Consider the following 98,487-nt stretch of genomic DNA (forward strand, 5'->3'; position numbering starts at 1 on the left):
CCCCCTTCGGCTTCCTCCAGACCCCACCGTTACCAGTGACGCCCTTGCCTACGGGTTGTCTTCCCGCTGGTTAGGTGACAGGGTTTCTTTCAACCCATCGGTGCGGCAGACATGCCGGGCAAACTAAGAAATGGCCGGTTAGAAGCCGGCCATCAAGTGTTTCTTTATATGTGGATTCTTGCGCATTAAGGTTGGTGTGAACTGGGATATAGCAACTTCCCGGTTGGGTTTTCCCGGCAGGTTTTCCATGCCCGTCCTGGCGGCTTCCAGGGGGCAATACCATTCATCCAGGTACAAGAGGCCTTTACCGTCCTTAATTCTATTAATGTCGACCCGGCTTGTTACCACCAGGAACACCCCCTTTTTGTTAATTGTTAAATTTATATTAAGATTTTGTTAATATTATATTATGGGTATGTTAATTTGACAATAACAAACAAGCTTTGTGCGTATCAAAATACCTTGCCCGGGGGCCGTGCAAAAAGGCTCCATTCGTATATAAATACAGGTCCCGGGAAACTCTATCACAAAATGACTGTCTTAAGGAGTGACCAAAGATGCCCGAACATCCTATTGAGGGTTTGATGAAAACGGCAATGGAGAGCATCAAGGAAATGGTCGATGTCAACACCGTGGTCGGTGACCCGGTCGAAACCCCTGACGGCTCTGTTATTATACCCGTCTCAAGGGTTGCCTGTGGTTTTGCTGCCGGTGGAGGTGAATTTGAAGTCGGGGGTGAGAATAAGGACGGGGGAGACGGTACCCCAACTCCCGGTTTTGGGGGAGGCAGCGGCGGCGGGGTTTCGGTGAAGCCGATTGGCTTCCTGGTCGTTGGCAACGGGCATGTGCGGATGCTGCCGGTAGACGGCAACACTGTGGCAGACAGGTTAATTGATATCGCTCCACAAGTTATTGACCAGATCCAAAACATTTTTAAGCCCGGAGAAATGCAGCCGCAAACTCAAGTCACTTACAAGACATCGACGCCTGCTTCTCCTATCTCTTAAGATTTTCCAAAAACACTATAATGATGAGCTGCCAAGGTGTCAGCAAAGGTCCAAGATCCTTCATGAAAGGGGCTTGGGCTTTTTTTACCCGGGCACTATACACATCGTTTTTTACTTACGCGGAATTGATAAAGGCTAGCCGGAGATAATAATCCAAAATAAGGCGAGGTGGCTAAACAATGCGGCCGTTATGGAAAGGAGCCGTGAGCTTCGGCCTGGTTTATGTGCCGGTCAAGCTCTATGCGGCAACAGAGCACAAGGACATCCGTTTCAATTACCTGCACCAAAAGTGCAAGACGCCCATACAGTACCGGCGCTACTGCCCTCACTGCCAGACGGAAGTGCCCATGGAGGAAATCGTGCGCGGGTATGAATATGAAAAAGGCAGCTATGTGATCATGGCGGATGAAGATTTTGAGGTTACCGGAGGTGACGGGGGCAGGAATATCAATATCATGGACTTCGTCAACCTTGCCGATATCGATCCCATCTACTTCGAAAAGGCTTACTATTTAGCTCCCGGGGAGGGCGGGGCGAAGGTATATGAACTGCTGAAAAGGGCTATGAGTGAAACCGGCAAGGTAGCGGTGGCCAGGGTTGTTATCCGCAACAGAGAGTCGCTGGCAGCCCTGCGGGTAAGCGGCAATACCCTGGTAATGAGTACAATGCATTATCCTGATGAGGTTAGGCAGGCTGCCGCCCTCCCTGAACTGAATTACCAGGTAAACCTGCACGAGAATGAAGTAAAAATGGCGGTCAGTCTCATTAACAGCCTCTCGGCCGAATTCCAGCCGGAAAAATACAATGACACTTACAGAGAGGGATTAATGGAGATCATACAGGCTAAAATTGCCGGGGAAGAAATTACGACTCCTGCCCGGCGTGAAACAGGAAAAGTAGTCGATCTGATGGAGGCGCTCAAAGCGAGTATCGACCTGGCTAAAGAAGAGCGGGTTACGGACAGGCAGGCCAAAAAGTCAAAAGGTATGAAAGAAACAAAGGTAAAAAAAGAAACCTCCCGGCGTAAAACATCATGAGAGGAACCATCAGGGATGGAAAAACACTGCCTCTCGTCCGTCCCATGCTGGCTGTAAGTTCCCCACCCTTTGACAGCGATAAGCACCTTTTTGAAATTAAGTGGGATGGTTATCGCAGCCTGGCTTACCTCGATGACCGAACCATAATACGCTCGCGAAACCTGGTCGATTTGACTGCGAAATTCCCGGAATTGAGCAGACTGCACCAGCGTGTAAAAAGACTGCCCGCGATCATTGACGGTGAAATAGTAATATTTGAAGCTGGAAGACCATCTTTTGCCGGTTTGCAGGCCAGGGGCAGGATGGGCGGTAATAAAAAGGCGGGCCGGGCCACGCTATTAACCCCGGCTGTTTTTATAGGTTTCGACGTCCTGTACACAGGTGGCGGCAGTGTGATGGAAAAAAGCCTGGAAGAGAGAAAGGACATCCTCCAAGACATGGTAGAGCAGTCGGATGAACTGGTTTTATCACGCTTTATTCATGCCGAAGGTCTGGCTTATTATAATGCTTGTGTTGGAGAAGGTTTGGAGGGTGTTATCGCTAAAAGGTTGGATAGCGTATATCTGCCGGGTCGTCGCTCTAATAGTTGGCAGAAATTCAAGAATACCAGGGAAGCAGATCTGGTCATATGCGGCTATCAGAAGGGCACTGGAGGCAGACTGCTCGGCTCGCTGCTCCTGGGAGGCTACCGGGATGGACGGTTGGTTTATCAGGGCAAAGTCGGAACAGGCTTTAGCGAACAGGAGGCTGCTCTCCTCCTGGATAAGCTGGTGAAGCTGGAGGTAGATGAAAGATTTCTGGTTATCCCCCCCAAAGAAATTAAACAAGCCAGGTGGGTAAAGCCAGTCCTGGTGTGCGCCGTCGGGTACCTTACCTTGACTAACGAAGGCTACCTTCGCCATCCTGTTTTTAAAGGGCTCCGCTCAGATAAGACACCAAATGAATGCGGAGTTGCGACTGAATAGTTCCATCCTATATGAAAAGCATTAACCAATAAAAATGCACACTGGGGAGTGATAATGGGAGATAAGAATATGCTCGAAAAGGCTAGACTTGCGGGCAGGGGGTTGTCCGAAAGCGTTCAGGAGCACCTGGATGCGTTCCTTAGCGCGTGCGTTGCATGCAGAAAAGCTCAAATAGCGCGTAGCGAACGGGTGGCAGTCTATAGACGCGGTGGATAGGAGGCCCTAGTTGCACAAATGTAGAATTGCGAAGAGAGCGGAGGACAACCCCCTGACCACTATCCCAGAGGCTTTTTGAGAACCAGTTAACAATGACCTCACTTTTTGGAGAAGCACTCTTTGTATTTCAAGGTGAAAACATAAAACGAAATGCATTAATTCTAATTGACAACAAAAAATAAGGGTATTCTGATTATTGGTTAAGGATAAGTCATGATACCATAAATGAAAATATTGGCAGTGATAGCATATTCTCTTAATTATGTCCAGCATTCAATAACTTTCCAAAGAATATTATAAAGGCTAGAATAATTGATAAACCTAAACTTAATAGAATAGTAATAAGGCTTCTGATAGCTGTTTTCCCATTGCTTACACCAAAGATTCCAATGACACCTAACAAAAACACAATTAATGTTATATATAAAATTAATATGAGAGGATGTATCCTCGTCCAAATTATTATCATCTCTTTAAGATATAATACAGAAGAGAATACAAAAAATAACAAAAAACACACCATGGAAAGAATGAATGACCAAAGGTTTATTTTTTTGATCATATGTATCCCCCCATTAACACTACTTTTCATTATCATACCATATATAAAACGGATAATTACAATTAAAAATATACTTACCTTCAAGAAACCAAAGAAAAACAGGGCAATCAAGATCCATACGCTTGTAGAGGTCGCAGGACGAATTTAAATCGGTAAAAGTCAAAGTCAGAGTAGAAATGTAAATGAGGTGTGTTTTGATGAAAGAATCCTATGTGACAGTTAACGGTTACGAGGTCAAACTAACCAACCTTGATAAACTGATATGGCCTGAAGGGCTGGCCAAGGCCCATTTGGTCAAATATTATTCCGATATAGCACCATACATCCTGCCCCATCTCTACAACCGTCCGGTGGTTATGAAGCGATACCCGGATGGCATTGAAGGTGAGCAGTTCTACCAAAAAGATTGTCCAGATTACGCTCCAACCTGGATAAAAAGACACCCAGTAGAACATTCCGAAAAGGTTGTAAACTATATTGTATGTAATGATGTGCAAACGTTGGTTTGGTTAGCAAATAGTGGATGTATCGAAATGCATCCCTGGCTTTCCCGTATAGAAAATGTTGAATGTCCGGATATTGCTGTTATAGATCTTGACCCGGCGGCAGGAAGCACCTTTAGGGATGTTTTAACAATTGCCCTATTGGTTAAAGAAGCCCTGGCTCAGTTTAACTTGCAATCTTACCCCAAAACCTCCGGGGCTACCGGCCTGCATATTTTTGTTCCTATAAAACCGGTATACTCGTATAAAACTGTCACTAAAGCTATGCAGTACGTGGCTGAGCTTATTGTCAACATTAATCCCGGAATGGCGACTGTGGAACGAAAGGTTGCTCAAAGGCAGGGAAAAGTCTACCTGGATTATCTACAAAACGGCCGCGGCAAAACTATGGCTTTCCAGTATAGCCTGCGGCCATTACCAGGCGCCCCGGTTTCTACCCCCCTATATTGGGATGAAATTGAAGCATTGAACATTGAGCCGGGGGCTTTTTCAATACATAATATTTTTTCAAGAATCAAAGAGATAGGGGATATTTACCACGGAGTATTAACAAATAAGCAAACCCTTGATGCGTTACTGAAGTTAATATAAACCATGATCATTTAAAAACGGTTAAACATAGCGGCTGGTAACGAAAAAAAGAATTTTGTTGCAGAGCTTTTAGAAAAAGTGTATCCTGACAGGGTACTCACAAAGATGAATGCAGGCTAAGCAGGCAGAAAATTTTCCCAGAGGGCAGGAACATATCACTCTAACCCCGAAAAGAATTGGATTAAGAGAACAGTCTTAAGGGGAGACACTTTTTTGGATGATAGATTATACTGGTTAGGGTGGCAGTATTTGATGCCCGGCGCGGGGAAAAGATTGTGGTCGCTGGTCGAGCGCTTTGGTTCACCCCGGGCGGCTTGGGAGGCAGGCATTAAAGAACTATCCGCCGTTCCGGGTTTGGGAGAAGATCGGGCAAACGGACTGGCCGAACGCAGGTCAAAGCTTAACCCTCAAGAAGAGGCAGAAAAACTAGACTCCATGGGTATAAGCTATGTATGCCACAGCGACCCTGATTATCCAGAAAATCTGTCGGCAATATATGACCCTCCTCCAGTACTATTCTACAAAGGCCGGCTTCAAGCCGCGGATACACTCTCTGTAGCAATCGTTGGCGCTAGAAAGCCCTCGCCTTACGGTCTGGTGGTGGCAGAGAAGCTGGCCAAAGACCTGACTGCCTTGGGGCTTACGATCATAAGCGGGATGGCCAGGGGCATTGACTCTGCAGCGCACCGGGGGGCTCTGGCAAGTTGCGGCAGGACCATAGCTGTACTGGGTTGCGGCCCGGATGTGGTCTATCCCAGGGAAAACAAAGAGCTTATGGACGGGATTATGAATAATGGAGCTGTTGTCAGTGAGTTTCCACCCGGGACCCAACCCGAAGCCTGGCGCTTTCCGGTGCGCAATCGCATTATCAGCGGCCTGTCACAGGCAACCCTGGTGGTCGAAGCGGCAGAGAGGAGCGGCGCATTGATTACTGCAGACTTTGCCCTCGAACAGGGACGCGATGTTATGGCTGTACCCGGCAATGTAGTAAACCCGTTAAGCAGGGGTCCGCACCGGCTGATTAAACAAGGCGCCAGACTTATAGAAGGAGCCGGTGATGTGCTGGATGAACTGGGTATGGAAAAACTTTTCCCCGCTCAAGCAAGTGGCGCAGATCGTAAAATGAAAATGAGCTATGAGGAAGAAACACTGTACGGCCTGCTGTCCTTGGATCCGGTCTCTCTGGATGAACTTATTATAAGGGCCGGGCTTCTGCCGCAAAAGGTGATGGCCGCGTTAATGTACCTGGAAATCAAGGGTTTGACCCGGCAGCTTCCAGGTAAGTTTTATATCCGGACAGGCCGTGATTTGTTCTAAACTGTTTTTTGAGGGGATAAATTATAAAAAATATCGAAATAATTAATGGCAATAATAACCGTGCAATAAACGAGGTGTGCACTTTTGTCTAAAATACTCGTGATTGTGGAATCTCCGGCCAAAGCGAAAACCATTAGCAAGTTTCTGGGGAAAAAATATTTTGTCAAAGCTTCTATGGGCCATGTCCGAGACTTGCCGAAGAGCCAGTTCGGAGTTGATGTTAAAAACGGGTTCAGCCCAAAATATATCACTATCAGAGGCAAAGGCGAAACAATTAAAGATTTGAAAACAGCTGTAAAAAAAGCCGACCAGGTGCTGATTGCTTCAGACCCTGACCGGGAAGGCGAGGCTATCGCCTGGCATATACAAAAACTTTTGGAAATGGGCGGAGGGGAGCCGTGCCGGATTGAGTTTAACGAGATAACCAAGCCGGCCGTACAAAAAGCTGTGAACCAGCCCCGGCTGATTGATTATAACCGGGTTAACGCCCAGCAGGCACGGCGTATCCTTGACCGCCTGGTCGGTTATAACCTGAGTCCGTTACTTTGGCGTAAGGTAAAGAAAGGCTTGAGCGCCGGCCGCGTTCAATCGGTGGCGGTACGCCTGATTTGCGACCGTGAAGAGGAAATCGCTGCTTTCGAGCCTGAAGAATACTGGACGCTCACAGGCCTTTTTGCCAAAACCGGCTACAGCCCCTTTGAGGGAAAGCTCTTTAAATACCAGGACAAAAAAATAGAGATCAAATCCAGCGCCGAAATGCAGGAGGTCTTGGACAGGCTAAAAGGCGCTCACTACATTGTGGGCAAAATTACACGCAAAGAAAAATTACGCAGGCCGGCCCCGCCTTTTATTACCAGTACCCTGCAGCAAGAGGCCTACCGCAAGTTAAATTACACCGCACGTAAAACTATGATTATAGCCCAACAGCTTTATGAAGGGCTTGACCTCGGCAAAGAGGGGACGACCGGCCTGATTACCTATATACGGACTGATTCGGTGCGTGTATCTGAGGTAGCCAGGGAGGAAGCCCACGGCTATATCAAGGAGCGTTTTGGGGTCCAGTATATTGGCAAAGAAACCCTCAACTCAGCGGCCAAAGGCAAAATCCAGGATGCGCACGAAGCTATCCGGCCTACCTCGATTCACCATGAACCGGAACAAATAAAAGCATACCTGACCACTGACCAGTATAAGCTTTACAAGTTAATCTGGTCACGTTATCTGGCGAGCCTTATGAGCCCTGCCGTCTTTGACACCACCGGTGTGGATATTGCAGCCGGGGAATATGTTTTCCGTGCTTCCGGTTCAATCATCAAATTCGCCGGGTTTATGAAGGTCTATATTGAGAGCAGGGATGACGGGGAAAGCGACGAAGAAAAACTTCTCCCGGAACTGGCGGAAGGCGAAGAAGTCGAAGCCAGGTCGCTGCAACAAAAACAGCATTTTACCCAACCACCGCCACGTTACACCGACGCCACCCTGGTAAAAACCCTGGAAGAAAAAGGGATAGGCAGGCCCAGCACCTATGCTCCCATAGTAGAAACAATAATTAAAAGGGGTTACATAGTAAGGGAAAACAAACAATTATACCCGACTGAACTGGGTTCAATCGTCATCGACCTTTTAAAAAAGCACTTCCGGGATATTATTGATGTTGAATTCACTGCCGGCATGGAAAAAAACCTGGACAGCATTGAAGAAGGGGACCTGGAATGGGTTAACGTTTTAGCGGCTTTTTACTGGCCTTTTATGGATACCTTGGAAAAGGCCGAAAAAGAAATAGGCCATGTACAGGTAACCGATGAAGTAACGGAAGAGATATGCGAGCTGTGCGGGCGGAACATGGTTAAGAAATTCGGGCGTTTCGGTAAATTTTTGGCCTGCCCCGGTTTTCCCGAATGCCGCAATACCAAGCCTTTGTTGGAACCCACCGGCGTGGAATGTCCCCGCTGTGGAGGAGAATTGGTAATCCGCCGTTCCAAAAAAGGCAGGAAGTTCTTCGGCTGCGACCAGTATCCGAAATGTGATTTTGTCACCTGGGATCAGCCTTCAAAGACTAAGTGTCCCTATTGCGGTGACCTGATGGTGGAGAAAAGAGCCGCCGGCAAGAATATAACACTGAAGTGTATAAATGAAAAGTGCAGTCAAGGACTGGAGCAAAAAGAAGTCAAGGCTACCAAGGAGGTCAAAGTTTCGAAGGAGAGCAAGGCTTCGAAAGAAACCAGGACTTCGAAGGATGTCAAGGCGCCAAAAGTGCGCAAGGCTTCAAAAGAAACAAAGGCCCGGAAAAAAACAACAGCTGGGCCGGAACAGCTGGGCGCCACAAATGTCGTTACCGAACAGTGATATTAAAAATATGATCACAGTAAATTTTAACTATCAATCTACTACAGTCAGGAGCACGTATGCAAGATAGAACTGTCACCATCATCGGGGCCGGCTTGGCAGGTTCGGAGGCGGCCTGGCAGGTAGCCCGGAAGGGGATTAAAGTCAAACTCTACGAAATGCGGCCGGACAAACAGACACCGGCCCACCGGGGCAGTTTATTTGCGGAATTGGTCTGCAGCAATTCGCTAAGGGCATCCAGCCTGGAGAATGCTGTCGGCCTCTTAAAAGAAGAGATGAGACGAATGGGTTCCCTCATTATGCATTGCGCCGACAAATTCAGGGTGCCGGCGGGGGGCGCCCTCGCCGTTGACAGGGAGCTGTTTTCCAGCTGTGTCACCGAGACGCTTTACCAACACCCCCTGATAGAAATTTGCCGTACCGAGGTAACCGCCATACCTGAGGACGATACGGTAATCCTGGCCACAGGGCCGCTGACCTCGGAAGCCATGGCTGAGAGCATCAGGCAGTTCAGCGGAGAGGAATACCTTTATTTCTATGACGCAGTGGCCCCAATTGTAAGCGGTGATTCAATAAATATGGATCAAGTATTTCGTTCCTCCAGGTACGGGAAGGGTGAGGCCGCCTATTTAAACTGCCCGATGGACGAGGAGCAATACCAAACTTTTTGGGATGCGCTGGTCAAGGCGGAAAAGGCTCCCCGCAAAGAGTTTGAGCAATCAACGCACTTTGAAGGATGTCTGCCTGTTGAGGTACTCGCCGCCCGTGGAAAAGATACTCTTCTTTACGGACCCTTAAAGCCGGTGGGCCTCATTGACCCCAAAACGGGCAAGCGGCCTTTTGCCGTGGTCCAGTTGCGGCAGGAGAACGCGGACGCTACCATGTACAACCTGGTTGGATTTCAGACCGGTTTAAAATGGAGCGAGCAAACGCGGGTATTCCGCCTCATACCAGGACTGGAAAAGGCTGAGTTTCTGCGGCTTGGAGTGATGCACAGAAATACCTATATCAATTCACCGGCGCTTTTAAATCCTACTTATGAGAGTAAAAAAAGGCCCGGGCTTTTCTTTGCCGGGCAGCTTACCGGAGTTGAGGGGTACGTGGAATCATCGGCCGCCGGGTTGGTCGCCGGGATTAATGCTGCGCGGAGGGCCGCGGGTAAAGAGACGCTGGCCTTTCCGGGAGATACCGGTCACGGTTCTCTTGCCCATTACATAACTTCCGCCGATCCGGCTCATTTTCAGCCGATGAATATTTCTTTTGGCCTTTTTCCACCCCTGGATCATAAAATCCGGGATAAAAAGGAGCGATACAGGTTAATCGCCCAAAGATCACTTGAATCACTTTCAGCATTTATTAATAACATTTACATATCATTGTAACAACAGGGTTGTCCCCCGCTATCGTGGCGCCAGGAAAGAACGAGACGAAACGGTTTTGGTGCGATTTCAATCGCATACGGCGCGGCAGCGCCGGACTTGTGTGGCCAATGCAACATTGTGCGAATGAATCCACACCTGCATTTTCAGGATAGCGAACGCGTCAATCCTGCCGGGAGTAGGTTTTCGAGTATGTACAGTCATTTTGATAACTTTTTAGTTTATCTGAAAGTGGAAAAGAACGCGTCCCCAAGGACTATAGAAAGCTACCAGAAGGACTTCTTCCAGGGGTTGGATTTTTTTGCTTCTTACTTGAAGAAAAAAGACCATGCTGTTGAACCAAAGGACCTCGACCACAGTATTTTCAGACTCTACCTGGGCCAGATGCAGGAACAAGGGCTGGCCAGGACCACCATGGCCAGGCGCCTTGCGGCATGGCGTTCCCTGTACCGTTACCTGAAGCGGGAGAATATCGTTGACGACAATCCCGCAGCCAGGGTCGCCAGCCCCAGACTTAAGAAAGGGTTGCCTTCTTTCTTATACGAGAATGAGATCGCCCACCTGATCGAGGCGCCTGATTTAACCCACCCGCTTGGTGTCAGGGACCGGGCGCTGCTGGAAACGCTTTATGCCGCCGGTCTAAGGATTCATGAACTGGTATCCCTTGACTTGGCCGACCTTGATCTTGGCTCCGGCTATGTGCGGGTAATGGGAAAAAGAGCAAAAGAGAGGCTGTCGCCCATCGGCATAGAGGCCGTTACAGCTTTGCGCAGGTACCTGGCCGGTTCACGCCAGAGGCTTTTGGCAAACGCTAAACCCGCCAAAAATAAGAGCCAAGCCAACCCTGCGTCAGCCAGCGCGGTAATGCCCGGGGCGCAAAAAATCAGCGGCGCGGTATTTCTTAACCGGTGGGGGGAGAGGCTCACGGAGCGGGGCGTGCGGAAAATCCTGAACAAATATGTGGAAGAGGTCAGCCTGGAAAGAAAGGTCAGCCCGCACACACTGAGACACTCTTTTGCCACACACCTGCTTAACGCGGGGGCTGACCTTCGCGCTGTACAGGAGCTGCTCGGACATACATGCCTTTCCAGCACCCAGGTCTATACCCATGTTACGGGCGAAAGGTTGAAAAAAGTATACCAGAGCGCCCACCCCAGGGCAAAAGAGTAAGTATAGAGCATACATGCTGCTAATAAAGCTGAAAGATGAAAAGGAGAAACCATATGTTTCATGCCACCACTATAGTCGCAGTGAAAAAAGATGGTAAAACTGCTGTTGCCGGCGACGGTCAGGTTACCTTTGGAGAAAACACAATCATCAAAAAAGGAGCCAAAAAAATCAGGCGACTCTATAAGGATAAGGTTATAGCCGGATTTGCCGGCTCAGTGGCCGACGCATTTACTCTTTTCGAAAAATTCGAAGGGAAACTTGAAGAGTTCCATGGCAACCTGCCGCGGGCTGCGGTTGAATTGGCCAAGGAGTGGCGGACGGATAAAGTGCTGCGCAAGCTTGAAGCTCTTCTGATTGTGGCCTCCAGTGAAGACCTCCTGATGATATCCGGAGGCGGTGAAGTCATCGAACCTGATGACGGGGTGGCGGCTATCGGCTCCGGCGGCCCTTACGCCCTGGCGGCGGCCCGTGCCTTGAACAGGCACACTGCTATGCCGGCCGGTGAGGTGGCCAGGCAAGCCCTGTCAATTGCTGCTGAAATCTGTGTTTACACCAATGACAATATAATTGTGGAAGAGGCCTAAAAAGATGTCCTAAATTTTTCATCTTGGAGGATTAGTACATGGAAGAATTAACACCACGGCGTATTGTTGAAGAACTTGATAAGTATATCGTCGGCCAGAAAAACGCCAAGAAGGCGGTAGCCATTGCTCTGCGCAACCGGTTTCGCCGCAAAAAACTGGCAGCTGATTTCAGGGATGAAGTGATCCCGAAAAATATCCTGATGATTGGACCAACTGGTGTAGGCAAGACAGAGATAGCCCGGCGCCTGGCCAAACTTGTCAAAGCTCCATTTGTGAAGGTTGAGGCTACCAAATTTACAGAAGTGGGGTATGTAGGCAGGGACGTCGAGAGTATGGTCCGTGATCTGGTTGAGACCTCCATTCGCATGGTCAAACAGGAGAAATTATCAACCGTCGAGGAGAGGGCTAAAAAACAGGCGGATGAAAAGATTATTGAACTGCTGGCTCCTTACCCGGTCCGGGAAACAACGTCACGCAATCCACTGGAAATGATTTTTGGAGCCCCCAAACCGGTTGAGCAAATAGATAAAGCACAGGAGTCCCGAATAAAGAGGATCGAATTTGAACGGGAAATATTAAAAGAGAAGCTGGAAAAAGGGGAACTGGAAAACGAAACTCTTGAGATCGAGGTTGAGGACAATAAACCTCCCATGCTGGAGGTATTTACAGGGTCCGGCATGGAAGAGATGGGCGTTAACCTGCAGGATATGCTGGGCGGGTTGATTCCCAAGAAAAAACGCACTCGCAAAGTAACTGTACGGGAAGCCCGCGTTATTTTGACTCAATTGGAGGCCCAGAAACTAATTGATATGGACGAGGTTACTTCAAAGGCAATCAAACGCGCAGAAGAAGACGGCATCATCTTCCTTGATGAGATCGATAAAATTGCCGGCCGTGAAGGTTATGGACCTGATGTTTCCAGAGGCGGGGTGCAGCGTGATATCCTTCCTATTGTCGAAGGTTGCACTGTTGTCACAAAATACGGCCCGGTCAAAACTGACCATATTCTATTTATCGCGGCAGGCGCCTTCCACACCACCAAGCCCTCCGACCTGATCCCGGAACTGCAGGGGCGTTTCCCGATACGTGTCGAATTAGAGAGCCTTACTCGTCCCGATTTTCAACAAATTTTGACAGAGCCAAGAAATGCAATAATCAAGCAATACACGGAGTTATTAGCCACTGAGGGGGTTATGGTTAAATTTTCGCAAGATTCTCTTGTAGAAATAGCTGATATAGCTTATACTGTTAATGAACAAACAGAAAACATAGGAGCAAGGCGGCTTTACACCATAATGGAGAAGCTTTTAGAAGATATTTCGTTTGAGGCCCCGGAGCTTTCCGGGAAGGATATTAACCTTGAACCTAAAGATATTGTCGAAAAACTGGGTGATCTGGTAAAAAATCAGGATTTAAGTCGTTATATTTTGTGACGTAGAAAGAGGGACAGAATGAGAGCGCTACTTGAAAGAACAAGGGCAATCAATAAGCTTCTGCAAAAATCAGCTGGAAATACTGATTTTAACGAAGTGGCAAGTGTTTTGAGCGACAACATTGAATCCAGCATCTACATTTTGGATCGAAACGGTAAAGTCGTTGGTTATGCCTATCTTAAGGGCTTGACCTGCGATATTATGAAAGACATCGTCGAAGGCAAGGGCGGTTTTCCGGAAGACTATAACGAATACTTGATGAGAATCAATGAAACTTACGCCAACTATTGCCAGACCGCCAACGCCTGTGTCTTTGCAGAAAAACGTTGTCTCTTCAATAATAAAATTACTACCACAGTGCCCATCATAGGCGCCGGATCCAGGCTGGGTACATTAATACTGGCAAAGTTTGACAAGCATTTTACGGATGAGGACATTATTTTGGCCGAATACGGCGCTACTGTTGTCGGAATGGAGATGTTGCGGGCCAGGACCGAAAGAATGGAAGAAGAGGCTCGCAAAAGAGCAGCAGTCCAAATTGCCCTTGGCACTCTATCGTATTCCGAAATGGATGCCGTACAGCATATTTTTGAGCAGTTGGAAGGGGAGGAGGGCCTCCTCGTTGCCAGTAAGATTGCTGACAGGGTGGGCATCACTCGCTCGGTGATTGTCAATGCGTTGCGCAAATTTGAAAGCGCCGGGGTCATTGAATCAAAATCACTGGGTATGAAGGGCACATATATACGCGTCCTGAACGAAAGGCTCCTGGAGGAGTTGAGTAAAATCAGACAGCATTAGATAGCGTCGATCCAATAGCATGATTTTGGATCTTACAACAAAAACATTCTTAAAAAGAGTAGATCCACAAAGGGATCTACTCTTTTTTCAAAAGAAAGAAGCTTGCGCCAGAAATACAACTATGGTAAAATACAACTTGGTGTAAATTACGCACGTTGTTGGATTTTTGCAGAGGTGCCCTTTGCGGATCTGCTTAAAGATGAAGACAGCGGAGGATGCAACCATGGGAAGGAGGTGTGATTAATGGCTGTAATATCTATGAAGCAACTATTGGAAGCAGGGGTTCATTTCGGCCATCAGACCCGTCGCTGGAATCCCAAAATGGCCTCCTATATATTTACAGACCGCAACGGCATCTATATTATTGACTTGCAGAAGACAGTCAGGAAGGTTGAGGAAGCTTATAACTTTGTAAAGCAGCTTTCCGCCGAGGGTGACAACATCCTGTTCGTCGGTACCAAGAAGCAGGCGCAGGAAGCGGTACGTGAAGAAGCGGAGCGCTGCGGCATGTTTTATGTGAACCAGCGTTGGCTGGGCGGCATGTTAACCAATTTCCAGACCATCAGGAAGCGCATTGACAGGTTGCACGAGCTGGAAAAAATGGAGGCTAACGGCACTCTTGAGGTTTTGCCTAAAAAAGAGGTCGCCGAGTTGATGCATGAAAAGGAAAAACTGCAGAAATTCTTAGGCGGCATCAAAGACATGAGGCGCCTGCCCGCAGCGCTTTTTATTATTGACCCGCGTAAAGAGCGCATTGCTGTAGCCGAGGCGCGCAAGTTGGGTATTCCTATTGTAGCGATTGTGGATACCAACTGCGATCCGGACGAAGTAGACTACGTCATACCCGGCAATGACGACGCCATCAGAGCAGTCCGGCTGCTTACCGGTAAAATGGCGGAGGCTGTTCTGGAAGGAAAACAGGGCGAACAGCTTGCAGAATAAAAGTGTGTAGCGAGGTGGGGGTTAGTCTTAAGAGGTTACCCCTGCCTTTTTTTCTGTCCTGGTGTTTTAGTAATATATGGATAAACAAGGTTAATCATGGACATACTTAAAATTACAATAATTTACACTCAATTAGACTAATTTAAGGAGGGGTTATTATGTCTGTACCAGCAAGTTTTGTGAAAGAACTTCGTGAGCGCACCGGAGCGGGTATGATGGATTGTAAAAAAGCCCTTGCCGAAAGCGGTGGCGATATTGATAAAGCCGCCGACTATTTAAGGGAAAAAGGGCTAGCGGCTGCAGCTAAAAAAGCCGGCAGGATAGCCGCCGAAGGCCTCGTTGAATCTTACATACACGGCGGGGGCCGTATTGGGGTTCTGGTAGAGGTAAATTGTGAAACTGATTTTGTAGCCAAAACTGATGAGTTTAAGGCTTTGGTTAAAGATATAGCTATGCAGATCGCGGCTGCCAAACCTGAGTTTGTGAAAAGGGAAGAAGTCCCTGCGGAAGCTCTGGAACATGAGAAAACCATACTGCGGGCACAGGCCCTGAACGAGGGCAAGCCTGCCAATATCGTTGAAAAAATGGTTGAAGGACGTGTGGAAAAGTACTTCAAAGAAGTCTGCCTGCTGGAACAGCCCTTCATCAAGGAACCGGATATGTCCATTAAACAGCTCCTAACGGAAAAAATTTCTAAAATTGGCGAAAATATCAGCATCAGGCGTTTCACACGTTATGAACTGGGTGAGGGTATCCAGAAGAAGCAGTCAGACCTGGCGGCAGAGGTGGCAGAGGCCACACGAAATGTCTGCAAGTAAAATTTTATAAAAGGATTTTAAGCTGATATTGTAGAATAACTCTGGTAAGAGTGGAGGGCTCGTATCTAATATGGTTGCTCCGAAATACTGGCGTGTTGTTCTGAAATTAAGCGGTGAGGCATTAGCCGGCTCTTTTGGCTATGGCATTGATCCGGACGTGGTTAACGCTATTGCCAGGCAGATTAAAGAAGTAGTGGAGCACCGTGTTCAGTTGGCTGTTGTGGTCGGGGGAGGCAATATCTGGCGTGGCGTGGCAGGCAGCGCCAAGGGTATGGATCGTGCCACGGCGGACTATATGGGTATGCTGGCCACTGTCATGAATGCGTTAGCCCTGCAGGACGCATTGCAAACCCACGGTGTTGATACCCGCACGCAAACGGCCATAGAAATGAAAGAGATAGCCGAACCATACATCATGCGGCGGGCAATCCGGCATATGGAAAAGGGCCGGGTGGTAATCTTTGCAGCCGGTACCGGCAACCCTTACTTTTCTACTGATACCACTGCGGCTCTCAGGGCTGCTGAAATCGAGGCTCAAGTAATTTTAATGGCCAAACGGGTCGACGGGGTGTATGACTGCGACCCCTTAATACATCCCGGGGCCATAAAGTTCGAAGAGCTTTCCTTTATTGAGATGATTAACCGGGGATTGGGTGTTATGGACGCAACTGCCGCATCCCTGTGCATGGATAATAAAATCCCGGTTATCGTTTTTGATTTAAACCAGCATGGCAACATCAAGAAGGTTGTTTTTGGCGAAAAAATCGGAACTTACATCGGGGGTGAGTTTGATGGTCAAGGAGATAGTTAAAGAAGCAGAAGGCAATATGAAAAAAACCATTGAGGTGGTTAAAAAAGAATTCGCTTCGCTTCGTGCCGGGCGGGCGACTCCGGCTTTGCTGGACAAAATTATGGTAAACTATTATGGAACTCCGACACCTGTTAACCAACTTGCCAATATCTCTGTTCCCGAAGCCAGGTTATTAGTCATCCAGCCTTGGGATAAAAGTTCTCTACATGAAATTGAGCGGGCTATCATGAAATCCGACCTGGGCATCACTCCAGCCAGCGACGGTGTGGTGATCAGGTTGGCCATACCGCAGCTGACCCAGGAAAGACGGGTAGATTTAATGAAGGTAGTAAAGAAAAAGGCTGAAGAGGGCCGGGTGGCGATCAGAAATATCCGCCGGGACGTCAATGAACACTTGAAAGCCTACCAAAAAGAAGGAAAAATTTCCGAAGACGAGTTGAAGCGCAGCCAGGACGATGTACAGAAAATGACGGACCGTTTGATTAAGGAAATTGACGGGCTGTTGACCATTAAAGAGCAGGAAATTATGCAGGTATAATGGATAGCGTTCCTGATATAACAGGTTTTTATCTGGATGAAGCGCTCCAGATATGCAAGGATAACGGGTATCAGGTAAGTGTTGTGTTCACCCGGCCTGATAAGCTGTCGCCGGAGGGAAAACCAAGGGCGGTACGCTTTCAAAAGGTCTCGATATATACAGGGGTGATTACTGTCGTTCTAGAGGAAGGGATGAAAGGAGGTGGATAAAGAAGTGGCATACAAAATTACAGATGAATGCCTTGCTTGCGGCGCCTGCATGGATTCCTGCCCGGTTGAAGCTATTAGCGAAGGTGATATCTATAAGATTGACCCAGATAAATGTGAAAGCTGTGGGGCTTGTGCTGATGCCTGTCCGACAGGCGCGATTGTTGAAGAGTAGAGGACGGACCCCCTCACAAGCGAGGGGGTCGTTTATATATGATGTTTTGTAAGGGTGGTCCCGAAGTTGGACAATATTTTAATGTTCAAGCAGTATTTCGATTTCTGGCGCAAAAAAAACACCGGTAAAATTAAAGAGGCCGAGGTCGAAAGGCTGATAAACGAGGTTGACAGAAAAAAACTGCCCAGGCATATTGCCATTATTATGGACGGCAACGGCCGGTGGGCTTTACGGCGTGGTATGTCTCGATCCTGCGGCCACCGCGCTGGCGTAGAGTCACTCAGGGACATAGTTAAAGTCTGCTCCGAATTAAAAGTGAAAATATTAACGGTTTACGCATTTTCAACAGAGAACTGGAAGAGACCCCGTGAAGAAGTTGACATTTTAATGGACCTCCTGGTGGAGTATTTTAACCGGGAAATTGAGGAGCTTAATAAAAACAGGGTAAGGGTAAACCCCATCGGCAGGTTGCATGAACTACCGCCCGCAACACTTGAGGCGCTTAAAATGGGAGCTGAGCGGACGCGTGGCAATGACGGATTGATTTTGAACGTGGCCTTTAACTACGGGGGACGGCAGGAGATAGTAGATACAGTCAGAGCGGTAGTCGCTGATGTCTTAAGCGGCAAATTAAGCGCGGCCGATATTGAAGAGCGGGCTATTTCCGAACGGCTTTATACGGCCGGGCAGCCAGATCCGGATTTGCTGATTCGCCCGGCCGGGGATTTTAGGATTAGCAACTTTTTACTATGGCAGCTTGCCTACACAGAGTTTTGGATTTCTCCTGTTATGTGGCCTGATTTTCGCAGGATTGACCTGATTAACGCGATTTTAGAATTTCAGCGGCGGGAACGCCGTTTTGGAGGCTTAAAGTAACAATGGGGATAACCCCGACGGGTCGGTGAAAATGTGCTCTGGCAAAGAATAATGAGTGCCCTGTTGGGCATCCCGCTGGTTGTACTTGCGGTTTGGCATGGTGGAATCCCGCTATTATTTTTAATTGGTGTCCTGAGCATGCTTGGAATAAAGGAAATGATGCAAATTCTGGCCAAGCTTGGCTTGAACCCGTTGTTATGGCTGGCAGTAGCAGGCGGTCTAGTCCTGATCAGCGGAGTTTACCTGTACAGTGACGGCTATCCGGGGCCTACCATTACCATCATTCTATTCCTGCACCTGATTGCGACGGTCACCTTTTACCCTCGTTACTCGCTGCTTGACGGCGCCGGTACCCTGATGAGTACATTGTACGTGGGCCTTTTAACTTACCTGTACCTGCTGCGGTCTCTGCCGGATGGTTGGATATGGCTGATATTTATGCTCGCCTGCACCTGGGCCTGCGATACCGCAGCATATTTTGTGGGTACGGCCTTTGGCAAGAGGAAAATCGCTCCGGTTTTAAGCCCCAAGAAGTCACTGGAAGGCGCCATCGGCGGGCTGGCCGGAAGTGTACTAACAAGCTGCTTGTTTGCATACATATATCCATTCTTATCTGTTCCTAAGATGCTGCTGCTGGGTCTCCTGGTGGGACTGGCTTCTGAAGTCGGCGACCTGCTTGAATCAGCGTTTAAAAGGCAGGCGGGGATAAAAGATTCTAGCATGCTGATACCCGGCCATGGGGGAATATTGGACCGCATCGACAGTTGGTTGTTTACAGCTCCGCTGGTATATTATTTCGTACTGTTGTTTATTATAAATTGAATGGGGGTGGTAAAAGTTGCCAAAGCCAATCTTGCTGATTGTTTATGCCGCCATTGCGATATTGGTGTTTATGGCAGCCTATGTTTACGTGCTTCCAATTTTTGTGCCTTTTATCATCGCCCTTTTTTTTACCGCGCTGATGGAGCCGTTGATACGGTTAATCCAGCGCAGGTCGCGTATGCCCCGCGGTTTTGCGGTACTGCTTACTATGTTTGTTGTATTTGGCGGCATCGGCGTAGTTTTTTCAGCAATAATTCTCAAGCTGGTCGCTGAATTAATTCAGCTCTCTGTTTCTCTGCCTGGCGTGGCGGCGGAAATAAGTCTCTATTACCAGTTTTTTATTGATAGAGTAACTGCCTTTTACATCACACTTCCACCGGGGGTTACTTCGTCCCTGGAACAGAATATTTCCATTCTGACTGCCAACTTACAGAGTCTGATTACCAGGTCGGCAAACTCAATTATTGCCTTTCTCTCAATTGTACCCGGCACCTTCACCATCATGCTCGTCAGCTTATTGGCCACCTATTTCCTGGCCCGCGACCGGCAATTGATTATTGGGCTCTTGCTCCGGTATATTCCTGCGCCCTGGGGCGAAAAAACAGTTGCCATTCTGCAGGAGATAACCGCTGCCTTCATTGGATACCTGAGGGCGCAGGCGGTGCTGGTACTGATTACGATCGTGCTCAGCGTTACCGGACTCTACCTTATTGGAGCAGACTATGCTCTCACCATGGGGCTTTTGATCGGCGTTTTTGATATGATACCGGTCCTGGGGCCGGCCACGATTTATGTTCCCTGGATAATCTGGTCGTTTGTCACAGGCGCTACCGCCTTTGGCGTCAAATTGACCATATTGTACGGGTTAGTGCTGGTGGTAAGGCAGGTTATGGAAGCTAAAATCGTCTCAGCCAACCTCGGCCTGCACCCCCTGGAAACACTGCTCGCCATGTATGCGGGACTTAAAACGATTGGCCTGGCCGGCCTTATATTGGGTCCTATTATCTTGATTGGCGGTAAGGCAGTTATGAAGGCGGTAAGATCACCCCAAAGATAATTTTCGTACTTATAACGATAATAGGAGCAAAGTATATTGAAAAGAGTCGTCGTCCTCGGCAGTACCGGTTCAATAGGCACACAGACCCTGGATGTAATCAGGAATCTGCCGGGTGAATTTGAAGTGGTTGGGCTCGGAGCAGGAAGAAACTCACGCCTTTTAGCTGAACAAATAAACGAATTCCAGCCCCGCGCCGCTGCTTTAGCGGAGCAAGAAGATTTGTCGCGTTTAAAAAGAGAACTGTCGCCACAAGATAAACTTGATCTGGACTGGGGCATAGAAGGGATGAAAAACCTTGCCGCGATGCCTGAAGCAGATCTGGTTGTTATCGCCGTTACCGGGGTGGCAGGAATTCATCCTACCTTCACCGCGCTGAGCGCCGGCAAGGATGTAGCCCTGGCCAACAAGGAGACACTGGTGGCTGCGGGGCAGCTGGTGATGGATTTGGCGACCAGGAAAAGTAAGGCTCTTCTTCCGGTTGACAGCGAGCATTCCGCCGTGTGGCAGTGCCTCTACGGATATCCATTTGATCAACTTGAAAAGATAATTCTCACAGCTTCAGGGGGTCCCTTCCGTAGCGCAAACAGTGTAGACCTTGAAAAAGTAACGGTTGAGATGGCTTTGAAACATCCCAACTGGAACATGGGAAGTAAAATCACCATAGATTCAGCTACTTTGATGAATAAGGGCCTTGAGGTAATTGAAGCGAAGTGGTTATTTGGGGTGGATTACGCCCAAATTGATGTAGTTGTTCACCCGCAGAGCATTATCCACTCAGCGGTTGAATTCAAGGACGGTTCAGTGATCGCCCAGATGGGGCTGCCGGATATGCGTCTGCCAATCCAGTACGCCCTGACCTTTCCGCAACGCGTACCAGGACCGGCGCCCAGGCTTGACTGGACAAAGTTACCTAAACTTACCTTTGAAGCTCCGGACACATCAAAATTCCCCTCCCTGCGCCTGGCGTATGAAGCAGGGAAGACAGGGGGCACCATGCCCGCCGTATTAAACGCAGCGAATGAAACGGCAGTTTATGCCTTTCTGCAAAAAAGGATAACCTTTTTGGGTATCCCCACGGTGGTGGAAAAGGTAATGGAAAAACACGCCAGTATAAACAATCCTGATCTGGGTGAAATAATGGAAGCAGACCTTTGGGCGAGAGCAACGGCTGGGGAATTCCTTAGGTTCTGATTTAAGAGAAATCCGGGGTGGTTAAAATGTTGACATTTGCAGCTTCAGTTTTTGTTTTTGGGCTATTGGTTTTCTTTCACGAGCTTGGACATTTTTTTGTCGCTAAAATGGTTGGCATCAAGGTGATTGAATTCAGCCTGGGGTTTGGTCCCAAAATAGCCGGGGCAACCGGGGGGGAAACCCAGTATAACGTGCGGTTGCTGCCCCTGGGTGGCTTTGTCCGCATGGCCGGCATGGAACCTAACGAGGAAATCGAAGAAGGCGATGAGCTGAGGGGGTTTAATAAGAAGACCATAGGTCAGCGAATTGCCGTTATATTTGCCGGACCCTTTATGAATTTTCTGTTGGCAGCGATGCTGTTAGCAATGATTTTTGCTTTTCAGGGCATTCCTGACGGGGTTGTAACTGTAGAAACCTTGCCCGATTCCCCTGCCATGCAAGGCGGGATAATGCCGGGTGATAAGATTTTGGCGATAAATGGTGAGCATATTGAGAACCAGGATGAACTGATTGGGCTGATTAGCGCCCGACCCAACCAGAATATCGAAATTACGGTACTGAGAAACAATGTGGAACAGCGATTGAATATCCGTACGACTGCTGATGAAAACGGCGCCGGCAAGATTGGGTTCATTGTGGGACCGGGGACACGTAAGCTTGGCCTAATCCAGTCGATTGGCCAGGGATTGGCGTGGACTGGCCGTGTTACCTTTATGATCCTTGATTTTGTTTCTAAAATGATTTTTGGTCAGGCCCCTGCCGATTTTGGGGGACCGGTTAGGGTTGTCTCTGAAATAGGCAAGGCCGCCGAGGTTGGGTTCTTTTTCCTGCTGCAGCTGGCGGCTTTTCTAAGTATCAACCTGGGCCTTTTTAACCTGTTTCCCATCCCGGCCCTTGACGGCAGCCGGATCCTGTTTTTGTTCTGGGAAAAACTAAGAGGGCGGCCGGTCGACCCGGTGAAAGAAAATTTTATTCACCTGGTCGGATTTGGCCTGTTGCTCTTGTTGATGGTGGTAATCACCTATAATGATATCCTTAGTATTTTTGTGGTTAATAACGTTCCAGGGCAAAATTAGCTCGTCACGGACGAACATGCTCATACAAATCGTATCACATCCAGATTATAAAGGCAAACGTGATGTTGTTTTAGGATGGGTAAGGTGGGTAAGCGATGAACAGAAGAAAAAGCCGGCCGCTTATGGTTGGCGGAGTAATGGTAGGCGGTGGCGCTCCGGTGTCCGTTCAGTCCATGACCAATACCGACACCAGGGATGCCGCCGCCACCATCGCCCAAATTAACAGGCTCGCCCTGGAGGGCTGCGAAATCATTCGCGTGGCGGTTCCCGACCACTGGGCGGCAGCTGCTCTACCCTTAATTATCCGCGGCATTGACATCCCTCTTATAGCCGACATCCATTTTGACTACCGGCTGGCTTTGATGGCTCTTGAAGCCGGAGCGCAGGGCTTAAGGATTAACCCGGGCAACATCGGGGGCCGGTCCAAAGTCGCAGAAGTCGCGGCAGCCGCGAGGGAGCGGGGAGTCCCGATCAGGATTGGAGTTAATGCAGGCTCTTTGGAAAAAAGTCTGTTAACCAAATATGGCGGAGTCACACCTGCCGCCATGGTTGAAAGCGCCATGGGGCACATACATATCCTGGAGGAATTGAACTATACGGATATCAAGGTATCCTTAAAGGCCTCCAGCGTCCCGCTGATGGTTGAAGCCTACCGCAGCCTGGCCGGGAAAGTCGACTACCCTTTTCATATCGGGGTGACTGAGGCGGGTACGCTGGCCACCGGGACTGTTAAATCAGCGGTAGGAATTGGCATCCTATTAAGCGAAGGAATTGGTGACACCGTAAGGGTCTCGCTTACCGGACACCCGCTGCATGAAGTCAGAGTGGCCTATGATATTCTGAATGCCCTGGGGCTGCGCCGCCGGGGTGTGGATTTGATCTCTTGTCCCACCTGCGGGCGCACCCAGGTTGACCTTATTAAACTGGCAGAGGAAACTGAAGCAAGGCTCAAAGTACTGGACAAGCCCATCAGGGTTGCCGTTATGGGCTGTGTGGTCAACGGTCCCGGGGAAGCAAGAGAAGCAGATGTGGGTATAGCCTGCGGCAAAGGGGAAGGGCTCATCTTTAAAAAAGGCGTGGTTGTCAGGAAGGTCCCGGAAGAGAAGCTGCTGGAAGAACTCATGAAAGAAATCGAAACCATCTGATATATAAAATTCATAGGTCATTGTTAACTGGTTCTCGAAAAGCACCTGGGGTAGTGGACTTGGGGTTATCCTCCGCTCGCTTTGCAATTCTACATTTGTGAAACAAGAGCATTATGCCGACCGCATCTACAGACAGCCATCCGTTAGCTACGCGCTATTTAAGCTTTTCTGCATGCAACGCACGCGCTAAGGAACGCACCCAGGTGCTCCGCTCGCTCCGGATAACCCCAAGCCCGCAAGTCAAGCCTTTTCGAGCAATATTCTTGAGACAGGTGGGGCAAATGACATGAAATATGTCCACCATTGTAGAAAATAATGGTGGTTCATTCGCACATCACCACAGAGGAATGCACTATTCTGAAATATATTATTTAGAGATATCATGTCATTATTTAATAATTATTTTACATATATCGGGAGGTTTTTATCATGCGAGCTACAGAGTTATATGCGCCTACTTTACGGGAAGTCCCGGCCGAAGCCGAGGTGGTAAGCCACCAGCTCCTCCTGCGAGCAGGTTATATCAGGCGGACGGCAACGGGTGTATACACCTACCTGCCGCTGGGTATGCGCGTCCTTAAAAAAATCGAACAAATTGTTCGGGAAGAGATGGACCGCCAGGGTGGTCAGGAGATTATGATGCCCATAATCCAGCCTGCCGAACTTTGGCAGGAATCCGGCCGGTGGGACGTCTATGGCCCTGAGCTTTTCCGGCTTAAGGACAGGCATGAACGCGATTTTGCCCTTGGGCCAACGCATGAAGAAATCATTACCGCGCTGGTGCGTGGGGAAGTGAATTCATACAAGCAGATGCCGATCTTGTTATACCAGATTCAAAATAAGTACCGTGATGAACGGCGACCACGCTTTGGCCTGCTGCGAGGCCGGGAGTTTATCATGAAAGATCTTTATTCCTTCGACCGGGACGCGGACGGACTGGAGGTCAGCTACAGAAAAATGCACGTGGCGTATACCCGTGTTTTTGAACGCTGCGGTTTACGTTTCAGGCCGGTGGAGGCAGACTCGGGGGCTATTGGAGGCAGTGCTACCCATGAGTTTATGGTCCTGGCCGATTCAGGAGAAGCAATTATACTTTACTGTGAAAATCCAGTCTGCGGTTACGCCGCCAACAATGAAAAGGCTTCCGTGCCGGTTGGTGAGATAACACCTGAAGAGACACTCTACCCGCTAAACAGGGCTGAAACTCCCGGCTGCCGTACCGTCGAAGAAGTTGCACAGTTTTTACGTATTTCTCCTCAACAAATTATCAAGACGATTCTTTACGAGACTGAAAGAGAAGTGGCGGCCGCGCTTGTGCGGGGTGACCGCGAAATCAATGAAATAAAACTTTCGAATGCTCTGGGCTGCCTGCGGTTGGAACTGGCGGGACCAAAAACTGTCCAGCAGGTGACCGGCGCGGCGGTAGGCTTTGCCGGTCCGGTGGGGTTGAAGGGCTGTACCATTGTGGCCGACCCCGAGGTGATGGCTATGGTCAACGCTGTAACAGGTAGCAATACAAATGACATACACTGCCTTAACGTTAATCCAGGACGCGATTTTGAAGTTCATATGATAAAAGATATCCGTATGGTCCAGGCCGGTGAGCCATGTCCCCATTGCGGTTCTAAACTGCTGGAAGCAAAGGGCATTGAAGTAGGGCAGATTTTCAAGCTGGGCGACAAGTACAGCAAGGTTTTAGGCGCAACCTACCTGGATGAAGGCGGCAAGAGCCTGCCGATTATCATGGGATGCTACGGGATAGGAGTTTCCCGTACCATGGCCGCGGCAATTGAACAGAACCACGATCAGAACGGCATTATTTGGCCGGTAGCCATCGCTCCTTTCCAGGTGGTCGTCATTCCTGTCAGCGCCAAGGACGAAACCCAGGTCGCGTTAGCCGAGGAACTGTATCACCGGTTATTAGAAGCCGGTGTTGAAACTGTAATAGATGACCGGCCCGAGCGTGCGGGTGTCAAGTTCAAGGACGCGGACCTGATTGGTTACCCGTTGCGCATAACCATAGGGGCCAAAGCTGTTTCTGAAAACCGTGTTGAAATACGGCCACGCAAAACGGGCGAGGTCACCCTGACGGCAACCCGGGACCTGGAAAAAACCGTACTGGAAATGCTCGCAGAACTATAATATAGTATAAAGATTCTTTGAAAATGGGTGGGCACAATCGGCAAGCTCAGGAAAGTACTTATTTTATCGGTATCGGTTGGCGCCGGTCACATGCGAACAGCCGAGGCCATTAAAAAAGCATGCGGCTCTCTTGCTCCGGAAGCTGAAGTTGTTATTTTGGATACCTTCCGCTATGCCAATCCCTTGCTCGAAAAGGTTGTCCTCGGCACTTATATGGAAATGCTTAAGATGACACCCGTATTATATGGTTATCTCTACCGCCGGTCGGAGTGGGGACAGCCTTTATCAGGCCGTGGGAAAGAGGAATTCAACAGGATCTTAAGCCTCCTGAGCGCGCCCAGGCTGATGGCATATATCAGGGATTTCGAACCGCAAATTATTGTTTGCACCCATCCTTTTCCACTTGGTATTATCTCGTATATGAAGAAAAGGGGAAAGTTCAACGGGCTGGCGGTTGCCACTATTACCGATTTTACCATTCACTCATTCTGGATTTTTCCGCATGTTGATACCTATATCGTAGGTTCAGAAGCTCTAATACCCCAGTGCGAGCAGTACGGCATAGAAAAAAAACGGATTAGGGCCACGGGCATACCAATTGACCCTGCCTTCAGCAAGCCTTACGATAAATATCGCTTGAGATTAGAACTCAATCTTGACCCCGACCTTACAACCATCCTGCTTGTGGGTGGCGGTTTGGGCATGGGACCACTCTTGTCTGCCGTAAAATCACTCGGCAGCGGCAATAACCGGCTTCAGCTGATCGTGGTCAGCGGCGCCAACAAGGTCCTTTATGAACGTTTAGCAAGAACTATCCCCAGTTTGCCGTGTGCTATTCGCCTTTACGGCTTTGTAGATAATATTCACCAATTGATGGCCGCATCGGATTTAATGGTCGGAAAGGCAGGCGGCTTAACATGCGCTGAAGCCCTGTCGCTGGGATTGCCAATGTTCATTGTTGATCCCCTGCCGGGACAAGAGGAAAGGAATACCGAATTTATTTGTTCAATGCAGGCAGGCGTTAAGGTTGAAGAAAAAGACCTGGCTGCAGTCATTACCAACTATTTGCACAAACAAAGCGATATCGCCAGTATGGCCAGCGCGGCTCTTGGCTTGGGGAAACCCGGAGCAGCCTACGACGTGGTTGATTATATGTCGCATGTAGTTCGTGATCTAAAAGTTCTTTAGCTTTTTAAAATTTGTAGTCAAGTTGTTTGGAGAAAGTTATTTTCCGCAGCTCTTTCCTTCCTTGTTGGCAGTTATGTCTATCATGCTCTTGTCAACAATTGTCTTTTGTGTTATAATAACTCTGGTTTGGGGCAAGGGGAGATTTGTGATTTTTCAAGGAGTGGGTAATACCCACTCTTTCGTCTTACATGGATATTGAATATAAGTTTAAATAAGTAACCAGAATTGCTTGCAGTAAATATAACAGGAGGGCTCCTTTTGGCTAAACAGAAAACAGCAGCGACAGTCGCGGCATTGATCCAGCCGGTATTTGAGGATGTTGAGTTGGAACTGGTAGATGTGACCTTTACAAAAGAAGGCAACGGCTGGTACCTGCGTATTTTTATAGATAAACCCGGCGGAGTAGATATCGAGGACTGCCAGAACGTCTCCAGAGAAATAGAACTAATACTGGACGAAACGGATCCGATACCCCAGTCCTATATACTGGAAGTATCCTCGCCGGGGATCGAAAGGCCTTTAAAAAAGCCTGCTGACTACGACCGTTTCAGTGGTAGTCTGGCTAATATCACTACATATGCGCCGCTTGAAGGCAAAAAGAATTTTCGTGGACGCCTTATAGGTCTTCGCGGCAGTGACGTGGTGCTGGCTGTTAACGGTTCGGAAATAATAATTCCGTTCGAACAGGTTGCAGGAGCGCACCTTGAAGTGGAATTTTAAACAGTTCAGGGAGGAAGAATTATGAACACCGAATTTTTAGAAGCCCTTAAAGAACTTGAGAAAGAAAAGGGCATTTCGGTTGATATTTTGCTGGAGGCCATTGAGGCAGCGTTGCTTTCAGCTTACAAGCGTAATTTTGGTTCCCTGCAAAATGCCCGTGTGCACATTGACCGCGAAACAGGCGACTTTAAAGTGTATACCCAACGTATGGTCACCGAGCACGTTGAAGACCCGCGGCAGGAAATAACGCTCGAAGAGGCTCAACAAATAAACCCCAATTACGACCAGGGAGATATTGTTGAAACAGAGGTTACCCCCAGAAACTTCGGACGGATTGCCGCCCAAACAGCCAAACAAGTGGTTGTACAGAGAATCCGGGAAGCCGAACGCAATATTATCTTCGAAGAATTTGCCAACCGCGAGGGTGACATTGTAACAGGGATCGTCCAAAGGATGGAACAAAAGAATGTATTTATCGAACTGGGGAAAACCGAGGCAATCCTGGCGCCTTCAGAACAGATGCCTGGAGAGGAGTATCGGCATGGGGAAAGGCTGAAGACCTATATTATTGAAGTCAGAAAGACCACCAAGGGTCCCCAAATTCTTGTTTCCCGGACTCACCCCGGTCTTTTAAAAAGGCTTTTTGAACTGGAGGTTCCTGAACTGCATGAGGGTGTCGTGGAACTTAAAGGCATCGCCCGTGAAGCAGGCGCCCGTTCAAAAATAGCGGTTTACTCCAAAGATGAAAATATCGATCCGGTTGGTTCCTGCGTCGGACCAAAAGGAATGAGGGTCCAAAACATTGTCAACGAACTTAACGGAGAAAAAATTGATATCATCAAATGGAATCCCGACCCGTCCAAATTTGTAGCGAGTTCACTAAGCCCGGCCAAGGTTGTTGCTGTAGAGATATGGGAGGAAGAGAAAATTGCGAGAGTGATTGTGCCCGACTACCAGCTTTCCCTGGCCATTGGTAAAGAGGGACAAAACGCACGTCTGGCAGCTAAGCTTACCGGTTGGAAAATAGATATCAAGAGTGAGACGCAGATGCGGGAAATTTACCCTGATGAATATGGAGAACTGTTTGAAGAGGAAGATGAATAGGGGGTTGGCCAGGTGCCCAGGGTGAAAAAGATTCCCCAGCGCATGTGTGTCGGGTGCCATGAGATGAGGGCCAAAAAAGAACTAATCCGTGTAGTGCGGACGCCCGACGATAAAATTGAGATCGACCCGACCGGAAAACTTTCCGGCCGCGGCGCCTATATCTGCCCGCAAATTGAATGTCTGCAAAAAGCTATCAAGGGTAAACGTCTGGATAAAGCCCTGCAGCGCACAATAACACAGGATATTTTGGAAGTACTGAAGCAGGGGTTGGTAAAATAATGACGGTAGAAAGGTTAATCAGTTTGGGGCAGCGGGCTGGAAAACTTGCTTCGGGAGCTTTTGCGGTAAAAAGCAATCTTAACAGAGGAAAGGCAAGGCTGTTATTGATAGCGAATGATACGGCGACACAGTCGTTTCAAGAGTTGAGCGGGTTGGCGGCTGCAAGAGGTGTTCCTGTACTATATTATGGCTCGAAGGATGATCTTGGCAGACTAATCGGTAAGTCGCCGCGTACAGCGCTGGCTATTACAGATGAGCATATGGCCAAAGGGATTCTTGAAGCTTTCGAAAGGGGAGAGGCCAACCGAACAGAGCAAAAAACCTGGAGGTGATTATATGGTAAAAAAACGCGTACACGAACTTGCCAAGGAACTTAACATAGAAAGTAAAGAGATTATTAAGAAACTTAGCCAAATGGGTATTGAAGTCAAGTCCCATATGAGTACCATTGAGGACAAGGATGTTGGTGAAATCCTGCGACAATACCGCAAGGCTGGCCAGGCCGATGAAAAGAAGGTTTCCGAAAGGACTTCAAAAGTCTCTGAAACCAGAGGCGCGCCAAACGCGGCAGCGCCAACCGCCAGGGAATCCAAGGGTGATCTCAGAAGAGATAAAGAAAAGAATGCTTTGGATGCTAAAAAAACCGATAAGAACCGGGGTACACAGTCCGGCTCCAGACACAGGACTGATTATAATAGAGGACCCGGGCTGGTAGACCGCGTCCCTTCACGCCCACCGGACCGGCGCTTTCAGGAAAAACCGCCTGAAAAACAAGCACGACCCTGGGGGGCCCCTAAAGTTGAGCAGCAGACTAAACCTAAAATGGTTGAAAGCCCGCCGGAGCGCCCGAAATTTGATAAACCTCAACAGGATCGCCCCTTGCAGGAAAAAAGGCAGTTAGAGCGGCCACTTGCGGAACAACCGGCCATGCCCAAACCAACGCAGGGACGTACCGGCCAAACCAGGCCGCAAGGTGAACATGCTAGACCGGATCGTCCTTTCCATGAAAGAGGCCAGGGACAGACCAAGCCTCAACCCCAAGGAAGAACACCGGGCACGGCGCCACAACAGGGGCCAACTCCGCGCTACCCGCGGCAGGGAGGTCCAGGTAGACCCCAGGATCAGAGATCGGCCGGAGGATTCAGACCGGGAGGTGGTCCGGCAGTAACCGGTGCGAGAGTTGGCGAACGTGGAGCAGCCCCGATGGGGCCATCTGATAGAAGGGTGTTTGATCGCGGGCCAGGTACAGCTGCGAAACCAAGGACGGACCAGCAGGCAATCAGGCCGATGGCTAGACCGGACGATAAAGGCAGGCCGGCCTTGCTGCAAACAAAAACTCCCGATAAACAGAAGCCGGTATCCAAACCCGGCGCCCAGAAGACAGCAAAGGGCCGCTATGAAAAACGCAGCGCCATCGCGGAACATGCTGAAGGAAAACTACGTCACAGAACGGGCCCGCGTAAGAAAGGACCGGCCAAATCACACGAAATAAAGCCGCTTCAGCCGGTGGAGAAAAAGCCGGTTATACTTGGCGAATCTACCACGGTACAGGAACTGTCCTTGAAAATGCATAAAGGGCCGGCTGAATTGATTAAGAAGTTGCTCAGTATGGGTGTAATGGTTACCATTAACCAGGAAATCGACACCGATACTGCTTTGATTTTGGCTGAGGAATATGGTTATGAGGTAGAGATAAAACTACCGGTTGACCTTGAAGCGCAGCTGATGCAAGAACCTGAAGAAGACAGCGCTCTTCTACAGACCAGGCCTTGTGTGGTAACGGTGATGGGCCATGTGGACCATGGCAAAACCTCTTTACTGGACGCGATCCGGGAGACGAATGTGACCGCCACCGAGGCAGGTGGAATTACCCAGCACATCGGGGCTTACCAGGTAGAACACAATGGTAAAAAGATTACTTTTGTGGACACCCCGGGTCACGAAGCCTTTACCGCAATGCGCGCGCGGGGAGCGCAGGTCACCGACATTGCCATACTTGTTGTGGCAGCGGATGACGGCGTCATGCCGCAAACCATTGAGGCAATCAACCATTCTAAAGATGCCAAAGTCCCTATTATTGTTGCTATCAATAAAATTGACAAACCCGGCGCCAACCCTGATCGGGTCAAGCAGGAACTAACCGAGCACGGCCTGGTGGCAGAGGAATGGGGCGGGGATACCATCTGCGTCAATGTTTCGGCAATTAAAAGGGAAGGCTTAACAGATCTTCTCGAAATGATCCTGCTGGTGGCTGAAGTCAGCGAACTCAAGGCCAACCAGAACCGACCTGCCAGAGGTACGGTTATTGAGGCGGAACTGGACAAGGCGCGCGGACCAGTTGCCAACGTACTGGTCCAAAACGGTTCCTTGAACATTGGTGATACGATTATTGCCGGAGCTGCTTTGGGCCGGGTCCGGGCGATGATGGACGATAAAGGCCGCCGCATTAAAAAAGCCGGGCCGTCTACTCCGGTAGAAGTCATTGGCTTTTCAGATGTTCCGCTGGCAGGAGACATATTCATGGCGGTTGAGGATGAAAAGCTGGCCAGGACTATTGTCGCTCGCAGGCAAACTAAGAAGCGGGAGGAAGAACTCAAAACAACCACCCGTGTATCTCTGGAAGACCTGTTCAAGCATATCCAGGAAGGACAGATCAAAGAACTGGGGATTATTGTCAAAGCCGATGTGCAGGGATCGGTTGAGGCGCTGCGCCAGGCCTTGGAACGCCTCAACACCGGAGAGGTAAAGGTAAATATCATTCATGGCGGCGTGGGAGCTATTAGTGAGACTGACATCATGTTTGCCTCAGCCTCTAATGCCATCATAATAGGTTTTAACGTCCGTCCCGATGTCAACGCCAGAAAGGCTGCCGAAAGCGAAAAGGTAGATGTGCGTCTCTACCGGGTTATTTATGACGCTATTGAAGACGTAAAGGCGGCAATGAGCGGATTGCTTGATCCGGAATACAAGGAGGTAATGCTTGGAAGGGCCGAGATACGCAAGATTTTCAGGGCCTCCAAAATAGGTACTATTGCCGGGTGCTATGTCCTTGAAGGCAAACTTGAAAGAGACGCCGGGGTAAGGGTAGTTCGTGACGGGATCGTAGTGCATGAAGGAAAGCTTGATTCTCTGAAACGTTTTAAGGACGACGTTAAGGAAGTCGTCCAGGGCTATGAGTGTGGCCTGGCTTTGGAGAAATTCAATGAAATTAAAGAAGGGGACATTATCGAGGCATTTTCCATTGAAGCAATTAAGCGTGAGCTTTCCTAGCCCATGCTGGAAATTGGAAAGAAATAATGCTTTTTTAAATTAGTCTTGGGGAAATATATATTTAGCAACGGGATTTCTTGAGGTTCATATATTCCACTTCCGCATCAAACTGAAGGTGGTGTTTGCGGTTATGTCCTTTCGTCCTGAGCGGTTGGCAGAGGCTATAAAAAAAGAAGTATCTGAACTGTTAACAGAAGAGTTAAAAGATCCAAGGATTGGCTTTGTTTCCATCACCTCAGTCGAAGTATCCAAAGACCTTCGTTATGCAAATATTTACATCAGTGTTTTTGGCGAGACGGCTAAGCGGAAAGCTTCTCTTGAAGCGCTTCAAAAAGCCCATGGTTTTATACGGGGGGAATTGGCTAAAAGAATCCGCCTGCGCTATATGCCGGAGATTACCTTTAAACTTGATGAATCTATAGAGAGAGGCTCAAGGCTGATAGCGCTGATGAATGAAGTCAAGGACAAGGACGCTGGGCAATATGACTAATCTGTACGATATAGCTGCTGCCATTAGGCGTTCCGAGAGTATATTGATTTGCGGCCATATTATGCCGGATGGGGACTGCCTGGGTTCAGTTTTAGCGCTCGGCTTGAGCCTGGAGGCTATGAGCAAGAAAGTGGTCATGGCCGGACCAGACCCCATCCCGGCTATATATGAATTTTTGCCAGGTGTTGAACGTTTTAAGACAGGCGCGCCGCCGGATGGCGTTTATGATACATTCATCATTCTGGACTGCTCGGTACCCGAGCGGCTTGGCAGGGACTACCAGGATCTTTTAACAAGCAAAAAGGTCATTATTAATATTGACCACCATGCCGGTCCTGGTATCTTGGGGACGTATTGCTACATTGACACGGCGGCTGCAGCCGTCGGGGAAATAATTTTTGACCTGCTAAAGCTTATGCAGGTAAGTATTCCTGTTGAAACAGCCATAAACCTTTATACTGCAATTGTAACGGATACAGGTTCCTTTCAATACGATAACGTTACTCCCGGTACCCACCGCCGCATAGCGGAACTGCTCGAATTCGGTGCTCCAGGAGCCCAAATTAATATACTATTACATGAAGAAAAGCCAAAGGCTGCCTTGGTTTTATTGAGGGAAGCATTACATACACTGACAATGTCCCCCTGCGGAAAAGTATGCTGGATGACGGTTACATTGGAAATGCTAAAAAATACCGGCGCCCTGGATGAACATACGGAAGGACTGGTTAACTACTGCAGGTCGATCAGAGGGGTTGAGGTTGGACTTCTTTTCCGAGAAATTTTGGAGGGTACGTATAAAGTTAGCTTGCGCTCCAAAAATATTGTGGATGTAAACATGCTGGCTGTTCAATTCGGAGGTGGCGGTCACGCAAAAGCGGCCGGATGTATTTTACAGGGCGCCCTTAGGGAGGTTCAGGATAAGGTAACGAGGGAAGCTGTATTAGCAACCGGGGGAACAGCCTAATGAACGGTATTATAAACTTTCTCAAACCACCTGGCATGACTTCCCACGATGTGATTAATTTTGTTCGACGTACAACTGGTCTAAAAAAAGTGGGGCATACTGGAACGCTGGACCCTGGCGCGGCTGGAGTCCTGGTTGTTTGTCTGGGGCAGGCCACCCGTCTGTCACAGTTTCTGGTAGATGATACGAAGGAATACCGTGCTGAAATAACCTTTGGGCTGGCTACGTCAACCGGCGATTCTTTTGGCCTGGTCACCGCGCAAGGCAACGCGGCAGGACTTACCGAGAAGACCGTCCGCGACTCTTTAACTGCCTTTACCGGAGAGATCAGCCAGGTTCCGCCAATGACTTCCGCCATTAAACAGCAGGGAAAAAAGCTTTACCAATTAGCCAGGGACGGAATTGTGGTAGACCGCCCGGCACGCAAGGTTACTATCTATTCACTGAAGTATATATGGGGAACCGGGTGGGGCAGCACGCGCCCAAGAGCTTTGCTGCACCTGCGCTGCTCAAAGGGGACCTATGTCCGGACTTTATGTGAGGACCTGGGCAGCTACTTGGGTTGTGGAGCTCACATGTCATTTCTGGTGCGTACCAGGGCCGGAATTTTTAACATATCCGATTCAGCGACACTGGAAGAAATTAAGGCTGCGGCAATTGATTGCAAACTTATGGACAAAGTCATACCTATGGAAAAGGCGCTTTTTGGCTTACCCGTAGTAACAGTAAAAAACGGCGCCGCTACTGCGGTCGCATCAGGTTCAAAGTTATATCAGCCGGGAGTTTACCAAATGCCGGAAAATTTGTCTGAAGGGGATTTGGTACAGCTGGTAGGACCGGAGGGACTTTTGGCGGTGGCTGAAACCATCTTGGACCCTGAATATCAGGACAGACTGGTTTTTAAACCAGTCTGCGTCTTGCAAGCCCAAGCAGGGGGGAATTAAATTGCAACTATATCATCACTGGCATGGAATTAAGGAAAAGCATAACAAAATCGTAGTCGGCCTGGGTAACTTTGACGGTTTACATATTGGCCACCAGAAATTGATTGCCGATCTGGTGGCTTTGGCCAGGAAGGTTGGAGGAACACCTGCCGTATTCACTTTTCATCCTCATCCTCTGGCCATACTAAAGCCTGAAAAAAGTCCACTCCTCCTGATATCCCAGAAAGCCAAGCAAAATTTCTTTGCCAAACTTGGAGTCGAAGTACTTCTTCAGATACCTTTTGATCGGGATTTTGCAAGTATGTCGCCGGAAGACTTTGTGAAAAATGTCCTTCATGAAGAAATGGGCGCCTGTGGCGTTGTAATCGGATATAATTACACCTTTGGCCGTTACGGTCGAGGAACGCCTGCATTACTGGAAGAATTGTCGGCTGTCTACGGGTTTGAGCTCAGAGTGATACCTCCCATTGCGATTGAAGGGCAACCTGTCAGCAGCACCCTGATCAGAGGTCTGCTGGTCAGAGGTGAAGTGACCGAAGCTGCAAAATACCTGGGATACTATCCTTTTGTAGAAGGAGAAGTGGTAACCGGTGAGCAGCGTGGCCGGAACATCCTTGGCTTTCCTACGGCAAACCTGAATATAGACCAGACCTTGTTGGTTCCAGCAAATGGTGTCTATTTAACAAAGGTACATATTGACGGAGAATCTTATTTCGGAGTTGCAAATATTGGTGTTAAACCTACTTTTAATACTAATAACAGGAATATCGAGGTACACTTACTGGATTTTTATAAAGATCTTTATGGCATTCACATAAAAGTAAGTTTTACCAGGAGATTAAGAAAAGAAAAAAAATTTGCAACACCCTCAGAACTGGTAAAACAAATTGAAATAGACATATTAGAAGCCAGAGCGGAAAGCTTGAAAATCAGAGAATAAAAGGTGTGTGGTCTAAATATAATTTTGAGAGGGCGGCGTTTACATGCACACCAGATTGTGCTACAATTAACGCGTTAAACGTCCCGGATCATAACAAAAGGAGACGTTAACCGTGGGGATTCCTAAGTTCGACCCTCCAGAAGAAGAAATAAAAAAATTGCTCAGTCATATCGCCATGATTTGTTTGAGCGAAGAGTTTCAATCTCTCAAACTGGAATTGGAAACTATCTACAACCAGTCGAATGTAGAGAATGTTCGGTTAACGGCTTTTCAGGATGCTCTTTATTCCTTCCTGGCCCAGGAAGAAGATGAACAGTCTTATCAGTCTCATGTCTATTGATCCAGATGAAGGTAATCATTACCGAACACGCGCGGAAGCGATTAAGAGACATCAGACAGGACAAGATTACGGTTGCCGATATCGTGAACGCGGCCGGTGGATTACCTGGACGCATACCGACAGCCACCCGCTTTCGGGGTTTCTTTGCCAAGTCGGGCCGTGTTTTCGATATAGTTGCCAAGGACATTCCGGGAGGACGACTTGTAATAACAATTATTGGGAAATAAAACCCATTAAAATTGAACTGTTGGCTAGGGAACTCGTTCTCCGGCGGTTAACTTGGCCAACAGCGATTGAAGAGAAAAAGGAGGTGAACGGCATGGCCTTGACTAGCGACCATAAGCAAAGTGTGATCACAAAATACAAGTTACACGAGAATGATACAGGTTCCCCAGAGGTGCAGGTGGCGGTTTTGACTGAGAAGATCAACGTCCTTACAGAACACCTTAAAATCCACAAGGGCGACCACCACTCCAGGCGGGGACTATTGAAAATGGTTGGTCAAAGAAGGGCTCTGCTCAATTATTTGAAAGACCGTCACTTTGACCGGTATCGTTCATTAATTGAGAAGCTCGGTTTAAGGAAATAGATGTTGTTAAGGAAGCGGGTTCACCCGCTTCTTCTGATTTCAGGACCAGGTGTTATTTTTATCCTAAGAGAAGGAAATAATATTAAAAATGTCGAATAGCATTATTTTGTAAATATTTTCTTATTGCACAGGAGGTATATCCCATTAATGTCAGATTACCCGGTTTTAACAATGGAATTAAACATAGGTGGACGACCTATGACCCTGGAGACAGGAAAGCTGGCGAAGCAAGCAGGCGGGGCTGTTTTTGTCCGGTATGGTGAAACTGCCGTCCTTGTTACAGCGACGATGGCGCGTAATATCAGGACCGGTATAGACTTTTTCCCCTTGACGGTCGACTATGAGGAAAGATTTTACGCTGTAGGCAAAATCCCCGGAGGCTTTATTAAGAGGGAAGCCCGCCCCAGCGAGAAGGCCATACTTTCAGGCAGGTTGATTGACAGGCCGATTCGGCCGCTTTTCCCAAAACAACTCAGAAACGAGGTGCAGGTGATTGCCACGGTCATGTCGGTCGATCAGGACCACGCTCCGGAGATAGCAGCCATGATCGGCGCTTCAGCGGCCCTGCATATTTCTGAAATACCCTTGAAATACCCAATCGGTGGTGTTATTGTCGGCCGGGTCAACGGGGAGCTGGTAATTAATCCTGTCCTTGCGCAAGCCGAGCAGAGCGACCTGCACCTCGTCGTAGCGGGAACAAAAGACGCGGTCATGATGGTGGAAGCCGGAGCTAAAGAAATACCCGAAAAGATTATGCTCGATGCTATCGCTTACGGCCATAGCGCTGTCAGGGATATCGTTGATTTTATTGAAAGTTACCGCGAGGCAGCATTAGCAAAAGGACTGGCCAAAGCAAAAATATTACCGGAAATCACCGAGCCGGCGCCAGAATTGGTGGATATTGTTACCCGGTCGGCCACTCCCAAAATTGAGGGAGCGCTCATTCGCTGCAGCAGCGAAAAACTCTCCAAGCTTACCAGGGATAATTTCCTGGACGAAATTAAAGCTGAATTGGTGGAGCAGTTTCTGGAACAATTTCCGGAGCAGGAAAACGATATAAAAGAATTGCTGGAATCAATAGAAAAACAATTGGTGCGCAGGATGATCGTAACCAAGGGAATAAGGATCGACGGGCGGGCCCTCAACGAGGTACGGCCCATAACGGTTGAGGTAGGCATACTTCCGCGGGCGCATGGATCAGGCCTTTTTACGAGGGGACAAACCCAGATCCTTTCATCGGCGACCCTGGGGACAATATCGGAGGAACAGATCCTTGACGGCCTGGGTGTTGAAGAGTCAAAAAGGTTTATCCACCACTACAACTTCCCACCTTTTAGCGTAGGTGAAACCAGGCCGATGCGGTCACCGGGACGCCGGGAGATAGGACACGGGGCTTTGGCGGAACGGGCGTTGTCGGCAGTGATCCCTGATGAGGGCGCTTTCCCCTATACGATCAGGCTTGTTTCTGAAGCGCTTGAATCAAATGGCTCAACTTCCATGGGGAGTGTGTGCGGCAGCTGTCTGGCCCTGATGGACGCCGGTGTTCCGATTAGCGCCCCGGTTTCAGGTGTCGCCATGGGTTTAATTAAGGAAGACGACCAGCTTACAGTTCTGACTGATATTCAGGGCTTTGAAGATCACCTGGGTGATATGGATTTTAAAGTAGCCGGAACAGTAAAAGGAATTACCGCGCTGCAGATGGATATTAAAATTGCCGGGATTAGCCAGGAGGTATTTGAACAAGCGCTGGCCCAGGCTCATGAGGGCCGCATGCATATATTGCAGAAAATGCTAGATGTACTCCCCGCCTCCAGACCTGAGTTGTCTCCCCACGCTCCACGGATTATCCACACTACTATTGACCCGGAAAAAATAAGGGATGTGATTGGTCCAGGCGGTAAGATAATCAAGAAGATCATCGAGGAAACCGGAGCTGATATAGATATAGAGGATGACGGCAGAGTATTTATTGCCGCTGTGGATCAGGAAAAAGGCAAGAGGGCGCTGGAGATTATTGAAAGCCTGACCAAGGAAGTGCAGGCCGGGGAAATATACAACGGCAGGGTAGTCAAAATAATGGACTTCGGCTGCTTTGTAGAAGTCATACCCGGTGTATTGGGACTGACCGGCAAAGAAGGCCTCGTTCATATTTCTCAACTTGCTCACCATAGGGTTAACAAAGTGGAGGACGTTGTTAAAGAAGGGGATATGATCCTGGTCAAGGTTATCGGCTACGACAACCAGGGCCGCCTGAAGCTCTCCAAAAAAGATGCCATGCCGGCGCCCGAGGGGGGCGAGGAGAAAAACGACCGGCAGAACCGGTCGTCCAGACGCAGAGAATAACATCCCAATGCCGTCTCAAAAACCCTTATGATATTAGAAAACCTCACTTAAGAGGTTTTTTCATTTTTGAAAAATAATCTTACCTGTTTCAGCATAGGTTTTTTCAAGAATGGAATGGGGGTTTGAAAAAATTGAGGTTATTAATACTGTCTTCCGGTAGCAAAAAGACAAGGTCGAGCTTTTTTGCTCTGCTGGTCCTCATAGGTATGGCAGGGTATTTAATCAGTCCCTGGAAACAACCGGCCACCACAACCGGAGCGCCGGTTTACCAGGGCAGCGGCAAAGAAAAAAATGTCGCCCTGACCTTTAATGTAGTTTGGGGGGAGGAATATGTTCCCCAGATCCTTGAGGCGCTAAAGAAAAATGATGTGCCGGCTACTTTTTTTATCGGTGGACAATGGGCGGAAGATTTTCCCGCCTTAACCAGGCAAATTGCCCAGGACGGGCACGAAGTCGGCAACCACGGCTACTCACACCCGCATCCGGATGGAATTTCCCGCTCCGCGAACTTAGATGAAATTAAAAAAACTGAAACTGCGATCGATAATTCTTGCGGCATCAAGACTAAATTGTTCGCGCCGCCATATGGCGAGCGGGGTGATGCAGTATTAAAGGCAGCTGAAGATGCGGGATATCAAACTATACTTTGGAGTGTCGACACCATTGACTGGCAGCGACCTGAGCCCTCTGTAATTGTAAAACGGGTTGTTGAAAAAGCACACAACGGCGCCATCGTCCTGATGCATCCCACTGCCCCGACTGTCCATGCCCTTCCTGAAATAATCGGGGAACTAAAGAAAGAAGGGTACGAAATGGTCAAGGTTTCAATACTCCTTGAAGGCTTGAAGACAGAATGAAAGCGAATCGACCAACTTAAAACTAATAATCCGCCACAAAAATGGGAAACCTGATCGCGTGAAAAAGGTGGTCAAAAAATGCGCCTGAGAAACCGGGCATTTCCATTACTGTATCCGGTCTTAATTATAACCATAATTATTTCTTTTCCTTGCTGCCGGCCGGCCTACCCGTCTGAACCAGGCTGCTGTTCCATACCATCAATTACTGCTGACGCCGCTATCCTGATGGATGCCGGAACAGGCCAGATCCTCTTTGAGAAAAATGCCGGCCTAAAAAAACCCCCTGCCAGCACCACCAAGATTATGACAGCCCTGCTGGCTCTGGAGGGCGGGGATTTACAGGAAACTGTAACAGTAAGCCCCCATGCCGCCTCAGTAGGTGAAGCCAGCCTGGAGCTTACAGCCGGTGAAATGCTTACCCTGCAAGCCCTTTTATATGGCGCCCTGCTTGAGTCCGGCAATGACGCTTGTGTCGCCTTGGCCGAACACATTGGCGGCACAGAAGGAAATTTCGTGCTATTAATGAATCAAAAAGCAAAACTAATTGGAGCGGACTCTACCAGTTTCAAAAATACCAACGGCCTTCCAGCGGCAGATCATTACACCACGGCAAAAGATTTAGCAACGATCACACGCTATGCTTTTCACAATCAGGTTTTCAAACAAATTATCGGTACCCGCAATATAATAATTGAGAGCAGTATGGGTACTCGTCATTTAAGTAATACCAACCGCCTGCTGTGGAGTTACTATGGGGCAGACGGCGTTAAAACCGGCACCACAGTGGAGGCTGGTTGCTGCCTGGTAGCGTCGGCTGCCAGGGATGGAAGAAAATTAATCAGCGTGGTGCTTAACAGTGATGATCGCTGGACAGATTCCATAAAATTGCTTGATTACGGTTTCGAGCGGTTTGAAAACTTGCGGGTAATCGACCGGGGCGCTGTGGTTGGAAGCGCCATGGTCGAGGAGGGTATAACTGACGAGGTTATGGCAGTGGCCTCTGCCGAGCTTGACGTGGTCATTCCCAGAGACGAGGAAGTCGCTTTGGAAAAAGTGGTTTCAATTGAAAGGCAAATAACTGCTCCGCTAGTTAAGGGTCAGCCAATCGGCAGAATTACAGCCAAGATTAACGGGGAAGTCGTTGGAAGCGTTGAGCTGGTTTCCGACCGTGATGTCGACAGAATGCCGAATTACCGTTTGTTTTGGGTAAAGAGGAATTTTTTGCCGATATAAAAAGGAATTATAATAAATTTAACGAATAATTGTAGGATTGTACTTTAAGGAGGTTTCCACCATATGTTCCAGAAGGTAACATTAGATAACAACGTGCATATTCTAACCGAGGATATCCCCCACGTCCGGTCTGTAGCCGTGGGTTTCTTTGTAGATGTCGGCTCTCGCGACGAAGACAACGAAGTCAGCGGTGTTTCCCATTTTATCGAGCACCTTATGTTTAAAGGCACCAAACGGCGTACAGCCAAAGATATAGCCGAAACCCTGGATGCAGTTGGAGGCCAGTTAAATGCGTTCACGACTAAAGAATTCACCTGTTACTACGCGCGGGTTCTTGACGAATATTTTGACCTGGCTGTAGACCTTTTAAGCGATATGTTCTTTGACTCAAAATTTGAGCTCCAGGATATAGACAAGGAACGGAATGTTATCCTGGAGGAAATTAAAATGTACGAGGATGCTCCTGATGAACTTGTCCACGATATTTTTGCCGGTTCAATGTGGAAGAGCCATGCTCTGGGCCGGCCGATTATCGGAACAGCCGATGTAATAGCCGGCATATCCAGAGACAAGATTATGGATTACTACCATAAGTATTATAATCCTGCCAAACTTACCGTGGCAGTAGCAGGGAATATCGATCATGAGCGTGTTATCAACAAGCTCCGCCCAATCCTTGAGCCAAAACAAGGCAACCCCACCGTGAGGAGGATGATCACACCTGCCCCGCACCGCGAGGTAATATGCCGCAGCAAGGAAACTGAACAGGTCCACCTGTGCATCGGTACTCCGGGCTTGAAACTGAACGACGACAATATTTATGTCTTCCAGGTTACCAACACAATTTTGGGCGGCGGCTTAAGTTCAAGGCTCTTTCAGGAAATCAGGGAACAGCGGGGATTGGTGTACACGGTTTATTCCTACCATACCTCCTACCATGATGCCGGCTTGTTCTGCGTTTACGCCGGATTAAGTAAAGAAAACATTGATGAGGTCATGGAACTAACCTTAAAACAGGTTAGGGACATTCAAGTCAACGGAGTAAATCAACAGGAACTACAGAGAGCTAAAGACCAGCTAAAAGGGAACCTGCTGTTAAGCCTCGAAAACGTCAATACCAGAATGAGCCGTTTGGGTAAATCACAATTATATCTGGGCAAGGTTATTCCACCTGAAGAAATTGTGGCCCTGGTAAACAAGGTGACAGCCGATGAAATACAGGAGCTTTCCAGACAAATGTTGAAGCCTGAAAATTTCTCACTGGCTGCTATTGGGCCATGGGAAGATTGTGGCAACCTGAAAAAAATCCTCACCGGATTGTGGGTCTGATGACATGAAAATCCTCTCCAAAAAGAGGATTTTTTTACGAACAAACCTTTAATTCAAACTAGTCGGATGGGGGACAAGAGCAATGGAACTTATCGCAAATATTCAGGTTAAAAAGCTTTCGGAGAAAGTTGGCAGGGATATTCCTTTTCCCCGTTACGCCACTGACGGCGCCGCCGGTCTGGACCTGCCGGCCTGCCTGGACTCCCCGGTGGTTATAGAGCCCGGTTCCAGGGTAGTGATACCTACGGGACTGGCGATCCAGATACCTTCCAGGTATATTGTCGGACTGGTATTCCCCAGAAGCGGTCTTGCCGCCAGGCACGGCATCTCCCTTGCCAATGCTGTTGGTGTTATTGACAGCGACTATAAAGGTGAAATACTTATCGCACTGATTAACCAGGGAGACAAGGAATACTTAATCAACCCGGGTGAGAGGGTAGCGCAGATTGTTTTTATGCCCGTTTTCAAGGTAAAGCTTGAGGAAACTGATACTTTGGACGACACCGTCAGGGGAACCGGTGGCTTTGGTTCCACGGGCCAGCTTTAAATATCGGCTATTTTTTGGTATTTTAACTATTTTTATAACAACAGGTAACCTGTTGTTTTTTTATTCATATTTCCTGCCTGTCCCAAATAAGATAGCTATGGGGTGAGGCGAATGTTAAGCGGGATAATTCTCATTATCGTAATCTTATTTCTGGTGAGTATATCAGTCCGGGAGCGTATCCTGCTGTACAAGTACCGGGAAAAGGATTGGAGCTCTATTGGTGAAGCAAAGTCAAGTCCTCTATCACAAGCTCTGGCAAACCTGGTCGGGGTTGCCGGCGGCATTTATATTTCCCTGGTGGTTATAGCCACTTTTATGGAAGTTCAGCTGCCTGAGCGTATTTACCTGGGAGGGCTCAGCATGGAACCATTGGCTTTTGTGTCCATTCTAATGGCTGTCGCCCAACCATACATGCAAAGAATTATTAATGCTTGGAGAAGAATATAATTAAGATAATAAGGAGGACCTTCTAGTGCGGATGGGTGAACTTGCCGGTAAGGAAATTGTAAATTTATATAACGGGTCGCGTCTTGGCGTGGTGGGAGAATCCGACCTGATCCTGGACACAGAATCGGGGGAAATCCGTTCAATTATCCTGCCCAAGAAAAACAACCTAATTAATATCTGGATCGATAGACAGCACCTGGTTATACCCTGGGAGGCGATCAGAAAGGTTGGCGCGGAGGTTATTATTGTCGATTTGGATCAGACAAGTCCAAGTTACCAGCGATACAGCTCGAACTTTTAAAAGACTCTGGGGTAGGGGGCAGGGGGTTATCCTCCGCTCTCTGCGCAATTCTACATTTTCAATAAGGCAGCATCATGTCGTCCGCATATACAGACTGCCATGCGGCAGCTACGCGCTATTCAAGCTTTACTGCACGCCTGCACGCGCTAAGGAACGCATCCAGGTGCTCCATTCGCTCCGGATAACCCCATGCCCGCAAGTCGGGTCATTTTGAGAGTATGTATATTGGCTTAAACTCCATGCCGGACATGGAGTTTTTCATTATTAGCCTCTGGGGTAGTGGTCACGGGGTTTTCCTCCGCTCTTTCACAATTCTACTTTTTCAGTAAGATAACATTATTCCGACCGCATTTGCAGACTGCCATCCGGCAGCTACGCGCTATTTAAGCTTTTCTGCAAGCTACGCACGCGCTAAGGAACGCATCCAGGTGCTCCGTTCGCTCCGGATAACCCCATGCCCGCAAGTCGGGTCTTTTTTAAAGCATTTCTAATATGTATTAACCTTAACTCATGCAGGCCATGGGGTTTTTTGTGTTTGTTTACGGTCAAACTTAATTATTTTGATTGTTATTAATCCAGGCTGAAATGGCATAATAAACGTGTTGACAAAATAACCGGAGGCGTAACATGGCCCGTGAACAAAGGGTTGCGTTAATAAAAAAAATATCTGAGCTTAGAGGTTCTAAACTGCTTTGCTATATCACCGGCGACCGTGAGAACGTCAACACCAGGATTGCCCCGGATGTTACGCCGGTCTTCTACAGGCATCTGGAAATGTTTGGTGAATGCAAGCAAATTGACCTGTTTCTGTATACAAGGGGGGGGGACGTCCTGACGCCGTGGCGTCTGGCTCATCTGATTAGAGAATATACCAATCGTTTTGCTGTTCTGGTGCCATTTCGTTGCTACAGCGCCGGAACTCTCTTGTGTCTGGGAGCGGATGAAATAGTGATGGGTAAAATGAGTGAACTTGGGCCTATTGACCCCAGCGTTGTGAATGCTTTTAATCCACAGGATCCCAATAACCCTGCTGCTAAGATTCCTGTGAATATTGAAGATGTCTATTCGTACCTTGCCCTGGCAGGTGAAAAAGCCGGTGTATGCAGCACCGACCAGCAGGTTAAGGCTTTTACCCTGCTGGCAGAACGTATTCACCCGCTGGCTTTGGGAAATGTGCACCGAAATTATCTGTTGATCAGGTCACTGGCTAAAAAAATGCTTGCGTTGCACCAGTTGCCTCTGAAAGAAGGACGCATTGAACACATTGTGGACAATCTCACTGAAAAACTATATGCGCATAACCATATGATTTCCCGCCGGGAAGCTATGGACGAGATTAATCTGGCTGTATCAATACCGGACACAAGCTTTGAACCGTTGATGTGGTCATTATACCAGGACTACGCCGAAGAGTTGGCCTTGTCTGAGCCATTTAATCCGTCTGAAAAGCTGATAGGGGCCAAGACTGAATTTGAGGTGGTTAGCGGATACGTTGAATCGATGCAGGGCGCAGACGCTTTTGTTTTTTCGGGTGTGGTCGAAAAGCGTGATTTTCCCGAGGCCGGCCAGGTAAACGTAAGCATACTTAAACAGGGGTGGAAAACAATATCATAAGGGGGATGAATATGCATGGAAGAAAGCCGGACAGCCTTTGATAACAAGAAATTGCATTTTAATTATTATACAGATACCACAAAGTATTATCTTTTGACAGGCGGGTCAGGTTACCCGCTGGCTGATTTCGATTTTTCCAATATCCCTTCACTAAAGCAAACCAGCTTTGTAATACCTAAAAAATAGCGCATGATTGTCTAATTTCATAAAACACAACACCGTCCTGACTGTTTCTATACAGGGCTATTTTGTTTTCAAGTCCTGAATTAATATTGACATAAACAATTATATATAAGAAAATTAATTTTAAAAGTCAAAGGGGTTTCTTCTTTCGGGATTAGCTGCTTAAAGGAGGCATACTATGATTAAAGTTATCGTCACCGGGGCTTATGGAAAGATGGGCCGTGAGGTGGTGAAATCGGTCCTGCGAACCGAAGATATAGAACTTGTCGGAGCAGTCGACAGTGTTGGTGAGGGTACAGATGTAGGTTCACTGGCCGAAGCAGGCAGTACAGGGATAATTATTGAAAAGGATCTTGAAGAAGTGCTGATGCGGGTACGTCCTGACGCAGCAGTGGACTTTACCGGTCCACATTCTGTTTACAATAACACGATGATCTACCTCAAGCACCGGGTCCGCCCGGTCATTGGAACGACCGGCTTAAGTCCGGAGCAAATCAATGATATTGTCGCATATTCGGAGAATCTGGGAGTAGGTGGATTAATAGCGCCCAACGTTGCTATCGGAGCTCTGTTGATGATGAAGTTTGCGGCAGAAGCATCCCGGCATTTCCCCCATGTTGAAATTATCGAACTGCACCACGATCAGAAACTGGATGCGCCTTCGGGCACGGCTATTAAAACGGCCGAAGCTATTATTGAAGAGAGGGGTACGGAAATCCAGCAGGGTTCGGCAATGGAGGTTGAAAGATTGGCCGGAGCGAGAGGCGGAGAATTTGCCGGGGGTATACGCATTCACAGCGTAAGGCTTCCAGGGTTGGTGGCGCACCAGGAAGTGATCTTCGGAGGACTCGGCCAGACTCTGACCATCAGGCATGATTCAATAACCCGGGAATCTTTTATGCCCGGTGTATTGTTGGGTATTCGCAAGGTAATGCGTCTTGAAAGGGTGGTTTATGGATTAGACCGGTTGCTCTTTGAATAAAGACATCTAAATACGAGGTAAATGCAGGACAAGCACCTCCGTTTAACGGAAAACATATACTGTACTGTATTTTGGGGTAAACGTGTTTAGGGGGGCAAAACTATGCGGCCAAACCTTAAGGGGTTGAAGGTTGCCGTTATGGGCGGTGATGCCAGAGACCTGGTTATTGTGGAAGAACTGGCTGCTTCCGGAGCGCTGGTCAATGTTACCGGCCTGCCGGCCAAGGTGAAGCCGGGGGTTGCCGCCTTCCAGGAGCAGGAAGAGTGTTTGCATGGGATTAACGCCCTGGTTTTACCGGTACCCGGTATCAATGAGGACGGGCTTATATACGCCCCGTTGGCGGATCAGCCACTGACCCTGACAGAGCAACTGATTTCAATTATGCCCTCCAACATCCCGGTCTTTGTCGGGGTGGCCGGACAGAAGCTGGTCAGGTTAATGGAACAAAAGGAATTGCGTCTTATAGAACTAATGAAAATTGATGAGGTCGCAATTTACAATTCCATACCTTCCGCTGAGGGGGCCATACAAATGGCTATGGAGATGCTGCCCATTACTATTCACGGCTGCACAGCTTACGTCCTTGGCTTTGGCAGAACCGGCGCCACGCTGGCGCGCCTGCTCGGCGCCATGGGGGCAAAAACACGGGTAGCGGCAAGAAGGAAAGAACCCCTGGCACGTATTGCTGAAATGAACCTTACCCCAATACCGTTTGACCAACTGTCAAAATCCCTGAGAGAAGCGGATGCCATTTTCAATACTGTCCCGTCTATGGTCCTGACGGGCGAAATACTGGAAAATGTATCACCTGAGGCCGTAATCATAGATCTTGCATCGGCTCCAGGAGGTACAGATTTCCAGGCGGCTAACAAACTCGGGATTAAAGCAGTCCTGGCGCCGGGGTTGCCCGGTCGTGTCGCGCCCAAGACGGCAGGCCGTATACTGGCCAGGACCATACTCGGGTTTCTGGCGGAGGAGATGGCCGGCAGGTAATTGGTTTCGGTTTCGGAGGTGCTTATGATGCGTTTAAAAGGGGTTAAAGTGGGATTTGCCCTTACGGGTTCTCACTGCTGTCTTGCTGATGTAATACCGCAGTTGCGTATTCTGGTTAGTGAGGGCGCTGAAATATTACCGATTATCAGCCAAACGGTTGATACTACCGATACCAAATTCGGCGCCAGTAACACATGGAAGAAAGAAATAAAAGATATAACCGGCAGGGATGCTATTACAAGCCTGGTGGAAATTGAGCCGATCGGGTCAAAAAAACTTCTCGATATTTTGCTTGTAGCTCCCTGTACAGGCAATACTCTGGCCAAACTGGCAAATGGAATCACTGATGGGCCGGTCTTGTTTTCTATCAAAGCCCAATTGAGAAACCAGAGGGCGGTTGTTCTGGGCATATCCACTAACGATGGCCTCAGTATGAACGCGAAGAACATCGGACTCTTGCTTAACGTAAAGAACCTCTATATGGTACCATTTGGGCAAGACAACCCAACCAGCAAACCAAATTCACTTATGGCCAAGTGGGATCTGATTACTGAGACGCTCCTCGAGGCTATGAGAGGCAAGCAGTACCAACCGTTATTGTTAGGATATCATCCATAGGTTCAAAAAACCGGTATGATACCTGACCGCAACCCGGCACGTTCTTATAAAACATATGCATTTAAACTGTATTTGGAGGGGTATATTTGAAGAAGTTCAATGTAGTTATCGTTGGGGCGTCCGGAGCGGTGGGCCAGGAATTGCTCAAAATACTTGATGAAAGAAATTTCCCGGTCGGCGAATTAAGACTTTGCGCAACCTCACGCTCCGCAGGTAAAGTTATGCTTTTCAAAGACCAACCGTATCAGGTGAAAATCACTACACCTGACTCTTTCAACGGAATGGATATAGCTCTGTTCGCAGGGGGCATTGCAAGCAAGGAATTTGGATCTGCCGCCGTTGAGCGGGGCGCAGTCGTTATCGACAACAGCAGTAATTACAGAATGGATCCGGCAGTTCCGCTGGTGGTACCGGAAGTTAACCCCGAAGATGTAAAATGGCATCAGGGTATTATCGCTAACCCAAATTGTTCAACCATACAGATGGTGGTTGCATTAAAACCAATACATGACGCTGCCAAAATTAAGAGGGTGGTGGTAGCAACATACCAGGCGGTGTCTGGAGCGGGACGCGAGGGTATTGAGGAACTTACGGGGCAGACCAGGGCGGTGCTTGAGCAGGGTGAAATAACCCCAAAAATTTTCCCCTACCCTATAGCCTTTAATTTAATTCCTCATATAGACGTCTTTATGGATTTGGATTACACCAAAGAAGAATGGAAAATGGTCAAGGAAACCCAAAAAATCCTGCACGATGACGCTATTGCCGTAACGGCCACCACTGTACGGGTACCGGTCTACCGCAGCCATTCGGAAGCTGTTAATATTGAGACGCACCGAAAAATAACTGCTCAGGAAGCAAAGCGTTTATTTGAAAGTTTTCCGGGTATTGTAGTTATTGACGACCCCGGCGCCAAGCTTTACCCCATGCCTTTGTTTGCTTCCAACCGCGACGAAGTTTTTATCGGTCGCATCCGGGAGGATAATTCAATCCCCAACGGCTTAAACATTTGGGTGGTAGCGGATCAAATCCGCAAAGGGGCCGCTACAAATGCTGTCCAGATTGCGGAGTTGCTTGTCGAATACGGATGTTTGATGAATAATTAATGCCTCAAACTGTCATTCTCTACTGAAGCCCGCAGCAGCGTCATGGCGCCAATCGACCGGTGTCGAGGTTGAAGGCTGAAAAGGAGATTGTTTAATGAGATTTATTGTCCAGAAGTTTGGCGGCACCTCCCTGGTGAGTCAGGATAAACGGGATATTGCTGTATCCAGGGTGATCCAGGCTAAACAGGAAGGCTATGCCCCGGTTGTGGTGGTGTCTGCCATTGGACGCGCGGGGGATCCTTATGCCACCGATACCTTGCTCTCCTTTGCGTGCAGCGGCAATACAGAGCTTGCTCCCCGTGAGAGCGATCTACTAATGTCATGCGGTGAAATTATTTCCGGTGTAATTATGGCGGCAACCATCCAAAAAACGGGTTGCCCTGCTGTATTTCTTACCGGCTCACAAGCGGGTATTATTACCGACAGTGAATACAATGAAGCAAGAATATTAAGGGTTGAACCCGAGTATATAATGAAACATGCTTCTGCTGGGAAGATTGTGGTTGTGGCGGGATTTCAGGGTGTTACGCAGCAAGGGGAGATTACGACCCTTGGCCGGGGGGGGAGTGACACTACGGCGGCTGCGCTGGGTGTGGCTCTTGATGCTGCCTGGGTTGATATTTATACCGATGTCGATGGAATAATGACGGCGGACCCAAGAATTGTAGAAGACGCCCTGCCGCTGGAAAATGTTACTTATAACGAAATCTGCCAACTGGCTCATGAAGGGGCCAAGGTAATCCACCCCAGGGCCGTTGAGATTGTTATGCAGAAAGGAATCCCTTTGCGGATTAAATCAACTTTCAGCGGCGGGCCAGGTACCCTGGTAACCTCACAGGGTGAAATGCAAAATGGCTCGATTGATATTACCAGGGACCGGACAGTTACCGGCATTACTTATATTTCAGATATTACCCAGATAAAAATAATAGCCGATAGTATCACGGATAAAATTGATTTCCAAAGGAAAATATTCAAGAGTCTGGCACTGGCCGGGATTAGTGTGGACTTTATAAACGTGCATCCCGATGTTATATTATTTACTGTTAAAAACACTACCGCGTCGAAAGCCGTACAGGTTTTAGATAATATTGGTATCTCCCCGCAGGTGCTGCCTGACTGTGCCAAAATTGCAACCGTGGGCGCGGCAATGACCGGCGTACCTGGTGTGATGGCAAAAATCGTTGAGGCGCTCGCACGGGAACAAATCAAGATCCTGCAGTCCGCTGATTCTTATACTACTATTTGGGTGCTGGTTAAAAAGGAAGACATGGAGAAGGGCATCCGCGCTCTTCACCGTGAGTTCCGGCAATAATGAGTAATAACAAGGAAGGTGAACAGAATTGAATGTGGATTTTGGGCGGGTACTGACCGCCATGGTCACGCCTTTCCATAATGACTTGAGCGTCAACCTGAGCCAGGCCAGGAAGTTAGCGCGCCACCTGGCTGCTTCCGGTTCGGACGGGCTGGTCATAGCCGGAACAACAGGGGAGTCGCCGACACTTACTAAGGACGAGAAGGTAGAACTCTTCCGGGCCGTGGTGGAAGAGGTAGGAGGAAAGGCCGTTGTTTTGGCTGGAACAGGCGGCAATTCAACCGCGGATAGCATTGTGTTAACCCGGGCAGCCGAAAAAGTTGGTGTTGACGGGGTAATGCTGGTAGTCCCGTATTATAATAAGCCATCTCAGGAAGGGATTTACCAACACTTTAAGACTCTGGCAGAGAGTACCGACCTTCCTGTAATGATCTATAACATACCGGGCAGAACAGCTGTAAATCTGCTGCCTGCAACAGTGGCCAGGCTCGCTGAAATTGACAATATTGTCGCGATTAAGGAAGCCAGTGGCAGTATGGATCAGGTCAGTGAATTACGCAGGCTTTTGCCGGACAGTTTTGCGATTTACTGCGGCGATGATTCTTTGACCCTGCCAATGCTGGCGCTGGGCGGGAAAGGTGTTATCAGTGTGGCATCGCACCTGGTGGGACCCCGTTTGCAGGAACTGGTGAATGCGTTTACATCCGGAAACACCACCCTGGCCAACGAAATCCACCTCGAACTGTTCCCCCTCTTTAAAGGTTTATTTATCGCCACCAACCCGGTTCCAGTAAAAACCGCCTTAAATTTGAAGGGGTGGCAGGTTGGAGCAACACGCCTGCCTTTAGTGGAAGCAACCTCGACAGAAAAATCAGCTATTAAAGAACTTCTGGAAAATCTCAACCTTTTTTAAGCGCCAACCATCGTTGATAATCGAGTGTGCCAACTAAGGGGATAGAAGAGGAGCCGCTTACGTAAAATGCAGCTCCTTTTCATGTATTATATGAGGTTTTTTGGGGACATTATGCTTTGGCCTGCTTGGATAAGAATTTCTTACTGCAATAAACAGGCTACAGTGTTAACATTATGTTTTAAATTTGTTGTTATTGGTAATAAAATATAGTACAATAATATTTGAGTGTTTTTTAAGTGTGCGGATTTCCCGGGAGCGGTCTAATTATATATTTCCCCACCTTCTCCTGAATTATCTCACCTGTTGCAAACGTGAAAAGTTTTTTTTGGAAATGGTTAGGAGGTGCGGATTTGTCAAAAGAACCTAAATTGTCCCTGATACCCCTTGGCGGGTTAGGGGAAATCGGCAAAAACATGATGGCGGTGAGATTTGGGGAGAATATTTTAGTTATTGACTGTGGTTTAATGTTCCCGGAAGAAGGTATGTTGGGGATTGACATCGTTATCCCGGATATTACCTATCTTTTGGAAAACAGGGATTCCGTCCTCGGAATTGTGCTTACCCACGGACACGAGGACCACATCGGCGCCCTGCCGTATGTGCTGCGCCAGCTAAATGTACCGGTTTACGGGACTAAACTAACTTTGGGGCTGCTGCATGGTAAACTGAAAGAGCAAAATATGATCAGTGAAACCATTCTGCACACGGTAAAACCGAGAGATGTAGTACAGGTTGGTCCTTTTAAAATCGAGTTCATCAAAGTATCACACAGCATTCCAGACGCAGTGGCGATTGCTGTGCATACACCGATTGGCGTGGTTTTTCATACCGGCGATTTTAAAATTGACCAGACGCCGGTGGACGGTCAGGTAACTGATTTTCAGCGCTTGGCTCAGCTGGGTGAAAAAGGCGTGTTGGTCTTACTTTCCGACAGCACCAATGCGGAAAGGCCCGGTTATACCATGTCCGAACGTTTTGTCGGAAACACTTTTGATGAAACTTTTCGCCTGGCAGCCGAAGACAGGATTATCATTGCCACTTTTGCCACCAACGTGCACAGGCTTCAGCAGGCCATTCAGGCAGCATACAAGCACAACCGCAAGGTTGCTGTGGTGGGGCGCAGTATGGTCAATGTGGTCAGCGTCGCCACCGAACTGGGATATCTGGACATCCCCGACGGTATCATGATCGAACTTGAGGAGGCTAACCGCCTGCCCAAAAACAGGGTTGCGATCCTTACCACCGGGAGCCAGGGGGAACCGATGTCGGCTTTGACCAGGATGGCCCTATCGGACCACCGTCAGGTTGAAATCTTACCTGGCGACACCGTTATTATTTCGGCTACACCGATACCAGGCAACGAAAAGCTGGTTGCGCGCATTATCGACCAGTTGTTCAAGCTTGGCGCCAAGGTAATTTACGAATCGATGTCCGGCATTCATGTCTCCGGTCACCCGAGTCAGGAGGAATTGAAGCTCATGATTAACCTGACCCGGCCGAAGTTCTTTGTCCCTATCCACGGCGAATACAGAATGATGATTAGGCATGCCGAACTCGCCAGGGACGTAGGGGTTTCACCGGAGCACATTTTTGTGGGGGAAAACGGCCAAATATTGGAATTCACTCGTCGCTCGGGCAGAGTCGTCGGCAGAGTCGCCGCTGGAAAGGTACTTGTCGACGGGCTCGGTGTTGGAGATGTAGGGAATATTGTCCTCAAGGATCGTAAAATGCTGTCTCAGGACGGTATCCTGATCGTGGTGGTCACGATAAACCGTGAAACAGGGTTAATCATGGCAGGTCCCGATATTGTCTCGAGGGGATTTGTCTATGTCCGGGAATCCGAAGAACTGCTCGAGGAAGCAAGGATGAGAGTAAAAGCATCATTAGAAAAATGCACTTGCAAGGGGATCTCCGAGTGGTCCTCAATGAAGTCTCAGGTAAGAGACGTTTTAGGAAAGTATTTATTCGAAAAAACCAGGAGAAGGCCGATGATACTGCCAATTATCATGGAAGTTTGAGGAAAAGCTATAGCTTAATGTTTAGTAAAGAGCGCCGATGCCGTTATTCGCGGCTTTTGGCGCTCTTTCTTTTATTAGGGGACTGTCACCGGGAATGTTGAAGCCGAGTCTGGCCATTGCCGAAATGATAGCCAGCATGTCCAAGCCGACCGTTTCGGTTGTCCTAGGAGGCGGCCACTCTATCGGCGTCCTGATTGAGTCCTTGTCACTACTCTATAGAAAAAGCCAGGAATACCAAGGCTTCGAAGTAATTTTAAAGGCTCTGAGCCCAATAAGTTAGGAGCCTTTTTTCAGCCTTATTCGCAATGGTTGTTTTTCCCCTGGGAATATGGATATCGGAAGCCTATATTAGGCTCAGCAATAATTTTACCATTTCCAAAAAATCCGGGGTGTTGTAAAGATGGAGCCAGATGGTACCGATAGAAAGGTTTTGCAGGGATGCAAAAGAATATTTATTTGTATAGTATCTGTGTTTTTATTAATAATTGGATTTGTAATTTATAATACTTTTTACAATTTAAATTCTGTGCCTAAAGGTAAATTAATTAGGTCAATCGAATCTCCAAATAAAAATTACATTATTAATACATATCATAACGACTCAGGGGCTTTAGGTGATGATGGGGTCAGAGGAGAATTATATGAGACAAAAAGACAGAAAAGAAAAAATATCTATTTTAATTAGCCTGAGCTTGACCCTTATGTGGAATGGTTAAATAATAGCGAAGTAGTGATTGGAAATCAACAACTTAATATTTTAAAAGGTGAGACATATGATTGGCGCCGCGATCCTGATTGGAAAAGAGAAATTCCGAAACAATTTAGAGACGGACAAAATCCTTCCAGAAGGCAACGAATGGCAGAACCGTCCCTTGGAAGCGATATACCCGATAATATATTTTGATGGAATCGTGTTCAAAAGCCGCAAAGACAGCAGATTATCAACAAGTGTGTTTACTCGGTTTTAGGCATTGACATGAACGGGCAGAAGGACATTTTAGAGATTTGGATAAGCGAAAAGGAGGGCGCATCATTTTACGCCAATATCTGCTCCGACCTTAAGAAGCGCGGCGTTGCAGACATTTTTATTGCTTGCCACGATAACCTAAAAGGGCTTGGTGAAGCCATAAACGCCGTATTTCCAAAGACCAAGCAGCAGTTGTGCATAGTCCATCAAATTCGCAATTCAACCAAGTTTGTAAAAAGGACAAAGGGACAGGTCCCCTGTCCCACAATTCTATTATTACAACTCCCTGAACAGGCTGGTCAAACTCCGGTTAAGAGCTTATTTTAGGTCTTCCGACCCAGACCAAGGTGACCGGATTTTTAGAAGCATATGGCTGGAATTGTGCCTGCATGCTATTTTGGAAGAACTACCGGCTAAAACTGAGACAGCCCCCCTGACCCTGGCGCAGTGGAACAATGCCACCGTGAAAAGCCAGCACACCACCAGCTACACCTATGACGCAACCTATAAATTTCTCAAGACCAAAAGCTATTACCAGAAACCCGGGGTGCTGCTGACCGAGACCAGCAACTACGACAGCCTGGGGCGCGTGACCTCCGCCATCAACGCCAAAAGCGAGACAACCGATTACACCAGTACGGGGACGCCGGCCACCCCGGCAATATGACCCGGCAAACCATCCGTCACAGCGACGGGCGGACCAGCAGGACCGACTACGGCTACGTCGCCGGGGCTTACTTTGCCTTCCCCACCACCATAACCCAATACTACACAGAAGAAGGGGTGCAGAAGTCCAGTACCACCACCAAAAACTATGAGTTTATTTAGGGCAACGTCATCAGCGCCACAGACGCCCTGGGCAATGTAACCGGCTATAGCTACGACAGCCAGGGCCGACTCACCAAAACAACCCATCCCCCATCAACGGGACAAAGCGAAAACTACGTGGTGGAGGAGCACATCAATTATTATCCTTACAGATCTCTGGACAATTCATTTACAGAGGTGTCTCAAAATGTCTTTGTAATCGAAACATACAGCACCAGCAACGCCACCGAATTCACCAGTTCCTTAAGCTGCTACGATGATTACGGCAACCTGATCTACAGCATATATTGGGACTACAACAAAGGGCTTTGGGTGCCGGCGACATATGGCTACAACAACTACGGGCAGCTCATCTGGGCCAAGGACGCCAACGGCAGCAAAACCAACTACCTCAGCGACGAATGGGACCGGTTAAAGAGAGTCACCGACCCCCAGGGGAACTACCATGCCTTTTCTTACGACCTATACCAGGACTTTAAGGATGCGGTTGCGTTCGGAAGTTTTATAGCCCTTCACGGGCATGGGGGTTTAGGAAGAAATTTATGGGAATGTCCCAAATTTCTTGAGTTGTAATATATTTACACTTAGTAAGGCAGGTAGTATTATTATGATGCATGAAGAGTGATACTATTAAAAGGGGTGCTATTAAGTACAGATATTTAATGTGACAGAGATAAGGCAAAATGTCAGTAAAATAATTGCTGAGGCTATTAAGACAAAAGAACCAATTGTTCTATTGCAGAGATCAAAACCCGTGGCCTACATTGTCGAGGCCAAGACATTTGATAAGCTCCAAGTATGGTATAAATCATGATGCAGGAAAAACGAGGTTCTCGTGGAAATACTTATTAGGGTGATTGTTGGGAGTTGGTAGATATGGATAATGAACAATTCCAAAGGCTTGTGCTTGACCAGCTGAAAATGCTTACGGAGGGCCAGAAGGAACTCGGACAAAGCGTAAAAGCACTTGAACAAGGTCAGAAGGTGCTTGAACAAGGCCAGGTAGAAATTAAAAATGAGCTTAAGTATATTTGGGCTGACATTAAGAAGATCGACAGCCGGCTTTCCACTCAGGAAGAAGAAGTAGGCATAATAAAACGCCTAAAATAGGGACCTAATTAAAATAATATCAGGAGAGTGATTTTGGTGTTCAAGAGATTGTTCGCACTTGCGGCAGTCTTTCTTTTTTTGACTGCCGTGCTGCCGGCCGTCGCCGGACAGCTCATCTAAAAAGGGGACAGGTCCCTTCTCCCACCACAATCCTATTATTACGAATCCCTGAATAGGCTGGCCAAACTCAAGTTTGACAGTTAAGAGCTTACAACAACCTGAACAGATTGACCACCGTCAGCGCCGACGGCAAGAGCTACAGCTACGAATACTACGGCGACGGGATGCCCAAGGTCGTCAACTATCCCCAGCTGGCCACCTTCACCGCCAACGGCCAGACCTACAGCTGTGATGCCGTTACTTGCGGCTTTTGGCGCTCTTTCCTTTTATTAGCGGCTACCAGGCACATGGGTGTATTTTTTATTTAATATGAAACATAATAGAAAAGTCATAGAATGGTTCACATATATCTAAGTACCAAGTCAGGAGTGAAATTCGTGTCGTCAATGAATGTTGAACCTCAGCCGGGAGTTTTCCCCTTTACTCCGGCGCCCTGTCCGGAGCCGGGGATTACCCCTGAACCGGAAAGGCGGGAAGACCCTGATAAAGAAGCGGATCCCGGACGGGATCCGCAGCACGGTAAAAGAGTTGCCGGTAAATCCAAAGGAGCCATGGAGTCTATGAAGGAAATGGGTTCGGCCCCCATTCCTGAAGTCAAGTCCAATATTCACTGCCTGACCATCATCGGGCAGATCGAAGGGCACCTGGTCCTTCCGCCGCAGAACAAGACCACCAAGTATGAGCACATGATTCCGCAGTTGGTAGCTCTGGAGCAGGCAGCCGAGGTTGAGGGTGTATTAATCATCCTTAATACCGTTGGCGGGGATGTTGAAGCCGGCCTGGCCATTGCCGAAATGATAGCCAGTATGTCCAAGCCCACCGTTTCGGTCGTCCTGGGAGGGGGTCATTCTATTGGAGTCCCGATTGCGGTTGCGGCCAAGTATTCCTTTATATCCGACACCGCCAGCATGACTATTCATCCCATTCGCCTCAACGGCCTGGTCATCGGCGTTCCACAGACCTATGAATACCTTGACAAGATGCAGGACAGGGTAGTCCGTTTTACTACAATGCATTCAAACATTACTGAAAAAAAATTTCGCGAGTTGATGTTCCGGACCGGAGACCTGGCAAGAGATATTGGGACTGTTCTTATTGGTAAGGAAGCCGTTGAGGTTGGTCTGATTGACGCGGTTGGAGGAATTGGCGACGCTGTCAATAAAATCAACACCATGGTTGATGATTGGAAGCAAAGAAGAAAAGAGGCGGTACTCCAGTGATTCTTTATACTCCGATGCAGTTGGAATTGGTATTGGAAGGCTTCGACACTACCAGGTACCCTGCGTACAGGGACATCGAATACCAGGGAGTAGCGATGGTGGTGGAATCGGCGGGGTTCGGACGTCAGAAGATTGTCAAGCTGTTAAGTACGAATCCTTTCGACTACCTGAAGCCGGAACTTGCGCCGGGCAGTATCATAAATTGTTAAACACCATTCCTGGTCTAACCAGGAATTTTTTTTTGGAAGGATTTTCACAGTCCGGTCAACCTCGTGATATAATAAAAAGTATTGTGTTGAAAATCTACAAAAAGGAGGTATTCGTTTGACCCTGACAGAAGCGCTGGTGCTGGGTATAATACAAGGCCTGGGAGAGTTTCTTCCTATTTCCAGTTCGGCTCATCTGGTCCTGGTCCCGTGGGCCTTGGGGTGGCAATATGCCGGGCTTACCTTTGATGTCGCACTGCATATAGGAACTCTTATATCAGTGATAGCTTATTTTTGGAAGGACTGGCTTACACTGCTCAGCTCTGCTGTTACCAGAAAAGGGAGCAAAGAAGCTGCGCTATTCTGGTACCTGGTGTTGGGGACAATACCGGGGGGCGCTATCGGCTATCTTTTTGAAGAACAGGCCGAAACAGTATTGCGCACACCTTTATTGATCGGCGTTATGCTGATTGTGATGGGGATTATTCTTTACTGGGTCGACCGTAGAGCTGCCAGCGTAAAGAGCATAGACTCTGTCTCTCTCCTTGACAGCCTGCTGATAGGTCTCTCCCAGGCATTGGCTATTATTCCCGGGGTGTCCCGTTCCGGGATTACTATGACCGCCGGCCGGGCCCTGGGTTTTACCCGTGCATCCGCCGCCAGGTTCTCTTTTTTACTTTCAACCCCGATTGTTGTTGGAGCCGGGCTTTATAAAATGAAAGACCTGTCGCCCGGGGACCTGAACGCAGCTTTTTTGACGGGGGTTATCTCTTCCGCAGTGGTCGGCTTTATTGCAATAGGCTTTCTGATCAGATACCTGTCACAACGCAGTTTCGCGGTGTTTGCCTGGTACCGCTTCATTGTTGGTTCTGCCGTAATTATCCTGGCGCTGGCCAGGTAATCTCATATTGGACGCATACTTTTGATATGCCAAAATTAATTTTTCATGCTGCCCTCCGGTGGCCCCGGAGGGCTAATAGTATTTAGTTTTCTAGGATTTTTGCCGATAACTATGGTATATTATTTCTGGGGGGAGGGAAATTCATGGGAATTTTAGGTCAAATGAAGGAAGAGCTCAAATATGAAATTATCGGGATCGCCCTCATAGCCTTAGGGGTGCTTGGTCTACTCAGCATTCTGGTCCCTTCCTCCGGGCTGGTCAGTGTATGTATAGACAGGGTCTTCAAAAGTATTGCGGGAGAAGGGCGCTACCTTTTTCCATTGCTTCTTGCCATGGGAGGCGCCCGGCTGGTGCTAAAGCGGCGCAGTACCACCACGGTGTCCGAAAGAATGTATGGAGCGCTGCTCTTGTTCCTATTGATCTTGACCTTTTGCCACCTGATTATACCTGTGGACGACTCCTTCAAGGCGGGTTGGAACGGTGACGGCGGAGGCCTTTTGGGAGCTGTATTCAGCTATATTTTAAGAAAATCGTTCGGGATTATCGGCACATATATAATTATGATTGCCACCGGGATTATCGCGCTCCTGCTTTTAACCAACCTTTCCCTGGCAACCTTGACCAAGGGATTTGCATCCGGTTTGTTGTCCGGGGTTAAAAACAGCTTGCAGGGATTGGACAACTTTTTCTTCACCAAGGTAGAAGAAGACAAGGAGGCTCCAGCCAATGCTCCTGTCATTATAGATAATACTGAGGAACCATTTCCAACCGGGGCGCCGCCCGCAGGGCTGAAAGAACGAGCCGGTAATGAGCAGAATATCCCCATGATTTCTGACTATGACAGCAAAAAAGAGGTTGTCAACCCGGACAGGCCGGAAGCTGGACCTGGTGAAGAAGTAAAAGAAGATGAAGAATTGGATGCCCTGTTTAACAAGGACTTCTCAGGTGATCTGGGCGCTTACAAACTGCCACCCCTGACCATACTATCACGTCCCTTAAAGGCTAAAAATATTCGTTTGAGTAAAGATATCAATGAAAATATTCGTATCCTTGAGGAAACCCTGGAGAGTTTCGGCGTGAAGGCAAAGGTAATTCAGGTTTCCCGGGGACCCGCCATTACCCGCTATGAAATCCAACCTCCGGCAGGGGTTAAGGTCAGCAGGATTGTAAGCCTGGCCGATGATATTGCCCTGTCCATGGCAGCGCCGGATGTGCGGATCGAAGCTCCTATCCCCGGGAAGGCTGCGGTGGGTATCGAGGTCCCGAACAAGGAGATATCTATGGTCCACATTAGAGACTTGCTGGAAACTCAGGAGTTCGGGCAGGCCAAATCAAAGCTGACCGTAGTTTTCGGTAAGGATATTGCCGGAAACCCTATTGTTAGCGATTTGGCCAAAATGCCCCACTTGCTGATTGCTGGAGCAACAGGTTCAGGTAAGAGCGTCTGCCTCAATACCCTGATCGCAAGTATACTATTCAAAGCCACGCCCGATGAAGTAAAGTTTTTAATGATAGATCCGAAGATGGTCGAACTGGCTACCTATAACGGTATTCCCCACCTGGCGTCCCCGGTGGTTACAGACCCAAGAAAAGCGGCAACGTCTCTACGTTGGGCGGCCCGGGAGATGGAACGCCGCTACACGCTTTTTGCGTCTGTTGGCGTTCGCGATATCACCCGCTACAATACCGTAATTAGAACCAAAGACCCGGGCGGCGCCCAGCCGCTTCCCTTCATGGTGGTAATTATAGACGAGCTGGCCGACCTGATGATAGTTGCCCCTGCCGACGTTGAGGACGCAATATGCAGGTTGGCTCAGATGGCCAGGGCTGCCGGCATCCACCTGGTGGTGGCGACCCAGCGCCCTTCCGTGGACGTAATTACCGGCCTGATCAAGGCCAATATTCCTTCCAGAGTTTCATTTGCGGTATCTTCCCAAATAGACTCGCGCACCATTCTGGATATGGGCGGGGCTGAAAAACTCCTCGGCAAGGGGGACATGCTGTTCTTTCCGGTGGGAGCGTCTAAACCGGTCCGGGTTCAAGGCGCCTTTCTTTCCGATCGTGAGGTGGACGACCTGGTCCACTACCTTAAAAAGCAGGCCGAGCCCGTATATGATGATAAGATCCTTGTTGAAACCCCTGCAGAGGAGCCCGCCCCTGAGATTGAGGATGAACTGCTGGCGCAGGCGGTTTTAATTCTTATCGAGAGCGGGCACGCCTCTATTTCAATGCTGCAACGGAGACTGCACATAGGCTATGCCAGGGCCGCGCGCCTTATTGACATTATGGAAAAGAGGGGTATCGTGGGGGGTTATGAGGGGAGCAAACCGAGGGCAATACTAATGTCACTGGAGCAGTACCAGCAAGTTTTTAAGAAGAGGTGATATGTTCTACCTTTAACTTGACAGGACTGGTGTAATATATTTACTTAAAAAAGGAGACCCTAAGATTGTATGGTTTAGCTGGACCGGCAGGTGCGCTCGATGGTTGAAGAAATAACTATTGAAGAAGCCCTAAATTTAAAAAACGCTTTATTCATTGATGTCCGTTCGGAAGGTGAGTTTGCAGAAGCGACCATTCCGGGCGCTGTAAATATCCCTGTTTTTGAAAATGAAGAGAGAGCAGCTATTGGAACCTTGTATCACCAGGCAGGGCCTGATCATGCGCGAAGGCTGGGCCTTAAGTTGGTTGCCCCAAAGCTTCCGCAAAAACTGACAGCCGTTGACCAGCTGGCAGGGGATAAAAGCCTGGCAATATTTTGCTGGCGGGGTGGACAACGCAGCCAGTTCATGGCCGGCATGTTAGATATCATGGGCTATCCCGTTTACCGAATAATTGGCGGCTATAAGGCTTACCGCCAATATGTCAACATCTACTTGGGCCGGGAGGAGCTTACCCAGAAAGCAGTTGTGCTGCATGGCCTAACCGGTGTTGGAAAAACCGAGGCGCTGGTTGCGCTGGAGGAAAGAGGACTGCCGGCGCTTGACCTTGAGGGCCTTGCCGAACACCGCGGCTCGGTTTACGGTAAGATCGGCCTGCCGCCCTCACCCTCCCAAAAGGCGTTTGAGAGTTCTATTGTAAAATTTTTAACCACCATCGGAGATAACAGCATTTTTTTCGTCGAGTGTGAAAGCAGGCGGATAGGCAACCTCCTGGTACCGTCCCCATTGATGTCCTCTATTAAAAATGGAATTCGCGTTCTTCTGTACGCGCCGATTGACCAGAGGGTAAAAAGGATCCGCGACGTCTATACCTGTGGTCCTGACAATAATATCAAAGAACTGCAAAGGGCAACCGCCTCTCTCGAAAAGAAGATAGGCCGCAATAGGGTGGAAACGTTAAACAGCATGCTGGCCGAAGGCAATTTCGAACCGGTTTTCACCTATCTTTTGAAGTATTATTACGACCCCCTCTATAAGTACCCGGAAATACCGGACGATAATTACGACCTCTGTGTGGATACCACTGATATGAAGAAGGCTGTAGATGATATTGTGGAATTTGCCAAAAGCCTCTGAAGGCAGTTTCACGGCGAGTGAATATTACTGTGTACTAGTTAAGCCGGCGTGGGAGGAGATCATATGGAAATCGGCAACAGCTTAAAGGAAGCCAGGGAAGCTCGCAAGTTGTCCCTAGAGGAAGTTGAAGAAGAAACCAAGATCCGCCGCAAGTACCTGCAGGCTTTGGAAAACGAGCAGTATGAGGTCCTGCCCGGTCAGGTTTATGCCAAGGCCTTTTTGAAAAATTATGCCCGGTTTTTAAACCTCAATGTTGAAGAAGTTATGGCCGCCTTTAACCACTCCCCTGCCGAAGAGGCGCCTCAGCCTCAGGACAGTAACAATATCAGCCGGACTGAACCCGAATTAAAACGCGGCCAAAAACCTCGCTATTGGCTTTACCTGGCGACGGTGGTGATGGTGATGGGGCTTACTGTATCTGTCTATTACACAGTACGTAGCATAGGGTTCAACCATCCCGCCAGAGGGGAGTTCAAGACCGAAGAACAGAACCAGGCTCCTCCCAATCCATCCGTCGGTCAGCAGCCCCCAACAGAGGAGCCAATCAACAAGCAGGAGGGGGTTCGGCTGACTTTCAGCGTGACCAAGAATACATGCTGGATGCGGGTAATTGTGGACGGCGCGCCCGCCTTTCAGGGTGAGGTGCCGGCCGGTCAGACCCAAGAGTTTACGGGCACAGAGAAAATCTCTTTTAGACTGGGTAACGCCGGTGTGGTTCAGGTACAGCTAAATGGGCAGGACCTCGGTTTTCTTGGTGAGGAAGGAGCGGTTATCGACCGGGAGTTCACATCTTCCCCGACGGGCTAAAGGAAAACTGCCGGTAACCGGCAGTTATTGAGCACAATGGGCTATAGTATGCAAAAGGGTTAGCCATCGCTGATCCTACAGAGAAAGAGCAAACATTTGTGCGAATGAATTCGCCCCTACATTTTTGGGGTATCGCTTCGTATGCCGGACTCTTGTTTTCAGGGTAGTGCCGTACCGCTGAAGCTGCGCGGTTTACTCAGGTATAAAGACTGCTCCCACCACGCCTGGCCCAACGTGTGTCCCTACAACCGGTCCGACTTTAGAAATAATCGGCTTATCGCAGTTCACAATTGGCGTTAATAATTTCAGGACCAGCTCTGCGCCTTCCTGAGCGTCACCATGTAAAACACAGCATTTGATCCTTTTACCGCCTGCTTTCTCCGCAATAATTTGCGCCAATCGTTCAATCGCTCTGGCTTTGCCCCGAACCTTTTCATATGGCTCAACAACACCCTCATTTAAGTATAGAATTGGTTTTATACTGAGGATGGCGCCCAACAAAGCCTGAGCTTTCCCGATTCTGCCGCCTTCTTTAAGGTATTTTAGACTGTCGACGCTAAAAAACAACCTGATTTTGGGAATTGTCTTATGTATGATATCCATGATATCAGCCTTGCTTTTGCCCATCATGGCAGCCCGGGCCGCCTCCAGGACCAACAGGCCGAGCCCCATACTACACGACTTGGAATCAACGACTTCGATATCACTTCCCGGAAACATATCCCTGGCCACTCGTGCTGACTGCGCAGTGCCGCTCATAACTGAGCTGATATGAATAGAAATGATGCTATATTGAGGCAGTAGGCACCCGTAACAATCGGCAAACTCAGCAGGGGAAGGCTGGGATGTGGTTGCTGTTTGCCCCTTTTCCGTTAAGCGCCGGTAAAATTCTTCTGTTTGCATGTCCACGCCATCAAAAAACGTATCACTACCGTTAAAAATCACCTTAAGCGGCACCACTGTAATACCATATTGGGAGACCAGCTCATTTGGGAGGTCGGCGGTACTGTCGGTTACTATGGCGATTTTGTTCATGTGATATAACACCTGCTTATTCTACGGAAATTATAAAGTCATATACCGGCTGACCGCCGTTTTGCACTTCAAACTCGTGCCCGCTGAATTTCTGCATCATTTGATCAGCCAGCCTTTCAGCCTGCTCTGAAGACACTCCCTCTCCAAAGTAAAGGGTCACCAACCGTCCTTCATCATGAAGCATGGCCGCCAGCAAGTCTTCCATTACTACAGACAGATCTTTCCCGCTGGTTTTGAGGTCCCCATCAGCCAGGCCAATAATGCTGTCCTTGGTAATTTCCATCCCCGCGTAGTTGGTATCACGAACCGCCCTGGTAATCTCCCCCGTCCGGACCGATGACAGGGACAGGTTCATTTTTTGTGTCGCAACGGCAATATCGTCTCCCGGATTAAGGGTCAAAAGAGCGCTTAACCCCTGGGGTATGCTTTTAGTAGGAACCACAATAGTATCCTTAAGTGATAAACTGCCTGCCAGCTCCGCCGTCATAACCACATTTTTGTTGTTGGGCAGGATGACGACCTGTTCAGCTTTCATCTCCTCAATAGCCCTCAAAATTTCACCGGCGCTGGGATTCAAAGTCTGCCCCCCGGCAATAACCATATCCGCCCCGAGGTTTTTCATGATCTCGATAATACCCATACCAAAGCCCACAGAGATAATACTAAAAATATTATCCGGGTCTGTCTGAGCGCCTTTTGAACGCATGGCCTTATTTTGTTCGCGCATATTTGTTATCTTTAAATCGTTCAAGGCGCCGTATTTCAAGCAGTATTCAATGACAAGTCCAGGGTGGTTGGAGTGTATATGGATTTTGGTCAGATCCCCTGAGCCAACCACCATAAGACTATCACCGTAAGTTGATAATTCCTGTTTTATTTTTTCCAGTGGCAGGCCGTTTCCAGTGAGCAAAAACTCGGTACAGTAACAAAAGCCTATGGTTTCTACTGCCCTTGTGTTTCCCAATTTTACACCTGTCTCGGCCTCCCGGCCGGCGACTGGTTGCAATATGGCCTTGGCGGCCGGTGAGGCGCTTTTTAGGGCGCTCAAACATCCTTCCAGGATCACAACAAAACCTTTCCCGCCTGCGTCAACAACGCCGGCCTCTTTAAGAGCCGGAAGCTGATTAGGTGTCTCCTTCAGGGCTGTAAAGGCTTTTTTTAAAACCGCGACCATCATGCGGAGCAGATTGTTGCTGCGTTGAGCCGCAGCTTCTTCAGCAGTTTTTCTTACTACGGTTAAAATAGTGCCTTCCACCGGACTCAATACCGCCTGGTAAGCCATACCGGCGCCATCTTCAAAAGCCTCTATGATATCTACAGCAGTTGCTCTTTCTTTAACCCTCAGCGATCTGGCGAACCCTTGCAGAACCTGAGAAAGAATTACACCGGAATTACCCCTTGCGCCAATAAGACCGCCCCTGGCGGCAGCCTCCGCCACCAAACCGATATGATTGGAATTTGTGGCGACGGCTTCTTTCACAGCCGAAGCCAGGGTATGGTACATATTAGTCCCGGTATCACCGTCGGGAACCGGAAAAACATTGAGAGCGTCAATACCTCCCTTTGACTGTTCCAGCAGGTCTACTGCTCCCCGAAACATCAATTTTAAATCGTCGCCGTCGAATGAATATACTCCCACAGGATTTCCCCTCGTGAATATTTTTTTATATTTATTTCGACGTTTTCACTGCTTTTCCTTTGCAGGCTACGGTAAGGGAGAAAATTGAGGCTTTTATTGAAAGATATAGAAAAAAGCCTTGTGTCTGCTATGAAAATGTAGGTGTGAATTCATTCGCACAAAAGTTACATTAACCACACAAGTCCGGCGCTAACGCGCCGTGTTAGCAGGATGACTGCCTAGTAGAAATAAATAGGGACAAGGTAAAGCTCATCAAGGTTGTTGTCAGCATCCTGGTCGTTGCCTATTATTTCTTGTTCTTGCCTCAGGTCGTCCATTCTTCAACCTCCCGATATTGATCTATCCGTTATCATAGCAGATTGGACTTGCTGTAATAAAGATATTCATTTCAGGTAACCTTTGACATTTCTCTGTTTAGGTTGTAACATTTAAAAAAATAGCAGCTAGGCAGGTGTAAAACTTTTGGCAAAAGAAAATACATTCGATATCGTTTCACAGGTTGATCTCCAGGAGGTCAACAACGCCGTCAACCAGGCGCTTAAGGAACTTCAAACCAGGTTTGATTTTAAAGGCAGCAAAAGCGGAATAACCTATGACGGCGAACAGATTACTCTTGTCGGAGATGACGAGTTTAAACTAAAGAATGTGGTTGACATTTTGGAAGCAAAGATGGTAAAAAGGGGTATTAATTTAAAAGCCTTAAGGTACGGTAAGATTGAACCCTCCGCCAGGGACACCGTCCGCCAACGGGTTAACCTTGTCCAGGGGGTGGACAAAGAACTTGCCAAAGTAATAACCAAGCTTGTTAAGGAAAGCAAGCTTAAAGTACAGGCTACGATTCAAAACGACCAGGTGAGAATAAGTGGTAAAAACCGTGACGACCTCCAGGAAATCATGAAGATTATCAAAGGCCATGAATTTAATATCCCGCTGCAGTTTATTAATTACCGGACATTCTAGCGCATTCCCCGCATCCGGCTTATATTGCCATATCTTTTGATGTGGCGCCGTACTGGGTTATACTATATAAAACTGCTTAAGAAAGGACATCCTGATGACTATAAAAGTCGGACTGGTCAGTCTGGGCTGCCCGAAAAACCTGGTTGATTCTGAAATCATGCTGGGACTTCTGAAGGAGTCCGGCTTTATTATTACCAACCGTGAAAAGGAAGCGGACGTCATCATTGTTAATACGTGTTCGTTTATCAACGACGCCAAAGAAGAGTCCATCAAAACAATTTTTGAACTGGCGCGGCTCAAGGAGGAAGGAAATTGCCGCGTGCTACTGGTAGCGGGGTGTCTGGCCCAGCGCTACCATCGTGAGCTGACAGAGGAAATGCCGGAAGTTGACGGTCTTATCGGAACAGGCGCAATACATGAGGTTCCTGTTCTGGTACGACGGGCTCTGGCTGGAGAAAAAGCTTTTCTGGTAGAAAGTCCTGGTTACCTCCACACCTCGTTGCAGCCCAGAATGCAGGCAACGCCATCCTACACAAGTTATTTAAAAATTGCAGAAGGCTGTGACAACAGGTGCTCTTATTGTACAATTCCTCTCGTAAGAGGCCCGTTCAGAAGCAGGGAGGCGGAGGATATTATCAACGAGGCTGCCGGTATGGTTAAACAAGGGACCAAAGAGCTGGTCCTGGTAGCTCAGGATACCACCCGTTACGGCCTGGATCTATATGGCCGGCCGTATCTGGACAGCCTGCTCGAATGCCTGGCCGGTTTGGAGGGGCTTATCTGGATAAGACTGCTCTACACTTACCCATCTCTCATTAACGATCAACTTATCCGTCTTATAGCCCGGGAAAAAAAGATTTGCAACTATCTGGACATACCCCTGCAGCACGCATCAAACTCAGTCTTACAGCGGATGAAGCGGCAGGGCGGCAATGCAGAAATACAGCGGCTAATAAAAAAGCTGCGGGCCGAAATCCCCGGGATAATTCTACGGAGCACTTTTATAGTAGGTTTTCCGGGCGAAACCGAAGAGGATTTTGAGGAACTCTTAAGTTTTATGACCTCGATGCAGTTTGACCGGGTTGGTGTGTTTACCTATTCCAGGGAAGAGGATACTCCGGCAGCTTCAATGCCGGACCAGGTTCCCGAAGAAATTAAAATGGCCAGACGGGATAAAGCGATGTCTCTCCAGCAAAAGATATCTCACGAAAAAAATCGCGGGAAAATTGGCGCCCAGTTGTCAGTTCTGGTAGAAAAGAAAAATACCGGGAAGACTTATACCGGAAGAAGCGAAGGTGACGCTCCCGGTATTGATGGCAAGGTAAAATTCACATCCGAGACCCATTTACAACCTGGTGATTTCGTAAAGGTACTAATTACTGCAGCACAGCCATATGACCTGACCGGTAAACTGGTTCGTGAATAGATTGCACAGACGTCAGGACCGTTTTTACCCAGATATTTACTAGGGAATGATAAAGCCCGTTATGCTATAATTATTAGACGACAATGCCTTTTTTAGAGAGGAAGGTCGGTATGAAGTGGCAGGGCTTAAAAATCCCTATTATTATTGTTTCTTTGCTGGCCGGTATGGCTTTATTTTTTGCAGGCCAATGGTTGTATCAAAAATACAGTTTTAATGATCCGATCAATTATGCCTTGAACAGCAACCAGTCAATTGAATCATTTAGCATAAGCAATAAAGGAAGCGTACTTCAGGTAAATGTAACTCTGAAATATGACGAGGACATGATGCTGTCTTACAAAGAGCTCCGTAAAGAGCTTACCGAAGCCATGGGCAAAAAGGACTTCCAACTGATCTTGGGTGACAATCGCAATGATGTGTTAAGACAGGTTTGGTACAACTCCCAGTATGCCGTTTACGAGGCGTCCTTTCAAGGCAATTTCCAGGACATGGCTGCTGCGGTTAATGAGGAAGCCCGTGCCTCCGGAGTAGATGCGATCATTAACGTTGATCAGGGAAATATCTATTTGAGACTGAAACACGAAGGGCATACCCTTGATCAGGTAATTGCTCTCAATGTAAATAAGAATTACGGTAATGGCCAGGCGCCTGCCACCGGAGGTGGGAATAATGATCAAGGAAATTAGCATCGGACTGGGGCTTGCCGCAATAATTTCCCTGCTGGTGCTGGGATACGATATTACACCAATTTTGTTCCTTGCCGCGGCCGGCGCCGGGATATTTTTCCTGGCCAAAACAAGAGGACTTTTTAGCGCCAAGAGTTTTAAAAGTACAGATGGCGCCGGACGATATCAAGTCTCATTCAGGGATATCGGCGGACAGGACTCGGCGATCCAGGAACTGAGGGAAGCGCTGGATTTCATTAAAAACCATCAAACCCTCAAGCGTCTGGGCATCCGCCCCTTAAAAGGAATTCTGCTCACAGGCCCCCCGGGTACCGGGAAAACATTGATGGCCAAGGCGGCTGCAAGCTACACTGAAGCAGTTTTTGTAGCGGCATCCGGAAGTGAGTTTATCGAAATGTATGCCGGTGTCGGAGCCCAGCGGGTCAGGAAATTGTTCCAGACTGCCCGGGAAGATGCCGAGCGGCAGCATAAAACCAACGCCATCATTTTTATTGATGAGATTGAAATCCTGGGCGGTAAAAGAGGACAGACCACCAGTCACCTGGAATACGATCAGACTTTAAACCAGTTGCTTGTGGAAATGGATGGCTTGCGCATGGAAGACAGTGTGAGAGTGTTGTTGGTGGCCGCTACAAACCGGGCCGATATGCTTGACCCCGCCCTCTTAAGGCCGGGACGTTTCGACCGCAGGGTCAAGGTGGATTTGCCGGACAAGGAGGGGCGGAAGGTAATCCTAAACCTTCATACCAGGAACAAGCCTCTTGGTGAGGATGTCAAATTGGATGTAATCGCCAGAGAGACCTTCGGCTTTTCCGGCGCCCACTTAGAAAGCCTCTCGAATGAGGCAGCCATCCTGGCTATGCGGGAAGGCTCCAAGGAAATTTGCCAGCACCACTTTAACGAGTCAATTGACAAGGTAATGATGGGGGGCAAACTTGACAAGCGTCCCTCGGAATTAGAAATGAAAAGGGTAGCTATTCATGAAATCGGACACGCGTTAATTAGTGAAATGGTGAGAAATGGTTCGGTTTCCACACTGACCGTTACCCCGCGGGGGGACGCCCTGGGGTATATGCGCCAGACCCCGGAAGACGACACCTACCTCTACACCAAGGATCAACTGGAGAACCAAATTGCGGTGATGATGGCCGGAGCGGTGGCTGAGGAAATTGTTTTGGGCAATCGCAGCACCGGTTCAGCAGGTGATTTTGACCAGGCCGTGCGGACAGCTGAACAAATGCTGCGTTCCGGCATGTCAGAGTTAGGTGTGGTCTGCCTGGACAGCCTGCCTCAAGAAATGAAACATAAAACAATAACCGGCCTTGTGAAAGAGCAGGAAGATCGAGTCAGAGAATACATTAAAGGTTCAAAACATGTATTTGACAAAATTTTGGAAGTCCTGTTGGAAAAAGAGAAAATTACCGGAGAGCAGTTTCGTTCGCTGCTCCATTAACATGAAGTTATCTTAGCCGCGCCAAGGGTTACCCAACCCCGGCGCGGTTTATTTTATAACGGTGATAATCTTATGACTTCAGTTCCAAAATGTGTTATAATATTAAATTAGGGTTCCAAACTTATATTGCTTTTACTGATAGTCGCTCCCCGTTTTTATCCCAGCAGCAAGACATGCTCATCTTGCGGTTCTGTAATGGATAGCATGCCCCTGTCTATTCGTGAATGGGACTGTCCTTGCTGCGGATCGCATCACGACCGTGACGTTAATGCTGCTGTCAGCCTGAAGAAATATGCAAGAATCATTGCTTAAAATGTGAGTACGTCTGTAGAGATCCCTTTCGGCTGGGATGGGAAACCATCTAATCACGGGTCGATGATGCAGGAATTTCATAGCAGAAATATTTTTCTATGAAGAAAGGAACGGTGTGATAGAGAAATGAAAGACGATTTTCTTAAGGATGCGGCAACAAGATCCAGAGTGTTCAAATTAGCCGGGATTTCCGAAACGGCTGTTCGGGAGTTGATTAAAGATCTGGCTGTTGAGGATAGCGCCAGTATCGGCTACCTGACCGTTCCCGGCGAAATACAAGTCAAAATTACGGTACAAAATGACAGCGCCAGCCTTGACAGCAAGCTGGAGGCTATTGCGGCCAAAGTGCAAGCCCGCTTGGAAGAATATATTTTTAGCTGTGACGGTGAAGTTATCGAAGATTTGGTGGGTGCGCTGCTAAGACAAAGAGGATTAACTATCGCCCTCGCGGAATCATGTACAGGTGGACTTATTTCGGCCAGGCTGACCGACCTGCCGGGGAGTTCCGTATATTTCAAAGGCGGCGTAGTAGCCTACAGCAATGAATTAAAGCAAAGCTTTCTGGGCGTGCCTCCGGAGGTTCTGGAAAAACATAGCGCTGTCAGTAGAGAGACCGCCTTAGCTATGGCCGGGGGGATCCGCAACAGAGCGTCTTCCGATATAGGCCTGTCCGTTACCGGTATTGCCGGGCCAGACGGCGGCGCCCCGGACAAGCCGCTTGGTTTGGTTTATATAGGCCTGTCTGCTGCAAGCGGCGATCTATGCGGCCGGTATGTTTTTCCCGGCAACCGCGCAGGAGTAAGGCAGGGAACCGTTAATGCGGCGCTGAACACAGTCAGGCGCTTTCTGTCCAAAGCGTGAAGGAGTATTCTTGTTGGAACCCAGGGTTTTAAGTTTTATGCCAGTATAGTTTCAAATTATCCGCTTAAACATTTTAATTATGGGAGTATGATTTAATGACCATTGATCTAAAGGACGTAGTAAGCTTTGGCAATATCGAAATCAACAAGCGTGTAGCGCAGGCCTTAACTGATATGGGCTTTGAAGAACCGACCCCGATCCAGCAAATGGCGATCCCGCTGCTTTATGATGGCAGGGACGTTGTTGGGCAGGCGCAAACCGGTACCGGTAAAACGGCTGCCTTTGGCATACCGATAGTTGAGATGGTAAATAACCGTTATGGCGGCGTGCAGGCCCTGATTATTACACCAACCAGGGAATTAGCCATCCAGGTCGCCGAAGAAATATCAAAGATTGGGAAATACCGGCGGGTGAGAACCCTGCCTATTTACGGGGGTCAGTCAATAGAACGCCAAATCAGGGGGCTAAAGCAAGGGGTACAAGTCGTAATCGGCACTCCTGGCCGGCTGCTGGACCATTTAAACAGAGGTACCCTGCGTCTTGAAAATGTTAAAATGGTTGTCCTGGATGAAGCGGATGAAATGCTGGACATGGGTTTTGTCGAGGATATTGAGTCCATCCTGCAAGCAACGCCTGCACAGCGCCAGACGATGCTTTTCTCCGCGACCATGCCCGACGAAATAAAGCGCCTCTCCAGAAAATACCTGCAAAGTCCGGAATTTATCACGGTCAGCAAGCAAAACCTGACCGTGCCGCAGATTGAGCAGATAGTTTACGAAACCCGCGAGCCTAAAAAACTGGAAAGCCTCTGCCACATTTTAGACTCCAGCAGCATTACCTTATCGATTATATTTTGCAGGACCAAAAGGGGTGTGGATGAACTTGTCGCCGGGCTTCAGGCGCGTGGTTACCAGGCTGCCGCCTTGCACGGCGATCTAAGTCAATACCAGCGCAACCATGTGATGAGACAATTCCGGACCGGACAGATTGATTACCTGGTCGCGACAGATGTGGCGGCCCGGGGGTTGGATATTGAAAACGTCTCTCACGTAATCAACTATGACGTCCCCCAGGATCCCGAATTCTATGTGCACCGTATCGGCAGGACGGGCCGCGCCGGCAAAAGCGGGATCGCCATCACCCTGGTTACCCCAAGAGAATACAAGCAACTAAGACTTATTGAAAATCTCACCAAAACTCGCATCCGCCGTGAAAAACTGCCTTCTCAGGCGGACGTCCACGAGCGAAAAAAAGAAGGCATCATAGATAGGCTCAACTACCTTTTGAGTGAAGGCAAACTGGCTTACTACAGGAATATTGTAGACTCCCTGGTTGATGAATATGATCCCATAGATATTGCCGCCGCAGCCCTTAAAATGTCCCTGGCCTTAGATGATGTCGAGGATATGACGGCTGAGTCTTTCGGCAACACCGGGGCGCGACCGGGGATGGTGAGATTATTTATGACCATCGGCAGGTTAGACAACATTTCACGGGCAGACCTTGTCCGGATCCTGGCGGAAGAGACCGGCATGCCCGAGAGCAGTGTCGGGAATATCAATATTTACGAGAAATTTTCATTTGTTGAAGTATCGGAAGAATGGGCTAACTACGTCATCAGCTGCCTGCACCGTCAGACCATCAGAGGCAGGAGAATAAGTATCGAGCCCGCCCGCGGCAGAAGTTAAACCAGGGTAAATGGTCTTGGGCTGATGCTTTAGCTGGAAGAAACAATATATCATTTTTATTGTTGAGTAGTTCCACTATGGCAGCCAATGTCGCATTTGTGCGAGTGAATTCGCACCTGCATTTGTTGAAGCGCCCTGTGTTTTATTTTATTAGAGATATTTTTAGATTGCTGTTGACACCAGCCAATATTCACCAGTATAATTAACACAAGTAAGCGAACGTATGTTTTGCTTTCATTTAAAGGGGGGATATTGTTGTCGGATAAGCAGAAAGCCCTGGAACTGGCCCTGATGCAAATTGAGAGGCAGTTCGGCAAAGGTTCAATTATGAAGCTTGGCGAGGCATCAGCAAAATTAAACATTGAAGTGATCCCTTCCGGCGCTTTGGCGCTGGATATTGCCCTGGGTGTAGGAGGCCTGCCGCGCGGCAGGGTAGTGGAAATATTCGGGCCGGAGTCTTCCGGCAAAACAACGGTAGCCCTTCACGTTATCGCCGAAGCGCAGAAATTAGGTGGGGCGGCCGCTTTTGTGGATGCGGAGCACGCGCTTGACCCTCTTTATGCCAGAAACTTAGGTGTAGATATTGAAAACCTGCTGGTCTCTCAGCCGGACACCGGTGAACAAGCCCTTGAGATCGCTGAAGCGCTGGTGCGCAGCGGCGCCGTTGACGTAATAGTGATAGATAGTGTGGCGGCGCTGGTACCACGAGCGGAGATTGACGGTGAAATGGGAGACTCCCACGTGGGCCTGCAGGCGCGCCTCATGTCTCAGGCTCTGCGCAAGCTGACCGGAGCTATCAGCAAGTCAAGGACCACTGTGGTTTTCATTAACCAGATCCGTGAAAAAGTGGGTATTGTATACGGTTCACCGGAAACAACCACTGGCGGAAGGGCTCTGAAATTTTATGCTTCGGTCCGGCTGGAGGTGCGCAAACAGGAAAATATTAAACAAGGTACGGATATCATCGGGAGCCGGACCAGGGTCAAGGTTGTCAAAAACAAGGTAGCGCCGCCTTTTAAGCAGGCTGATTTCGATATTATGTACGGAACCGGTATATCGAAGGAAGGCAGCATCCTGGATATCGCCGCCGAAATGAACATCATCAACAAGAGCGGAGCTTGGTATTCCTATGGAGATGAAAGGTTGGGCCAGGGTAGAGAAAATGTCAAGGAGTATCTGAAGGAGCACCCTGAGGTAACCAAAGAGGTCGAGCTTAAAGTCAGGCAAGCTTTGAACGTTGGCGGAGCTAAAGATGCCCATGCAGCCGCTCCCGGGGAAAGCGGCGCATAATAGTGAATTCTGAAGTCGATAAAGCAATATCCTTTGCCTGCCGGGTTCTGGCCTATCGCCGGCGAACCGCCCGTGAACTGACCGAAAAACTTGAAAAGCAAGGCTTTGCTGCTGAAGTCAACCGCAGCGTGATTGACACCATGTCGCGATACGGTTACATTGACGACAAGGCTTACGCCCGTCTATGGATAGAACAAAGACTCTATAAAAGAGGTTTTCCCGGACTCAAGCGTGAGCTGCTGCAAAAAGGTGTTGACACCTGCATTATTGATGAAACCATTGCGGAAGCAGGCCCGGAGGCGGAATTCAAAGCAGCGTTCCTATTGGCCTTAAAGAAAGCAACTCAAAGCGGCGGCGCCTGTTCTTACCCACGGTTGGCCCGGTTTCTGCAAAACAGGGGATATTCTTACGAGTCAATCAGCAGAGTCGGTCGCACCATCACTGATAACGGGGCTAAACCTTGACAGTTTTTTAAAAAACCTGTACAATATAGGCTGGTAGAAAATAGAATTAGATACTACTTGTACGGGTTTTATAATAGATAAAATCCTATAGTTTCGGGGGTAGGAGATATAGCCGGGAGTTTATTTTCGGCTATTAAGATAGTGTCCGTTATTGGGGCTATTTACTTACCTTTATCTGGACAAGTATAAAAGTAGTGTCTTGTGTTTTCTGCCGAGTTTCTAGCTCGGTTTTTTTTATGGTTGCAGGTCATTTATATTAAAAGGAGGTGAATTTAATGGACATGAATACGGTTCTAATTATTGTAGGAGCCGCAATCGCGGCTTTTGTTGTGGGTTATTTACTCAGGAAATACCTGGCTGAAGCAAAAATCGCTTCAGCAGAGTCTGAAGCAAAAAAAATACTGGAAGAAGCCGAGAAAGAAGCCGAGGCCAGGAAAAGGGAAGCTATTCTGGAGGCCAAGGAAGAAGTCTTAAAATTACGTAACGATATTGAAAGGGAAAACAGAGATCGCAGGAATGAACTCCAGCGATTGGAGCGACGACTGGTTCAAAAAGAAGAGACCCTGGACCGCAAGGTCGATGCGTTAGAAAAAAAGGAAGAAAATCTGACCAGGAAAGAGTCGGAAATAGAAGCTGTCAAAGGTCAGCTTACAACGCTCTACAACCGCCAGGTAAGTGAGCTTGAACGTATCTCCGGCTTGACTTCCGAGGAAGCAAAACAGATTCTTCTTTCGGATATTGAAAAAGAAATCCAGCATGATGCGGCTATAATGATTAAAGAAATTGAAGGCAAGGCCAAAGAGGAAGGGGATAAGCGTGCCCGGGAGATTATATCCCTGGCTATTCAGAGGTGCGCCGCAGATCACGTCGCTGAAGCGACGGTGGCAGTGATTCCACTGCCGGGTGATGAAATGAAAGGGCGCATTATCGGGCGCGAGGGTAGGAATATCCGCGCTTTTGAAACCTTAACCGGGATTGACTTGATTATTGACGATACTCCGGAAGCTGTAATTCTGTCCGGTTTTGATCCGATTCGCCGGGAGGTAGCCCGGATTGCTTTGGAAAAGCTGATTGTGGATGGGAGGATTCACCCGGCTCGCATTGAAGAGATGGTGGAAAAGGCTCAAAAGGAGGTTAACAACCAAATCAGGGAGGCTGGTGAACAGTCCACCTTTGAGACTGGCGTGCACGGCATTCACCCTGAGCTTATTACCCTCCTGGGCAGGCTGAAATTCCGCACCAGCTATGGTCAGAATGTTCTAAAACACTCCATTGAGGTAGCCCATCTGTCCGGTCTGATGGCGGCCGAATTGGGCGTTGATGTACAACTGGCCAAGAGAGCAGGCCTTTTGCACGACATTGGTAAGGCTGTGGACCATGAGGTGGAGGGACCACATGTAACCATAGGTGTAGATTTGGCTAAAAAATATCGTGAGGGGCATGATGTTATTCATGCCATTGCAGCTCACCACGGCGATGAAGAACCTCAGACCATTGTCGCGGTGCTGGTCCAGGCGGCTGACGCAATTTCCGCGGCCCGGCCAGGCGCGCGCCGTGAAACTTTGGAAGCATACATCAAGCGTTTAACTAAACTTGAGGAAATTGCCAACTCCTTTGATGGTGTTGAAAAATCCTTTGCCATTCAGGCCGGCCGTGAAGTACGCATAATGGTCAAGCCGGATAAAGTGGATGACCTGGGAGCCGTCCGATTGGTCCGTGATATTACCAAAAAAATAGAAGGTGAGTTAGACTACCCCGGGCAGATTAAAGTTGTCATCATCAGGGAAACCAGGGTGGTAGAATACGCCAAATAACTTTAAGCAAACAGGCGCCTGTAATTTATGAAGTATTATTGAGCTTGTAACTATCGGCCTAATTGGCCGGTTTTTTTTGTTGTCAGAAAAGCAAATCCCAGAAAATATTGTAAAAAAGAACTGGCTGATGTGTAAGCAATGCGCGGGAATGATTCAAATGTGTGCTTATTTATCCAACATTCCTAGATATTTTAAACACGTGACAAGAAAAAAAAGCAGGAAAACTCTATTCAAAACAGAATCTCTACATATTGCGCAGGTCATAAGGAAGGTGACAGTTTTGGCATTCCGGTACAAAGGCAACAGGGGTAATGTTACAGACAGCGTTGGCCTGTTGATTTCAATTTTAGTCAGATATCCTGAAGTAGCTACCATTAATTTCGATCCTGAAAACCATTTGCTTAAATTTACCTTTATATACTCTCAGTCGCTTGGCAAAAATGAATTGGACAACCTGCACGATAAGCTCATGGACAGTATTGAAGTATATAATTTACTGGAAGGCAAGGAGCCTAAATTTGTCTCTTTAAACCACCAAGTTTGCAGCAACTTGACCATGATCGAAATACAGAGGGATGTAGATACCCTGGTTCAGGAAGAGATCACTCTCATCGTGAATCTCTTTCATCAGTACCTCCATAACAACCTGGTGACGGAAGATAATGAACAATTAGTCGAAGAAGATCTAATTGCCCAGGATGAATTAATTGAACACATGCTTGAGAATATCAAGTGCTCGAAACAGGAAAAATCTCTTTTTGCCTTTCGTGAGGAAGGCAGGGTGCTTGTTTTTAATAAATGATTGGGGGTTTTGGGCTTTTGCGCCTGCTGATGATAGGAGATGTGGTCGGGCGTGCGGGGCGCCGGGCCGTTAAGGTTAACCTGGAAGACTTAAAAAGGGAATTTAACCTCGATTTGGTTATAGCTAACGGGGAAAATGCCGCCGGCGGCGCCGGTATTACCAGGGAAACTGCGCAGGAATTGTTTGCATCCGGGGTTGATGTTCTAACCATGGGTAACCATGTCTGGAATGTCAAAGATGCCATTAATTACATTGAGCATGAGAAAAGAATCATCAGGCCGGCAAACTACCCGCCCGGTACACCGGGCGCCGGATCCAATATATTTGAAACCCGCCGGAAGGTTAAAGTTGGTGTAATCAACCTGGCCGGGCGGGTTTTCCTTCAGTCTCTTGACTGCCCTTTCCGCAAGGCGGATGAAGCCTTAGCCAGAATAAAGAAAACCACTGACATTGTTGTGGTTGATTTCCATGCCGAGGCCACTTCGGAGAAGGTAGCCATGGGATGGTACCTGGCGGGCAGGGTATCTGCTGTCGTGGGAACGCATACCCACATTCAGACCGCCGATGAACGCATTTTACCCGGCGGCACAGCCTACCTTACCGATTTAGGCATGACCGGCCCGCGAGATTCAGTGATTGGTGTAAAAAAGGAAACTGTTATTGACAAATTCATTTCCCAAATGCCTCAACGCTTTGAAGTAGCAAACGGACCTTATCAGTTTAACGCGGCTTTACTGGAAATTGACGAATATAATGGTGAGGCTTCTTCTATCAAACGGATCCAAAATTACGAATAAAATATTTCAATAATTAAGCACGAGTTTTTATTTAAGTCTTCTCAAAAGGAATTTTCCAGCCATTAGCGAATATAATTTCTTACAGGGAGTTCGGGACAACAAATCTATCACAGTCATGAAGGAGGTTGCTTGAGTGGATGTATTAAAGGTTTCAGCAAAATCCAACCCAAACTCTGTCGCTGGCGCCTTGGCAGGTGTACTCCGGGAACGTGGTTGCGCCGAAATGCAAGCCATTGGAGCGGGCGCACTCAACCAGGCAGTAAAAGCTGTAGCAATTGCAAGAGGCTTTGTGGCGCCAAGTGGTGTTGACCTGATCTGCATTCCGGCATTCACCGATATCATCATTGACGGGGAAGAAAGAACAGCAATCAAGCTGATCGTGGAGCCCAGGTAAGCGTATGTTTTTATCCGCCAGCTAACCAGGACCTGTTTATTCAAAAGGATAAACAGGTTTTATTATATTTGCGGGGGAATTGACTCTTGGTCTATCAGGTTAATAGAAGAGCGGCAGAACTGCACAGGCAGAGTGTGGTGGTAGACGCTCACTGCGACACCTTGACCGCGCTGCCGCAGCAAAATAGACGTCTTGGCCAGTCAACCGGCCGCGGTCATCTAGACCTGCCTCGCTTAAAGATGGGCGGCGTAAAATTGCAGTTCTTTGCCGCTTTTATCTCTCCGGAATATAAACAAGAGCCGCTGAAGCGGGCTCTGGAACTGGTTGATATTTTTCTGGAAGAAATGGCTGAAAACACAAAAGATGTCCAGCATGTAAAAAATCTGGACGAAATATACCAGGCCTGCAATTCCGGTAAAGTCGCCGCCCTGCTCACCGTGGAGGGCGGTGAATGCCTGCAGGGCAGCGCCGGGGTCCTGCGGCAACTATATATTTTGGGTGTACGAGGCCTTACCTTGACCTGGAATAACCGCAATGAACTGGGTAACGGGGTCAACGCAATGGAAACCGCAGGCTTAACCGCTTTTGGCTTCAATGTGGTAGAAGAGCTAAACCGCCTGGGAGCCCTGATAGATGTTTCCCACCTGTCGGAAGAAGGGTACCGGGACGTTCTGCGATATTCCATTCATCCGGTTATCGCGTCACACTCCAATTGCAAAGCTCTCTGCAACCACCCCCGCAACCTGAGTGATGAACAAATCAGATTGCTTGCTGAAAATGGCGGGGTGCTGGGGATAACCTTGGTACCGGACTTTTTAGGTGGAAGTAAGCCTTCCCTAAAAGAGGTACTTGACCATATTGACCACGCCGCAGCTGTCGGAGGTATAGACTGTGTGGGGCTTGGTTCTGACTTTGACGGTACAGGTACCCCGGCGGTAGGACTGGAGGATTGTTCCTGCTGGCCTGCTTTAACCGCCGGCCTAATCGATAGAGGATACTGTGACGGAGATGTTAAAAAAATAATTGGTGAAAATTTTTTAAGAGTAATCGGGCAGGTTTTAAAATAAATAATGTCGAAGTTCAAAGGGCGGTGATGTTAATGGAGGTTGACCTGCATGTCCATACCAATTATTCAGACGGCACGGAGAGTCCGGATGAAGTCACAGCAAAAGCAAAAGCAATGGGCCTGGGCGCAATAGCCATTACAGACCATGACACGCTGGAAGGAATTGAGCCTGCTATAACAGCCGGGAGACAGCATAACCTTGAAATTATCCCTGGTATTGAGCTTGGCTCGCAGTATCAAGGTCAGGACGTTCATATATTAGGATACCTGGTCGATGCGCAACACCGGGAGTTACTGGCAAGGCTTTCGTCAATCCGTAGTGACCGGGAGTTGCGCATGGAAAACATGGTGAAAAAACTGCAAGATTTAGGCTTTCCGGTTAACCTGGACCGGGTCCGGGCTATCGCAGGCATTGGTTCGTTGGGCCGTCCCCACCTTGCCGCAGCCATGGTGGAAACAGGTAGGGTAAAGACTATGTCCGAGGCTTTTGAACTTTATATAGGGCACGGGCGACCGGCTTACGTACCCCGCGCCAGACTCACTCCGGCAGAGGCGATCCATCTGATCCGCGCTTGCGGAGGGGTTGCTGTCCTGGCTCACCCCGGCCTGCTCAGCGATCAAGCGCCGCTAGAAGAGTTGATAGATGAGCTGATAAAAGCAGGAATCGCCGGTCTGGAGGCCCATCATCCGGCGCACGACAGGGAGCTGGCCGGTTATTATGAGAGACTGGCCCGCAGAAAAGGCTTAATTGCCACCGGCGGTTCGGACTACCACGGTCCGGAGCGCTATGCCGAAAGCAGACTGGGTTTGGTTGCTGTGCCTTACGGAGTAATTGAGGCTTTAAAAGCAAAAAGAGCGTGCGCTTCTTAATTTCGGGAGGTAATTATGGAGATAGCAAGGAGAATGCAAAGCCTGTCTTCAGGTGTTTTTAACGAGATGGAAATACGCAAAAAAACTGTTGAGGCCAGAGGCGTAGAGGTTATCAACCTTGGAGTGGGTAGTCCCGACCAACCCCCTGCGCCCCACATCGTTGAGGCTCTCCGCAAGGCAGTCAGCGACCCGAAAAATTATTCTTATTCTCTGGGTGGGACACCCCGCCTGCATAAGGCCTTATCTGGTTGGTATAAAAAACGTTTTCATGTAGACCTTGACCCTGACCGCGAGATCCTGGTGCTGATGGGTTCCCAGGATGGTCTCGCTCATTTGGCCATGGCTTATGTTAACCCGGGAGATCTGGCCCTGGTACCCGACCCTGGATACCCAATTTACAGCTTCAGCATTCAGATGGCAGAGGGAAACATTTATCCTCTTCCCCTCCTGGCAAAAAACCGGTTCCTGCCTGATCTTTCCCAAATTCCGGAGGAAATTGCCGCCAAGGCCAAAATGATGTGGCTTAATTACCCCAATAACCCGGTTGCCGTTTCAGCTGATTGGGAATTTTTTGGACAAGTGGTAGAGTTTGCGCGCAAATATGACATCCTCGTCTGCCATGACGTGGCCTACGCCGAACTGGCTTACGACGGTTTTAAACCTATGAGCTTTTTGGAAGTCCCCGGCGCAAAGGAAGTGGGGGTTGAGTTCTACTCACTTTCCAAGACCTACAATATGGCTGGCTGCAGGGTCGGCTTTGCCGTAGGCAATGAAAAGGCCATATCCAATCTGGCCCTGGTCAAATCCAACATTGATTACGGAGTGTTTTTTGCGGTCCAGGAAGCTGCTGTAGCAGCCCTGACCGGTCCGCAGGAATGCGTCAAAGAGAATGCGCGTACCTATCAGAGGCGCCGCGATGTGCTTGTTGACGGACTGGCCAAGTTGGGTTGGCAGATGCCCAAGCCCAACGCGTCCATGTTTTTATGGGCGCCAATTCCACGCGGGTATACTTCCTCCAGCCATTTTGCCGCCGACCTGCTGGAAAGAGCCGGCATAATTGTTATTCCCGGTATCGCTTTCGGTGAGATGGGAGAGGGTTACGTCAGGATTGCCCTGGTCAAAGACGAAATCATGCTGGCTGAGGCAGTACAGAGGATTGGTCAAAATTTTAATTTCCTTTAGCAATCACTTAGTGAGGGAACCTGCTCAAATGTCTATTAGCCTTCAAGCCGGCATATACTAGGATCGAAACACCTGGTGAGGAGATGCCGCCGTGGAAGAAAGGATGGATGTTGATTTCTTAAGGGATAGGGTCCTTGAGCTTGAGGAAAAAGTTGAACAGCTCAGGTTAAGCCGGAGAGTACTCATGAACTTGATTGAAAAAATTGAAAAGGATAAAGCTGGATTTTTATCCCGCCTGGAAAGGGAAAATCGTAAACTTCAACATAACAATTATCGCTATGCCCAACGGTTATTACATAAAAACAGGCAGATAGTGGAGTTGGAGTCAAAACTTCAGGATGGCGCCTCTCAAAATTTTCGCAAATAAATAATCTATCCACAGATATATACACAGGATGGCAATAATTGTTAGTATTAGCATAATACGCCTTGATTAAGGTTTAATCGACAAGCAATAGACCCGGGGGGGTCTTTTTTTTGGTCATATATGGTATAATGCTATATATTACAAATATTATGAATGGCGGCGGTTTTGGTGCGAATAGCCGTGATTGACGGGCAGGGCGGAGGTATAGGCAAACACCTTACTGAAAGACTGCGCCGGGAATTACCTGAAAATATTGAGTTTTTGGCCCTCGGAACCAATGCTCTGGCCACTTCCGTGATGTTGCGGGCAGGCGCCAACGAAGGAGCAACCGGCGAAAATGCCGTGCTCTACAATTCCTTACGGGTTGACATCATTGTCGGGCCAATCAGCATTCTTTTTCCAAATGCCATGCTGGGTGAGTTGACTCCCAAAATGGCGGAAGCCATTGCTTCCAGTCCCGCCCGCAAGGTGCTCCTGCCGCTTAGCCGCTCCGGCATTGATATTGTCGGCTTAAAGGCTGAGCCGTTACCGCACCTGATCGAAGAATTGGTTAAAAAGGTAAAGGATATTATTACATGATAAATAGTTCTTGCTCTGCAGGATAATGGTAGATGATGTGGAATATGAAAAATTAAATTGCCGCAGTCGCCCTTTTGGGTGTAATTGGGGAATCAGGTGCGATACCTGAGCGGTCCCGCCACTGTAACCGGTTACGCGCACAGCGCTTTAATGCCCGGCCAGGCTTATTAAAGGGGAGTAAATGCGGGTAAACGGAAGCCAGGATACCTGCCTGCGGGTAACGACCGGACTTCCTTCGAGGTAAAGGGGACGGCGGGTAAAATTGCTTTACACAAACCCCGTTCCTTTAAGGAGGCGGGGTTTTACTATGGTAAGCCCATTTAAAGTATTGATCGGCTGGTGGATTATGAAAGGTAAACTTATCCTGGTATTGGGAGGAGCCCGCAGCGGTAAAAGCGAGCTGGCTGAGAACATAGCTTCACGGCTTGGAGGGGCTGTTAAATATATTGCCACTGCCACAATACAAGACCCGGAAATGGCTGAAAGGGTCAAACTGCACCAGGGACGAAGGCCTGCATCCTGGCTCACGTTCGAAGAACCGACAAATATCCTTGGGGTTTTAAAAAATGGAAAGCAGGGCGATGTGTTTCTTCTGGACTGCGCCACCCTTTGGCTTACCAATCTTCTTTTGGCAGAAAACCTGCCACGCTGCGGAGCTGCGACTGCTGAAAAGCAGGAATATATCCTTGGGCAGGCTCAAGCCGCAGCCGAAACGATTCACCAGGGCCACCACCTGATTATCGTTTCAAGCGAAGTCGGGTTGGGCCTGGTTCCGGACTATCCCTTAAGCAGGACGTTCCGGGATCTGGCAGGAAAGGTCAATCAGCTTCTGGCCTCAAAGGCGGACCAGGTCTACTTAACAATAGCCGGGCTTCCTCTGGAGATAAAGTCGCTGGCAGAGCAAAAATGGAGTGATTGATTATGTCGGCCAAAACGATCATGATTCAGGGAACAGCTTCACACGTAGGCAAGAGCGTTCTGGTTGCTGCGCTTTGCCGCATTTTTAAACAGGACGGTTACCGTGTCGCCCCTTTTAAGTCACAGAACATGGCCCTGAATTCCTTTGTCACCAGAGACGGCGGTGAAATGGGGCGGGCTCAGGTGGTGCAGGCCGAAGCTGCGGGTCTGGAGCCTTCTGTTGACATGAACCCGATTCTGCTCAAACCTACCGGACACGCATCGTCCCAGGTGGTGGTCCTGGGCAAGCCGGTGGGCAACCTGTCCGCCATGGGTTACCATACGGATTACGCGCCTAAAGCCCTGGCAATAATCGAAGGAGCTCTGAACCGGCTGCTTGCGGCAAATGACATGGTGGTGATCGAAGGCGCCGGAAGCCCGGCTGAAGTCAATCTTCAGGAGCACGAAATTGTCAACATGCGTATCGCCAGGATGGCGCAAGCCCCGGTTTTGCTCGTAGCCGATATTGATAAAGGGGGAGCCCTGGCCTCAGTAGTAGGCACCCTGGAACTGATAGCTCCCGACGACCGCGCGCGTGTACGCGGAATTATTATCAACAAATTCCGCGGTGATATCAGCCTCTTTCAACCCGCGGTGAAATTTTTGGAAGAGAAAACCGGTAAACCGGTAATCGGGGTGGTCCCTTATTTTCAGGGGTTCAGGGTTCAGGAGGAGGATACCATACCTGAGGATAGAAGCCGTGCCGAACTGGTCGAAGAACAGGGCTGGGTTGATATAGCGGTTGTTAATCTACCGCACATCTCCAATTTCACGGACTTTGACCCGCTGGAGGACGAGCCTGACGTCAGGCTCCGGTACGTAAGCAAGGGAAGCAACCTGGATGAACCGGATTTAATCATCCTGCCGGGCAGCAAGAATACCATCGGCGACCTGGCATTCCTGAACCGTTCCGGATTAGCGGCGCAGATCGTTGAGTTTTACCGCAGGGGAACCCCTGTCATCGGCATCTGCGGGGGGTTTCAGATGCTGGGCAGGGAACTAAATGACCCTCTGCATACCGAGTCTGAAATTCCACGCCTAGACGGGCTTGGGCTCCTGGACACTTCAACTACTTTTGCTCCGGAAAAAATCACCACCCAGGTGGAGGCTGAAGTTGCCGGTTCCGGGCTTTTTCTTTGCGAAACCTCAGACAACAGGATTAACGGTTACGAGATCCATATGGGCAGAACCGAACTGGCCCCGGACGTGAGGCCCGCCTTTACCATACTGGTACGCTCAGGAGAAAAGGTTTTCTTTCCAGACGGAGCCGTAAGCCCGGACGGCCTTGTTTTCGGCACTTATATCCACGGTATCTTTGACAGTGATTCCTTCCGCAGGCGCCTGATTAACACTCTGCGCAGGAGAAAAGGGCTTGAACCCCTGCAGGCCTCCGATACCCTTTTGGTCCACGAACAGAGGGAGAGAGATTTTGACAAGCTGGCAGCTGTTGTCCGGAGCAGTCTGGCTATGGAAAAGATTTATGGCCTGCTTGGCATGGAGGGACCTATCTGCCATGGGTAAATTGAAATGCCTATAAACGCCGGACTTCTTATATTTGCCGCCTACCTGTTGGACCTGGTTTTGGGAGACCCGCATGGTTGGCCCCACCCGGTGGTTTTGATCGGCAAGGTCATCTCCAGCCTGGAAGCTGGGGTGCGGCGTTTTTTCAGGAGTCCCGCGGCTCTGCTGGTATGCGGCGCTATGGTGGCGGTCATAGTTGCCGGGGGCAGCTGGCTGGTAACCGCCTGCCTGGTCAGGTGGTCCTATGCAATAAACTACTGGTTTGGCTCTGTCCTTACCGTTTGGATTATTTACACCACAATCGCAGCCAAAAGTCTGGCCGCGGCAGCCTGTGATGTTTACAACTCTTTGCAAAAGGGCAATTTGGCCGAAGCCCGCCGCAAGGTGGGATGGATTGTCGGACGGGACACAGAGCAAATGGATGCCGCTGACGTCACCAGGGCCACGGTTGAAACCGTCGCCGAGAATATTGTTGACGGAATTGTTTCACCCCTTTTTTATGCCCTGCTGGGCGGCGCTCCACTGGCTATGGCTTACCGGGCGATCAATACCCTGGACTCGATGCTGGGCTATAAAAACGAACGTTATATAAATTTTGGCAAAGCCTCCGCCCGCCTTGACGATATAGCCAATTATATCCCGGCAAGAATCACCGGCTTTCTGATCCTGGCAGCTTCCTGGCTGCTCGGGATGAACACCAAAGGAGCAATTTCGTCGATGCGCAGAGACTCTTCCAGTCACCCCAGCCCCAACAGCGGTATCCCCGAGGCTGCCGTTGCCGGCTCACTGGAGATAAGATTGGGCGGATTGAATTACTACCAGGGCAGCCCTTCTTTCAGGGCCTACATGGGGGAGGATTTGGCTCCCCTCAAACCGTTTCATATTCTGCAAACCGTCAAGATTATGTACGTAACAGCAACTTTAACAGCAGGTCTGGGCCTTGCGGGCTGGTACCTGCTGATATAGGAGCGACCTCATGTCAAGCATACCCAGGCTGCTGATTGCCGGCACCCATAGCGGGGTAGGGAAAACCACCTTATCCACAGCTATCATGGCCTCGCTAAATAAGCGTGGTTTAAACGTACAACCCTTTAAGGTGGGTCCCGACTATATTGACCCTGGATATCATAACGCTGTCACCGGCCGTGTGTGCCGCAACCTGGACTGGTGGATGCTGGGTGAAGAAACGTTGCGGGAACTTTTCATTCGCTCAGCGGCAGACGCCGATATATCCATTATCGAGGGAGTGATGGGACTATATGACGGGATCGGCGCGACTGCTAACAGCAGTTCCGCCCATGTGGCCAAAATCCTTGAGACCCCGGTAATTTTGGTCCTTGACGCCCGTTCCATGGCGCGCAGCGCCGCCGCGGTTGTTTTGGGCTATCAACAGATGGACCCCGCTGTCAACATCCGTGGCGTCATCCTTAACCGCGTATCCAGCCTGAGGCACTACCGGATATTAAAAGAAGCAATCGAGTCTAACTGTCGGATCCCTGTTGTCGGCTATGTTTACCGTCAACCGGATATTCAGCTCCCGGAAAGACACCTGGGGCTGTTGCCAACCACGGAAAAATCAAGATTGCCGGAACACTTGACAGCAATGCAGCAAGCTGTGGAGGAAGGGATCGATTTTGCACATCTAATCGCCCTGGCGGGGGAAACAGTAAGCTTGCCGAAACCTGGCAGGCGAGTTTTCCCGGATATGCCTGGAGAGCGCCGGGTAAGGCTGGGTCTGGTGCAGGACCGGGGTTTTAATTTTTATTACCAGGACGCCCTTGACCTGCTCACAGCATTTGGCGCTGAACTGGCGCCGTGCAGTCCACTGAGCGGGCAAGGACTGCCTGCCAACCTGCATGGTCTCTATATAGGGGGAGGCTTCCCGGAAATGTTTCTTGAAGAACTGTCCCGCAACACCCTCTTCCAGAAAGACCTGAAAGCCGCGGTCACCTCCGGCATGCCCGTATATGCTGAGTGCGGCGGCTTAATGTACCTGACCACATCCATTGTGGACTTTAGCAACCGCAAGTACCCCGCGGCAGGCCTTATTGACGGCTGCTGCAGGATGGGGCAAAAGCGGGCAGGTCTTGGTTACGTCACCGCTAAAGCCCTGGATGACAACATCATATGCAGCCGGGGCGTTTCTTTGCGCGGCCATGAGTTTCATTATTCGACGTTGGAGCTTGGACGGGAATATCAAAGAGCCTACCGGCTGGCCAAATGGGGAGAGCAAACTGCCTGGCAGGACGGAGTAATAACTGCGAATATTCTGGCATCGTACGTCCACCTGCATTTTGCCGGCTGTCCGGATACGGCCGGAAGACTGATCGAAAGCTGTGAAAAATATAAAAACTCCTGGTAGCTGAGCAAGAAACGGAAGCAGGGGGACGGTTCTTTTGCTTCCTTGAAAATAACTGTACAGCCGTTCAGCCCACAGAGTGAATCCCGAAAATGCAGGTGCGAATTCATTCGCGCAGAAGTTACATTAGACCCCATGCCGCCTGCGGCGGTACCAGCAGAAAATGAAAATTTATATTTTCAGGATAGCAGTTCAAGTCCGGCGCTAATGCGCCGTGTGCGATTGAAATCGCACCTGCAGTACTTGTGTTTTCATGATCCGTAGCGCCGCGATAACGGCGTGGTAAACTATCCCAAGAATAAATACTTTCTAAATTAAATACCTCTTCAAACCGGGAGGCCGTTTTGAAAAGTATCCTTTTAGCTTTTTATCAGTTAACAAGACTGCCCCTGCCAAATGTAGATTTTGACGAAAAAGCTTGCGGCCGGTCCACCCTTTATTTCCCTGCCGTGGGATTGTTTTTAGGAGTCCTGTTGGCCTCTCTGGCATGGGCGGCAGGATTTTTATTCCCTGCGGGGATCAAGGCTGCGCTGATTGTCGTTGGTATGGTTGTCCTGACCGGCGGCATGCACCTGGACGGCTTTATGGACAGTGTCGACGGCCTTTTTAGCGGGCGGCCGCGGGAAAGAAAGCTTGAGATTATGCGGGACAGCAGGGTAGGAGCTTTTGGCGTTATCGGAGTAATATGCCTGCTGTTATTGAAATACAACCTCTTGCTCGAGCTTCCGGACGGTGTTTTATTTAAAGTCCTGCTGGTCCTTCCTGCGATAAGCAGGTGGGGCATGTCCATTGCTGTTATAGCCTTTCCTTATGCCAGACCGGATGGGCTCGGAAAAGTTTATGCCGTACAGTCAGGCAGCAGGGAGCTGGCAGGCTCAACCATTATTACCGCTGTTGCGGTCGCATTGATTCTAGGGCTGCAGGGGGCCTGGCTGGTGGCGCTGGCGGCTTTTGCCGCCTGGGTGGCAGGCAAAAAGATTGTCAAGGAGTTGGGCGGGTTAACCGGTGACACCTACGGGTTTATCAATGAACTGCTTGAGGTGGTCCTGCTCCTGGCGGTTTACCCCATACTCCGGTGGACCTGCGGCTTTCATTCTGTTTTCTAGCTGCCAATATACAGGCGCTTGTTTCATTTTGAAAGGAGTCATGCAAGTTGCCTCTGGAACACACACACGGCGGAAACCTGAATAAAGCCGCCCGTAAGTACGGTCTGCCGGTCAAAGATATTACGGATTTCAGCGCCAATATCAATCCCCTTGGGCCCTCCCGCAAGGCGCTTTCAGCCATATCGAAAAACCTTGACCTGATTTCCGCTTACCCGGATCCGGACTGTACTGAACTTAAGTCTGAACTGGCAAAATATCTGGGGATAAAAGAAGAAAGGCTGCTGATGGGTAACGGGGCAGCTGAACTGGTTTACCTGCTGGTCCGCGTACTGAGGTGCAGGAGGGCGCTTATCCCGGTACCGACTTTTTGCGAATATGCCCTTGCGGTTTTGTGCCAGGGGGGCGAAGTGCTTGAACTGCCCATGTCCGAAGAAAACGGCTTCAGGCTTCCGGTTGACGAGATCATCGCCTCATTGCCTGACGCAGACCTCCTTTTTCTGTGCAACCCCAATAACCCCACCGGGCGGTTAACCGGCCGCAAAACAATCCTGACCATTCTTGAAAAAGCGTGTTTGCACGGTGTTATGGTCCTCATAGATGAAGCGTTTATGGATTTTGTCCCCAGGCGGGAGTTTTTTTCTGTTATCAAAATGGCCGGACAACAACCCAACCTGGCGGTCCTTTACTCCATGACCAAATTCTTTGGCATCCCCGGTCTGCGCTTGGGGGCGATAGCCGGGCCCGGGGAGCTGCTGTCCCGCATGAGCGCCGCCAGGGACCCCTGGAATGTTAATGTACTGGCCCAGGTTGCCGGCGTAGCCGGCTTGATGGATTACCAACACATGCGGGATACCTGCCGAATAGTAAACTGTGAAAAGAAATTTCTTTTCGGACAGCTTGCCTCACTGCCCGGTGTTCAACCACTGCCCGCAGCCGCTAATTTTATCCTGGCAGATGTTGCCGGCAGTGGGTTCACTTCATTTGAATTAACCGAACTGCTGGGCAGGCAGGGGGTGCTGGTCAGGGAATGCTCTGATTTTAACGGGCTGGCCGGTCGTTTTTTGCGACTGGCAGTAAAAACTCGCCCGGAAAACGAGAAGCTGTTGCTGGCTCTTAAAGCAATAGTACAGGGAGAGAATAAATGAGCTGCCGTGTGTACTTAATCAGACATGGGGAAACAGAGTGGAATAACACCATGAAGTTCCAGGGAGTGACCGACATACCGTTGTCGGAGCGTGGCCGCCGGCAGGCGGTTAGCCTGGGTAAACGGCTGGCGGCACTGAAGCTTGACGCGTTTTATGCCAGCGACCTGGTCAGAGCGCGTGAAACAGCAACAATTATCTCCAGCCGGCACGGCATGTCCATTGTGACTGTCCCCGCACTAAGAGAGCTGAATTTTGGAGCCTGGGAAGGGTTAACCATTGCAGAAATAAAAGAGCTTTTTGCCGGTGAAATAGAACAATGGTGGGAAAACCCGTTTTCAATCAGGATCCCGGGCGGTGAAACCTACAATGAATTGATTGAAAGGTCCGTTAACGCCATCAAGGAGATTATAGCGCGGCACAGCGACGGCCGGATAGCGGTAGTGTCCCACGGGGGTCCAATCAGAAGCATCGTGGGCAGCGTTCTGGAAATGGATTTGGGTAAATACTGGCGGCTGGGACTTCATAACGGGTCTTTGAGTATCCTTGACTTCACCGGTTGGGAGTACGGAATTCTTACGCTTTTCAACGACTGCTCCCATTTAGCCGGCAACAATGCCGGCAGTTCTTATTAGTAAGCCATTGGCTTAAATGACAAATTGTAACATTATTTGCTCTTGCAATTTAATATGTCTGTTATTACCATTAATAGTGACAGATTGTTTTATAACGCCCAAATGATAAACATTATCCGAAGTCATTTTACCTATGGCCATGTTGGCTATGGTAACTTGACCGGCAGGGTGCATACCGGAAACGGTCGTGCCTCCCATTGTGGAAAGGATAGTATATGTTGGGGTTTATAAAGCCCTTCATTGCAATTTATTTCACAATGAAGGGCTTATTCTTTATTCCAAAAGCATCGCTTTAGTGGCATCGAAAAAGCGCAATACAGCCGGCGGAGGTGTCTAACGGCTCCAAAGCAGGGTTTTATTAATGCGATATAGGGTTCATTACTCAAAAAAGCATGTGGTCTACTAATATTATTTCTAGGGGGAGAAGAGTTGAAAAAAGCAGCAATGAAGATGGTTCTTTCTTTGTTTCTGGCACTGTCTCTAACTCTTACAACAACGTCTCTGCCGTTATCGGTCAATGCAAATTATAACGGCATAAATGAAAAGAACCAAAAAAGCAATGAAACCGGCGCTCCAAGCATACAAGAAGATGTATATGCCGGCAGGGACGGGGAGAATGGCAGTTTAGACCAAGGCGTTGCAGATGAAGTTTACACACAGATGCAGTTTGACCCTCTTTGGCCGTTAGAGCTGAACGAGTATAAAACCGACCGCTTTATCGTTAAATACAAAAGCGCCAAAAGCAAGGGCGGCCTGGCCGTTTTTTTAGGTCAAGATTTGAAAGAAATAAGAAATATCAACAACAGCAAGTTTAAAAGCTTTAATGTCATAACGACAAAAACAAAGATGAGGAAAGAAGATTTCATAGCGAAAGTAAAAAGTAAAAATGCAGAAAGCGAAATTGAATACATTCAGCCTGATTATAAGCTGACGGCAGCATCGCTGGATGCGGAAATAGATGCACAGCAAAACGAGCAGGACATAACTGATGCAGTGCAACAGGATGGGAGTCCAGACTATCAAGCTGGACAAGCTAGCGCCCGGCCGGGAGAAGAAAACTTGCCGGAATTCCTGCAAGGACTTCCACCCAATGACCCGATGGTAGAACAATGGCTAACAACCTACCAAGCAAAAAAAGAAGCGCGGAAAAATACAGCCGATGCCGGAACGCCGGTGAACATGGCTGATGTCAATATAAAAGCCGCCTGGGGAAAATCTCAGGGAGAGGGAGCCATAGTCGCCATATTTGATACAGGAATAGACATCACCCATAAGGATTTATCGCAGAGAATTTGGACAAACCAAACCGAAACACCCGGCAATGGGACCGATGACGACGGCAACGGCTACATCGACGACATAAACGGCTGGAACTTCAGTGACGATAACAGCCAAGTGCACATGCATGGCCAGGAATACGATGAATGGCACGGGACGCATCTTGCAGGTATCATTGCCGGGGCAGCGCCTGAAGCAAAGATATTGCCGTTGAAAGTATTTAATAACGGTACAGCCTATACCAGCGACATCATTGAAGCCATTGAATACGCCGAAAAAAAAGGCGCAAAAATAGCAAACTGCAGCTGGGGGACAAGCTTCGACAACCCGGCCTTAAAAGAAGCCATTGCAAATTCCACCATGCTCTTCGTATGCGCGGCAGGCAACAGCAATGCCGATATCGACACCAGTCCGGTTTACCCGGCGTCATACGGCGAGAATAACATTATCACAGTCGCCTCCATCAACAAAGACGGAAATTTATCAGGTTATTCCAACTATGGTCAGACATCGGTAGATGTCGCAGCTCCGGGTGAGAATATTGTCAGCGCCACACCCGGCGACAGGCATGGTATGAGCAGCGGGACATCCCAGTCAGCCGCCTTTGTGTCGGGCGAGGCCGCGCTGATACTGGGCGCGTGCAAAAATGCCGTTGCGGAGGAGCTCAAACAGATCATAATACAGACCTCCGATAAACTACCCGGTCTGATCAATCAAGTAAGCGATGGAAACAAAATTAACTGCGGCAGTGCGGCATCAACTACCATTTTGGAAAAGAGTGAAACGCTAATCAGCGATGATAATAACGACATATCAGTCAGTGAATCAGTATACGGGGACATTTCAGTCACTGATTCAGTATATGGCGAAACCATAGATAAAGAGTTTGTTTATGGCAATCCTACCGTCTCGGATACACTTTATCAGACCGCTGGCGAATACAGCCTGTACTCCGGAGAGCTCTGGAATATTAAGGCGAGTATGCCTACGCCAAGATTTTTTTTGGCAGCAGCAGAGGTAAACGGGAAGTTATATGCCATAGGCGGCGAAGGCAGTAGCGGCTATTTAAATACAGTAGAAGAATACGATCCTGCGACAAATACCTGGACTACAAAAGCAGCTATGCCAACACCAAGGAGAGGGCTAGCTGCTGCAGCAGTAAATGGGAAGATATATGCAATAGGCGGCAGTAATTATAACGGCAAGTTAAATACAGTAGAGGAATATGACCCGGCAACAAATACCTGGGTGGTAAAAGCAAGTATGCCTACACCAAGGTGGTTGTTGTCAGCGGCGGCAGTTAATGGGAAGATCTATGCGATAGGTGGAAATAACAGTAGCGATTTTTTAAATGCAGTAGAAGAATACAATCCTGCCACAAATACCTGGACGGCAAAAGCGAGTATGCCTACACCAAGAAATTATTTGGCAGTTGCGGTTGTTAATGCGAAGATATATGCAATAGGCGGCATGTACAATAATAACAGTTTAAATATTATGGAAGAATATAACCCCGCAACAAACACGTGGACAGCGAAAACAGGTATGCCCATGCCAAGATTAGGGTTGTCGGCAACCGCTGCAAACGGAAAAATTTATGCAATGGGCGGACGATATTTCTACGATGATAATGGCCGGAACGTAGTAGAAGAATATACCCCGGCAACAAATACGTGGAGAACAACAGCAAGTATGCCAACACCCAGACATTTACTGGCGGCGGCGGCAGTAAACAATCGGATTTATGCGATAGGTGGATATGGCATTGATAATATATTAAATACAGTTGAAGAATTAGTATTAGAAACTGGTTCTTATGAATACGAGTATACATATAATGAAAATAGTTCCTTGCGTTATTTGAATTTGCCATCCGGGCAAACCATTGAATATCAATATGATAATAACAATAATTTAATCCGCCGATTTATAGCTCCATAACATTTACGATAGTAAATTTTTATAAAGGGAGGATTATCAAATTTGAAAAAGTTATTAACATGTTTGTTGATTTTATCTCTATTGATAAATATCTCTATTCCGGTATATGCCCACAATAACGAAAGTATTGCGGAGCAAAATACCAGCATCTTACCCGGCTTCACGGTCACTAATGAAATGGATGGCTCGGACGGCTCAACTCATCAGACTGGTAAAATCCAGTCGGTTTCCGATGTTGTATATGAAAGATCGGTAAACCCCACGGAAATAACAACAACTGAGCTACAACCTCCGATAAAGAATGAGATTTTAGAGTTAAATCTAGCTCAAAATGGTTCCGTGGAAGATTTCGTTTATGGTCAATCGGCCTTCTATAATACTCTTAAAAAACACAACAGACTTGACCTTTTGAACAAATTGCCAGCTAAAGTACCATCAGTATCAAATGAAGAGTATAAAGTAGAAACTTCAGTGTCAGGTGATCAAGATTTATCTGTACCCAATGATGTTTACAACGTAACAGACCAGTCAATATTAGCGATGGCGATGCAGTCCGCTACCGACCAGGCGTGGTACAACACGCTGGTTGGTCCATCTGCCATGAATGGGGTTGACAATAAGCAGTACTCCGCTTGGGCCAACATTGATGAAGTGGTTTCACCCTATACCGGTGATTTGACAATCAAACAGACGGACCTTAAATTGCCGGGCAGAAACGGACTGGATTTAGAAATTAGCAGGATCTACCAGAGCAATCAAGCATTGTTGGGTAATCGCCTTACTTCAGGAATAGGCCATTGCTATACTGATTATTCAACGTATTATCTGAACAGGTACGCGCTGGGTGCGGGTTGGGCTTTCGGCTTTCCTTCTGTTCAGGTGGAAGAGACGTATGGAAGAAAAGAACTCTACTACCATTCCGGTGACGGGAAAGTATATCACGTAAATTTTTCCGCCGGGAACTATAGCAACCTGGAAAATTATTACCTGGAAGATGTTAAATTTAATAACGATACTGGTTTTTCTAATGGTCAGGTTAGCAGCCAATACTCATTTACCACAGCCGACCAGACCAAAAGGTATTTTGCCGCTGACGGACGGCTGTTGGGTATCGTCGACCGTTTTGGAAACCAAATTACATTCAAGCATACAGAGATGCCGGTAACCAACAGCGCCCCCAATAATGATTTTACGTTTGATGCTAGTGATATAGGTATGTGGAGCAATACTAATACGATGGACCCCGATCCCAACAAGCATTATTACTTTGATCAGACATTCGGCAAAGACGATAACACTTCACTTAAGTTTACCGGTTCTGGAGTTAGCCAGGAATCAGAAAGTTGGCATATACCTGTGTTGCCAAACACTAAGTATCATCTCAGCGGGTATCTATATAATCAACTGACCAGTGGTAATGCCCAGCTTTTTCACCGTGAATATGATCAGTATAAAAATATTGTGCAGGCATCTAATGCTGCAATGTCCTCTACCGCCAAAAATACCTGGGAGCCTTTGTCCCAGACATTTGTTACCTCCTCCAGTACGTATTATGTTCAATTAGTATTTTCAAATAATAACGCAACCGGGACATCCTGGTTGGATAAACTCAGGTTCGACCGGGCTTGGCCGCTGATCTCCGAAATTACTGACAGCATCGGGCGAAAGGTGACATTTACCTATAACGACACGCTATTTCAAGATAACGTTTCCGATGCGGGAACAATAACCGTTATGGTAACTGATCCATCGGAAACAAACAATCATACCTTAACCTATACCAGGGGTATTATTAAATGTTGGTATAATTGGAATAATGAATGGCAAGAACTAAGGAGATACCCAAGACTTTACAGTTATAATGACGGAGAACAAACCAATTGGTATAATTATACTCTTCCCCAATACCCCCTTAACTACGGCGATTATACCTATGTTCTTTTCTCATATGATGAATCAAAAAGTGAGTTTACGTATGGCAAAACATACCAGTTATTACTAAATGAAATATATCTTAGAAATTCCAAAACCGTATATGAATATGAAAAGGCAACAAAACGCTTGGGGGATAATGGTTTTTATGATATATACAGGATTACAAAAAGATTTGAACAGGGTATATATTACGATACGGGCTATTGGGGGACAGATTATCAGCGGACTTATTCATATAGCGGAAACTATAACGGAACAATATATGATAATGAAACGGGATACCCCAACCAACAAGATCTGTCCAAAGATGCCAATTATCAGTTTACAAGCACCATGCAGCAGAATAACGGCCTGATAATAAAAGAAACCTACAAAGGTAATAAAGAATACAAGAAAGAAGAATACAACTCAAGCGGGGAGAAGATATTTACCTGCTACGAGGAATACGATCCCAATTTTAAGGATAACGTGACCAAAATCAGAACCGAGCAATATAACGCCAGCGGTAACGTCTCTACCCTTTACACTGGATACACCTATAACGACTGGGGCGGTACTGCTTCCGGGACAGTACCGCTGACATTAGATCAGTGGAACGACGCCACTTTTAAAAGCCAGCATACCACAAGCTTTACCTATGATCCAACTTACAAGTTTCTAAAGACTAAAAGTTTTTACCAAAAACCCGGGTTACTGTTGACAGAGTCAACCAACTATGACAGTATGGGGCGCGTTACCACCACTACCAATGCTAAAGGTGAAACTACCGAGTACCAGTATGGAGATGCAAGCCACCCTGGCAATTACACCAGGGTAAACATCCATCACGGTGGTGGCCGGACAACCAGGACCGACTACGACTATTCCGGGGCTTACTATGCTTTTCCCACAACCGTCACCCTTTACTACACAGAGGAAGGAGTCCCCAAAAATAGTACAACCTATAAGGGCTATGAGTTTCTCTGGGGGAACGTGGTCAGTGAAACAGATGCCTTGGGCAACGTAACCAGCTATAGCTATGACTCTCAAGGCAGGCTCCAGAAAATAACCCATCCGCAATCAACGGGTACAAACGAAGCTTATGTGGCGGAAGATAATTTTGATTATGATAATAGCGTTTTTACTAATTATCATAATCAGCAAAGAGTTCTTAGAGTCCGATACTATAAGACGAAAAACGGCTCCATATTTTTGGATACCTATAGTTATTATAACGATCAAGGGAACCTGAGCCATACTATTTACTATGACTATGAACGTGAAGATTGGATTCTGGCGGGTAATGCTTATAATAATTACGGACAGTTAATCTGGGTCAAGGACGCCAACGGCAATGAGACTAATTATCAGAGCGATGAATGGGATCGTTTGAAGAAAGTTACCGATCCCCAGGGCAACTACTATACGTTTGGCTATGATATATTTAGCCGCACTAACACCACTTATTTTGTTCCGGCTGATACCGGTATAGCCGAAAACCACTACGTGGAGACATATGACCAGTGGAGCCGGACGATTTCAAGAAAAGGCTTTCCCGACGGGCCGGGCGGGTCTGCTGTGGTTGAAGAAAAATATGAGTATGACTTTGTCGGCAACCTTACCAAGCTGACAGACGCCAATAACAATGCCACCTTATATGGTTACGACGCCTTGAACAGGCTGAACAAAGTCACCAACCCCCTGGGCGAAACCACCGATTACGATTACGACCGGCTGGGAGATCTTACCCAAATCAAACAATACCAGGACACGAGCACCTTTTCCACAGTAAAGCAGTATAGCGAGAGAGGCGCCATGGTTTCCAAGCAACTCCCGGCAGGCCAGCCTACTACCTATAAATACAATGCCAACGGCTTACCTGTGGAGATAACTGACTCTTCAGGCAAGATCACGACCATGCAGTATTACCCGGATAACAAGCTAGCCGAAAAAAGGGCCAACCAGGATAAGATCGAATACTACTACAGTCCCCTGGGAGGTGTGGAAAAATACCAGCCGGCAAACGACACTACCGGGAACGGAGAGGCGTTGACTTATGAGTTTTACTCCACCGGACTTGCTAAACAAAGAACAGTCGGAGGCTATAGCGTTGGTTTCCAATATGACATACTGGGCAATAAAACTAAATTAACCGACCCCTTTGGTTTATCAACTGATTATCAATACAACAACCTGAACAGGTTGACCACCGTAACTTCGGACGGGAAAAACTTCACCTATGAATACTACGGCGACGGAATGGTCAAGGCGGTAAACTATCCCCAGTTGGCCAACGGGTCAAGCATCCGTACTGAATACACCTACGACAACATCAACCGGCTCAAGACCATGATAAACTGGTGGGCGGACAAGTTGTTCACACAATACAGCTACGGTTACGACAATAACGGCAACATTACCTCGGTTACCGAAAACGGTGAGGCCACAATCTACACCTACGATGCCTTAAACCGTCTGACAGGTATACAAAGGCCGAACGGCGAACAGATCAGCTATCAATACGACACCAGGGGAAACCGGATTCTCACCACCGTAAATGGTAGAAGCCTGGACGGATTTATTCCCGGAGAAATCAGCTATAACAACTGGGACGAGTTGGCCACATTCACCACCGGTGGGAATACCTACAACTATTTCTATGATCCCGAGGGGTTGAGAAATAATAAAGTTACTCCCACCGGTACCACTAGGTATCATTACGACAACAGAGGCAGGGTAGTCGCTGAGTCCGACGCCAGCGGTGGTGTCACCGCAGAGACAATCTGGGGAATACAGGCCCTGGCCAGGTGTAATCTTGCTCGTAAAGTAGTCCTGGCAGGCAGGATTTTTTTGCACATTGATTATCTAAAAGATGATTCAGAACCCTCCCCAATCTGCTAAAATATTTGCAGTTTCTTTGGGGAGGTTATTATTT

Annotated in this window: 95 protein-coding genes, 3 pseudogenes and 2 riboswitches; of the genes and pseudogenes, 94 read left to right on the forward strand and 4 right to left on the reverse strand. The window is 48.4% G+C overall.

The window, feature by feature from the left end:
* Positions 1 to 138: 138 nt before the first annotated feature.
* The gene (locus Psfp_RS05685) at positions 139 to 348 is read right to left on the reverse strand and encodes a hypothetical protein (protein ID WP_134217587.1); all 210 of its coding nucleotides are present in this window, start codon (positions 346 to 348) and stop codon (positions 139 to 141) included.
* Positions 349 to 557: 209 nt separating this feature from the next.
* On the opposite strand from Psfp_RS05685, the gene ytfJ reads away from it, so the two are divergent.
* The 57 genes and pseudogenes from ytfJ to Psfp_RS05965 all read left to right on the forward strand — a co-directional run bounded on the left by ytfJ (position 558) and on the right by Psfp_RS05965 (position 54,971).
* Complete coding sequence (ytfJ, locus tag Psfp_RS05690; RefSeq protein WP_134217588.1) at positions 558 to 1,007, forward strand: GerW family sporulation protein; 450 nt, start codon at positions 558 to 560, stop codon at positions 1,005 to 1,007.
* A gap of 179 nt (positions 1,008 to 1,186) precedes the next feature.
* Positions 1,187 to 2,044, forward strand: coding sequence for a Ku protein (locus Psfp_RS05695; RefSeq protein ID WP_134217589.1), 858 nt, complete (start codon positions 1,187 to 1,189; stop codon positions 2,042 to 2,044).
* The gene (gene ligD, locus Psfp_RS05700) at positions 2,041 to 3,009 is read left to right on the forward strand and encodes a non-homologous end-joining DNA ligase (RefSeq protein WP_134217590.1); all 969 of its coding nucleotides are present in this window, start codon (positions 2,041 to 2,043) and stop codon (positions 3,007 to 3,009) included. The genes Psfp_RS05695 and ligD (Psfp_RS05700) overlap by 4 nt, the downstream gene beginning before the upstream one ends.
* Positions 3,010 to 3,984: 975 nt before the next feature.
* A complete protein-coding gene (ligD, locus tag Psfp_RS05705) occupies positions 3,985 to 4,881 on the forward strand; it encodes a non-homologous end-joining DNA ligase (RefSeq protein ID WP_134217591.1) in 897 nt (298 codons plus the stop codon).
* Positions 4,882 to 5,094: 213 nt separating this feature from the next.
* Complete coding sequence (gene dprA / locus Psfp_RS05710) at positions 5,095 to 6,198, forward strand: DNA-processing protein DprA (RefSeq protein WP_134217592.1); 1,104 nt, start codon at positions 5,095 to 5,097, stop codon at positions 6,196 to 6,198.
* Between the two features lie 84 nt (positions 6,199 to 6,282).
* Positions 6,283 to 8,544: a type I DNA topoisomerase gene (gene topA / locus Psfp_RS05715; protein ID WP_134217593.1), complete on the forward strand. Its 2,262-nt coding sequence runs from the start codon at positions 6,283 to 6,285 to the stop codon at positions 8,542 to 8,544.
* Between the two features lie 59 nt (positions 8,545 to 8,603).
* Positions 8,604 to 9,926, forward strand: a complete 1,323-nt coding sequence (gene trmFO / locus Psfp_RS05720) for a methylenetetrahydrofolate--tRNA-(uracil(54)-C(5))-methyltransferase (FADH(2)-oxidizing) TrmFO (RefSeq protein WP_134217594.1) — start codon at positions 8,604 to 8,606, stop codon at positions 9,924 to 9,926.
* 189 nt (positions 9,927 to 10,115) lie between these two features.
* Positions 10,116 to 11,093 (forward strand): tyrosine recombinase XerC, encoded by a 978-nt coding sequence (locus tag Psfp_RS05725; protein ID WP_134217595.1) that lies wholly within the window; start codon positions 10,116 to 10,118, stop codon positions 11,091 to 11,093.
* Between the two features lie 53 nt (positions 11,094 to 11,146).
* On the forward strand, positions 11,147 to 11,677 hold the full coding sequence (gene hslV / locus Psfp_RS05730) for an ATP-dependent protease subunit HslV (protein ID WP_134217596.1): 531 nt from the start codon (positions 11,147 to 11,149) through the stop codon (positions 11,675 to 11,677).
* 38 nt (positions 11,678 to 11,715) lie between these two features.
* Positions 11,716 to 13,110: an ATP-dependent protease ATPase subunit HslU gene (gene hslU, locus Psfp_RS05735; RefSeq protein ID WP_134217597.1), complete on the forward strand. Its 1,395-nt coding sequence runs from the start codon at positions 11,716 to 11,718 to the stop codon at positions 13,108 to 13,110.
* A gap of 18 nt (positions 13,111 to 13,128) precedes the next feature.
* Positions 13,129 to 13,908, forward strand: coding sequence for a GTP-sensing pleiotropic transcriptional regulator CodY (gene codY, locus Psfp_RS05740; protein WP_134217598.1), 780 nt, complete (start codon positions 13,129 to 13,131; stop codon positions 13,906 to 13,908).
* A 243-nt stretch (positions 13,909 to 14,151) separates the two neighbouring features.
* Positions 14,152 to 14,850 carry a 30S ribosomal protein S2 gene (rpsB, locus tag Psfp_RS05745; protein ID WP_134217599.1) on the forward strand — a complete coding sequence of 233 codons (699 nt, stop codon included), beginning with the start codon at positions 14,152 to 14,154 and terminating at the stop codon, positions 14,848 to 14,850.
* Between the two features lie 155 nt (positions 14,851 to 15,005).
* Entirely contained in the window at positions 15,006 to 15,668 is a 663-nt protein-coding gene (gene tsf, locus Psfp_RS05750) for a translation elongation factor Ts (RefSeq protein ID WP_134217600.1), read from the forward strand.
* Between the two features lie 70 nt (positions 15,669 to 15,738).
* Complete coding sequence (gene pyrH, locus Psfp_RS05755; protein ID WP_134217601.1) at positions 15,739 to 16,479, forward strand: UMP kinase; 741 nt, start codon at positions 15,739 to 15,741, stop codon at positions 16,477 to 16,479.
* Positions 16,460 to 17,017, forward strand: coding sequence for a ribosome recycling factor (gene frr, locus Psfp_RS05760; RefSeq protein ID WP_134217602.1), 558 nt, complete (start codon positions 16,460 to 16,462; stop codon positions 17,015 to 17,017). Before pyrH ends, frr begins: the two co-directional genes overlap by 20 nt.
* Entirely contained in the window at positions 17,017 to 17,226 is a 210-nt protein-coding gene (locus Psfp_RS05765; RefSeq protein WP_134217603.1) for a hypothetical protein, read from the forward strand. The genes frr and Psfp_RS05765 overlap by 1 nt, the downstream gene beginning before the upstream one ends.
* Positions 17,227 to 17,230: 4 nt before the next feature.
* Positions 17,231 to 17,398, forward strand: coding sequence for a 4Fe-4S binding protein (locus Psfp_RS05770; protein WP_134217604.1), 168 nt, complete (start codon positions 17,231 to 17,233; stop codon positions 17,396 to 17,398).
* Positions 17,399 to 17,479: 81 nt separating this feature from the next.
* Positions 17,480 to 18,274: an isoprenyl transferase gene (locus Psfp_RS05775; RefSeq protein ID WP_134217671.1), complete on the forward strand. Its 795-nt coding sequence runs from the start codon at positions 17,480 to 17,482 to the stop codon at positions 18,272 to 18,274.
* A 51-nt stretch (positions 18,275 to 18,325) separates the two neighbouring features.
* On the forward strand, positions 18,326 to 19,096 hold the full coding sequence (locus Psfp_RS05780) for a phosphatidate cytidylyltransferase (RefSeq protein ID WP_243120497.1): 771 nt from the start codon (positions 18,326 to 18,328) through the stop codon (positions 19,094 to 19,096).
* A gap of 16 nt (positions 19,097 to 19,112) precedes the next feature.
* Complete coding sequence (gene ytvI, locus Psfp_RS05785; protein ID WP_134217606.1) at positions 19,113 to 20,153, forward strand: sporulation integral membrane protein YtvI; 1,041 nt, start codon at positions 19,113 to 19,115, stop codon at positions 20,151 to 20,153.
* Between the two features lie 36 nt (positions 20,154 to 20,189).
* Positions 20,190 to 21,344 carry a 1-deoxy-D-xylulose-5-phosphate reductoisomerase gene (locus Psfp_RS05790; protein ID WP_134217607.1) on the forward strand — a complete coding sequence of 385 codons (1,155 nt, stop codon included), beginning with the start codon at positions 20,190 to 20,192 and terminating at the stop codon, positions 21,342 to 21,344.
* 26 nt (positions 21,345 to 21,370) lie between these two features.
* Positions 21,371 to 22,420, forward strand: a complete 1,050-nt coding sequence (gene rseP / locus Psfp_RS05795; RefSeq protein WP_134217608.1) for an RIP metalloprotease RseP — start codon at positions 21,371 to 21,373, stop codon at positions 22,418 to 22,420.
* 95 nt (positions 22,421 to 22,515) lie between these two features.
* Positions 22,516 to 23,565 carry a flavodoxin-dependent (E)-4-hydroxy-3-methylbut-2-enyl-diphosphate synthase gene (ispG, locus tag Psfp_RS05800; protein ID WP_134217609.1) on the forward strand — a complete coding sequence of 350 codons (1,050 nt, stop codon included), beginning with the start codon at positions 22,516 to 22,518 and terminating at the stop codon, positions 23,563 to 23,565.
* Between the two features lie 429 nt (positions 23,566 to 23,994).
* The gene (locus tag Psfp_RS05805; protein WP_134217610.1) at positions 23,995 to 25,707 is read left to right on the forward strand and encodes a proline--tRNA ligase; all 1,713 of its coding nucleotides are present in this window, start codon (positions 23,995 to 23,997) and stop codon (positions 25,705 to 25,707) included.
* Positions 25,708 to 25,734: 27 nt separating this feature from the next.
* Complete coding sequence (locus Psfp_RS05810; protein WP_243120498.1) at positions 25,735 to 26,895, forward strand: glycosyltransferase; 1,161 nt, start codon at positions 25,735 to 25,737, stop codon at positions 26,893 to 26,895.
* 258 nt (positions 26,896 to 27,153) lie between these two features.
* Positions 27,154 to 27,615 carry a ribosome maturation factor RimP gene (gene rimP / locus Psfp_RS05815; RefSeq protein WP_134217612.1) on the forward strand — a complete coding sequence of 154 codons (462 nt, stop codon included), beginning with the start codon at positions 27,154 to 27,156 and terminating at the stop codon, positions 27,613 to 27,615.
* A gap of 21 nt (positions 27,616 to 27,636) precedes the next feature.
* Positions 27,637 to 28,719: a transcription termination factor NusA gene (gene nusA / locus Psfp_RS05820; protein ID WP_134217613.1), complete on the forward strand. Its 1,083-nt coding sequence runs from the start codon at positions 27,637 to 27,639 to the stop codon at positions 28,717 to 28,719.
* 12 nt (positions 28,720 to 28,731) lie between these two features.
* On the forward strand, positions 28,732 to 28,998 hold the full coding sequence (locus Psfp_RS05825; protein ID WP_134217614.1) for a YlxR family protein: 267 nt from the start codon (positions 28,732 to 28,734) through the stop codon (positions 28,996 to 28,998).
* Entirely contained in the window at positions 28,998 to 29,330 is a 333-nt protein-coding gene (locus Psfp_RS05830; RefSeq protein ID WP_134217615.1) for a L7Ae/L30e/S12e/Gadd45 family ribosomal protein, read from the forward strand. Before Psfp_RS05825 ends, Psfp_RS05830 begins: the two co-directional genes overlap by 1 nt.
* A 4-nt stretch (positions 29,331 to 29,334) precedes the next feature.
* Positions 29,335 to 32,268, forward strand: a complete 2,934-nt coding sequence (gene infB / locus Psfp_RS05835) for a translation initiation factor IF-2 (RefSeq protein WP_134217616.1) — start codon at positions 29,335 to 29,337, stop codon at positions 32,266 to 32,268.
* 130 nt (positions 32,269 to 32,398) lie between these two features.
* On the forward strand, positions 32,399 to 32,758 hold the full coding sequence (gene rbfA / locus Psfp_RS05840; protein WP_134217617.1) for a 30S ribosome-binding factor RbfA: 360 nt from the start codon (positions 32,399 to 32,401) through the stop codon (positions 32,756 to 32,758).
* Positions 32,751 to 33,725 carry a bifunctional oligoribonuclease/PAP phosphatase NrnA gene (locus Psfp_RS05845; protein ID WP_134217618.1) on the forward strand — a complete coding sequence of 325 codons (975 nt, stop codon included), beginning with the start codon at positions 32,751 to 32,753 and terminating at the stop codon, positions 33,723 to 33,725. Before rbfA ends, Psfp_RS05845 begins: the two co-directional genes overlap by 8 nt.
* Positions 33,725 to 34,669 carry a tRNA pseudouridine(55) synthase TruB gene (gene truB, locus Psfp_RS05850; RefSeq protein ID WP_134217619.1) on the forward strand — a complete coding sequence of 315 codons (945 nt, stop codon included), beginning with the start codon at positions 33,725 to 33,727 and terminating at the stop codon, positions 34,667 to 34,669. Before Psfp_RS05845 ends, truB begins: the two co-directional genes overlap by 1 nt.
* 1 nt (position 34,670) lies before the next feature.
* Positions 34,671 to 35,609: a bifunctional riboflavin kinase/FAD synthetase gene (locus tag Psfp_RS05855; protein ID WP_134217620.1), complete on the forward strand. Its 939-nt coding sequence runs from the start codon at positions 34,671 to 34,673 to the stop codon at positions 35,607 to 35,609.
* Positions 35,610 to 35,721: 112 nt separating this feature from the next.
* Complete coding sequence (locus tag Psfp_RS05860; RefSeq protein WP_134217621.1) at positions 35,722 to 35,949, forward strand: hypothetical protein; 228 nt, start codon at positions 35,722 to 35,724, stop codon at positions 35,947 to 35,949.
* 5 nt (positions 35,950 to 35,954) lie between these two features.
* Complete coding sequence (locus Psfp_RS05865; RefSeq protein WP_134217672.1) at positions 35,955 to 36,176, forward strand: hypothetical protein; 222 nt, start codon at positions 35,955 to 35,957, stop codon at positions 36,174 to 36,176.
* Between the two features lie 92 nt (positions 36,177 to 36,268).
* On the forward strand, positions 36,269 to 36,538 hold the full coding sequence (gene rpsO / locus Psfp_RS05870; protein ID WP_134217622.1) for a 30S ribosomal protein S15: 270 nt from the start codon (positions 36,269 to 36,271) through the stop codon (positions 36,536 to 36,538).
* A 147-nt stretch (positions 36,539 to 36,685) separates the two neighbouring features.
* Complete coding sequence (locus tag Psfp_RS05875; protein WP_134217623.1) at positions 36,686 to 38,881, forward strand: polyribonucleotide nucleotidyltransferase; 2,196 nt, start codon at positions 36,686 to 36,688, stop codon at positions 38,879 to 38,881.
* A gap of 131 nt (positions 38,882 to 39,012) precedes the next feature.
* Complete coding sequence (locus tag Psfp_RS05880) at positions 39,013 to 39,738, forward strand: polysaccharide deacetylase family protein (RefSeq protein WP_243120499.1); 726 nt, start codon at positions 39,013 to 39,015, stop codon at positions 39,736 to 39,738.
* A 78-nt stretch (positions 39,739 to 39,816) separates the two neighbouring features.
* Positions 39,817 to 40,971, forward strand: a complete 1,155-nt coding sequence (locus Psfp_RS05885; protein WP_134217624.1) for a D-alanyl-D-alanine carboxypeptidase family protein — start codon at positions 39,817 to 39,819, stop codon at positions 40,969 to 40,971.
* Positions 40,972 to 41,034: 63 nt separating this feature from the next.
* Positions 41,035 to 42,300 carry a pitrilysin family protein gene (locus Psfp_RS05890; RefSeq protein WP_134217625.1) on the forward strand — a complete coding sequence of 422 codons (1,266 nt, stop codon included), beginning with the start codon at positions 41,035 to 41,037 and terminating at the stop codon, positions 42,298 to 42,300.
* Positions 42,301 to 42,382: 82 nt separating this feature from the next.
* The gene (gene dut / locus Psfp_RS05895; protein WP_134217626.1) at positions 42,383 to 42,847 is read left to right on the forward strand and encodes a dUTP diphosphatase; all 465 of its coding nucleotides are present in this window, start codon (positions 42,383 to 42,385) and stop codon (positions 42,845 to 42,847) included.
* Between the two features lie 111 nt (positions 42,848 to 42,958).
* On the forward strand, positions 42,959 to 43,294 hold the full coding sequence (locus Psfp_RS05900; RefSeq protein ID WP_134217627.1) for a hypothetical protein: 336 nt from the start codon (positions 42,959 to 42,961) through the stop codon (positions 43,292 to 43,294).
* 25 nt (positions 43,295 to 43,319) lie between these two features.
* Entirely contained in the window at positions 43,320 to 43,595 is a 276-nt protein-coding gene (locus Psfp_RS05905; protein WP_134217628.1) for a YlmC/YmxH family sporulation protein, read from the forward strand.
* Positions 43,596 to 44,222: 627 nt separating this feature from the next.
* Positions 44,223 to 45,209 (forward strand): hypothetical protein, encoded by a 987-nt coding sequence (locus Psfp_RS05910; protein ID WP_134217629.1) that lies wholly within the window; start codon positions 44,223 to 44,225, stop codon positions 45,207 to 45,209.
* A gap of 15 nt (positions 45,210 to 45,224) precedes the next feature.
* A complete protein-coding gene (locus Psfp_RS21525) occupies positions 45,225 to 45,395 on the forward strand; it encodes a hypothetical protein (protein ID WP_190238911.1) in 171 nt (56 codons plus the stop codon).
* Between the two features lie 175 nt (positions 45,396 to 45,570).
* Positions 45,571 to 46,374, forward strand: coding sequence for a 4-hydroxy-tetrahydrodipicolinate reductase (gene dapB / locus Psfp_RS05915; RefSeq protein ID WP_134217630.1), 804 nt, complete (start codon positions 45,571 to 45,573; stop codon positions 46,372 to 46,374).
* A gap of 102 nt (positions 46,375 to 46,476) precedes the next feature.
* The gene (gene dpsA / locus Psfp_RS05920) at positions 46,477 to 47,367 is read left to right on the forward strand and encodes a dipicolinate synthase subunit DpsA (protein ID WP_134217631.1); all 891 of its coding nucleotides are present in this window, start codon (positions 46,477 to 46,479) and stop codon (positions 47,365 to 47,367) included.
* A gap of 27 nt (positions 47,368 to 47,394) precedes the next feature.
* A complete protein-coding gene (locus Psfp_RS05925) occupies positions 47,395 to 47,985 on the forward strand; it encodes a dipicolinate synthase subunit B (protein ID WP_134217674.1) in 591 nt (196 codons plus the stop codon).
* Positions 47,986 to 48,071: 86 nt separating this feature from the next.
* Entirely contained in the window at positions 48,072 to 49,091 is a 1,020-nt protein-coding gene (locus tag Psfp_RS05930; protein WP_134217632.1) for an aspartate-semialdehyde dehydrogenase, read from the forward strand.
* Between the two features lie 94 nt (positions 49,092 to 49,185).
* Entirely contained in the window at positions 49,186 to 50,406 is a 1,221-nt protein-coding gene (gene dapG / locus Psfp_RS05935; RefSeq protein ID WP_134217633.1) for an aspartate kinase, read from the forward strand.
* A 28-nt stretch (positions 50,407 to 50,434) separates the two neighbouring features.
* On the forward strand, positions 50,435 to 51,319 hold the full coding sequence (dapA, locus tag Psfp_RS05940) for a 4-hydroxy-tetrahydrodipicolinate synthase (RefSeq protein WP_134217634.1): 885 nt from the start codon (positions 50,435 to 50,437) through the stop codon (positions 51,317 to 51,319).
* Positions 51,320 to 51,669: 350 nt separating this feature from the next.
* On the forward strand, positions 51,670 to 53,337 hold the full coding sequence (locus Psfp_RS05945) for a ribonuclease J (RefSeq protein ID WP_134217635.1): 1,668 nt from the start codon (positions 51,670 to 51,672) through the stop codon (positions 53,335 to 53,337).
* Between the two features lie 91 nt (positions 53,338 to 53,428).
* Positions 53,429 to 53,527: pseudogene (locus tag Psfp_RS05950) on the forward strand (translocation-enhancing protein TepA); the annotation flags it as partial.
* A 210-nt stretch (positions 53,528 to 53,737) separates the two neighbouring features.
* A pseudogene (locus tag Psfp_RS22150) lies at positions 53,738 to 54,241 on the forward strand (DUF5412 family protein).
* A pseudogene (locus Psfp_RS05960) lies at positions 54,165 to 54,538 on the forward strand (transposase); the annotation flags it as partial. The pseudogenes Psfp_RS22150 and Psfp_RS05960, both read left to right, overlap by 77 nt.
* Positions 54,539 to 54,701: 163 nt before the next feature.
* A complete protein-coding gene (locus Psfp_RS05965) occupies positions 54,702 to 54,971 on the forward strand; it encodes a hypothetical protein (RefSeq protein WP_153189501.1) in 270 nt (89 codons plus the stop codon).
* On the opposite strand, the gene Psfp_RS22155 is transcribed toward Psfp_RS05965, so the two are convergent.
* On the reverse strand, positions 54,932 to 55,219 hold the full coding sequence (locus Psfp_RS22155; protein ID WP_134217638.1) for a hypothetical protein: 288 nt from the start codon (positions 55,217 to 55,219) through the stop codon (positions 54,932 to 54,934). The genes Psfp_RS05965 and Psfp_RS22155 overlap by 40 nt on opposite strands.
* A 33-nt stretch (positions 55,220 to 55,252) precedes the next feature.
* Between Psfp_RS22155 and Psfp_RS05975 the strand changes: the two genes are divergently transcribed.
* The 10 genes from Psfp_RS05975 (at position 55,253) to Psfp_RS06020 (ending at position 63,014) form a co-directional block, all read left to right on the forward strand.
* On the forward strand, positions 55,253 to 55,705 hold the full coding sequence (locus Psfp_RS05975; protein WP_192895285.1) for a hypothetical protein: 453 nt from the start codon (positions 55,253 to 55,255) through the stop codon (positions 55,703 to 55,705).
* 91 nt (positions 55,706 to 55,796) lie between these two features.
* A complete protein-coding gene (locus Psfp_RS05980) occupies positions 55,797 to 55,946 on the forward strand; it encodes a type II toxin-antitoxin system Phd/YefM family antitoxin (protein ID WP_243120500.1) in 150 nt (49 codons plus the stop codon).
* 62 nt (positions 55,947 to 56,008) lie between these two features.
* On the forward strand, positions 56,009 to 56,242 hold the full coding sequence (locus Psfp_RS05985) for a hypothetical protein (RefSeq protein ID WP_134217639.1): 234 nt from the start codon (positions 56,009 to 56,011) through the stop codon (positions 56,240 to 56,242).
* A gap of 227 nt (positions 56,243 to 56,469) precedes the next feature.
* A complete protein-coding gene (locus tag Psfp_RS05990) occupies positions 56,470 to 56,670 on the forward strand; it encodes a hypothetical protein (RefSeq protein WP_134217640.1) in 201 nt (66 codons plus the stop codon).
* 78 nt (positions 56,671 to 56,748) lie between these two features.
* The gene (locus Psfp_RS05995) at positions 56,749 to 57,582 is read left to right on the forward strand and encodes an ATP-dependent Clp protease proteolytic subunit (protein WP_134217677.1); all 834 of its coding nucleotides are present in this window, start codon (positions 56,749 to 56,751) and stop codon (positions 57,580 to 57,582) included.
* The gene (locus Psfp_RS06000) at positions 57,579 to 57,791 is read left to right on the forward strand and encodes a YlzJ-like family protein (RefSeq protein WP_134217641.1); all 213 of its coding nucleotides are present in this window, start codon (positions 57,579 to 57,581) and stop codon (positions 57,789 to 57,791) included. The genes Psfp_RS05995 and Psfp_RS06000 overlap by 4 nt, the downstream gene beginning before the upstream one ends.
* 115 nt (positions 57,792 to 57,906) lie before the next feature.
* Positions 57,907 to 58,689, forward strand: coding sequence for an undecaprenyl-diphosphate phosphatase (locus tag Psfp_RS06005; protein ID WP_134217642.1), 783 nt, complete (start codon positions 57,907 to 57,909; stop codon positions 58,687 to 58,689).
* 143 nt (positions 58,690 to 58,832) lie between these two features.
* Positions 58,833 to 61,073: a DNA translocase FtsK gene (locus Psfp_RS06010; RefSeq protein WP_134217643.1), complete on the forward strand. Its 2,241-nt coding sequence runs from the start codon at positions 58,833 to 58,835 to the stop codon at positions 61,071 to 61,073.
* 99 nt (positions 61,074 to 61,172) lie between these two features.
* Positions 61,173 to 62,207 (forward strand): tRNA 2-selenouridine(34) synthase MnmH, encoded by a 1,035-nt coding sequence (mnmH, locus tag Psfp_RS06015; protein ID WP_134217644.1) that lies wholly within the window; start codon positions 61,173 to 61,175, stop codon positions 62,205 to 62,207.
* A 63-nt stretch (positions 62,208 to 62,270) separates the two neighbouring features.
* Complete coding sequence (locus tag Psfp_RS06020; protein ID WP_134217645.1) at positions 62,271 to 63,014, forward strand: RodZ domain-containing protein; 744 nt, start codon at positions 62,271 to 62,273, stop codon at positions 63,012 to 63,014.
* A 192-nt stretch (positions 63,015 to 63,206) separates the two neighbouring features.
* On the opposite strand, the gene Psfp_RS06025 is transcribed toward Psfp_RS06020, so the two are convergent.
* Both Psfp_RS06025 and Psfp_RS06030 read right to left on the reverse strand, forming a co-directional pair.
* Positions 63,207 to 64,049: a DegV family protein gene (locus Psfp_RS06025; RefSeq protein ID WP_134217646.1), complete on the reverse strand. Its 843-nt coding sequence runs from the start codon at positions 64,047 to 64,049 to the stop codon at positions 63,207 to 63,209.
* Between the two features lie 16 nt (positions 64,050 to 64,065).
* Positions 64,066 to 65,688, reverse strand: coding sequence for a DAK2 domain-containing protein (locus tag Psfp_RS06030; protein ID WP_134217647.1), 1,623 nt, complete (start codon positions 65,686 to 65,688; stop codon positions 64,066 to 64,068).
* Positions 65,689 to 66,150: 462 nt separating this feature from the next.
* On the opposite strand from Psfp_RS06030, the gene Psfp_RS06035 reads away from it, so the two are divergent.
* From Psfp_RS06035 to Psfp_RS06165, 27 genes are all read left to right on the forward strand, one after another.
* Positions 66,151 to 66,648 (forward strand): YajQ family cyclic di-GMP-binding protein, encoded by a 498-nt coding sequence (locus Psfp_RS06035; protein WP_134217648.1) that lies wholly within the window; start codon positions 66,151 to 66,153, stop codon positions 66,646 to 66,648.
* 94 nt (positions 66,649 to 66,742) lie between these two features.
* Positions 66,743 to 68,074, forward strand: coding sequence for a 30S ribosomal protein S12 methylthiotransferase RimO (rimO, locus tag Psfp_RS06040; protein WP_134217649.1), 1,332 nt, complete (start codon positions 66,743 to 66,745; stop codon positions 68,072 to 68,074).
* Between the two features lie 83 nt (positions 68,075 to 68,157).
* On the forward strand, positions 68,158 to 68,760 hold the full coding sequence (locus Psfp_RS06045) for a hypothetical protein (protein WP_205079482.1): 603 nt from the start codon (positions 68,158 to 68,160) through the stop codon (positions 68,758 to 68,760).
* Complete coding sequence (locus Psfp_RS06050; protein ID WP_134217651.1) at positions 68,744 to 70,213, forward strand: AAA family ATPase; 1,470 nt, start codon at positions 68,744 to 68,746, stop codon at positions 70,211 to 70,213. Before Psfp_RS06045 ends, Psfp_RS06050 begins: the two co-directional genes overlap by 17 nt.
* A 126-nt stretch (positions 70,214 to 70,339) precedes the next feature.
* On the forward strand, positions 70,340 to 70,525 hold the full coding sequence (locus tag Psfp_RS22450) for a zinc ribbon domain-containing protein (protein WP_282434323.1): 186 nt from the start codon (positions 70,340 to 70,342) through the stop codon (positions 70,523 to 70,525).
* A 126-nt stretch (positions 70,526 to 70,651) separates the two neighbouring features.
* On the forward strand, positions 70,652 to 71,386 hold the full coding sequence (locus tag Psfp_RS06060) for a nicotinamide-nucleotide amidohydrolase family protein (protein WP_134217652.1): 735 nt from the start codon (positions 70,652 to 70,654) through the stop codon (positions 71,384 to 71,386).
* Positions 71,387 to 71,481: 95 nt separating this feature from the next.
* The gene (locus Psfp_RS06065; protein WP_134217653.1) at positions 71,482 to 73,074 is read left to right on the forward strand and encodes a DEAD/DEAH box helicase; all 1,593 of its coding nucleotides are present in this window, start codon (positions 71,482 to 71,484) and stop codon (positions 73,072 to 73,074) included.
* 249 nt (positions 73,075 to 73,323) lie between these two features.
* Positions 73,324 to 74,364, forward strand: coding sequence for a recombinase RecA (recA, locus tag Psfp_RS06070; protein ID WP_205079486.1), 1,041 nt, complete (start codon positions 73,324 to 73,326; stop codon positions 74,362 to 74,364).
* A gap of 2 nt (positions 74,365 to 74,366) precedes the next feature.
* Complete coding sequence (locus Psfp_RS06075; RefSeq protein ID WP_192895286.1) at positions 74,367 to 74,828, forward strand: regulatory protein RecX; 462 nt, start codon at positions 74,367 to 74,369, stop codon at positions 74,826 to 74,828.
* Positions 74,829 to 75,103: 275 nt separating this feature from the next.
* Positions 75,104 to 76,642: a ribonuclease Y gene (gene rny / locus Psfp_RS06080; RefSeq protein WP_134217656.1), complete on the forward strand. Its 1,539-nt coding sequence runs from the start codon at positions 75,104 to 75,106 to the stop codon at positions 76,640 to 76,642.
* 280 nt (positions 76,643 to 76,922) lie between these two features.
* Entirely contained in the window at positions 76,923 to 77,444 is a 522-nt protein-coding gene (locus Psfp_RS06085) for a hypothetical protein (protein WP_134217657.1), read from the forward strand.
* A 17-nt stretch (positions 77,445 to 77,461) separates the two neighbouring features.
* Positions 77,462 to 78,241 (forward strand): TIGR00282 family metallophosphoesterase, encoded by a 780-nt coding sequence (locus tag Psfp_RS06090; protein WP_134217658.1) that lies wholly within the window; start codon positions 77,462 to 77,464, stop codon positions 78,239 to 78,241.
* 133 nt (positions 78,242 to 78,374) lie between these two features.
* Positions 78,375 to 78,635 (forward strand): stage V sporulation protein S, encoded by a 261-nt coding sequence (locus Psfp_RS06095; protein ID WP_134217659.1) that lies wholly within the window; start codon positions 78,375 to 78,377, stop codon positions 78,633 to 78,635.
* Between the two features lie 86 nt (positions 78,636 to 78,721).
* Positions 78,722 to 79,702, forward strand: a complete 981-nt coding sequence (locus tag Psfp_RS06100; RefSeq protein ID WP_134217660.1) for a dipeptidase — start codon at positions 78,722 to 78,724, stop codon at positions 79,700 to 79,702.
* 32 nt (positions 79,703 to 79,734) lie between these two features.
* Positions 79,735 to 80,571 carry a PHP domain-containing protein gene (locus tag Psfp_RS06105; protein WP_134217661.1) on the forward strand — a complete coding sequence of 279 codons (837 nt, stop codon included), beginning with the start codon at positions 79,735 to 79,737 and terminating at the stop codon, positions 80,569 to 80,571.
* Between the two features lie 15 nt (positions 80,572 to 80,586).
* Positions 80,587 to 81,753 carry an LL-diaminopimelate aminotransferase gene (locus tag Psfp_RS06110; RefSeq protein WP_134217662.1) on the forward strand — a complete coding sequence of 389 codons (1,167 nt, stop codon included), beginning with the start codon at positions 80,587 to 80,589 and terminating at the stop codon, positions 81,751 to 81,753.
* A 103-nt stretch (positions 81,754 to 81,856) separates the two neighbouring features.
* Entirely contained in the window at positions 81,857 to 82,120 is a 264-nt protein-coding gene (locus Psfp_RS06115) for a translation initiation factor 2 (RefSeq protein WP_134217678.1), read from the forward strand.
* A 168-nt stretch (positions 82,121 to 82,288) separates the two neighbouring features.
* Positions 82,289 to 82,699 (forward strand): DUF3842 family protein, encoded by a 411-nt coding sequence (locus tag Psfp_RS06120; protein ID WP_134217663.1) that lies wholly within the window; start codon positions 82,289 to 82,291, stop codon positions 82,697 to 82,699.
* Positions 82,700 to 82,746: 47 nt separating this feature from the next.
* A riboswitch (cobalamin riboswitch) is annotated at positions 82,747 to 82,929 on the forward strand.
* 77 nt (positions 82,930 to 83,006) lie between these two features.
* The gene (gene cobU, locus Psfp_RS06125) at positions 83,007 to 83,618 is read left to right on the forward strand and encodes a bifunctional adenosylcobinamide kinase/adenosylcobinamide-phosphate guanylyltransferase (protein ID WP_243120502.1); all 612 of its coding nucleotides are present in this window, start codon (positions 83,007 to 83,009) and stop codon (positions 83,616 to 83,618) included.
* A 2-nt stretch (positions 83,619 to 83,620) separates the two neighbouring features.
* Positions 83,621 to 85,177, forward strand: a complete 1,557-nt coding sequence (locus Psfp_RS06130) for a cobyric acid synthase (protein ID WP_134217664.1) — start codon at positions 83,621 to 83,623, stop codon at positions 85,175 to 85,177.
* Positions 85,178 to 85,183: 6 nt separating this feature from the next.
* On the forward strand, positions 85,184 to 86,143 hold the full coding sequence (gene cbiB, locus Psfp_RS06135; protein ID WP_205079484.1) for an adenosylcobinamide-phosphate synthase CbiB: 960 nt from the start codon (positions 85,184 to 85,186) through the stop codon (positions 86,141 to 86,143).
* A 10-nt stretch (positions 86,144 to 86,153) separates the two neighbouring features.
* On the forward strand, positions 86,154 to 87,539 hold the full coding sequence (locus Psfp_RS06140) for a cobyrinate a,c-diamide synthase (protein ID WP_134217665.1): 1,386 nt from the start codon (positions 86,154 to 86,156) through the stop codon (positions 87,537 to 87,539).
* Between the two features lie 341 nt (positions 87,540 to 87,880).
* Positions 87,881 to 88,642 carry an adenosylcobinamide-GDP ribazoletransferase gene (gene cobS, locus Psfp_RS06145; protein ID WP_192895287.1) on the forward strand — a complete coding sequence of 254 codons (762 nt, stop codon included), beginning with the start codon at positions 87,881 to 87,883 and terminating at the stop codon, positions 88,640 to 88,642.
* Positions 88,643 to 88,689: 47 nt separating this feature from the next.
* On the forward strand, positions 88,690 to 89,787 hold the full coding sequence (cobD, locus tag Psfp_RS06150; protein WP_134217667.1) for a threonine-phosphate decarboxylase CobD: 1,098 nt from the start codon (positions 88,690 to 88,692) through the stop codon (positions 89,785 to 89,787).
* Complete coding sequence (cobC, locus tag Psfp_RS06155; protein ID WP_134217668.1) at positions 89,784 to 90,419, forward strand: alpha-ribazole phosphatase; 636 nt, start codon at positions 89,784 to 89,786, stop codon at positions 90,417 to 90,419. Before cobD ends, cobC begins: the two co-directional genes overlap by 4 nt.
* A gap of 102 nt (positions 90,420 to 90,521) precedes the next feature.
* A riboswitch (molybdenum cofactor riboswitch) is annotated at positions 90,522 to 90,645 on the forward strand.
* 203 nt (positions 90,646 to 90,848) lie between these two features.
* Complete coding sequence (locus Psfp_RS06160) at positions 90,849 to 93,638, forward strand: S8 family serine peptidase (RefSeq protein WP_134217669.1); 2,790 nt, start codon at positions 90,849 to 90,851, stop codon at positions 93,636 to 93,638.
* Positions 93,639 to 93,680: 42 nt separating this feature from the next.
* Entirely contained in the window at positions 93,681 to 98,453 is a 4,773-nt protein-coding gene (locus Psfp_RS06165; protein WP_134217670.1) for a DUF6531 domain-containing protein, read from the forward strand.
* Positions 98,454 to 98,487 lie beyond the last annotated feature (34 nt).

Source organism: Pelotomaculum sp. FP, assembly GCF_004369245.1.
Lineage (GTDB): Bacteria > Bacillota > Desulfotomaculia > Desulfotomaculales > Pelotomaculaceae > Pelotomaculum_C > Pelotomaculum_C schinkii.

What these genes read in the sequence shown, in the direction of transcription:
- ytfJ (WP_134217588.1), top strand. Translation starts at nt 558, where the DNA reads ATGCCCGAACATCCTATTGAGGGTTTGATGAAAACGGCAATGGAGAGC.
- Psfp_RS05695 (WP_134217589.1), top strand. Translation starts at nt 1,187, where the DNA reads ATGCGGCCGTTATGGAAAGGAGCCGTGAGCTTCGGCCTGGTTTATGTG.
- ligD (WP_134217590.1), top strand. Translation starts at nt 2,041, where the DNA reads ATGAGAGGAACCATCAGGGATGGAAAAACACTGCCTCTCGTCCGTCCC.
- ligD (WP_134217591.1), top strand. Translation starts at nt 3,985, where the DNA reads ATGAAAGAATCCTATGTGACAGTTAACGGTTACGAGGTCAAACTAACC.
- trmFO (WP_134217594.1), top strand. Translation starts at nt 8,604, where the DNA reads ATGCAAGATAGAACTGTCACCATCATCGGGGCCGGCTTGGCAGGTTCG.
- Psfp_RS05725 (WP_134217595.1), top strand. Translation starts at nt 10,116, where the DNA reads ATGTACAGTCATTTTGATAACTTTTTAGTTTATCTGAAAGTGGAAAAG.
- hslV (WP_134217596.1), top strand. Translation starts at nt 11,147, where the DNA reads ATGTTTCATGCCACCACTATAGTCGCAGTGAAAAAAGATGGTAAAACT.
- hslU (WP_134217597.1), top strand. Translation starts at nt 11,716, where the DNA reads ATGGAAGAATTAACACCACGGCGTATTGTTGAAGAACTTGATAAGTAT.
- codY (WP_134217598.1), top strand. Translation starts at nt 13,129, where the DNA reads ATGAGAGCGCTACTTGAAAGAACAAGGGCAATCAATAAGCTTCTGCAA.
- rpsB (WP_134217599.1), top strand. Translation starts at nt 14,152, where the DNA reads ATGGCTGTAATATCTATGAAGCAACTATTGGAAGCAGGGGTTCATTTC.
- pyrH (WP_134217601.1), top strand. Translation starts at nt 15,739, where the DNA reads ATGGTTGCTCCGAAATACTGGCGTGTTGTTCTGAAATTAAGCGGTGAG.
- frr (WP_134217602.1), top strand. Translation starts at nt 16,460, where the DNA reads ATGGTCAAGGAGATAGTTAAAGAAGCAGAAGGCAATATGAAAAAAACC.
- Psfp_RS05765 (WP_134217603.1), top strand. Translation starts at nt 17,017, where the DNA reads ATGGATAGCGTTCCTGATATAACAGGTTTTTATCTGGATGAAGCGCTC.
- Psfp_RS05775 (WP_134217671.1), top strand. Translation starts at nt 17,480, where the DNA reads ATGTTCAAGCAGTATTTCGATTTCTGGCGCAAAAAAAACACCGGTAAA.
- Psfp_RS05780 (WP_243120497.1), top strand. Translation starts at nt 18,326, where the DNA reads ATGAGTGCCCTGTTGGGCATCCCGCTGGTTGTACTTGCGGTTTGGCAT.
- rseP (WP_134217608.1), top strand. Translation starts at nt 21,371, where the DNA reads ATGTTGACATTTGCAGCTTCAGTTTTTGTTTTTGGGCTATTGGTTTTC.
- ispG (WP_134217609.1), top strand. Translation starts at nt 22,516, where the DNA reads ATGAACAGAAGAAAAAGCCGGCCGCTTATGGTTGGCGGAGTAATGGTA.
- Psfp_RS05805 (WP_134217610.1), top strand. Translation starts at nt 23,995, where the DNA reads ATGCGAGCTACAGAGTTATATGCGCCTACTTTACGGGAAGTCCCGGCC.
- nusA (WP_134217613.1), top strand. Translation starts at nt 27,637, where the DNA reads ATGAACACCGAATTTTTAGAAGCCCTTAAAGAACTTGAGAAAGAAAAG.
- Psfp_RS05830 (WP_134217615.1), top strand. Translation starts at nt 28,998, where the DNA reads ATGACGGTAGAAAGGTTAATCAGTTTGGGGCAGCGGGCTGGAAAACTT.
- infB (WP_134217616.1), top strand. Translation starts at nt 29,335, where the DNA reads ATGGTAAAAAAACGCGTACACGAACTTGCCAAGGAACTTAACATAGAA.
- rbfA (WP_134217617.1), top strand. Translation starts at nt 32,399, where the DNA reads ATGTCCTTTCGTCCTGAGCGGTTGGCAGAGGCTATAAAAAAAGAAGTA.
- Psfp_RS05845 (WP_134217618.1), top strand. Translation starts at nt 32,751, where the DNA reads ATGACTAATCTGTACGATATAGCTGCTGCCATTAGGCGTTCCGAGAGT.
- truB (WP_134217619.1), top strand. Translation starts at nt 33,725, where the DNA reads ATGAACGGTATTATAAACTTTCTCAAACCACCTGGCATGACTTCCCAC.
- Psfp_RS05865 (WP_134217672.1), top strand. Translation starts at nt 35,955, where the DNA reads ATGAAGGTAATCATTACCGAACACGCGCGGAAGCGATTAAGAGACATC.
- rpsO (WP_134217622.1), top strand. Translation starts at nt 36,269, where the DNA reads ATGGCCTTGACTAGCGACCATAAGCAAAGTGTGATCACAAAATACAAG.
- Psfp_RS05875 (WP_134217623.1), top strand. Translation starts at nt 36,686, where the DNA reads ATGTCAGATTACCCGGTTTTAACAATGGAATTAAACATAGGTGGACGA.
- Psfp_RS05885 (WP_134217624.1), top strand. Translation starts at nt 39,817, where the DNA reads ATGCGCCTGAGAAACCGGGCATTTCCATTACTGTATCCGGTCTTAATT.
- Psfp_RS05890 (WP_134217625.1), top strand. Translation starts at nt 41,035, where the DNA reads ATGTTCCAGAAGGTAACATTAGATAACAACGTGCATATTCTAACCGAG.
- dut (WP_134217626.1), top strand. Translation starts at nt 42,383, where the DNA reads ATGGAACTTATCGCAAATATTCAGGTTAAAAAGCTTTCGGAGAAAGTT.
- Psfp_RS05900 (WP_134217627.1), top strand. Translation starts at nt 42,959, where the DNA reads ATGTTAAGCGGGATAATTCTCATTATCGTAATCTTATTTCTGGTGAGT.
- Psfp_RS05910 (WP_134217629.1), top strand. Translation starts at nt 44,223, where the DNA reads ATGGCCCGTGAACAAAGGGTTGCGTTAATAAAAAAAATATCTGAGCTT.
- Psfp_RS21525 (WP_190238911.1), top strand. Translation starts at nt 45,225, where the DNA reads ATGGAAGAAAGCCGGACAGCCTTTGATAACAAGAAATTGCATTTTAAT.
- dapB (WP_134217630.1), top strand. Translation starts at nt 45,571, where the DNA reads ATGATTAAAGTTATCGTCACCGGGGCTTATGGAAAGATGGGCCGTGAG.
- dpsA (WP_134217631.1), top strand. Translation starts at nt 46,477, where the DNA reads ATGCGGCCAAACCTTAAGGGGTTGAAGGTTGCCGTTATGGGCGGTGAT.
- Psfp_RS05925 (WP_134217674.1), top strand. Translation starts at nt 47,395, where the DNA reads ATGCGTTTAAAAGGGGTTAAAGTGGGATTTGCCCTTACGGGTTCTCAC.
- dapG (WP_134217633.1), top strand. Translation starts at nt 49,186, where the DNA reads ATGAGATTTATTGTCCAGAAGTTTGGCGGCACCTCCCTGGTGAGTCAG.
- Psfp_RS22155 (WP_134217638.1), bottom strand. Translation starts at nt 55,219, where the DNA reads ATGGGTTGTTTTGGTGAGTCGGCCCTGGCTGTCGTAGCTATAGCCGGT.
- Psfp_RS05985 (WP_134217639.1), top strand. Translation starts at nt 56,009, where the DNA reads ATGGATAATGAACAATTCCAAAGGCTTGTGCTTGACCAGCTGAAAATG.
- Psfp_RS05995 (WP_134217677.1), top strand. Translation starts at nt 56,749, where the DNA reads ATGAATGTTGAACCTCAGCCGGGAGTTTTCCCCTTTACTCCGGCGCCC.
- Psfp_RS06010 (WP_134217643.1), top strand. Translation starts at nt 58,833, where the DNA reads ATGGGAATTTTAGGTCAAATGAAGGAAGAGCTCAAATATGAAATTATC.
- mnmH (WP_134217644.1), top strand. Translation starts at nt 61,173, where the DNA reads ATGGTTGAAGAAATAACTATTGAAGAAGCCCTAAATTTAAAAAACGCT.
- Psfp_RS06020 (WP_134217645.1), top strand. Translation starts at nt 62,271, where the DNA reads ATGGAAATCGGCAACAGCTTAAAGGAAGCCAGGGAAGCTCGCAAGTTG.
- Psfp_RS06025 (WP_134217646.1), bottom strand. Translation starts at nt 64,049, where the DNA reads ATGAACAAAATCGCCATAGTAACCGACAGTACCGCCGACCTCCCAAAT.
- rimO (WP_134217649.1), top strand. Translation starts at nt 66,743, where the DNA reads ATGACTATAAAAGTCGGACTGGTCAGTCTGGGCTGCCCGAAAAACCTG.
- Psfp_RS06045 (WP_205079482.1), top strand. Translation starts at nt 68,158, where the DNA reads ATGCCTTTTTTAGAGAGGAAGGTCGGTATGAAGTGGCAGGGCTTAAAA.
- Psfp_RS06050 (WP_134217651.1), top strand. Translation starts at nt 68,744, where the DNA reads ATGATCAAGGAAATTAGCATCGGACTGGGGCTTGCCGCAATAATTTCC.
- Psfp_RS06060 (WP_134217652.1), top strand. Translation starts at nt 70,652, where the DNA reads ATGAAAGACGATTTTCTTAAGGATGCGGCAACAAGATCCAGAGTGTTC.
- Psfp_RS06065 (WP_134217653.1), top strand. Translation starts at nt 71,482, where the DNA reads ATGACCATTGATCTAAAGGACGTAGTAAGCTTTGGCAATATCGAAATC.
- rny (WP_134217656.1), top strand. Translation starts at nt 75,104, where the DNA reads ATGGACATGAATACGGTTCTAATTATTGTAGGAGCCGCAATCGCGGCT.
- Psfp_RS06105 (WP_134217661.1), top strand. Translation starts at nt 79,735, where the DNA reads ATGGAGGTTGACCTGCATGTCCATACCAATTATTCAGACGGCACGGAG.
- Psfp_RS06110 (WP_134217662.1), top strand. Translation starts at nt 80,587, where the DNA reads ATGGAGATAGCAAGGAGAATGCAAAGCCTGTCTTCAGGTGTTTTTAAC.
- Psfp_RS06115 (WP_134217678.1), top strand. Translation starts at nt 81,857, where the DNA reads ATGGATGTTGATTTCTTAAGGGATAGGGTCCTTGAGCTTGAGGAAAAA.
- cobU (WP_243120502.1), top strand. Translation starts at nt 83,007, where the DNA reads ATGGTAAGCCCATTTAAAGTATTGATCGGCTGGTGGATTATGAAAGGT.
- Psfp_RS06130 (WP_134217664.1), top strand. Translation starts at nt 83,621, where the DNA reads ATGTCGGCCAAAACGATCATGATTCAGGGAACAGCTTCACACGTAGGC.
- cbiB (WP_205079484.1), top strand. Translation starts at nt 85,184, where the DNA reads ATGCCTATAAACGCCGGACTTCTTATATTTGCCGCCTACCTGTTGGAC.
- Psfp_RS06140 (WP_134217665.1), top strand. Translation starts at nt 86,154, where the DNA reads ATGTCAAGCATACCCAGGCTGCTGATTGCCGGCACCCATAGCGGGGTA.
- cobC (WP_134217668.1), top strand. Translation starts at nt 89,784, where the DNA reads ATGAGCTGCCGTGTGTACTTAATCAGACATGGGGAAACAGAGTGGAAT.